The sequence below is a fragment of the Panacibacter microcysteis genome, assembly GCF_015831355.1.
Classification (GTDB): Bacteria; Bacteroidota; Bacteroidia; order Chitinophagales; family Chitinophagaceae; genus Panacibacter; species Panacibacter microcysteis.
This window is the reverse complement of the sequence record NZ_JADWYR010000002.1, coordinates 461,374-576,716: the sequence shown is the minus strand read 5'-3', so window position 1 is coordinate 576,716 and position 115,343 is coordinate 461,374. Positions and strand designations below refer to the sequence as shown.

At 44.1% G+C, this 115,343-nt stretch carries 95 protein-coding genes (1 of these 95 running past the window's edge); 39 read left to right on the top strand and 56 right to left on the bottom strand.

What is annotated here, in order from left to right; all coding sequences use genetic code 11:
- Positions 1 to 23: 23 nt before the first annotated feature.
- The 5 genes from I5907_RS14360 to I5907_RS14340 all read right to left on the bottom strand — a co-directional run bounded on the left by I5907_RS14360 (position 24) and on the right by I5907_RS14340 (position 6,905).
- Entirely contained in the window at positions 24 to 767 is a 744-nt protein-coding gene (locus tag I5907_RS14360) for an SDR family NAD(P)-dependent oxidoreductase (RefSeq protein ID WP_196991504.1), read from the bottom strand.
- A 210-nt stretch (positions 768 to 977) separates the two neighbouring features.
- On the bottom strand, positions 978 to 3,008 hold the full coding sequence (locus I5907_RS14355) for a T9SS type B sorting domain-containing protein (RefSeq protein ID WP_196991503.1): 2,031 nt from the start codon (positions 3,006 to 3,008) through the stop codon (positions 978 to 980).
- A 313-nt stretch (positions 3,009 to 3,321) separates the two neighbouring features.
- The gene (locus I5907_RS14350) at positions 3,322 to 4,449 is read right to left on the bottom strand and encodes a lactonase family protein (protein ID WP_196991502.1); all 1,128 of its coding nucleotides are present in this window, start codon (positions 4,447 to 4,449) and stop codon (positions 3,322 to 3,324) included.
- 121 nt (positions 4,450 to 4,570) lie between these two features.
- Positions 4,571 to 6,058, bottom strand: coding sequence for a DUF4270 family protein (locus I5907_RS14345; protein WP_196991501.1), 1,488 nt, complete (start codon positions 6,056 to 6,058; stop codon positions 4,571 to 4,573).
- Positions 6,059 to 6,086: 28 nt separating this feature from the next.
- Positions 6,087 to 6,905 carry a glycogen/starch synthase gene (locus I5907_RS14340; RefSeq protein ID WP_196991500.1) on the bottom strand — a complete coding sequence of 273 codons (819 nt, stop codon included), beginning with the start codon at positions 6,903 to 6,905 and terminating at the stop codon, positions 6,087 to 6,089.
- A gap of 109 nt (positions 6,906 to 7,014) precedes the next feature.
- On the opposite strand from I5907_RS14340, the gene panC reads away from it, so the two are divergent.
- From panC to panB, 6 genes are all read left to right on the top strand, one after another.
- The gene (panC, locus tag I5907_RS14335) at positions 7,015 to 7,863 is read left to right on the top strand and encodes a pantoate--beta-alanine ligase (protein ID WP_196991499.1); all 849 of its coding nucleotides are present in this window, start codon (positions 7,015 to 7,017) and stop codon (positions 7,861 to 7,863) included.
- 25 nt (positions 7,864 to 7,888) lie between these two features.
- Positions 7,889 to 8,233, top strand: a complete 345-nt coding sequence (gene panD, locus I5907_RS14330) for an aspartate 1-decarboxylase (protein ID WP_196991498.1) — start codon at positions 7,889 to 7,891, stop codon at positions 8,231 to 8,233.
- A 368-nt stretch (positions 8,234 to 8,601) separates the two neighbouring features.
- A complete protein-coding gene (rfaE2, locus tag I5907_RS14325) occupies positions 8,602 to 9,093 on the top strand; it encodes a D-glycero-beta-D-manno-heptose 1-phosphate adenylyltransferase (protein WP_196991497.1) in 492 nt (163 codons plus the stop codon).
- A 65-nt stretch (positions 9,094 to 9,158) separates the two neighbouring features.
- On the top strand, positions 9,159 to 11,240 hold the full coding sequence (ppk1, locus tag I5907_RS14320) for a polyphosphate kinase 1 (RefSeq protein ID WP_196991496.1): 2,082 nt from the start codon (positions 9,159 to 9,161) through the stop codon (positions 11,238 to 11,240).
- A 58-nt stretch (positions 11,241 to 11,298) separates the two neighbouring features.
- Positions 11,299 to 12,183 (top strand): Ppx/GppA phosphatase family protein, encoded by an 885-nt coding sequence (locus I5907_RS14315; protein ID WP_196991495.1) that lies wholly within the window; start codon positions 11,299 to 11,301, stop codon positions 12,181 to 12,183.
- A gap of 217 nt (positions 12,184 to 12,400) precedes the next feature.
- Positions 12,401 to 13,219 carry a 3-methyl-2-oxobutanoate hydroxymethyltransferase gene (panB, locus tag I5907_RS14310; RefSeq protein WP_196991494.1) on the top strand — a complete coding sequence of 273 codons (819 nt, stop codon included), beginning with the start codon at positions 12,401 to 12,403 and terminating at the stop codon, positions 13,217 to 13,219.
- 56 nt (positions 13,220 to 13,275) lie between these two features.
- Here panB and I5907_RS14305 read toward each other — a convergent pair whose 3' ends face one another.
- The 3 genes from I5907_RS14305 to I5907_RS14295 form a co-directional block, all read right to left on the bottom strand.
- Positions 13,276 to 14,370, bottom strand: coding sequence for a redoxin domain-containing protein (locus I5907_RS14305; protein WP_231402114.1), 1,095 nt, complete (start codon positions 14,368 to 14,370; stop codon positions 13,276 to 13,278).
- 2 nt (positions 14,371 to 14,372) lie between these two features.
- Positions 14,373 to 14,972, bottom strand: coding sequence for a bifunctional phosphoribosyl-AMP cyclohydrolase/phosphoribosyl-ATP diphosphatase HisIE (gene hisIE / locus I5907_RS14300; protein WP_196991493.1), 600 nt, complete (start codon positions 14,970 to 14,972; stop codon positions 14,373 to 14,375).
- Between the two features lie 184 nt (positions 14,973 to 15,156).
- Entirely contained in the window at positions 15,157 to 15,315 is a 159-nt protein-coding gene (locus I5907_RS14295) for a hypothetical protein (protein ID WP_196991492.1), read from the bottom strand.
- 136 nt (positions 15,316 to 15,451) lie between these two features.
- On the opposite strand from I5907_RS14295, the gene cphA reads away from it, so the two are divergent.
- The 5 genes from cphA to I5907_RS14270 all read left to right on the top strand — a co-directional run bounded on the left by cphA (position 15,452) and on the right by I5907_RS14270 (position 24,407).
- Positions 15,452 to 18,088 (top strand): cyanophycin synthetase, encoded by a 2,637-nt coding sequence (gene cphA / locus I5907_RS14290; RefSeq protein ID WP_196991491.1) that lies wholly within the window; start codon positions 15,452 to 15,454, stop codon positions 18,086 to 18,088.
- Between the two features lie 465 nt (positions 18,089 to 18,553).
- Positions 18,554 to 19,588 (top strand): hypothetical protein, encoded by a 1,035-nt coding sequence (locus tag I5907_RS14285; RefSeq protein ID WP_196991490.1) that lies wholly within the window; start codon positions 18,554 to 18,556, stop codon positions 19,586 to 19,588.
- Positions 19,585 to 21,114 carry a hypothetical protein gene (locus I5907_RS14280; protein ID WP_196991489.1) on the top strand — a complete coding sequence of 510 codons (1,530 nt, stop codon included), beginning with the start codon at positions 19,585 to 19,587 and terminating at the stop codon, positions 21,112 to 21,114. Before I5907_RS14285 ends, I5907_RS14280 begins: the two co-directional genes overlap by 4 nt.
- 242 nt (positions 21,115 to 21,356) lie before the next feature.
- Positions 21,357 to 22,175, top strand: coding sequence for a hypothetical protein (locus tag I5907_RS14275; RefSeq protein ID WP_196991488.1), 819 nt, complete (start codon positions 21,357 to 21,359; stop codon positions 22,173 to 22,175).
- 834 nt (positions 22,176 to 23,009) lie between these two features.
- Entirely contained in the window at positions 23,010 to 24,407 is a 1,398-nt protein-coding gene (locus tag I5907_RS14270; RefSeq protein ID WP_196991487.1) for a serine hydrolase domain-containing protein, read from the top strand.
- 22 nt (positions 24,408 to 24,429) lie between these two features.
- On the opposite strand, the gene I5907_RS14265 is transcribed toward I5907_RS14270, so the two are convergent.
- Positions 24,430 to 24,852, bottom strand: a complete 423-nt coding sequence (locus I5907_RS14265; protein WP_196991486.1) for a TIGR03067 domain-containing protein — start codon at positions 24,850 to 24,852, stop codon at positions 24,430 to 24,432.
- 299 nt (positions 24,853 to 25,151) lie between these two features.
- Between I5907_RS14265 and I5907_RS14260 the strand changes: the two genes are divergently transcribed.
- The gene (locus tag I5907_RS14260; protein WP_196991485.1) at positions 25,152 to 25,514 is read left to right on the top strand and encodes a VOC family protein; all 363 of its coding nucleotides are present in this window, start codon (positions 25,152 to 25,154) and stop codon (positions 25,512 to 25,514) included.
- Positions 25,515 to 25,627: 113 nt separating this feature from the next.
- Here I5907_RS14260 and I5907_RS14255 read toward each other — a convergent pair whose 3' ends face one another.
- From I5907_RS14255 to I5907_RS14235, 5 genes are all read right to left on the bottom strand, one after another.
- Positions 25,628 to 26,776: an alpha-hydroxy acid oxidase gene (locus I5907_RS14255; RefSeq protein ID WP_196991484.1), complete on the bottom strand. Its 1,149-nt coding sequence runs from the start codon at positions 26,774 to 26,776 to the stop codon at positions 25,628 to 25,630.
- Positions 26,777 to 26,833: 57 nt separating this feature from the next.
- On the bottom strand, positions 26,834 to 28,309 hold the full coding sequence (locus I5907_RS14250) for an FGGY-family carbohydrate kinase (RefSeq protein WP_231402113.1): 1,476 nt from the start codon (positions 28,307 to 28,309) through the stop codon (positions 26,834 to 26,836).
- Positions 28,310 to 28,318: 9 nt separating this feature from the next.
- Complete coding sequence (locus tag I5907_RS14245; protein ID WP_196991483.1) at positions 28,319 to 29,593, bottom strand: sugar isomerase; 1,275 nt, start codon at positions 29,591 to 29,593, stop codon at positions 28,319 to 28,321.
- Positions 29,594 to 29,624: 31 nt separating this feature from the next.
- Entirely contained in the window at positions 29,625 to 29,963 is a 339-nt protein-coding gene (gene rhaM / locus I5907_RS14240) for an L-rhamnose mutarotase (protein ID WP_231402112.1), read from the bottom strand.
- Positions 29,964 to 30,061: 98 nt separating this feature from the next.
- Positions 30,062 to 32,182, bottom strand: coding sequence for a bifunctional aldolase/short-chain dehydrogenase (locus I5907_RS14235; RefSeq protein ID WP_196991482.1), 2,121 nt, complete (start codon positions 32,180 to 32,182; stop codon positions 30,062 to 30,064).
- Here I5907_RS14235 and I5907_RS14230 point away from each other — a divergent pair.
- The gene (locus I5907_RS14230; protein ID WP_196991481.1) at positions 32,153 to 32,560 is read left to right on the top strand and encodes a hypothetical protein; all 408 of its coding nucleotides are present in this window, start codon (positions 32,153 to 32,155) and stop codon (positions 32,558 to 32,560) included. The genes I5907_RS14235 and I5907_RS14230 overlap by 30 nt on opposite strands.
- On the opposite strand, the gene rhaT is transcribed toward I5907_RS14230, so the two are convergent.
- Positions 32,549 to 33,637, bottom strand: a complete 1,089-nt coding sequence (gene rhaT / locus I5907_RS14225; RefSeq protein WP_196991480.1) for an L-rhamnose/proton symporter RhaT — start codon at positions 33,635 to 33,637, stop codon at positions 32,549 to 32,551. The two genes, I5907_RS14230 and rhaT, sit on opposite strands and share 12 nt — an antisense overlap.
- Positions 33,638 to 33,848: 211 nt before the next feature.
- Between rhaT and tyrS the strand changes: the two genes are divergently transcribed.
- A complete protein-coding gene (gene tyrS, locus I5907_RS14220) occupies positions 33,849 to 35,123 on the top strand; it encodes a tyrosine--tRNA ligase (protein ID WP_196991479.1) in 1,275 nt (424 codons plus the stop codon).
- A gap of 88 nt (positions 35,124 to 35,211) precedes the next feature.
- On the opposite strand, the gene I5907_RS14215 is transcribed toward tyrS, so the two are convergent.
- Positions 35,212 to 35,529 (bottom strand): peptidase associated/transthyretin-like domain-containing protein, encoded by a 318-nt coding sequence (locus tag I5907_RS14215; RefSeq protein ID WP_196991478.1) that lies wholly within the window; start codon positions 35,527 to 35,529, stop codon positions 35,212 to 35,214.
- 615 nt (positions 35,530 to 36,144) lie between these two features.
- Between I5907_RS14215 and I5907_RS14210 the strand changes: the two genes are divergently transcribed.
- Positions 36,145 to 37,695 (top strand): magnesium chelatase, encoded by a 1,551-nt coding sequence (locus tag I5907_RS14210; RefSeq protein ID WP_196991477.1) that lies wholly within the window; start codon positions 36,145 to 36,147, stop codon positions 37,693 to 37,695.
- A 141-nt stretch (positions 37,696 to 37,836) separates the two neighbouring features.
- Here the strand turns inward: I5907_RS14210 and murB are convergent, their stop codons facing one another.
- The 3 genes from murB to I5907_RS14195 form a co-directional block, all read right to left on the bottom strand.
- A complete protein-coding gene (gene murB, locus I5907_RS14205; protein ID WP_283016280.1) occupies positions 37,837 to 38,883 on the bottom strand; it encodes a UDP-N-acetylmuramate dehydrogenase in 1,047 nt (348 codons plus the stop codon).
- A 79-nt stretch (positions 38,884 to 38,962) separates the two neighbouring features.
- The gene (locus tag I5907_RS14200) at positions 38,963 to 40,147 is read right to left on the bottom strand and encodes a trans-sulfuration enzyme family protein (RefSeq protein ID WP_196991475.1); all 1,185 of its coding nucleotides are present in this window, start codon (positions 40,145 to 40,147) and stop codon (positions 38,963 to 38,965) included.
- Between the two features lie 71 nt (positions 40,148 to 40,218).
- The gene (locus I5907_RS14195; RefSeq protein WP_196991474.1) at positions 40,219 to 40,641 is read right to left on the bottom strand and encodes an OsmC family protein; all 423 of its coding nucleotides are present in this window, start codon (positions 40,639 to 40,641) and stop codon (positions 40,219 to 40,221) included.
- Positions 40,642 to 41,012: 371 nt separating this feature from the next.
- Here I5907_RS14195 and I5907_RS14190 point away from each other — a divergent pair, with 371 nt between their 5' ends.
- Positions 41,013 to 43,574 carry a circularly permuted type 2 ATP-grasp protein gene (locus I5907_RS14190; RefSeq protein ID WP_196991473.1) on the top strand — a complete coding sequence of 854 codons (2,562 nt, stop codon included), beginning with the start codon at positions 41,013 to 41,015 and terminating at the stop codon, positions 43,572 to 43,574.
- Positions 43,575 to 43,595: 21 nt separating this feature from the next.
- A complete protein-coding gene (locus tag I5907_RS14185; RefSeq protein WP_196991472.1) occupies positions 43,596 to 44,474 on the top strand; it encodes a transglutaminase family protein in 879 nt (292 codons plus the stop codon).
- 106 nt (positions 44,475 to 44,580) lie between these two features.
- Here the strand turns inward: I5907_RS14185 and I5907_RS14180 are convergent, their stop codons facing one another.
- Positions 44,581 to 45,465 (bottom strand): diacylglycerol/lipid kinase family protein, encoded by an 885-nt coding sequence (locus tag I5907_RS14180; protein WP_196991471.1) that lies wholly within the window; start codon positions 45,463 to 45,465, stop codon positions 44,581 to 44,583.
- 35 nt (positions 45,466 to 45,500) lie between these two features.
- Between I5907_RS14180 and I5907_RS14175 the strand changes: the two genes are divergently transcribed.
- Complete coding sequence (locus I5907_RS14175) at positions 45,501 to 46,460, top strand: App1 family protein phosphatidate phosphatase (RefSeq protein WP_196991470.1); 960 nt, start codon at positions 45,501 to 45,503, stop codon at positions 46,458 to 46,460.
- Between the two features lie 117 nt (positions 46,461 to 46,577).
- Here the strand turns inward: I5907_RS14175 and I5907_RS14170 are convergent, their stop codons facing one another.
- From I5907_RS14170 to I5907_RS14150, 5 genes are all read right to left on the bottom strand, one after another.
- A complete protein-coding gene (locus I5907_RS14170; RefSeq protein WP_196991469.1) occupies positions 46,578 to 47,672 on the bottom strand; it encodes a zinc-binding metallopeptidase family protein in 1,095 nt (364 codons plus the stop codon).
- 139 nt (positions 47,673 to 47,811) lie between these two features.
- The gene (locus tag I5907_RS14165; RefSeq protein WP_196991468.1) at positions 47,812 to 48,201 is read right to left on the bottom strand and encodes a DUF1398 domain-containing protein; all 390 of its coding nucleotides are present in this window, start codon (positions 48,199 to 48,201) and stop codon (positions 47,812 to 47,814) included.
- A 74-nt stretch (positions 48,202 to 48,275) separates the two neighbouring features.
- Positions 48,276 to 49,040, bottom strand: coding sequence for a helix-turn-helix domain-containing protein (locus I5907_RS14160; RefSeq protein WP_196991467.1), 765 nt, complete (start codon positions 49,038 to 49,040; stop codon positions 48,276 to 48,278).
- The gene (locus I5907_RS14155) at positions 49,030 to 49,419 is read right to left on the bottom strand and encodes a VOC family protein (protein ID WP_196991466.1); all 390 of its coding nucleotides are present in this window, start codon (positions 49,417 to 49,419) and stop codon (positions 49,030 to 49,032) included. The genes I5907_RS14160 and I5907_RS14155 overlap by 11 nt, the downstream gene beginning before the upstream one ends.
- A gap of 28 nt (positions 49,420 to 49,447) precedes the next feature.
- On the bottom strand, positions 49,448 to 49,834 hold the full coding sequence (locus tag I5907_RS14150; RefSeq protein ID WP_196991465.1) for a VOC family protein: 387 nt from the start codon (positions 49,832 to 49,834) through the stop codon (positions 49,448 to 49,450).
- Positions 49,835 to 50,451: 617 nt separating this feature from the next.
- Here I5907_RS14150 and I5907_RS14145 point away from each other — a divergent pair.
- Positions 50,452 to 50,646, top strand: a complete 195-nt coding sequence (locus I5907_RS14145; protein WP_196991464.1) for a hypothetical protein — start codon at positions 50,452 to 50,454, stop codon at positions 50,644 to 50,646.
- Positions 50,647 to 50,723: 77 nt separating this feature from the next.
- Here I5907_RS14145 and I5907_RS14140 read toward each other — a convergent pair whose 3' ends face one another.
- The 5 genes from I5907_RS14140 to I5907_RS14120 form a co-directional block, all read right to left on the bottom strand.
- Positions 50,724 to 52,697: an FAD-dependent oxidoreductase gene (locus I5907_RS14140; protein ID WP_196991463.1), complete on the bottom strand. Its 1,974-nt coding sequence runs from the start codon at positions 52,695 to 52,697 to the stop codon at positions 50,724 to 50,726.
- Between the two features lie 229 nt (positions 52,698 to 52,926).
- A complete protein-coding gene (locus I5907_RS14135) occupies positions 52,927 to 53,391 on the bottom strand; it encodes a glycosyl-4,4'-diaponeurosporenoate acyltransferase CrtO family protein (RefSeq protein WP_196991462.1) in 465 nt (154 codons plus the stop codon).
- A 123-nt stretch (positions 53,392 to 53,514) separates the two neighbouring features.
- A complete protein-coding gene (locus tag I5907_RS14130; protein ID WP_196991461.1) occupies positions 53,515 to 54,303 on the bottom strand; it encodes a class I SAM-dependent methyltransferase in 789 nt (262 codons plus the stop codon).
- A gap of 269 nt (positions 54,304 to 54,572) precedes the next feature.
- The gene (locus tag I5907_RS14125; RefSeq protein WP_196991460.1) at positions 54,573 to 58,028 is read right to left on the bottom strand and encodes a transglutaminase family protein; all 3,456 of its coding nucleotides are present in this window, start codon (positions 58,026 to 58,028) and stop codon (positions 54,573 to 54,575) included.
- Between the two features lie 498 nt (positions 58,029 to 58,526).
- Positions 58,527 to 59,348, bottom strand: coding sequence for a hypothetical protein (locus I5907_RS14120; protein WP_196991459.1), 822 nt, complete (start codon positions 59,346 to 59,348; stop codon positions 58,527 to 58,529).
- A gap of 235 nt (positions 59,349 to 59,583) precedes the next feature.
- On the opposite strand from I5907_RS14120, the gene I5907_RS14115 reads away from it, so the two are divergent.
- Positions 59,584 to 60,015, top strand: a complete 432-nt coding sequence (locus I5907_RS14115) for a lipocalin family protein (protein WP_196991458.1) — start codon at positions 59,584 to 59,586, stop codon at positions 60,013 to 60,015.
- Between the two features lie 98 nt (positions 60,016 to 60,113).
- Here the strand turns inward: I5907_RS14115 and I5907_RS14110 are convergent, their stop codons facing one another.
- On the bottom strand, positions 60,114 to 60,344 hold the full coding sequence (locus tag I5907_RS14110; protein WP_196991457.1) for an acyl carrier protein: 231 nt from the start codon (positions 60,342 to 60,344) through the stop codon (positions 60,114 to 60,116).
- A gap of 278 nt (positions 60,345 to 60,622) precedes the next feature.
- On the bottom strand, positions 60,623 to 61,432 hold the full coding sequence (locus I5907_RS14105) for a glycoside hydrolase family 16 protein (protein ID WP_196991456.1): 810 nt from the start codon (positions 61,430 to 61,432) through the stop codon (positions 60,623 to 60,625).
- A gap of 137 nt (positions 61,433 to 61,569) precedes the next feature.
- Between I5907_RS14105 and I5907_RS14100 the strand changes: the two genes are divergently transcribed.
- Together I5907_RS14100 and I5907_RS14095 are read left to right on the top strand one after the other, a co-directional pair.
- Entirely contained in the window at positions 61,570 to 62,601 is a 1,032-nt protein-coding gene (locus I5907_RS14100; RefSeq protein WP_196991455.1) for an LLM class flavin-dependent oxidoreductase, read from the top strand.
- Positions 62,602 to 62,721: 120 nt separating this feature from the next.
- Entirely contained in the window at positions 62,722 to 63,453 is a 732-nt protein-coding gene (locus tag I5907_RS14095; RefSeq protein WP_196991454.1) for a DUF481 domain-containing protein, read from the top strand.
- A 19-nt stretch (positions 63,454 to 63,472) separates the two neighbouring features.
- Here I5907_RS14095 and I5907_RS14090 read toward each other — a convergent pair whose 3' ends face one another.
- From I5907_RS14090 to I5907_RS14080, 3 genes are all read right to left on the bottom strand, one after another.
- On the bottom strand, positions 63,473 to 64,408 hold the full coding sequence (locus I5907_RS14090; RefSeq protein ID WP_196991453.1) for a sugar phosphate isomerase/epimerase family protein: 936 nt from the start codon (positions 64,406 to 64,408) through the stop codon (positions 63,473 to 63,475).
- Positions 64,409 to 64,457: 49 nt separating this feature from the next.
- Positions 64,458 to 65,186 (bottom strand): endonuclease, encoded by a 729-nt coding sequence (locus tag I5907_RS14085; RefSeq protein ID WP_196991452.1) that lies wholly within the window; start codon positions 65,184 to 65,186, stop codon positions 64,458 to 64,460.
- Between the two features lie 248 nt (positions 65,187 to 65,434).
- On the bottom strand, positions 65,435 to 65,965 hold the full coding sequence (locus I5907_RS14080; protein ID WP_196991451.1) for a hypothetical protein: 531 nt from the start codon (positions 65,963 to 65,965) through the stop codon (positions 65,435 to 65,437).
- Positions 65,966 to 66,052: 87 nt separating this feature from the next.
- Here I5907_RS14080 and I5907_RS14075 point away from each other — a divergent pair, with 87 nt between their 5' ends.
- The gene (locus I5907_RS14075; protein WP_196991450.1) at positions 66,053 to 69,655 is read left to right on the top strand and encodes a chemotaxis protein CheB; all 3,603 of its coding nucleotides are present in this window, start codon (positions 66,053 to 66,055) and stop codon (positions 69,653 to 69,655) included.
- Positions 69,652 to 70,029, top strand: a complete 378-nt coding sequence (locus I5907_RS14070; RefSeq protein ID WP_196991449.1) for a response regulator — start codon at positions 69,652 to 69,654, stop codon at positions 70,027 to 70,029. The genes I5907_RS14075 and I5907_RS14070 overlap by 4 nt, the downstream gene beginning before the upstream one ends.
- 285 nt (positions 70,030 to 70,314) lie before the next feature.
- Here the strand turns inward: I5907_RS14070 and dnaK are convergent, their stop codons facing one another.
- Complete coding sequence (gene dnaK, locus I5907_RS14065; RefSeq protein ID WP_196991448.1) at positions 70,315 to 72,222, bottom strand: molecular chaperone DnaK; 1,908 nt, start codon at positions 72,220 to 72,222, stop codon at positions 70,315 to 70,317.
- 373 nt (positions 72,223 to 72,595) lie between these two features.
- Here dnaK and I5907_RS14060 point away from each other — a divergent pair, with 373 nt between their 5' ends.
- The 6 genes from I5907_RS14060 (at position 72,596) to lpxB (ending at position 81,699) form a co-directional block, all read left to right on the top strand.
- Positions 72,596 to 74,893 carry an aminotransferase class III-fold pyridoxal phosphate-dependent enzyme gene (locus I5907_RS14060; protein ID WP_196991447.1) on the top strand — a complete coding sequence of 766 codons (2,298 nt, stop codon included), beginning with the start codon at positions 72,596 to 72,598 and terminating at the stop codon, positions 74,891 to 74,893.
- A 392-nt stretch (positions 74,894 to 75,285) separates the two neighbouring features.
- Positions 75,286 to 76,185, top strand: a complete 900-nt coding sequence (locus I5907_RS14055; RefSeq protein ID WP_196991446.1) for a DUF1338 domain-containing protein — start codon at positions 75,286 to 75,288, stop codon at positions 76,183 to 76,185.
- A 45-nt stretch (positions 76,186 to 76,230) separates the two neighbouring features.
- On the top strand, positions 76,231 to 77,754 hold the full coding sequence (gene amaB / locus I5907_RS14050) for an L-piperidine-6-carboxylate dehydrogenase (protein WP_196991445.1): 1,524 nt from the start codon (positions 76,231 to 76,233) through the stop codon (positions 77,752 to 77,754).
- A 452-nt stretch (positions 77,755 to 78,206) separates the two neighbouring features.
- Positions 78,207 to 79,910 carry a S8 family peptidase gene (locus tag I5907_RS14045; protein WP_196991444.1) on the top strand — a complete coding sequence of 568 codons (1,704 nt, stop codon included), beginning with the start codon at positions 78,207 to 78,209 and terminating at the stop codon, positions 79,908 to 79,910.
- Between the two features lie 4 nt (positions 79,911 to 79,914).
- Positions 79,915 to 80,424 (top strand): DinB family protein, encoded by a 510-nt coding sequence (locus I5907_RS14040; protein ID WP_196991443.1) that lies wholly within the window; start codon positions 79,915 to 79,917, stop codon positions 80,422 to 80,424.
- Between the two features lie 156 nt (positions 80,425 to 80,580).
- Positions 80,581 to 81,699 (top strand): lipid-A-disaccharide synthase, encoded by a 1,119-nt coding sequence (lpxB, locus tag I5907_RS14035; protein ID WP_196991442.1) that lies wholly within the window; start codon positions 80,581 to 80,583, stop codon positions 81,697 to 81,699.
- A gap of 33 nt (positions 81,700 to 81,732) precedes the next feature.
- On the opposite strand, the gene I5907_RS14030 is transcribed toward lpxB, so the two are convergent.
- Complete coding sequence (locus tag I5907_RS14030) at positions 81,733 to 81,909, bottom strand: DUF6728 family protein (protein ID WP_196991441.1); 177 nt, start codon at positions 81,907 to 81,909, stop codon at positions 81,733 to 81,735.
- Between the two features lie 95 nt (positions 81,910 to 82,004).
- Between I5907_RS14030 and I5907_RS14025 the strand changes: the two genes are divergently transcribed.
- From I5907_RS14025 to I5907_RS14005, 5 genes are all read left to right on the top strand, one after another.
- The gene (locus I5907_RS14025) at positions 82,005 to 83,393 is read left to right on the top strand and encodes a phenylacetate--CoA ligase family protein (protein ID WP_196991440.1); all 1,389 of its coding nucleotides are present in this window, start codon (positions 82,005 to 82,007) and stop codon (positions 83,391 to 83,393) included.
- Between the two features lie 137 nt (positions 83,394 to 83,530).
- A complete protein-coding gene (locus I5907_RS14020; protein ID WP_196991439.1) occupies positions 83,531 to 84,070 on the top strand; it encodes an ORF6N domain-containing protein in 540 nt (179 codons plus the stop codon).
- Between the two features lie 318 nt (positions 84,071 to 84,388).
- The gene (gene wecB / locus I5907_RS14015; protein WP_196991438.1) at positions 84,389 to 85,465 is read left to right on the top strand and encodes a non-hydrolyzing UDP-N-acetylglucosamine 2-epimerase; all 1,077 of its coding nucleotides are present in this window, start codon (positions 84,389 to 84,391) and stop codon (positions 85,463 to 85,465) included.
- Between the two features lie 2 nt (positions 85,466 to 85,467).
- The gene (locus I5907_RS14010) at positions 85,468 to 86,667 is read left to right on the top strand and encodes a glycosyltransferase (protein ID WP_196991437.1); all 1,200 of its coding nucleotides are present in this window, start codon (positions 85,468 to 85,470) and stop codon (positions 86,665 to 86,667) included.
- A gap of 50 nt (positions 86,668 to 86,717) precedes the next feature.
- Positions 86,718 to 87,293, top strand: coding sequence for an acyltransferase (locus I5907_RS14005; protein ID WP_196991436.1), 576 nt, complete (start codon positions 86,718 to 86,720; stop codon positions 87,291 to 87,293).
- Positions 87,294 to 87,405: 112 nt separating this feature from the next.
- Here the strand turns inward: I5907_RS14005 and I5907_RS14000 are convergent, their stop codons facing one another.
- Positions 87,406 to 88,749: a sulfatase-like hydrolase/transferase gene (locus I5907_RS14000; RefSeq protein ID WP_196991435.1), complete on the bottom strand. Its 1,344-nt coding sequence runs from the start codon at positions 88,747 to 88,749 to the stop codon at positions 87,406 to 87,408.
- Between the two features lie 480 nt (positions 88,750 to 89,229).
- Here I5907_RS14000 and I5907_RS13995 point away from each other — a divergent pair, with 480 nt between their 5' ends.
- Positions 89,230 to 90,237 (top strand): Gfo/Idh/MocA family protein, encoded by a 1,008-nt coding sequence (locus I5907_RS13995; protein ID WP_196991434.1) that lies wholly within the window; start codon positions 89,230 to 89,232, stop codon positions 90,235 to 90,237.
- Positions 90,238 to 90,410: 173 nt separating this feature from the next.
- Here I5907_RS13995 and I5907_RS13990 read toward each other — a convergent pair whose 3' ends face one another.
- The 17 genes from I5907_RS13990 to I5907_RS13910 all read right to left on the bottom strand — a co-directional run bounded on the left by I5907_RS13990 (position 90,411) and on the right by I5907_RS13910 (position 112,266).
- Complete coding sequence (locus I5907_RS13990; RefSeq protein ID WP_346266797.1) at positions 90,411 to 91,475, bottom strand: Gfo/Idh/MocA family protein; 1,065 nt, start codon at positions 91,473 to 91,475, stop codon at positions 90,411 to 90,413.
- A gap of 47 nt (positions 91,476 to 91,522) precedes the next feature.
- Positions 91,523 to 92,641, bottom strand: a complete 1,119-nt coding sequence (locus I5907_RS13985; protein ID WP_196991432.1) for a T9SS type A sorting domain-containing protein — start codon at positions 92,639 to 92,641, stop codon at positions 91,523 to 91,525.
- Positions 92,642 to 92,829: 188 nt separating this feature from the next.
- Positions 92,830 to 93,678 carry an SMP-30/gluconolactonase/LRE family protein gene (locus I5907_RS13980; RefSeq protein ID WP_196991431.1) on the bottom strand — a complete coding sequence of 283 codons (849 nt, stop codon included), beginning with the start codon at positions 93,676 to 93,678 and terminating at the stop codon, positions 92,830 to 92,832.
- Positions 93,679 to 93,785: 107 nt separating this feature from the next.
- The gene (locus tag I5907_RS13975; protein WP_196991430.1) at positions 93,786 to 95,006 is read right to left on the bottom strand and encodes an enolase C-terminal domain-like protein; all 1,221 of its coding nucleotides are present in this window, start codon (positions 95,004 to 95,006) and stop codon (positions 93,786 to 93,788) included.
- 114 nt (positions 95,007 to 95,120) lie between these two features.
- On the bottom strand, positions 95,121 to 95,873 hold the full coding sequence (locus I5907_RS13970) for a glucose 1-dehydrogenase (RefSeq protein WP_196991429.1): 753 nt from the start codon (positions 95,871 to 95,873) through the stop codon (positions 95,121 to 95,123).
- Complete coding sequence (locus I5907_RS13965; RefSeq protein ID WP_196991428.1) at positions 95,863 to 96,909, bottom strand: hypothetical protein; 1,047 nt, start codon at positions 96,907 to 96,909, stop codon at positions 95,863 to 95,865. Before I5907_RS13965 ends, I5907_RS13970 begins: the two co-directional genes overlap by 11 nt.
- Before the next feature lie 143 nt (positions 96,910 to 97,052).
- On the bottom strand, positions 97,053 to 98,255 hold the full coding sequence (locus I5907_RS13960) for a DUF5005 domain-containing protein (RefSeq protein WP_196991427.1): 1,203 nt from the start codon (positions 98,253 to 98,255) through the stop codon (positions 97,053 to 97,055).
- Positions 98,256 to 99,488 (bottom strand): DUF5005 domain-containing protein, encoded by a 1,233-nt coding sequence (locus tag I5907_RS13955; RefSeq protein WP_196991426.1) that lies wholly within the window; start codon positions 99,486 to 99,488, stop codon positions 98,256 to 98,258.
- Positions 99,489 to 99,503: 15 nt separating this feature from the next.
- Complete coding sequence (locus tag I5907_RS13950) at positions 99,504 to 100,700, bottom strand: DUF5005 domain-containing protein (protein ID WP_196991425.1); 1,197 nt, start codon at positions 100,698 to 100,700, stop codon at positions 99,504 to 99,506.
- An 86-nt stretch (positions 100,701 to 100,786) separates the two neighbouring features.
- The gene (locus I5907_RS13945; RefSeq protein WP_196991424.1) at positions 100,787 to 101,581 is read right to left on the bottom strand and encodes a hypothetical protein; all 795 of its coding nucleotides are present in this window, start codon (positions 101,579 to 101,581) and stop codon (positions 100,787 to 100,789) included.
- Between the two features lie 165 nt (positions 101,582 to 101,746).
- Positions 101,747 to 103,135, bottom strand: a complete 1,389-nt coding sequence (locus tag I5907_RS13940; RefSeq protein WP_196991423.1) for a sugar porter family MFS transporter — start codon at positions 103,133 to 103,135, stop codon at positions 101,747 to 101,749.
- A gap of 4 nt (positions 103,136 to 103,139) precedes the next feature.
- On the bottom strand, positions 103,140 to 104,912 hold the full coding sequence (locus tag I5907_RS13935; RefSeq protein WP_196991422.1) for a class I mannose-6-phosphate isomerase: 1,773 nt from the start codon (positions 104,910 to 104,912) through the stop codon (positions 103,140 to 103,142).
- Positions 104,913 to 104,923: 11 nt separating this feature from the next.
- On the bottom strand, positions 104,924 to 105,865 hold the full coding sequence (locus tag I5907_RS13930; RefSeq protein WP_196991421.1) for an ROK family protein: 942 nt from the start codon (positions 105,863 to 105,865) through the stop codon (positions 104,924 to 104,926).
- Between the two features lie 337 nt (positions 105,866 to 106,202).
- The gene (locus I5907_RS13925) at positions 106,203 to 107,687 is read right to left on the bottom strand and encodes a RagB/SusD family nutrient uptake outer membrane protein (RefSeq protein WP_196991420.1); all 1,485 of its coding nucleotides are present in this window, start codon (positions 107,685 to 107,687) and stop codon (positions 106,203 to 106,205) included.
- A gap of 20 nt (positions 107,688 to 107,707) precedes the next feature.
- Positions 107,708 to 110,818: a SusC/RagA family TonB-linked outer membrane protein gene (locus tag I5907_RS13920; RefSeq protein WP_196991419.1), complete on the bottom strand. Its 3,111-nt coding sequence runs from the start codon at positions 110,816 to 110,818 to the stop codon at positions 107,708 to 107,710.
- Between the two features lie 211 nt (positions 110,819 to 111,029).
- A complete protein-coding gene (locus I5907_RS13915) occupies positions 111,030 to 111,770 on the bottom strand; it encodes a GntR family transcriptional regulator (protein WP_196991418.1) in 741 nt (246 codons plus the stop codon).
- 274 nt (positions 111,771 to 112,044) lie between these two features.
- On the bottom strand, positions 112,045 to 112,266 hold the full coding sequence (locus I5907_RS13910; RefSeq protein ID WP_147188118.1) for a DUF2795 domain-containing protein: 222 nt from the start codon (positions 112,264 to 112,266) through the stop codon (positions 112,045 to 112,047).
- Between the two features lie 149 nt (positions 112,267 to 112,415).
- On the opposite strand from I5907_RS13910, the gene I5907_RS13905 reads away from it, so the two are divergent.
- The 3 genes from I5907_RS13905 to I5907_RS13895 all read left to right on the top strand — a co-directional run bounded on the left by I5907_RS13905 (position 112,416) and on the right by I5907_RS13895 (position 114,957).
- Positions 112,416 to 113,069, top strand: coding sequence for an ABC transporter ATP-binding protein (locus tag I5907_RS13905; RefSeq protein ID WP_196991417.1), 654 nt, complete (start codon positions 112,416 to 112,418; stop codon positions 113,067 to 113,069).
- Positions 113,070 to 113,237: 168 nt separating this feature from the next.
- Positions 113,238 to 114,473 carry a hypothetical protein gene (locus I5907_RS13900; protein WP_196991416.1) on the top strand — a complete coding sequence of 412 codons (1,236 nt, stop codon included), beginning with the start codon at positions 113,238 to 113,240 and terminating at the stop codon, positions 114,471 to 114,473.
- Between the two features lie 112 nt (positions 114,474 to 114,585).
- The gene (locus I5907_RS13895; RefSeq protein ID WP_196991415.1) at positions 114,586 to 114,957 is read left to right on the top strand and encodes a hypothetical protein; all 372 of its coding nucleotides are present in this window, start codon (positions 114,586 to 114,588) and stop codon (positions 114,955 to 114,957) included.
- Positions 114,958 to 115,034: 77 nt separating this feature from the next.
- Here the strand turns inward: I5907_RS13895 and I5907_RS13890 are convergent, their stop codons facing one another.
- A protein-coding gene (locus tag I5907_RS13890) for a pyridoxal phosphate-dependent aminotransferase (RefSeq protein ID WP_196991414.1) crosses the window boundary here: on the bottom strand, positions 115,035 to 115,343 show its final stretch. 882 nt of this gene lie beyond the right edge of the window; only the last 309 of its 1,191 coding nucleotides appear in the window; its start codon lies off the right edge, out of view; its stop codon occupies positions 115,035 to 115,037.

Sequence of the window (115,343 nt, the reverse complement as noted above, 5' to 3'; positions counted from 1 at the left end):
CTTCAATCATCCCGCATCAGCAATCAATAGGTAGCCCTTCCACCGGTAAGATCAAATGTAAAACCGGTGGTAAAAGAATTTTGCGGAGATACGATAAACATGGACATATCAGCAAATTCGTCGAGTGTTCCGCAGCGCTTCATGGGTATCTTATCTGTCATGTATTTTACCTGTGCTTCCGGCATCTGGTCTACGAGCGCTGTGCGTATAACTGCCGGCGCCAGTGCGTTTACGGTAATGCCGGTCTCAGCATATTCTTTGCCCTGCACTTTGGTCATGCCTATAACTGCGGCTTTGGATGCAGAATAGGCCAGCATGCCCGCATTGCCTTCTTTACCCGCTACCGATGCTATATGCAATATGCGGCCGTAATTGGCCTTCAGCATTATGCGCAGCACATGTTTGGAAGTAAAATAAGCACCCCAGTAATTAACCGCAAAGACAGCCGCTGCATTGGCAGTATCTGTTTCATGACTTTTAATATTGGTAACACCGGTTATACCGGCACAGTTAATCAAAATATCTATAGTACCATAATGCCCGTATACAGCTTCAACGGCCATTGCAACGGCTGTTTCATCTGTAACGTCAGTCTCGTACAACATTGCATGTTCCGTATTTACCAGCGCTTTTTTCAACAGTGAAATATCTTTATCAAACAACGCCAGCTTTACAGATTGTGATAACAGCTTTTGTGCAATGGCCAGGCCAAGCCCCGATGCAGCACCAGTGATCACAGCAACCTGGCCGCTGAACAATTCATTCATACAAACATTTCTTTACATCAATCTACGAATACGTTAAAATAAAAAACTCACACAATCGATTGTGTGAGTTTCAACTATTGTAAACAGGAATTATACTGAGTCGGAGGCCTTAACCGGATCGCTTCAGCCGGGCCTTGTACCGGACGTACAAGTGAGTGACACAACCAAAGCTTCATGCGTGTTCAACAGCCTGTTCAATCATGCCTTTTCCTACCTGATGAGTACCGTAGTGCCCTTGTAAAATACATCTGCACCATTGGCATCTTTATACTGCAGCATCCATACATATGTTCCTGTTGGCTGCGCCTGCCCGTTATAAGAGCCGTCCCATTTCTGCGTCCAGTCGCGGGTTAAAAATATTCGCTGCCCATATTTGTTGTACACGCTGAAGGTGAGATTGGTAGCCTTGTACGCATTTAAAGGATACAGGTAATCGTTTTTACCATCTGCATTCGGGGTAAAGGCAGTGGGCACTGCTATATGACAATTGCCTGCCACTTTAACGTATTGTACGGCTGTATCATAACAATTGCGATTGCTTTGAACGATCAGTTGTACCGGCACGAGTACCTCACGCTGTGTTGTATAATACGTCTGCGCCGGTGGCACACGCAGGTTGCTTACCCTGCCATTACCAAAGTTCCAGGACCAGGCGATAACATTACCCACACTGGTATCTTTAAATACGGCAATTTCATTGGGGCAATAAACGGATGGGCCGCTAAAACGTGCGTCAAGTTCATCTTGTGGCAAAGCAATAACCTGCTCAGATGAATCTGTACAAAACCCGTTTGTAACAGTCAGCTTAACGGTGGTAGAGCCAAAAGTGGTATAGGTTCTAACCGGGTTTTGCAGGTTGCTTGTAAACGTATTGTCAAACAGCCAGCTCCAGCTTGTAATGCTTGCGCCGCCGTTGTTAAAAAGACTCAATACATCACTGCCGCAGTTTTCTACAACATTATACGTGAAACCGGCAGACACGGTATCTTTTACTGTAAACGACTGATCGCCTTCCAGCACTTCTTCGCCACACTCGTCAATGGCTGTATTACCATCTGTGCCTTTACGCAATGCAATGGTATAAGTACCATCCAATACAATTGGCGCAGCCAGCTTAACGTTGATCAATCTTGAAAGCCCGTTGATGCACTCACCTTCTGCAGAAGCAATCTGAACAGGGTGCGGCCCTGTTATAACAAAGTCGCTGCCATTGGCTGCAATACTGCTACAACGAATATTTTTGAGAAAAGTAAATTGTAATTGACCGTGCGCGCATTGCACAGGTGTAAGGTCGCCGATTGGTATGGGTGCAATTTTGAATACTTCAAAACTTATCTCATCCCCTGCTAACAGGCCTCTGTCACAGTTATCGAGGATCGTATTTGCATCTGCACCAACCTGTACAGCCAGTTTATAAACTCCGGCGGTTAAAGGCCGGTCGAGCGTTACAACCAAAGAATCAAAATCAAAACTTTCTGAACATCCTACGGCAAAGGCTGATTTTACGTTAACACCCGGGATGTTCACCTTAAAATCGCTTCCATCTGTGGCTACAGAAGCACACTTCATTTTTTTATTGAGCTTCAATCTTATTTCAGATCCGTCGCAGCTTGATGTAGCCCTGCTTAAATCTGGTTCCACGGGGTCGGTTATATTGGCTGTGCCACCGGCAAACAAAAGATTATAACCTTTATCGCCCGGGCTGTACAGATTAAAATGACTGATCAGTAACAGGTATTGATGACCTTCCAAAATAGCAGGCATGGCACTGAACGTTGGATAAGCCGGACCGGCGCAGTTATTTACCCCGTTGCTGGTGCCGGAAGCACCGGTATTACCTGTATTACCACTCCAGTTGCTGGCAACGATCAGAGAGGCATCGCTGTAAACATCATCCGGGTCACGGCCTGTAACGTCAAATAACTGCCAGTCATAATCATCTGTAATGATCTCGGGTTCAATTAAAAAACCCAATGTGCCGGAAGCAAAACAGGTAAACTTGTACCAGAAAGGGTTCAGATCCTGCAAAAGGCCCTGGTCTGCACTGCAACGCTCCGCAGCCGGTACTGTACGGCCACCACAATTTGGCACAATGCTCTGGCTAAAGGTATTGGTACCACAAACCGGGAAAGCGGTAGACGGGTTTTGCCCCAGTGTAGTGCAGGTTTGCGCAAAAGCATCTTTGCCTGCAAGCAATACTGTTAACAACAACAACAGGTATGTAAATTTCTTAAAAGGCATAATACTGTTTGAAATGCCACCAAAACAAGCACCGGTGCGATGCGTATCATTTATAGCAGTTACGTAGCAGAGAGCAGTTTTGTTGGTTTATATTGTTACCGGCTTTTGTACAAGTGGCAGCTTTGTTGCGTCGCACTCTTGTACTGACGAATATATACTGGGCACCAGCGCGAACTTGCTGATCTGATCAATACCTTTTTCCGGCTTTTACATTTATTGATTATGCAGTATCGTGTTGCTGCCACAACGCCCTGGCGTACAAGTGAGTGACACAACAGGCGCCCCACAGTATTACCACAGCTTGTCTAATACTTTACTTAACGGGTACCATCTTGAGGCATACAGGCTGAGGCACATCAATCTTTGTATTTGCGTCCTGCAAAATGCCAAAGTTCTTGTTGATAATGAACACCTGGATATTGTTGGCATCCCTGTTTGCCACCAGCAAAAACCTTCCTGTAGGATCGATCATAAAATTACGTGGATGCGTACCTACTGCCTGGTGACCATTTTCGGCAAGTTTACCGTCTGTTGCCACTTTGAACATGGCTATATCATTAGCCGTGGCCCTGTTGCTCGTATATAAAAAGCGGCCGTCTGGTGAAAGATGTATGTCAGCACTTCCTTTGTCGGCTTTGGAACCGGTATTATCAGAAACTACTGTCTGGATTTCTTTAAGCGTTCCGTTGTTGTACTCATACACGATAATGTTGCCCGACAACTCATTGAGCAGGTAAGCAAATTTTCCATTTGGGTGGAAGGTAAAATGCCGTGGACCGCTGCCATCAGGAACCTCGTAGTAGGCAGGTTCCAATGCTGTTAACGGATTGGCTGCATCATTGGCATTGAATGCATACCTGTATAAACGGTCGTTACCAAGGTTGGCAACAAACAAAAATTTCTGATCCGGTGAAAGTACTACACTATGCGGATGCGGCATTTCCTGCCTTGCCACGTTTACACCATAACCATCGTGTGAGATGGTTTGCACCGCAGGCTGCAACGAACCATCTGCATTGGTTTTAAGCACTGCAATATTTCCACCGCTGTAATTTGCCACGATCACATTTTTACCGGTAGAATCTACGGTAACATAGCATGGATCATCTCCGCCTGTTGGTTGCTTATTAAGTAGCACCAGTTCACCCTTGGTTTTATCGAGGGCGAAAGCGCTTACTTCGCCACCTTTCTCGCCATGGTTTTCATTGACTGCATATACAAACTTCTGGTCTTTGGATATAGCGAGGTATGAGGGATTTTCAACGCCTTTCGCAGTGCTTACCAGCGAAGCTTCGTTCTTGTTTGGATTATAACGGTATACATAAATTCCCTGGCTTTTGCCATCGTTTGTGTAAGTGCCCACCAGCATATACTGTATTGGGTTTTGAGCAAAGCTTTTAAGTGCGAAAATAAGGCAGCATGCAAGCAGCATTTTTTTCATAAGGAATTTATTTTAATAGCTCCGAAGATAGCTTATATAGACAAATATTTCGTTAAGGTTTTGATAACGAATACCGCAAAGTAAAAAGCTCCTTTTACAGGAGCTTTTAATTATCTGATGATTACTGAATGTCTGAGTAAACAATGTGTAGCCGCATACGGTGCGCAGAGTGATTACCACCACCTAATCTTACCCGCCCGATGGCTGGGGTATTAAGCGGACCGGATGAAGTACCGGTATATGCTGTATAAATTGAACTTTCTGTCAGGTACACAAAATCATTCGATGGTGCATAAAGTATCAGCGGGAACGTGCTGTCGCCGCGGCTGATAACATTTTGCACATACCTGGATACATCGAAGGAATAGTAATAAATACTCTGCTGTGTAACAGGATCCGTTTTCTTGAGCGGGTAGCAACCAAATGTAGCCTGGTTAACAATTACACCATTTGAGATGGTAACATCATAAGGCAATGCAAATCTTGGTGTGCTGTCGCCCCCGTAACTGATTGGGGTAAGGAACAATGCCGGCGGGGTTAACCACCCATCTTCCACTGGGTTGCCCGGTACCTGTTCCATAATGATTTCTGCCCTGTGTATGATCCTGTTGCTTAAACCGGAAAGGCTATCCATCAGAAGCCTGGTATAAATGCCGGGATTGGCATCAACAAAAAGCAAACTGTCGCTTTTATCATTATTGGCAGGCAGGAATTTGGGGATGTCGGTGCCATTCCTGTCATGCTTAATGTTATTACTGCTGCCTGTTCTGTTAGAGTATTGATTGGTATTGAAATATTTTACCACTGTATCCCTGACACCGCCGGCAGTATCTCTTTTGAGGTAATTGTAGTAAATAGCCAGTTTGGTATTTGTATCGAGAATATTGATTCTTACCAAAGCGTTTCCTTTCTGGCTGGGTACAATTTGATAGCCTTTAAACGTCCGTTCAAAAAGTGAATCGTTATGGTATGCACCTGTTGAAGTAGTGTCGTAGTTTTTGAGTAATTCCAGGCCGTAAGATTTGTCCAACCTGATGCGAAGCTGGTTAATGGCTGCTTCATTCCGTGGATAAATGCTATCATTCAACTTTCTTATGTCAACGCTGGCTTCAGCAAAATTTTCGGTCAACTCGTCTCCCCGTGGCGTTTCATAATTTGTATCGTAAGTCGTGTCGGCCCTTAAAACATCTACAGACGGGTCATTGTTTTTGATCTTGTAAACACGCATACCAAGTTGCTGCGTGGTATCGCCCCATACACCACTATAACTTAAAACAAGGACTACTGAATCTATAAATAAACTGTCTTTGCTAACCGGGAATACTACAGGATATGATGCAGGCTTTAACTCAAGGTTTATGGAAGCCGTGGTTTTTCCGAAGATGCCATCATTTACATACCCAAGTGCATTAGGGATACCATAACCCACTTTTGTAATCGTATCTTTTATGTTTTTGGTAGAGATGGTAAGAAACATTTCTTTTGTATTCACCCCATCTATGGGTGGCAAAAGATCTCCGCCAATTTCTGTATTTACGATTTTGGTGCAGGAAAATATGGTAACGATGGCACACGCCAGTATAGCAAATAACGGGAGTAGTTTCTTCACAAAAGATAGATTAATAAATCAGTTACGGTTACTTAGACGCAAGCTCGTTATACAATTCTAAATACTCTGTTAAATCAGTGTCCCATCCACCGAATGGTAAAACCTTTTTGCCTTTTACTTTGGCGAATTCTTCTGCCAGTTTCTTGTCAACTTTTTCGGCACCAAAGGTTATTGCATCTGCATACGTTGCACCGCCACGGAAAAGCGCCGTATTGGTTGCATCTTTGAATACCTCGAGTTCTTTTTCTTTAATTACCGTGTTCATACCGGCTTTCTGGGCAAAAGAACTGCCGAGCTTTCCTTTGAATGTATTCTCGCCTATTGTGAAGATAATTTTGCTGTGGCTGAAAACGGGCTCTCTTTTATAGGCCGTTTTTATGTACATAGGTATCAGGCCTGTCATCCAGCCGCTGCAATGTATGATGTCTGGCGGCCAGCCAAATTTCTTAACTGTTTCCAATGCTCCTTTGCAAAAGAAAATGGTACGCAGATCATTATCATCAAACCATTTTTCTCCTTCGTCTTCAAATATCTGTTTACGCTTAAAGAAATCTTCATTGTCAAGAAAGTAAACCTGCAGACGTGCATTTGGCAATGAGGCTACTTTAATTTGTAGAGGGTAATCGTCGTTATCTACCGACACATTGATACCTGAAAGCCTGACCACTTCATGTAAACGATGCCTTCTTTCATTGATAACACCAAACCTGGGCATGATACACCTTACTTCCAGACCAGAGTCATTACTTTTTATTGCAAGTTTGTTCACTACCTCTGCAAATTCAGTAAGCTCCAGGTATGGAGACATTTCCGTTGCAATAAATAAAATTCTTTTCTTTGTTGACATTCGTGACCGATATTAGACGAAAATTTTTAAAAACAGGGTGGCAAAGGTAAGAAAATGCTTTTAATTCGCCTACTATACACAAACGTCAGTTCATTTCACCCCCGCTGCTATGATTTTATTTAAAAAAGAAAAGGATTTAAAGCCAGAACTGAAGCGACTTCAAAACCAGGGTAAGACCATCGCTTTTGCACCAACAATGGGCGCCCTGCACAACGGGCACCTGGAATTGATAAGAGCAGGCAAACTGGCCGGCCACACAACAGTGGTAAGTATTTTTATTAACCCAACCCAGTTCAACGATAAAAAAGACTTTGAAAAATACCCCGTAACAATAGAGCAGGATATAAAACTGCTTGTTGAATCGGGCACCGATATTTTATTCCTTCCTTCAGTTGCCGAAATGTACCCCGATGGCCTGGAAGCCTTGTCCCGCTATGATCTTGGCGACCTTGAAAATTTACTGGAGGGGCATTACCGCCCGGGCCATTTCCAGGGCGTTTGTAATGTAATGCACAGGCTGCTTAAAAAAATTGAGCCCCAACATTTATATATGGGTCAAAAAGACTACCAGCAATGTATGGTGGTGCAAAAACTCATTGCAGATTTTCAGTTACCGGTACAATTTCATGTAGTGCCTACTATACGCGAAGAAAGCGGGCTTGCTATGAGCAGCCGTAACACACGTTTGTCACAAAACGCAAGAGAAAACGCAGTTGCCATTTACCACGCTCACGTGTACGTAAAAAACAATTTGTTAAAACTTTCTTTGCGCGACTTAAAGGATAACGCCAAAAAGCAGTTAAAAGCCGCAGGTTTTACAGAAATTGATTACATAGAGATATGCGATGCCCACACATTGCAGCCCGTGCAGGCATACCACGAAGATCAGCAACTGGTAATATTAACCGCTGCCTTTACAGAAGGTGTAAGACTGATTGATAATATGTTGCTTAACTAAAAGAAGTACCTAAATTTGCGCCGCTATGCAAATAGAAATACTTAAATCAAAAGTGCACAGGGCAACCATTACCGAAGCCAACCTTAACTATGTTGGCAGCCTGACACTTGACGAAGACCTGATGGCCGGCGCGAACCTTATTGAAAATGAAAAAGTGCAGGTTGTAAACGTTAACAATGGCTCCCGCCTGGAAACTTACATTATAAAAGGTAAACGCGGCAGCGGAACAGTTTGCTTAAACGGCCCCGCAGCAAGACAGGGTGCTGTTGGCGATATAGTTATCATTATCTCGTATGCCACCATGGATTTTGAAGCAGCAAAAACCTTCAAACCTTCCATCGTTTTTCCAAAAGAAGGTAACAAGCTCTAGACCTCTCTTTCCGGCACACCACTCCCAATAAATATCGTGTTGAAAAACGCAGGATGATCATTTGCAGATCAGCTGATATTTTCATAGCATCGGCTGTTGTGTCACTCACTTGTACGTACCGTTGTTATGGCGGCCGCAGCGTTCCGGCTATGTAGCAAACGTTTACTACGCATCTGCAGAATACATGCACGTAAGTCTGCAAAAAACAGGCAAGATAAACCCGGCGTGTTTTACCGGTAAGAAAAAGCTGATGCCGGTTGCACATGTTGAAGCATATTGCCACAGCACAAGAGTGCGACGCAACAGGTGCTCAATAGCAGCAATGCAGTTTGGTACAAAAAAATAAATGACCTAAGTTAGTAACCGGTATGAAAAATATTACAAGCATAGAACAGAAGATTTTTTCCAGGACTACTTTACAACATTTTTTGGCGGCCAAAAGAGTTACCGGTAATACGGTTGCCTTCAGCAATGGTTGTTTCGACATTTTGCATGAAGGACATATCTTTTCACTATCGCAGGCAGCGAAAGAAGCAGACATGCTTATTGTAGGTGTAAACAGTGATGCAAGTACCAAACGTTTAAAAGGCCCGGAACGACCCATTAACAATGAACACTCAAGAGCCTTGCTACTTGCTGCACTTGTAATTGTAGACGCCGTAGTAATATTTGAGGAAGACACGCCGCTTGAACTGATTAAACTGGTAATGCCTGATGTACTGGTTAAAGGTGGCGATTATACATTAGAACAAATTGTGGGCGCTAAAGAGGTAATGGCAAACGGCGGCCGTGTAGTGATAAACCCAATTGTGGAAGGCTTTTCAACCACCGGTATGATACAGAAAATAAGAACCCTGTAATACAAAAAACTTAACATTCACTCTTGGCACCCTTGTATAAATTTGATTAATCGCAATACCTGAATATGAAGAATATTATAGCAAGGGATATTAGCTGGCTCAGTTTTAATGCAAGGGTTTTACAGGAAGCAAATGATATATCTGTACCACTGAAAGAAAGGATAAGATTCCTGGGTATTTTCTCCAATAATCTGGATGAGTTTTTTCGCGTACGTGTAGCCACGCTTAAACGCATGATACAACTTGGCGGAAAGAAAGGCAATATGCACCTGGAAGAAAAACCGCAACAGATCTTAGACCAGATACAGACGATTGTTTTGGAGCAGCAAAGCGAATTCAACAGGATATGGGACAACATACTTGCCGAACTGAATAAAGAAAAGATCTTCCTGGTTACAGAAACACAGTTAAAAAAAGACCAGAAGGCATTTGTAAAAAAATTCTTTGAAGAAGAAGTGCGTTCCAACATTATACCACTGATGGTGGAGAGCCTGCCCCAGATGCCCTACCTGCGCGAAAAAAGTATTTACCTCGGTGTTGTAATGCACAAAAGAGATTCTGCGTATGAGCGTAAATATGCATTGATAGAAGTACCCAGTAAAATAGTCGGGCGTTTTGTGTTGCTGCCTTCTTCCGGCGATGATCAGCAAATCATTTTACTGGAAGATGTTATCAGGTTTAACCTGCCTTATATCTTTTCTTACTTCGGCTACGACCATTTTAGCTCACACATTTTTAAAGTAACAAAAGATGCGGAAATAGATATTGACAACGATGTTACCACAACATTTGTACAAAAGATAGAACATGGTTTGAAGAACCGCAGAAAGGGCAAACCGGTTCGTTTTACGTACGACAAAGAAATGGATGCGGGCCTGCTTGAATATCTGATGAAAAGATTGAATCTTTCCAGGAAAGACAATATTATACCCGGCGGACGTATCCATAACTTCAGGCATTTCATGGATTTCCCGGATGTATTCAGGACAAAAAATGCCAGGCGAAATTCATTCACCCATCCGGCATTGCAAAACACCATGCGTGTAACGGATATCATTATTCAGCAGGATGTAATGCTGCATTTTCCTTACCATTCCTTTAATTCTGTAATAGATCTGTTGCGCGAGTCTGCCATTGACCCCGAAGTTACTACCATCAAGATCACCGCATACAGGCTGGCCTCCAATTCCAAGGTTATCAACGCACTTATCAATGCTGTAAGAAACGGCAAAGAGGTTATTGTAATGCTGGAATTAAGGGCAAGATTTGATGAAGAGGCCAACCTGGAATGGAAAGAAATACTCGAACTCGAAGGCGTGAAAGTGTTGATTGGATCGCCTAATATGAAGGTGCACGCAAAACTTTGCCTTATAAAACGCAGAACCGGCAAGAAGACCGTTCAGTATGGCTTTGTAAGTACCGGCAACCTCAACGAAAAAACGGCCAGGATATATGGCGATCATTGTTTGCTTACCAGCAACCGCAATATTATGGCAGACATCAACCGCATTTTTCGTTTTATTGAAAATCCCAAGACCGGTATCAATCACCTGAAAGCCTGTAAGACATTGATGGTTTGCCCCACCGGCATGCGCAGGCAATTGCTGCAGCTCATTAATACAGAAATAAAACATGCCCGTGCAAAAAAGCCGGCCATTATAACAGCGAAGCTTAATTCATTAAGCGATGTACAGCTTATTCAGAAACTGTACGATGCAGCGGCCACGGGCGTAACTGTAAACCTGGTGGTACGTGGTATATTCTGTGCCCAAACAGCCCAGAAACGACTCAAGAACAGGATGCATGCCATTAGCATCGTGGACGAATACCTGGAGCACGCAAGGGTGCTGATCTTCCACAACAATGGAAAAGAAAAGGTATTTATCTCTTCTGCTGACTGGATGGTACGTAACCTCGACCACCGTGTGGAAGCCGCCGCGGTAATTACCGACGAAAGCATTAAAAAAGAACTGATGGACATTATCCACATTCAATTAAGAGATAACGTAAAAGCAAGAGTGCTCGACAGCCATCTTGAAAATAACTATGTATCTTCCGCAGGCAAAAAGAAAGTACGTTCCCAGATAGAAACGTTCCACTATTTGTATAACAAAGTTCCCAAACAGGTTGACGCAAAGAATGCGTGATATTTACTGCACCATTTTTGATATTCTTTGCCAGACGTTGTAATTAAAACAGTAAAAATTGAAGCTAGCAGCAATTGATATCGGGAGTAATGCAGCACGTTTATTAATTTCTGAAGTAGCCGGGAACAAAGATGGGACTGTTTCTTTCAACAAGCTGAATCTTGTGCGTGTGCCGCTGCGCCTCGGTTTCGACGTGTTTGACAAAGGTGAAATCTCCAGGCAAAAAGTAGGCATGATCATCCAGACGCTGAAAGCATACAGCCATTTGCTGAATGTATACGGCGTGCAGCATTTAAAAGCCTGCGCCACCAGTGCCATGAGAGATGCGCGCAACAGCAACGATATCATCAGGAAGGTTAAGCTTGAAACAGGTATAGAGATCAGTATTATAACCGGAGACGACGAAGCCTCTTACATATACGAAAATCATATTGCTGAAAATCTTTCCAAGGAACACGCTTATTTATACATTGATGTTGGCGGTGGAAGTACCGAGCTTACTTTTTTTGCTGACGGCAAACTGCGCTACAAAGAATCGTTTAACATTGGTACCATAAGACTGCTGAAAAATATGGTAACGGATGCGCATTGGGACAATATGCGCGACCATATCAAAAACAACACGAAAAGTAAGTGGCCAATGATCGCAATTGGCTCAGGAGGAAATATCAACAAAGTTTTTTCCATCAGTAAAAAGAAAGATGGCAAACCTTTATCGCTCGACCTGCTGAAAGATTATTATAAAGAACTTTCCAGTGTGTCGCTGGAAGATCGCATTAAAGTGTATAAACTCAGGGAAGACCGCGCCGACGTAATTGTACCCGCGCTGCAGATTTATATCAATGTAATGCGCTGGGCAGATATCTCCGAGATCTACGTACCCAAGATAGGCCTTGCAGATGGCCTTATCCAGAGCCTGTATGAAGAAGTAAGCAAACAATAAATCTTTCCGCTACCGCGTAAGTTGAATTATACTTTATTTATCCTTTGCCTGTAAACATTTTTTTAAGGCATTGCCCCTTCTCCCCTTAACCTTTTCCCTTGTGCGCCATGCCTTGTTCCTTTTCAATAATTTCCCCATCTTTGCGGCGACATCTGGATATGTTTTATTCTAAAGCAGGGATATATTCAGTCTTCACTCAAACTCAAAATTCATTCAGATGTCAGCAGCCGCCAGGGAAGTAAAAAAAGTTACCACCAACACCTTATTAAAAATGAAAGCCAACGGAGAAAAGATCTCCATGCTCACGGCTTACGATTTTTCCTTTGCAAAGATTATTGACAATGCAGGTATAGATATCATTCTTGTTGGCGACAGTGCCAGCAATGTAATGGCCGGTCACGAAACCACGCTGCCCATTACACTCGACCAGATGATCTACCATGCACAAAGTGTAATGAGAGGTGTTAACCGTTGCCTTGTTGTGGTTGATCTTCCCTTCGGCTCTTACCAGTCAAACTCAGAAATAGCCCTTGCTTCTGCTGTGCGTATTATGAAAGAAACAAGTGCGCATGCCATAAAACTTGAAGGCGGCGAAGAAGTGGTGGAAAGCATTAAAAAAATAGTATCTGCCGGCGTACCGGTAATGGGGCACCTTGGTTTAACGCCGCAGAGCATTTATAAATTTGGTACGTACAATGTAAGGGCAAAAGAACAGGAAGAAGCAGATAAACTACGCCGGGATGCGCTCTTATTGCAGGAAGCAGGCTGCTTCGGTATTGTGCTGGAAAAAATACCAGCTTCACTGGCCAGGGAAGTAAGCGAAAGCCTCACCATACCTACCATTGGTATTGGTGCCGGTCGTGCGTGCGACGGGCAGGTATTGGTTATGCACGATATGCTGGGTATTAATACAGAATTCAAACCGCGGTTCTTACGCCAGTACCTCAACCTGTACGAACAGATAACCCAGGCAGTTGCCCATTATATAGATGATGTAAAAAGCACAGATTTCCCCAATGAGCAGGAACAGTATTAACAGCTGTTGCATAGTGTTGCTTTTAAAACACTGTACAACAACGCCAGCAGCGCCGGTTATTTAATCAGTTCCTTCAGCTTGGCTGCAAGCTCTTCACCGCGAAGGTTTTTGGCAATGATGATACCATTGGGATCGAGGAGAAAATTCTGTGGTATCGATTGCACGCGGTAAAGCTGTGCTGCTGCATTGCTCCAGTATTGCAGGTCGCTCACATGCCACCAGTTAAGCTTATCCATTTTTATAGCGTTTAGCCAGCTTTCCTTATCCTGGTCGAGCGATACACTGAGAATGGTAAAGTTTTTATTTTTGAATGCGTTGTATGCCGCTACCACATTCGGGTTTTCCATACGGCAAGGCCTGCACCAGCTTGCCCAGAAATCGATCAGCACATATTTACCTTTAAACTGCGCCAGGGCTACATCTTTACCAAGTGTATCTTTCTGTGTAAACTCCGGCGCTTTTGTACCAACTGCACCAATCTTTGCACCGCTTATTACGCGTTGAATACTTTGTGCATACTTACTGTTCAAAGCGTTTCCGCCAAGTATCGACATGCGCCTTTCCAGCAATTCAACATCTTTGTTGGGGTCTGTATCAAAACTGTAAGCAAGTGCAAGCGCAGCTACCGGGCTGTTCCTTTTCCTGTTTACAAAACGTTCTATTGATGTCTGGTAAATATTATAGGCCGTATTAAGCATGATGGCTGCAGTATCACGCTGCCCTTCCGAAGCTGCAGTTTGCATTTGCTGGCGGTACATGATCACAAAATCACCCAGTGGTTTTACTTCATTCATAAAAGACTCGTAATCGTTTTGCGATTGCGAGCCCGTAATTACCACATCATCCAGTGTTGGTGCTGATGCCGTAATGCTAAGTGTATCGTTACCGATAAACAGAAACATTGTGCGCTCAATACCGGGTAACACAAGTATCACGCCTTCTGTATTTTCTAATTTACCATTCAGTGTAAAGGCATTGTTATGAACAGTTGCTTTGGAAAGCGTATCATTTCTGCCATCTGTAGTAGCAAGAAATATAATACTGTTTTCCGGCAGCCCGCCAATTTTTCCGCTGATGCTAAAACCGTTCTGGTTGTTCTGCGCGGCAAGACCAAACGGTAATAATAACAGGCTCAATAGTACACACTTCATACTTATTTATTTGAATGACGGTTTTGTAAAATATAGAGCACGTCCTGCAATTTATAACCCTTGGCGTTAAGCAAAATCAAATAATGAAACAGCAGGTCTGCACACTCATTTAAAAATAATTCATCGTTTTTATCCTTTGCTTCAATTACCACTTCCACAGCTTCCTCGCCCACTTTTTGTGCAATCTTGTTAATACCTTTTGCAAAAAGGCTTGCTACGTAAGAGTTTTCCGGTGCCGCTTTTTTGCGCAGGTTTATAATGTCTTCCAGGTAAAAGAGAAAATCTTCGTCGTGGTTGCGCTCACTCCAGCAGGTATCAGCACCGGTATGGCACACGGGCCCAAGCGGGTTGGCTTTTATCAGCAATGTATCATTGTCGCAATCTACTGCAACACTTTTCAGCTCCAGGAAATTGCCGCTCTCCTCTCCTTTTGTCCACAGGCGTTTTTTGCTGCGGCTGTAAAAAGTAACCTTACCGGTCGTTTCTGTTTTATGGTAAGCTTCTTCATTCATAAAGCCAAGCATCAAAACCTTGTGCGTGGTATAGTCCTGTATAATTGCCGGCACCAGACCATCTGCATATTTTTTAAAATCAACTTTCATATTGCCTGTGTGAAAAATGAAGAGCGAAGTTATATTATTTTCATTTGGCCGGTGGTATTGGCCGGCAGATAAAAAAGGAAAGTAAACAGGTAACCGGCAGTGGGTACTTTGAGCATCGTCCCTTGTGTCACTCACTTGTACGGCATATCACTGTGCACCTGCGCCGGGTGCATCGGCGCACCTGTTATGCAATCCGCGGCAGTAAAAGATAATGGCCTTCTTCTGCAGCAGGAACAAAACTATTGACCTTAAAAGCAGTTGCAGCAATATATTTATTATCTTCCTTTTTCAGGCTGCGCAAATGCCGGTCTTTTACAAACACAGATTTTGTACGTGCTACCATACAATCAACGGGGTTGTGCCCTGTGCTGCTAAAAGATATGCAGTACAAGAGTGCGACGCAACCAAAGCTGCATAGCGTACAAATGCCGGGTAACAAATATTTCTCAAACATTTTTTTAGAACTACAACAGACTGCTATGAAAATTGAAGACATCAAAGTTTTGAAAGGTCCTAATTACTGGAGTGTACGCAGGCCAAAACTAATACAGGTGCGGCTAAACCTCGAAGAACTGGAGCAATCACCTACTGATAAAATAGACGGCTTCCCCGACAGACTGGAAGCGATGTTTCCTTCTATGTACGAGCACCGCTGCAGCGAAGGCGCACCCGGTGGTTTCTTCAAACGGGTAAAAGAAGGCACCTGGATGGGGCATGTTATTGAGCACATAGCACTGGAGCTGCAAACGCTGGCCGGTATGGATTGTGGTTTTGGCAGAACACGCGGCGCCGGTGTGGAAGGTGTATATTTCGTAGTCTTTAATTATATGGAAGAAGATGCAGGTGTATATGCGGCCAAAGCTGCAGTACGCATTGCACAGGCACTGGTAGATGGTACCGGTTACGATTTAACCGCAGACATACAGCGCCTGCGCGAAATAAGGGAAGACACCAGGCTGGGGCCTTCTACCGGCTGTATTGTGGAAGAAGCTGCAAAAAGAGGCATCCCTTATATCAGGCTCAACAAACAAAGTCTTGTACAGCTTGGTTATGGTGTGCACCAGAAAAGAATACGCGCCACCATTGCCAGCACCACCAGCAATATTGCAGTAGATATTGCCTGCGATAAAGAAGAAACAAAAGCCCTGCTGGAAGCGGCTGAAATACCTGTACCACGCGGCACTGTAATACGCACCGAAGAAGGCCTGAAAGAAGCAATCGATAAATTTAACTACCCGCTGGTAATAAAGCCGATCGATGGTAACCATGGTAAAGGCAATACCACCAACATCACCACGTGGGAGCAGGCCACCAAAGCCCTGGAGGCAGCCAGGCAATATGGCCGCAACGTGATCGTAGAGAAATTTATTACCGGCTTTGACTTCAGGGTGCTTGTGATCAACTACAAATTTATTTGTGCCGCACTGCGCACACCCGCAGCCGTTACAGGCGATGGTGAACACAATATTCAATGGCTGATAGACGAAACAAACAAAGACCCGAGGCGCGGTTATGGTCATGAAAAAGTGCTCACGCAAATCACCATTGACCAGTTTACACAAAAAATGCTCGATGAGAAAAACTACACGCTGGAAACTGTGCCGCCAAAAGGCGAACTGGTGCTGCTTAAATCAACGGCAAACCTCTCAACCGGTGGCACTTCCACAGATGTAACCGATGAAGTACACCCTGCAAATATTGTAATGTGCGAACGTATTGCACGCATCATTGGTCTTGACATCTGTGGCATTGATATTATGGCAAAAGACCTGCGCACACCCGTAAGCGAAAATGGCGGCGCCATACTCGAAGTAAATGCAGCACCGGGTTTCCGCATGCACATAGAACCAAGTGAAGGCTTACCGCGCAATGTGGCAGAGCCCGTGATTGACATGCTGTTCCCCGACAGAAGTGAAGGGCGCATTCCTATCATAGCCATTACCGGCACCAATGGCAAGACCACCACCACCAGGCTTACTGCGCATATCTGCAAATCTGCAGGCCGTAAAGTTGGCTATACCACCAGCGATGGTGTGTATATACAAAACCAGATGTTGATGAAAGGCGATTGCACCGGGCCGCTCAGCGCGCAGTTTGTACTCAAAGACCCCACGGTAGATTTTGCCGTACTTGAGTGTGCCAGGGGCGGCTTATTAAAAAGCGGTCTTGCCTTCCAGCATTGTAATGTAAGCATCGTTACCAATGTAACCGCAGACCATCTTGGCTTGGGTGGTATTGATACACTGGAGCAAATGGCCCGTGTAAAAGCAGTGATACCGGAAACAACCTACAAGCATGGTTATGCCATCTTAAACGCAGATGACGACCTCGTGTACAACATGCGCAGAGACCTCGATTGCAATGTGGCATTTTTTAGTATGGATGAAAACAATCCGCGCATTAAATCGCACACGGCAGGCGGCGGCTATGCAGCAGTATACGAGCATGGTTATGTCACCATCATGAAAGGCACCTGGAAGATCCGTGTACTCAAGGCATCAGAAATCCCGATAACCTATGGTGGCAAAGCATTACACAATATTATGAACACGCTGCCCGCCATACTGGCCAGCTATCTTTTCAAAGATATTTCTATCGAAGACATTCGCACGGCGCTTACCACATTTGTACCTTCTGCTTCACAAACACCGGGGCGGTTGAATATGTTTGAATTCAAAACATTCAGGTTCCTGGTAGATTTTGCGCACAACCCTGCAGGGCTTGAGCTGCTGTGCGACTTTGTAAGCAAGATGGATGGCACACCAAAAGTGGGCATCATCAGCGGTACGGGCGACAGGCGTGATGAAGACATCAAAGACCTTGGCCGCATTTCCGCCGGTTGCTTTGATGAGATCATTATACGGCAGGATAAACACCTGCGTGGCCGCACGGCTGAGGAGATTGTAAACCTGCTGGTAGAAGGCATTAATGAGAAGAAAACAAAAGACATTCCCGTTACCATTATACTCAATGAGAAAGAAGCCATTATGCATGCATACAACAATGCCAAACCGGGTTCGCTGGTAACCATTATGTGCGATGTGGTGGCCGAGGCGCTCGATCTTATCAAAGACCTGAAAGAAAAAGAAGATGCCGCAACGCTGGTAACTGCGTAAGCGAATACATCACTATTAACAGCCGGTAACCATTGTGTTGCCGGCTGTTGTTTTTTATGGCATCGGCGGTTGTGTCACTCACTTGTACGTTCGGTTGTTATGGCGGCTGCAGCGATCTGTTGGCTATCTCCGTGCTGTATAAACAACAGGACTGTTATACAAAAAAACGACCAAAACAGCAATGTGTTTTTCTCATACATTCCTGTGAAAAATCACGTTGTTTATTTCTGTAACTATTGTTTGATTTGTAACGCCAATGAACCTGTGCTGCAGACTTAACCCCGACAATTATATAAACATGACTCCACAAATATTTCAATTTTTTAAGTAGCAAAAAATTTCACTGTTAGTTGTTGCGGAACGGAAAGCGATTGAAAATCAAACAATAGCGTTTTAGACTTTGGATATTTATCGTTGGCAGCAACCCTTAAAGATAGGACCGAACAATAATAATAAAAAGAAAGTATGGACATAAATGAAATTCAAATCTTTAAAATTGACTTGAACGAAGAAGATGTTGAAGTAATTGACTCCTCAACATATGGTGACGATTTGGTTGAATATTTAAAGGAACTCTTTGGAGTTGTTATTTCGGGAAGTAGTGGTAGACAGTTTCTCTTTGACAGGGAAACAACTGAAGTAAGGGCACAAATAAAAAGAATCAATAACAATGAAGACTTTGCAGAAATCACAAAGATTATAGCTGATAGACTTCTTAGTGTTGAATTTGAAGCTCAAGAAAGAATGTCAAAACTTGGTATTACAATTCAAAAAGGCATTTTAGTGCAAGCAAAAATTTCGGAAGACGGGCAAGACAAATTTATTATTTGTAAAGCCGACCACAATGAATTTTTGAATGAAGTGAATTATCAATTGTCTCGTGGCCTTCCTGTTAAGAAAAAGGCATTTAAAGCATTTGTATGTAATCTTCATTCTGACAATTCAATTGATGGAATTTTGGTTTATGACACTAACCCGTCTGACACAAAATATTGGTGGAAAGAATTGTTAGAGCTTAATATGGTCTTTACAGATGAAGATAATACTGAAAAGGCTTTTGATGCCATTGATAAAGCGGTCTTCACAAAGATGAAAAAAGAACATCCCCAAGACTACACATATCTAAGAAACAGTACTGTTAAGTATTTCCGTTCTAATGACAGATTTGAAATACAAGACTTTTTAGATAACGCAATAGGAAACTATACGCCGTATTACACCAATTTGAAAATACCGGAATTAAAAGAGAAAATTAGAGAACTTCCATCAAAACTACGTTCTCCATTTGATAATCAATTCAATATCATAAAAGATAAAGTCAAAGCAAGATTCTTGAGCAAAGTAAAATTAACACCTGAAATAGATTTACATATAAAAGGTGACTTTGCAGACAATACAATCTTTGCCACTGAAGAAAGTGACGGTGCAAAATATGTTAAAATCAAATCTGATGAAGGTTACAAATACTTCAAAAATCTTGAACAAGTAAATAACCAATGAAATTCATAGATGAATTCATAATAGCACTTTTCCCTGACTATTCTATTGTAAATTCAATAGAGAACATTCAGGAGTTAAAAGCAAGTTTGAAAGCAAGTCAATTTCAAACAGTCGATAAAGAACTTCTTGAATCGAAGTTTAACTTTATACAAGAAAGAGATTCAATACATGTTTCAGTAACGTTTGGAGAGTCCGACCCAGTAATTTTTAATTCGAGTAAAATTGACTTTGGTGGATTTATAACAGCGTTAGAACTAGAAGCATTACATTTAGATGGTGAAGTAATTTCAATCGTAATTACGATAAACAAATCAGTTAAAGATTCTTCTTGTACAATTTACGACTTCAAATGCTTTGTTAGCACATTTAATGGTTATGAAGTAGGGCAGTTTTTTCAAATCTTCTCTAAACTATTTGAGTTAGGACAATTTCTTAGATTCAAGATTTTTGGACTTAAAAAGGCTTTCTATACAAGTTCTATCCGCTTTGAACCATTATCAGAATACACATTAATTCAAGAAAACTCAAAAAGAAAAGAAATTTTTGAATATTTCAAGGCTCAATGTCATTTTAGTAATATTGAACACTTTTGTTTAGTTCCGAGTGACTTTAAATTAATCTTAAAAGATGACGAGCAATCAGAGTTAAACGAATTGATGAATAGATATGCAAATCTAATTTCAATCATTTTCTTATTTGACATAACATCAATAATTGGAAATTCAATCGAATTTAAAATCAATGGTTACAAGTCAATAAAAGGAATATCAGATGTTGCAAAATTACATTTACAAGAGTTTGATGAATATTACAACATATTTGAGTGGGTTTACAATGGTGGTAATCTAACTGACAAAATTGGACTGTCTAGAAATATTGTTTCACTTCATTTTAGAACTGCAGGTGAATTATACCTAACAGGCAGTCCCTTTCAATCTGTAAAATCAAGCTTCAAGGTCTATGAAAAACAAAATATTAAGCAATACATTGAGACTAGAAATAAAATTTCAGACCAACTTTTAGACTTTAATAATAGAGCAAATAAAATTGTAGAAACGTTTGCAAGTGGTTTTCAAAAAAGCACTCTTGCCTTAATTAGTTTTTATCTTTCTGCAATTGTAATTCGTGTTCTAAGTAAAGGAGACTTCGTAAATATTTTCTCTTTAGATGCAACTATATTGTCCTTGGCATTTTTAAGTGGTTCAATAATCTATTATTGGGTGTCAAGATGGGAAATCAAAGAACAGAGAACTCGTTTTATAAATAGTTACGAAAATTTAAAAAAAAGATATACTGACTTATTAGAACCTGATGACATCAAAAAAATATTAAATAATGACACCGAATTTCAGCAAGACCTTAACTTTATTGACAAAAAAAGAAAAGCATATAGTAGAATGTGGTTAATTGTTGTTGTATTATTAGCAAGTTCGACAATGTTTTTGTTTATCACTTATAATTTGACACAGTTATCAGACACATTAATTTTCAAATTAATTTTTGGGAATGCCTGTAATTGTGAATAACTGCATTGATAACAAAAGAAGGGCAGCTGCCAACACACGTTTCCGTCTCCGCAGCGTCTCCTGCAATGGACGCTGCGAAAACCGAGTCTTGACCGAGTTTTTATTTAGTTTTTAGTTGTTAATTTCATCATCAGTTTTTCAATCGGCTCCAGTCGCCGGGCGGACAAAATAACAATTCCATCCCTGCGTCAAGCCTCGAACGTTAGCTGTAACCCTGACACAAACCTCAATTTCTACAATAAATGACCGGGACTTTATCACAAATAATTACTTTAACATCATTTGGTAACGACTTTATATTTAACAACAAACTGAACGAAAATTTTGATACTAATCTTTCTTTCAAGTATTGCAATAAAGTTGACTTTAGGCTTTTTGAAAAACCGTTTTTCTTTATGAAGCAAAAGGAGAAGGTCATAGCTGACATTCCTAACGACTGGTTTAAGTATTTAAAGAAAAATGGTTGTAAAAAACTACGTTTATATTTTAGAAGTTCAGCAGACCAATCTTTTGCAAAGGACTATAAACTTGCAGGACTTGTAGGTGGTGGTGGAACTTGGTTTGTTGAAGCTGTTTATGAAAAATATTCTAATGCGTGGGCTAGTAGATGGGAAGTGACAAAAAAGCACGACCCTAACGATAATATTTGGACTGTTAATTATGCACAGACACTTTCCAATTTACCAACAATGGATTTGCAGATTTCACTTCAAAAATCTAAAGAAGAATTACAAACAACTTTGACAGAAATAGAAGCATTTGCAATTGGACAAAAACTTGATTACTGGAGCGATCAATTTACGAAGGCAAGACATGCATTAATATCAAACACACCAGAGAGTTTTTATTACAACTCTGATTTAGTTGTAAACAACAATTATTCCTTAACGGCAAGACAAATATTATATGCGGCGGGAACTGCTTGGGTTTTTGGCGCTATGGGTTCCTGGAATGACCTTGGGTTTAATACGAAAGAAGACAATGAAAAATATGAGACATTAACTGAGACTTTGTATGCAAAAGTTAACGAAGCAATTATCTCAGCAACAAACTCATATTGACCGAGAAGGCTACAGCCTCCGTCTCCGCAGCGTCTCCTGCAAGGGACGCTGCGGGTGGTTTAAGCAACTTTCAATCTCTATAGCGTTTCCTAAAACAACTATGCCTTGAAATGCATTCATATGCAAAGCATTTTTAGTTCTTTGCAATACCGCTTCGAAGTCGCCATGAAAAACGGAACGCACAAGTGAGTGACACAACGGGTGACGCCTTAAAAAACTACTGCCGGTGACCAAAAAAATCATGTTAATTTCGTTTCCGCAGCATTGTTATGTATACCGCAGAGTGCCTTTCAGGAGAAGCTGCGAAAACCGAAGACGTAATTGTAAAATGCAGAAACAAAAATCTAATAAATTAGGTTGCCTGATATATACTGTTATTTTAGTGATAATGATTTCCGCTTTTCTATCTTTTTTATTTTGGATGCTAACTAAATTTAAATTCCAAAACGATTAACATAAACTTTAAGCTCTCTATGTCCGCAAAGCCTTCTTTAAGGTACTCTACAAGTGGTTAAGGGAAATTCAGTTTTCGACTGCGTTCCTAAAAGAACTCTGCCTTGAAATACATTCATATGCAAAGCATTTTTAGTTTTTTGCAATAGCGCTTCGAAGTCGCCATAAAAACGGTACGCACAAGTGAGTGACACAACCGGCGATGCCATAAAAAACTACTGCCGGTCACCACAGAAAAATGAAGATGTTAAATGCTTTGGGAAATTGCTTAAGTCTCAGCACGTCTACCGAAAGCACCGGTTTATCGCTTACAGCGAATATGAATTTCGCAAAGCGCTGAACGCTATCTTTATACTAATGAAACACTCCAATCATTTAAAGATGCGGAAAATATACTTGCTGTTCATTTTATCATTTACGCCTTTTTTTTGTCTTACGCAGCCGTATAAAACAACCTATAAACAGCTAAAGGAATTTGAAGGTTTGTATGAGTATATTAACAACACCACACTTAAAATAGCTGCTTCACCAAGAGACACGCTATTGTATGCTGTTATTAATGAAAGCAAGTACAGGTTGACACCCTATAGCAGGGATTTGTTTGTAAATATGTCTAATGAAAAAGTGCAGTTCTTCAGGAATACAAACAACACCATTGCGGGCTACATTGCAGGAAAAGACAGCTTCAAACTGTTGAGCAAAGATGTCTTTTTCCCGGAGATGAGCTGGTACCCGAGATTACCGACTGCCAAAAACGCTGTTTATAAGTACGAGGAACCAAAAGCATATAAAGACGGCCTGGAAACGGGTCATATCCGGCAGTCAGGATTGGACACGGCATTGTTATCTGAAATGATGCGAAAGATCATTGATGGTACTTATCCAAATGTTCACAGTGTTTTAATCATCAAAGACGGCAGACTAGTTTTTGAAGAATACTTTTATGAATACAACAAAGATAGTCTGCACGAATTGCGTTCTGCATCAAAGAGCTTTGTATCAGCACTTACGGGCATTGCAATTGCAAAAGGTGTTATTAAAAGCAAGCACGAAAAGGTGCTTTCCTATTTTCCTGAATACAACATTGCGAATAATACTGACACAAAAAAGCGCATTACGATTGAAAATTTGCTTACCAATCAAAGCGGGCTTGATTGTGATGTGAGTAATCCAGCATCAGAAGGTAATGAGACCACTATGAATAATTCGGATGATTGGATAAAATTCACCTTAGATCTTCCAATGGTTGACACACCAGGCGGAAAAGGCATGTATTGCTCGGGCAACCCGGTAACGCTCGGGCGTATTATTGAAAAATCAACCAACATGTTGTTGCCGGATTTTGCAAAAAATAACCTGTTTGCGCCCTTGAACATCACTAACTTCAAATGGAATTTTAAACCAGACAAATCAAGTGCTGAGACTTTTTGCCAATTGTATTTGCGACCAAGAGATATGGCGAAGTTTGGGTTATTGTATCTTGACAGCGGCAACTGGAAAGGAAAACAAGTAATTCCGGCAGATTGGGTATATCAATCTTTGGAAAAACAGTCTGTTGTGCAGGGTGTTCATTATGGCTATTTATGGTGGATTAAATACCTAGACGCTGACGGAGTAAGATATTGGGGTAAGGCTGCCCAGCGAAATGGTGGACAAAAGATTTACATATGGGAAGCGCAACATATGGTTACCGTCATTACAGGTGGAAACTATAACGCTCAGTCGCCGGGCGATGAACTAATTAAGCAATACATTCTTCCGGCATTTAATAGGAAATGACGGGCATGATGGTCAGACCGTTTTATAAACCCTTTCGCTTACAGATGATCAGTTCCTGGTCATTGTTGTCTGATATCTCTGCAGGGCGCAAACCGGCTGGTGCGACAACGATCTTTAGTGAATCTCCGTGCAACTCATAAGCAACGCTTACAGCAGCAGAATCGTTGGGCGTCTCCGCTGGCCGGATAATCAATAACCTGGGATTGCCGCTGGTATTCAACCTGAAAGTATACTGCATTTCTTTCCCGGTCTCGTCTATGAACGTAACCTTATCTCCGCGAAAGATGTACTGGTAAGACACATTCTTTGTGATGCCGTTCTGACTTTCCGTTTGCGCTAACCACACTCCCTGAATGTTTACCTGATCGTTGGCTTTTTCTTTTTCTCCGTCAACGCCGCATGACAAAGTGCAAACAAGACACAGTATGAGGAGATAAATTTTCATTACTGTATATTTCCAAAAAGATAAATGTTTTTATATAGTTTGTTGAAAATATATTTATTGCAGTAAATTCTGCAGGTGAAAAGCAGGTTTTCATAGAGTAATAACAAAGGATGCGACACGCACAAATGGCGGTTAGAAAATTTAATGTCAGTCTGGGGTTAATAGCTGGTCAATTCGATGACCATGGCTAAACCTGAATGTTGTATGAAGTTTCGGTCTTCGCAGGGCCTCGTAAAAAACGGCGGGAAACAAAATATTCTGCAAGCATAATCCATTTCGTCTCCATAAAAAATAACACCATGAACTTTCAACAACTTGTTCCGAATGTCTACTATGCAAACATCAGCGACGGCCTGACCATGTTTGTTGACTGCCTGGGTTTTGCTATTGGCCACAACGAAATAAACACGGAACAACCTTTTTGCGTATTGAATAAAGATGGCCTGGGTATTTACCTGTTTCAGCATGCGAAGCTAGCCGCAGAGCACAATCCTGAATCCCGTTTTGTAACTACTAATATTGATGCTGTGTATGAAAAGGTTTCCGGTTCTCATCCGCAATTCCTGCATCCTAATTTGAAACAGGTTACACTTCGTCCATGGGGTGCAAAAGAATTTGCGTTGAGGGATGACCAGGTTTGCATCATCATTCAGCAGTGGTAAAATGATTGGGCATGCCTCATACACAGCAACGCTACAGCCGCCATAAAAACGGTACGCACAAGTGAGTGACACAACCGGAGATGCCATGAAAACTGCTGCCGGCTTACAAATATTTAGCGGATAAGATGATTGGGGAAGTCGCTTACTTTTTTGCAGCATACCTGCTCCATTACCTGTTGCAACTGCGTTTTGAGCATGGAGATGGCATGATTACCACCCTCATTGCCAAGTGCCGCCACGCTGTACATAAAAGTGCGGCCCATAAACGCAAAGTCGGCGCCGGAAGCCAGTGTTCTTGCCACATCAGGACCGGTGCGGATACCACTATCCATCATGATTTTAATCTTGTTCTTATAGTTCGCTACAATTGGCTCCATGGATTTTACGGCCGATTGCCCTGCGTCTAACTGCCGGCCGCCGTGGTTGGAAACAATGATACCATCAAACCCAAGACGGATGGCCATTTCGGTATCTTCTTCGCTTGCCACACCCTTGAGTACCAGCTTGCCTTTCCACATATCGCGTATGGGTGCTATTTTTTCTTCATTTACCCGGCCGGAAAAAGTTTTGTTCATAAACAAACCGAGCTGTTTCATGCTCAACCCTTTTGGCGTATAAGGTTTAAGTGTTTCGAATGCGGGCTGACCATGCAACAGCGTTTTGATGGCCCACTCCGGCCTGCCCATGATCTGTAAAATGTTGCGCAAGGTCATCTTCGGCGGCATGGCCAAACCGTTACGGATGTCTCTGGGGCGAAAACCAAACGTAGGCACATCGCACAACACGACCAGTACGGGGTAACCTGCATCTGCGGCGCGTTGTATAATACTGTCCCGTACACTGTTTTCTGCGGGGTGATACAGTTGAAACCACGCTTTCCCCTGCGTTATCGCTCCTATCTTTTCAATGCTTGCCGTGGTTACGGTGCTGAGTATAAAAGGGATGTTGTGCTCAAATGCAGCTTTGGCAAGTATTTCAGGCGCGTTGGGCCACATGAGGCCCTGTAAACCTACTGGAGCAACACCAAAAGGCGCATCATATACATGGCCGAATAATTCCGTCTTCATATCAGACGAAAGATGCTGTGATAAGTAATAGGGCTTTAATTCAACCGCTCTTAACTCTGCCGTATTCTTTATAAGATTCACATCTTCATTGCAACCACCATCAAGGTATTCAAAAGCAAAACGGGGAATCTTTTGGCGGGCTCTTGTTATAAGATCGTCAATAGAGGGATAACTGCTGTGGTATTTTATCTGCATCGTGTTAAAGTAATTAAACAAGCAAAGCGTACAATTGTATAAACCTGCAGGCACGTGTTAATAGCGCCTGAGCCTGATGAGGTTGCCATGTTGTGCCTGGCTGTTCCATGATTGCTCTATGGCCAGTGCAGCACCCAGTGCCGAAGCCTGCGCCACGGAAGCGGCATATACTTCCACAGCAGGGAAGGCCGCAGCCAGCATATTCATATACACTTCATTTTTGCCAAAGCCGCCATCTACAAAAATAGTTGTCACCTCATCAGTTAATACCAGCCTTGCAGAATGTACCTGCTGCGCTACAATACCTGCTATTAGCTGGTGGTATGCGTCTTCGTAAGTGGCAAATTGTGTAAGATCTTTTTCGCTGAAAGCTGCACCCCGCAACATGTTGGCCGGCTGCAACTTATTTAAAATTGCCGCATCGAATGCCACAGTGGTAAAATAGTTGTTGGCTTTGTTAAAATGCGCTGCTATACGTTTAACCTCCTGCTCATGCTCATAACCCGCAAACACCCGTGCTGCCTTTACAGGCCTGCCCGTGTAGGAAAGATAGCAAAGGCAATCCTGCCGCAGTTCTTCACCGGTCAGTGGCAAGTCATTGAAAGGATTGAGGCTTATGCACCACGTGCCTGTAGAGATGAGTACAAAAGGTGTTGTAACTGAATCGAGGTAGGGTATCAGCGCTGCAGAACTGTCGTGCAAACCTATGCCCACCGCTATTTTGCGGGTGCTGTTCTGCGCATGCACAATGTTATCGCCCCGGTATATGGGTGCAAATTTTGTGCGCATGCCTTCTTCATAAACCCAGCGATGATACTTGTGAATATTGAAATCCCACAAATGCGTATGGCAGCCAACACTGGTAATGTCTGATGCTGCACGGGATGATATGATAAAACTGAGGTATTGCGGCAGGTGCAGGGAATACCTGGTTTGCTGGTACACATGCGGCTGTTCATACTTTAACCGGTACAACTGCATTCCGGAGTTTAAACTGCCCAATACCGGCGAGGCTGTTTCCCTGGCAACCAGGTCTTCGCCGCCATAGGTATCGTAAAATTGTTGCTTTAATGCTTCCGGGTAAGGTTTCAGGTAATTGTATAATGGTGTAAGAGGCTTGTAAAAATCATTGATGTGTACGAGGCTGGCCCCGTATGCCGCAAAATTTACGGCCTGTACGTCATACGTTTCGCTGGTAAAATATTTCCAGTATTGCTGCCATATCCATTGCGTTAACGCCGCCAGGTTTTCACAGGCAAAACCATCTTCGTCTGTAATTTCATCCGGTTGTATACTTTCTTCGTGCAGCACATTATACTGCCTGTCAAACAACAGCAGTTTTTTATTGGTCTTGCCTACGTCAAAAATGAGTATTACAGGAATAGACATGGTATAATAATGAACCCGGCTTTTGAATAACGATTGATCGTCCCTTGCGTCGCACTCTTGTACGGCATAACACAATGCAGCAGCTTCGGCCCTGTCAGCGTTTGTATACACCGCCTGGTATGCGCCGCTATGTTTTGTAAGCAACGCTGCCTGTTATAACCCTGTGGCCACTGTTTTTGCACCGCGCTGTTTAATAAGCTGTGCTCTTATGTCCGCACTTCGGTATAATGCCAGTGGCTGCAAAGCACCGCCACTTCTCAGCCTTGCCTCGGCAACCAATGCACGCACATCTGTACGGAAGGCCTGTTGCAACACCTCCTGTGCTGTTACCACATCATTGTCTGCCTGTGCTGCTGCCAGTTTCTTCCTGTCAACCAGCAGTGCCTGTGCATAGGTGATCATGATGGCTTCTACAGACTGCAACAGGTCTTCCAGCGGGTCTTTTACATTGTGGCTCGCATCAATCATCCAGCCCAGGTCTGTTGCATGGTTCATGCCTTTTGCATCCATGCCTTCTACCAGTTCATTAAAGATGAGGAACAACTGGTATGGTTTTATACTGCCAACGGTAAGGTCATCGTCTCCGTACTTGCTGTCGTTGAAGTGAAAGCCGCCAAGCTTGCCTTCCATTAACAGCAATGCCACGATCTGTTCAATGTTTGCATTGGGCAGGTGGTGGCCAAGGTCAACCAATGTATAGGCCTGGTCTCCCAGCTTGCTGGCATACAGGTAAGACTGTCCCCAGTCTCCTACCGTGGTGGAATAAAAGTTTGGTTCAAAGGCTTTGTATTCTACGAACATTTTCCAGTCTGCAGGCAGCGCTGCATATACTTGCTGTAAACTTTCGAGTGTGTTTTGAAAAGCTTTTCTAAAGTTTAGCTGCCCCGGAAAGCAGGAACCGTCAGACAACCACACGGTAAGTGAATTGGACCCAAGTGCCTGGCCGTATTTAATTACTTCTATATTATGATCGATGGCCTGTTGGCGCACGGCTTTGTCAACATGCTGCATACTGCCAAACTTATAACTCAGCTCCTGCCCGGGCTGGTCCTGGAAGGTGTTCGAATTCATGGCATCGAATTGTATACCATACTGTGCGGCCAATGCTTTTATGTTGGTGGTATTCTCCGGTATATCCCAAGGTATATGCAGTGAAATGGCGCCGCTGCTTTTATTTAACGCATGCAACAACCCGATGTCTGCTATCTTTTCTTCCAGGTTGCGTGGCTCGCCACCACCGCTGAAACGGCCAAACCTGGTGCCGCCGGTACCAAGTGCCCAGCTTGGTATGGCCACCTGGAAATCTACCAGTTTTTGAATGATGGCTTCAGCGTTTTCCACCTCGGCGGCAACAAAAGCTAACCTGCGGTTATGCGTTTGCAGGGCATCATCATTGTGTGCTTCTATCTTATACTTTTCTAACTCCATATGGCAATATTGTGCTTGGCAAATAAAACGTTTATGCTAAATAAAATACTTCTTCCAGGGGCATACTAACGGGCGAATGGTCTGCATTTGTTTCCATAATGTCCTGCATATATGCCCACCACTTTTGCATGACCGGCTCTTTGGGCAGCTCATCCAGTTTGGTGGCATCGGCTATGGTAAGGTAACCAAATAATGTGTTGGTGGCTTCATCGAGAAATATCGAATATGTTCTTATACCCGCCTGATGCAGCAAGCTTTTTAATTCGGGCCATATTTCATGGTGCCGTTTTTTGTATTCGGCTGCTTTGCCTGCAAACAGTTTCATTGTAAAGGCTACGCGTTGCATGATCTTAACGTTGTTGTTATACATATTACACGACTATACCCTGGAATGCTGCTTCATGCTATGCAGTACAAGTGTGCGACGCAAGGAACGATGAGCAGCGGACAAAAGACGGGTACATCATTTTACCTCATAAATGCCATTGCCACACCGCCATCTACATTTAAAACATTACCGGTTGATTTGTTTAGCAAACCACTTACGAATGCATAACAGGCATTGGCTATGTCTTCGGGCAATATGACTTCATTCAGCAATGTTCTTTTGGCGTAGTACGCCGGCAATTCTTCTACTGTAATACCGTAAGCTTTGGCGCGGCCTTCAGCCCAGCCACCGGCCCAGATATTGCTGTTGGCAATTACCGCATCAGGGTTAACCGTGTTCACGCGGATCTTGTCTGCACCAAGTTCTGCAGCCAGTAATCTCGAAAGGTGCGCCTGCGCTGCTTTGGCGCTGCCGTAGCCTGCATTATTGGGCCCGGAAACAACGCTGTTCTTAGACACGATGTTGATGATATCTCCGCCACGATCCTGCTTCCGCATCATCTCTACCGCAAGTTTGGAAACAAGGAATTGCCCTTTCACCAGTATATCGTACAACTTATCCCAGTCTTCGATACTGTGGTCGGTAATTGATTTTGATATGCTGATACCGGCATTGTTCACCACGATATCTACGCCGCCAAAAGCAAGTGCCGTTGCGGCAAAAGCTTTTTCAATACTGTTGTTGTCTGTTACATCGAGCAATACTGATGCTGCAGTATCTCTGCCGAACTGTTTGGTAAAAGCTTCCACAGCGCCCTGCATGCGTTCTTCATTAATATCGTTGATGACCACACATGCGCCTTCTTCGGCAAACTTCATGGCGATGGCTTTTCCAATGCCACCTGCGCTGCCGGTTATCAATGCCACACGGCCGCTCAGTGCTTTCGGTTTGGGCATGCGTTGCAGTTTGGCTTCTTCCAATAACCAGTATTCAATGTTAAAGGCCTCCTGTCTTGGCAGCGAGGTATATTCAGAAATAGCTTCTGCACCCTTCATAACATTGATGGCATTGATATAAAACTCACTTGCCACCCTTGTTGTTTGCTTGTCTTTAGCAAAGCTGAACATGCCTACCCCCGGGTACAAAATGATTACCGGGTTTGCATCCCTCATTGCCGGGCTGTTGCTGTGTTTACAACTGTTGTAATATTCCGCGTACATGGCCCTGTATGCTTCAAACTGCGGTGCAAGTTTTTCTTTCATGGCAGCGGTATTGCTCACATCTTCATCGGGCATCAGGTTCAATACCAGCGGAGAGATCTTGGTTCGCAAAAAGTGGTCGGGGCAACTGGTGCCCATGGGCGCCAGCCTGCCGAGATCGTTGGAGTCAATGAATTCCAGTACACGGTCGTCATCTGTAAAATGCCCGATCATTTTTGTGTGCGATGAACAGAAACCACGCAATACCGGCGCCAGCAATGCTGCTTTTGCAAGCCGCTCTGCTTTGGGTAGCGCAGTAATGCGCTGTCCGCCAAATACCGGCCCTTTTTTGCCGAAGTTATCTTCCAGGTACCCGGCACAGCGCTCAATAACCTGGAGCGTATTTATATAGCTTTCGTAGGCGGTGTTGCCCCACGTAAACAAGCCATGAGAGCCAAGCATAATGCCACGTATGCCGGGGTTTTCTTCCAGGCATGCACGCAGTTTCAAACCCAGGTCAAAACCCGGCCGCTGCCAGTCTACCCAGCCAATAGCGCCATCAAATAACTGCTGCGTTATTTGTTTGCCGTCTTTGGCTGCAGCTATTGCTATGGCAGCATCAGGGTGCAGGTGGTCGATGTGTTTGAATGGTAAAAAACCATGCAGTGGTGTATCTATAGAAGGTGCTTTGGATGCAAGGTCATAAATACAGTGGTTGAACAGTTCCACCATTTCATCTTCGTGTGTTATGCCGCGGTATACATTTGTTAAACTGCGTAAACGCCCGACATACAATGCAGCAAGCCCGCTGCGTTTCATGGTGCCCAGGTCTCCGCCGCTGCCCTTTACCCACATTACTTCCGTTTCATTGCCGGTTAAAGGATCTTTGGCCATAACCTTGCAGGATGTATTGCCACCGCCGTAATTGGTCAGCCGCAGGTCTGCGCCGAGTAAGTTTGACCGGTATACCAGCAGCGCTACTTCATCGCCGGCGAGTGCTGCAGCTTTTGCTTCGTCCCACAAATAGCTTACATGTTTAAATTGTGTGGTTGCTGTGTTCATAGTTTTCTAAAAATATTGTTGTTATCAGCTGTTGTTTTAGTTACACTGATTGTTTTTCCTGTTGTTGTTTCAGCGGTGGTTTTTCATGGCATCGCCTGTTGTGTCACTCACTTCATCGTTCCGCTTTCATGGCAGCTGCAGCGCACTGCATGTGCTGTCATCGGTTATGATGCATACAGCCTTTGCTGCATGTTTTATGCGTCGTGTCAACCCGTAACATTGCGTATCCCGGTTATGCTCCAGTTGCGTGACAGTGCCCGGGTGCTGAACAGTGTGTTGCCGTACAAGAGTGCGACGCAACAGCAGCTCCATGCTTATCCTGCCGCCTGGCTCAAAAAAAATCTCCTTTTCTACCGCGATGAACAACTACTTTATTGAATTGCCATACCCTACCAATAACACAGACAGGATGATGATGATGATACCGGCTATAATTGTTGAGATCGTCTGTTTGTTTACACCTTTCCACTCTTTTAATACCAGCCCCCACATGTTGGCTACAAGAATAATGAACGCCATGTGCAGTATCCATGAGCTTGCGCCGTTGCCAAGTTTACTTTCTCCCATACCATAAAAAAAGAATTGCAAAAACCAGGTAATGCCTGCCAGTGCGGAAAAGAGATAATTGGCGGCCAGCGGTGTTTGTTTGTTGGTATAGTCTCCAAATGTTTTGTTGCGCGCATTCAAAATCATACACCATATAAAATTGGTGGTAAGGCCGCCCCACAACACCACCACGTATGTAACATTGTTCTGGTACAGGAACTCGCCCTGGCCGGGGTTTGCAGCTTTCCACAGGTTGTTGGCCAGTTCAGCCATGGGCTTACCTGCCTCCAGGCCAAAATTGAAGCAGGCGCTTAATACGCCGGACACGATTGCTACAAACATGCCAAGACCAAACCTGTACTCTGTTTTGCCACCGGCGCCATGCGGGTCTGTAGTATGACTGCTGATCTGTTTTTCCTTCATCATACCGGCTTTGCCACAGATAACAATACCTACTATGCAAAGCGCGAGACCCGCCAATACGGTGAGCCCCCAGTTTGTTTGGGTGAGCAGCGATAATGTGTCTTTACCTGCTTTCGGAAACAGGTCGTAATACAAAGCCGGAATCAATGCACCGAATACCATACAGAGGCCAAGTATAACACTGCTGCCGAGTGATACGCCAAGATAGCGGACGCCCAGGCCATACGTTAAACCCCCGATGCCCCATAATACGCCAAAGAAATAACACATACCAAGTGTTGTACCACCTGCACTTTTTATAATGTCTGCAAAGCCGGGTATGGTTAACCAGGCGGCTAGTGGTGGAGCGATCAGCCAGGAAAACAGGCCGCCCACAATCCAGAAGCTCTCCCAATGCCAGCCCCTTACTTTCTTATAGGGCATGTAGAAACTACCCGAAGCAAAGCCGCCGATAAAATGAAATATTACACCAAGTAAAGCCTGCATGTTTTGTTGAATTTTCTATGGCAATGAATGATATATGTAAAAGTAGCCGCTGCCGTTATGCTAACTGTCATGGTCTGTTATGTAAACATTATTCAAATAAAATACATTTCGCAGTAATGCAGGCAGGCAATTATAAACAGCATACCAGCGGCATGGATTATTTTTTAACCGTAATAGATGCAACTTTTTACATTTGCGAAAATTTAGGTGCATGAATCTTATTGAAGAATTACGGTGGAGAGGTTTGATACAGGACATTATGCCTGGTACAGCAGAACAACTGAACAAGGAAATGACTTCCGGTTATATTGGTTTTGACCCTACCGCAGATAGTTTACATATAGGCAGCCTGGTGCCCATATTACTGCTGGTACATATGCAACGGGCAGGGCATAAACCGTATGCGCTGGTTGGTGGTGCAACGGGCATGGTGGGCGACCCCACAGGTAAAAGTGAAGAAAGAAATTTACTGAGCGCTGATGTGTTGGAAAAAAACCAGGCTGGTGTAAAAAAGCAGTTAGCAAAATTTCTCGACTTTGACCCTGCAAAGCCAAATGCAGCAGTAATGGTGAACAATTACGACTGGTTTAAAAATATGGGTTTCCTGGAGTTTATACGCGACGCTGGCAAGCACATTACAGTAAACTATATGATGGCCAAAGACAGCGTAAAGAAACGGCTGCAGGGAGATGCCGGGTTAAGCTTTACAGAGTTTACTTACCAGCTTATACAGGGTTATGACTTTTACTGGCTTTATACCAATATGAACTGCAAGCTGCAGATGGGCGGCAGCGACCAATGGGGCAATATTACTACCGGTACCGAATTCATCAGGCGTAAGGCTGGTGGAGAAGCATTTGCATTTACATGCCCGCTGATGACAAAGGCAGATGGCGGAAAATTTGGTAAAACGGAGAAAGGCAATGTATGGCTGGACCCCGAAAAAACAACCCCTTACCAGTTCTACCAGTTTTGGTTCAATGCATCTGACGATGATGCAAAAAAATGGATCAAGATCTTTACCTTTTTAAAGGAAGATGAGATCAACACCCTTATTGAAGCAAATGACAGCGACCCGGCTGCAAGATTGTTGCAAAAAACACTTGCCAAAGAAATTACCACTTTCGTGCATGGCGAAGACGGCTACCTTTCTGCCATGGAAACAACGCAAAAAATATTTGCCAATAAAAGCGCCGACGCTGACAGCCTGAGCGAACAGGACCTGGAAGAAATGGAAGGCATTGTAAAATGCAGCTTCGATAAAAATGCTTTGGAGACTACAGACATCATCTCCTTCCTGGCAGCGACAAACATATTCCCCAGCAAAGGTGAAGCGAGGAAAACAGTGCAAAACGGCGGGGTAAGCATTAACAGGAAAAAGGTGGAGGATATACAACAAAAAATGACTTTATCGATGTTGTTGCACGGCAGGTACCTGCTGGTACAAAAAGGTAAAAAGAACTTTTACCTTGTTACAGTAGCATAGATAAAATACTTATACGCAAAAAAACAGGCAGTTGATGAATATCACTGCCTGTTGTAGTTTAACAATCCGTCCTTAGTACTTAGTGCGTTTATTTCTGTAGCGTAATGTCTCCAAGATCTGCTGCACCACCTTCTGTAACCTGCACACCTTCTTTAATCACATCTTTATAAGGTTCTACAGCATCGATGTAAATTTTATAGGTGCCAGCTTTGGCATTCTGTATTTCGAACATGCCCTGGTTGATGATTGCTTTTAATGTGTCAGTTGAAGAAAGTGCCCAAACCTGTGAAGCACCGTCGGGAGGAACAACTTTTCCTTTTATTGAACCACCATCAAAATTTTCAAAGGAAACCAATCCTACAAAAAGTGCTGCTAATGCCAGCACACCAATTCTTGTGTTTTTCATGACTGAGCGTTTTTAAACGGCGGCTAATGAACCACCATATTGCGATAAAAAAACAACTACCATGCCAAGAAAATACAGCGTTTCCTGAAATTTTTTCCGCAACAAAATGTGCATTGAAAAGTGCAGAATGCGTGCAAAAGAGTACGTGCAGAAATTTGGAACAGGCTATACCAGGTTGTAGTTTTATATCACATTAGAGCGCAGTAATTAATCTGTAAAAAGAAAGAACACTGGGACTCTGCGGGCTACATTGGTTTCTTACACGAAGCATTCATATGAGCCCCGAAAGCATCGGATTGAGCAGGTGTACATGTTTAGGCAGGTACGCATGTAAAATTTGATGCTTTCTTTATTTATGCTTTTCGAAAACCCCGGTGGTACGTCTTTGCACTTTACCTCCTACCTTCGTAAAAACATTTTCAACGTACAATTGTTTCTTAAACAGCTTTTACCTTTGCTGGCTTTCAATGTTTAACATAAACGTCTGCAATTCGTTCCTGTATTTTACTGCGCCGCATGCCACGCAGCATCGATGATGCATATTGATCTGCCGTACAAGTGAGTGACACAACAGGCGATGACCATTGAACGAAATGCTGACCAACAAATTTTATTATGAAAATACACGATATAAAAACTTTAGGCGAATTAAAGAAGAGTGGCTACAAACCTTTATCGGTTAAGGATGAATTGCGCAAAAACCTGGTGGAGAAAATACGCAATAAAGAAAACACGTTTAACGGCATCATTGGTTATGAAGACACCGTAATACCAGATACAGAAAGGGCGATCCTGAGCAGGCATAACATCCTGTTTCTCGGTTTACGCGGACAGGCAAAAACAAGAATGGCGCGGCAGATGACAGAACTGCTGGATGAATATATACCGGTAGTGCATGGCAGCGAAATAAACGATGACCCGTTAAACCCGCTTAGCAAATATGCAAAGGACCAGATTGCAGAACATGGTGATGATACACCCATTTACTGGCTGCACCGCAGTGAACGGTACGGTGAAAAACTGGCAACACCCGATGTTAGTGTGGCAGATCTTATCGGCGATATTGACCCAATAAAAGCAGCCAACCTGAGACTGAGTTTTGCTGATGAACGTGTAATACACTATGGTATCATTCCACGCAGTAACCGCAGCATTTTTGTGATCAACGAAATACCCGATCTGCAGGCGCGTATACAGGTGGCTCTATTCAACATTCTCGAAGAAGGTGACATACAGATCCGCGGTTTTAAACTGCGTATGCCGCTTGATATTATGTTTGTCTTTACTGCCAACCCCGAAGATTATACCAACCGCGGCAGTATAGTAACGCCTCTTAAAGACCGTATACAAAGCCAGATATTAACACACTACCCCAAAGACATTGAAACATCTTTGTCTATTACAGAGCAGGAAGCAGATATACTTGAAGAACAACAACACGTAAGCGTTAGCGACCTCGTAAAACGCCTGATAGAACAGGTGGCTTTTGAAGCACGTAACAATGAGTACGTAGATAAAAAGAGCGGTGTAAGCGCAAGGCTTACCATCGCTGCATTTGAGAATGCCGTAAGCAGTGCCGAACGCAGGGCTATCATACACGGCGAAAAGGATACACAGGTATGGATAAGCGATCTTGCCGGCATCATACCATCTATTACAGGCAAGATTGAACTGGTGTACGAAGGCGAGCAGGAAGGGCCATACCAGGTAGCGCTCAACCTGCTTGATAAATCTATCCGCTCGCAGTTTATCACCTATTTCCCCAATCCGGAATCGCTTAAAAAAAGGAAGTCAACCGGCAAAGCATCACAGGCACAAAAAGAAGACGACCCTTATAAAGAAATAACCAAATGGTTTGATAAGGGTAATCACCTTGATATGCTTGTGGACATGAAAGATGCTGAAAAAATACAGGCATTGTATAAAGTAGAAGGCCTGTACGGCATTGTAAAAAAGCTGTACCCGCATGCAAACGAAAAAGAAAGCGCGTTACTAATGGAATTTGTGCTGCACGGCCTTGCTGCTTACTCGCTGATCAGTAAAAAAACGATTGAAGGAAAAATTCAGTTTAAAGACCTCATTGGCAGTATGATGAACCTTGGCCAGTTTAGTACAGACGAGGGAGAAGACGATACAGATATCTTTAATGAAGACGATTATAAGTAGGTATATATGATGGGCCCGGCAGTAACTTAAGCATGAAGCTTTGGTTGCGTCGCACACTTGTACTGCAACAAATCATTCAGCACAACCAGGTCGAGTATCCGGCCTGGTTGTTTTTTTATAACAGTAGTATTTTACGGATCATTATGCAATAATATTAACTTCTCTTTCCAGCCCAACACCAAATCTTTCTTTTACACTCGCTACAATTTTAGAAGAAAGATCATATATCTCCCCTCCTGTTGCATTCCCATAGTTAACGAGTACCAGTGCCTGCTTTGCATGACAGCCGGCATCACCTTCCCGGTAACCTTTCCAGCCGCATTGCTCAATAAGCCAGCCGGCTGCAAGCTTGGTGTCATGTGCGCCAAATGCATACCCAACAATCGCCGGGAACGCCTGCTGCAATGCAGTAAACTGCTCGTTGGGTACGGTGGGGTTTTTAAAGAAGCTACCGGCATTGCCAATCTCTTTGGGGTCTGGCAGCTTGCTGCTGCGGATATTGATCACCGCGCTGGAGATAGCCTGTATGGATAAGCTTTGCACATGCATCTTCTCCAGTTCCTGTTCTATTGCACCATACGAAGTATTGAAGACAGGCTTTTTGCGCAGCCTGAAAGTAACATTGAGAATAACAAACTGGTCTTTGTATTTTCTTTTAAACACACTTTCCCTGTATCCAAAAGCACAATCACCCGGCGAAAAATGCACTACTTCCCGGTCGTGCAGGTTGTAAGCTTCCAGTTCATGAAACACATCTTTTATTTCCACGCCATAAGCGCCAATATTTTGCATAGGGCTTGCGCCAACATTCCCCGGAATAAGGCTGAGGTTCTCTACACCGGCATAATTGTGCGCAATGCAATGCAATACAAAGCTGTGCCAGTTCTCCCCTGCCTGCGCCTTTACATAATACCAATCATTGTCTTCGTGTACCAGTTCAATTCCTTTCAGTTCGTTCTTTAAAATCAGTCCGTCAAAATCTTTGGTAAAGAGTACATTGCTGCCGCCGCCAAGCACCATTCGCTGTGTATGTTGCACCTGTTTGGCGTCAATAATACTTTGCAGTTCGTCCACAGCAGTAAAGGTTGAAAAGTACCTGGCTGTTGCAGTAATCCCAAATGTATTAAAAGGCTTTAAAGCAATGTTTTCCTGTATTTGCATGGCGTGTTGTAGATGTGCCTGGAACAATTCCAGTTAGGAAACAGGCGGCTTGCAATCATATGTTTATTGCACAACCTTAAAAGCGGATCGCTATCGTGCTTAGCGCCTACAACTTATCCAGTGCCTGTGTGATGTCGTAAATAATGTCATCAACAAATTCAAGCCCTACAGAAATACGCACCAGTCCCGGCGTTATTCCCACACTCAGGCGTTCTTCCTCACTCAGCTTTGAGTGCGTTGTGCTCGACGGATGAGAAGCAATACTACGCGTATCGCCAAGATTGGCAGTCATAGACAGCATCTGCAGGCTGTTTAAAAACATGCGGCCGCTTTCTACACCGCCTTTTACTTCAAAACAAACAATGCCGCCACCGGCCTTCATTTGTTTAATAGCAATATCGTATTGCGGGTGGCTTTTTAAGAATGGATATTTCACCCACGAAACTTTGGGGTGCTGTTCCAGCGCCTGTGCTACCGTCATTGCATTCTCGCAGTGGCGTTGCAAACGCACATCCAGCGTCTCAAGGCTTTTACTCAATACCCATGCATTAAATGGCGATAACGACGGACCTGTATTCCTGCAGAAAAGATATATCTCACGGATCAGTTTTGCATCACCTACTACTACCCCGCCCAGTACACGCCCCTGCCCGTCGATCCATTTGGTGGCAGAATGCACACTCAGGTGTGCACCATACTTCAAAGGCTGCTGCAGCAATGGTGTGGCAAAGCAATTGTCAACATTCAGTATCAGGTTATGTTTTTTGGCAAACTGTCCTGCCCACTCAAGGTCAATAATTTCCAGTTGCGGGTTGGTTGGCGTTTCCAGGTAGATCATCCTGGTATTGGACTTTACTGCATTTTCCCATGCATCCTTGTCGCCTGCCGCAACAAGTGTACATTCAATACCATACTTTGGCAGAAACTTGGTAACAATGGTAAATGTGCTGCCAAATACAGAACTGCAGCATACAAGATGGTCACCCTGCTTAAGCAGCGAAAAGATGGAACCGAAAACTGCGGCCATACCACTTGCCGTGGCAAAACCTGCTTCCGCATTTTCCAGTGCACACATTTTGGCTACGAACTCGTCTACGGTGGGGTTACTAAAACGGCTGTAAATATTTTCGTCATTTTCTTCTGCAAAAGCACCGCGCATATCTTCCGCAGAATCGAAGGTAAAACTGCTGGTCAGAAACATAGGCGATGAATGCTCCATCTGCCAGGTCTGGTTGCCACGTACACGCACCGCTTTTGATAAAGGATGCAGCTCTCTTTGTTGTTCGCTCATTTAATAAAAACATTTATACAAGATCTGTAAATCCGGTTTCATATATCCCTGCATGCTTTGGCATACATCATCTACGGGTGCACAAAAACATTCCATTTAATGTCTGCACCTGCCGCTTTCAACGTTGCAGATACGGAACAGTATTTCTCCATTGACAAGTCTACGGCTCGTCTCGCTTTTTCTTCATCCACGTTGCCGTAAAGGTGAAAGTCGAGGGTCACATCTTTCCATAATGAAGGTTCTTTGCCTGCTTCACGTTCACCGTTTACGGTCATCTTATAATCACGCACTTCCTGTCGCTGCTTTTTTAAAATACTGATCACATCAATCGCGCTGCATCCAGCCACACCCATCAGCAGCATCTGCATAGGGCGTACACCAAAGTTCTGCCCGCCACTTTCCGGGCTTGTATCCATACGTACTACATGACCGTTCGCATCTGTTGCTTCGAAGCCATAATCGTTTTGTACACGTGCTAATTCAATCGTAACCATACATATAAATTTCGAATGGCGAAGTTATTCCATTTTGCAATAACGTGTGTGCGGTTAATGCCGGGCATTTAGGTAACGGGCAATAGTGCAGGTGGCATCGTCCCTTGTGTCACTCACTTGTACTTGCTGTTCTCTGCGCAGCATGGTGCAGCAGGTGCTGTTTTTTCTACCGGTATCATATGCACACATCATGAATTGCTGTACACGCCAGCAAACACCTTATGCCCGGGTAAAAGTTGTTGCCTGCCGTGCAGCCAACACTGCGTATTTCGTCTTGCTCCCGGTTCCCGCTATAATTCTTCACCATTCATCCTTCGCCGCCATTCGCCTTTTATTCATTAATTTGTGCCGCAAGCTGCTTAAAACATTACATGATTCCTGTCACCGATCAAACTGGTTTTTTAAACGCATACCTGCATGGTCAGTCTTCTGATGATCGCTATACCGGCAATGCTGAACTCCTTGCCAGCTGGAAAACATTCTTTGCATCATTTACCGGTCTGGGCACGGAAGAAATAGCCAACCGCAGCCAGGACATGATGCGTTTTCTGAAAGAGAATGGTGTTACCTACAATATTTACGGCGATCCGTCAGGTGCCAACCGTACATGGGATCTGGACATTATTCCTTTCCTTATCACCAAAGATGAATGGGCAAGTATTGAGGCAGGTCTCAAACAACGCAGCACGTTATTTGACCTTGTCCTCAAAGATATTTACGGCGAACAGCAACTGGTAAAAGAAGGCATATTGCCCATGGAGATCGTGTACAACCACCACGGCTTCATCAGGGAATGTTGTGGCATACAATTACCGGGTGCGCACAATCTCGTCGTTTACGCGGCAGATATGGCGCGCAGTGTAGATGGCAAAATATGGATATTGAACGACAGAACCCAGGCACCGTCCGGCTCCGGTTATGCCCTGGAAAACCGCCTGGCCATGGCACGCATTGTGCCCGAACTGTTCAGTGGGTTAAAAGTAAAAAGACTGTCGCCCTATTACAACACGTTGAGGAATGCCCTTACCCGTATTGCTCCACAACAAAACCGGCAACCGCGGATCGTGATACTTACACCCGGGCCCAGCAACGAAACATACTTTGAACATTCTTTCCTGTCTTCGCACCTGGGCTTTACCCTGGTACAGGGCGACGACCTGATGGTTAAAGATAATTGCGTATGGCTGAAGACACTGGGCGGCCTCGAAAAGGTAGATGTAATACTCCGCAGGGTAGATGATATGTATTGCGATCCACTGGAGCTGAAAGAAGATTCCCAGTTGGGTGTACCGGGGCTTTTACAAGCCGTTCGTGCAGGTAATGTAAGCATTGCAAACCCCTTGGGCAGCAGTGTGGTGGAAAACCCCGGGTTGATGCCTTTTCTGCCTGCTATAGCAAAACACTTCCTGGGTGAAGACCTGAAGCTTCCCAACATTGCGTCATGGTGGTGCGGGCAACCAACAGAATTGCAATATGTGCTGGACAATCTTTCCACGCTGGTCATTAAAAGAATTTTCCGTGAGTCGTTTAAACGCACCTCCGTCGATGCTACATTACTCAGTGCATCCGAACTAAAAGAATTGAAACAAAGCATACAGGCCAAACCGCATTTGTATGTGGGCCAGGAAAAAGTAAACTTCTCCTCCTCGCCCTCTTTTGCAGAAGGCAATATCGCGCCATGCCATGCATTATTCAGAAGTTTTGTTGTGAGCGATAATGGCGGGTATACGGTAATGAACGGCGGCTTAACAAGAACTTCTCTTGACGAAAATAACATCATCATTTCTAACCAGCTTGGTGGTTTCAGCAAAGACACCTGGATATTATCAGGCGGCGAAACCAGTAGTTTCAACGCTAAGAAAGAGCAGGAATATACACCTGGCAACCGGCAGCCTTACAAACAGGAAGACCTGCCAAGCCGTACAGCCGAAAATCTTTTCTGGGTGGGCCGCTATGCAGAAAGGGTGCTCGGCAACGCCCGTTTTCAGCGTACCATCATGCAGTTTGTAGGCGAAGCCAACAAAGCTTTTATGGAGAACGATCTTACCCTGAAAAAATGCCTGTTAAGGGCACTTACACTATATACACATACATATCCGGGCTTTGCTGGTGAAGGAAGTGAAGCCAAAATAAAAGAGCCATGGAAAGAGCTGGCCGATCTGCTCTTTAACAACAACCGCGTGGGAAGTCTCGGTTACAACATTGTTTCATTCACGCGTGCTGTACATGCAGTAAGGGACCACTGGTCTACCGATACCTGGCGGGTACTGCGTGAAATGGAAGAAGCATGGCAAACCGCTGCGGCAGCCAAACACACAGGGCATTATAAACTGCTGGGCGCCGTAGACAACCTCATCACCTCCATGATGGCCTTCATCAGCCTTAACCGCGAAAGCATTTCACGGGACCAGGGATGGACCTTGCTGGATACCGGCCGCAAGACCGAACAAAGCGTGCTGCTGATCGCAATGTTGCGTTCTGCACTTGTAGCAAAGCAGGATGAGCAGGTGGAACATATTTTACAGGAAGCAGTCTTAAACAGCAATGAAAGCCTCGTAAACTATCGCTTTAAATATCGTGCACACCTGCAGTTACCACTGGTACTCGATCTCATGCTGCTGGACCCCAACAATCCAAGATCGCTGGTTTACCAGGTGGAAAGACTAAAGGCATACCTTTCCGGCTTACCGAAGAAAAATGCGGGTCACGAACTCACAGAACATGAAAGACTTGCACTGGAAGCTTTTAGTATGATTAAACTGGCAGACAAAGACCAACTGTCTGTAGCTGATAAAAACAGCAACAGTTATAAAAAGCTGGATGAGTTTCTTACCAAAATGAATATGCTGTTGTACAACATCTCCAATGTTGTTTCAAAAACTTATTTCAGGCATGCAGAAACACAGCAACAATTATTCAGGTCTAAACTTTAAACAAATAATGCTGCACGCATTATGCAATACCAGGTAACCCATACAACAGAATACGAGTATCACCAGCCGGTAAGTATTTGCCATAATGTGGCGAAATTATTCCTGCGCGATACCTCCGATCAAAGCTGCAGGAAGACGCTCATAAAAATTTCCCCGGAGCCCGAAATAAAAAATGAATACACAGATTTTTTTGGTAATAAGACGCTTTATTTCGCCATACAGCATGAGCACAAACATTTGCGTGTTACCGTTACTTCAATAATCGATAAAAAACCGGGCGTTAATAACGCACCTGAACTGTTTACCAACACAGCATGGGAAGAGGTGCAGCAACAGATTGCAACCAACGGCGAGGCAGATTTCAGTGCCCGGCAGTATGTAGCAGAAACGGCCATTACACAGGCATCAGAACAAATCAGGGCTTATTCGCTGCAGTCTTTTACACCCGGACGTTCCATGCTGGCCGCTGCGAAAGAATTAATGCAGCGTATTCATACAGATTTTCAGTTCGTACCTGGTTTTACCACGGTGGCCACACCATTAGATGTAGTCATGAAAGAGCGCAAAGGAGTTTGCCAGGATTTTGCACACCTCGCTATTGCATGCATACGCGCTGTTGGCTTACCGGCCCGTTATGTAAGCGGCTACCTCGAAACGCTGCCTCCACCGGGCAAAGAAAAACTTACAGGCGTAGATGCATCGCATGCATGGTTTGCTGTGTATATGCCCAACCAGGGCTGGCTCGATTTTGATCCCACCAATAACATGATCCCCGCAGCACAGCACATTACCATTGGCTGGGGCAGAGACTATGCAGATATTACACCGCTCAAAGGTGTGATCCTCAGCAGCGGCCCACACCGGCTGCATGTTTCAGTAGATGTAAAAAGACTGGGATAATTTTTTGGTACCCGGCAGTTGAATAAGAATGTAGCTTTTGTTGCGTCGCACTCTTGTACGCCCGGCACATTATTCAGCAAACGCGAAGACCAAAGCGAATGATTGCTTATGGTTGCGCAGCAGGTATAATAACATGAATGGCTTTTGGTAAAACCGTGGCCTGTATTTCATTTACCTTACCAAGGTACTCGCCATCTACCTGGAAATGTACCGGCCGCCTCGATTGTATATGAATGTCTTTTACCTGGTGTACCTCTGTTTTTGCCGGATCATATGGTGAATGCGTAAACATCATTTTAAAAATTTCACGCACGGAAAACTGTTTGATCACAATGATTTCGAATAAATCATCTTCCAGGCTGCCGCCGGGGTTTATCAATGCGCCGGTACCATAACGCGTAGCGTTGGCAAGCACCACCATTTCTGCACTTTTACGCTGCGTAGACGATGGCATCTTTAATTCCACTTCCATTTTTTTCCGATGCATAAAAACACTCCAGCAGGCTTTTACATAGCCCCACATACCGCGTGAATCAAGTGTTTCAAACTTCCTGATCATGTACGCGTTGAAACCTATATCGCTCAGGTGAATGCATAATTCGTCATTCACTTTTATAAGATGAATTTCGTGCACCTCCCCTTCAGTAATATTTTGCAAAGCAGTTTCTACATCAGGTATATTGAACTCTTTGGCCATACCATTTGCAGAACCTGCAGGAACTATTGCCAGCGGAACCTTGTTTTCTGTAATACACTCAGCTACAAGCTTAACCGTTCCATCACCGCCAACAGCAACTACCCTGTCTGGCACTATTTTTTTTATATACTCCTGTATAGAGGTTACTTTACAATCTTCTTTTAACTCGAAAAAAAATAAATGGTGTGGTGTTGCAGCAAAGAAAGTTTCAATGGTTGTTTGCCAGTCTTCGTTATTGGAACCGGAGTTATTGTTGACAACGAACAACAATTTTAAAGCTTCCTTTTGTTGCATAATATAAACGGCATCTTTTAAGAACGATATTGATAATGGAAATAAAAGTTTATCACGGCTACGGACACGAAAACGACCTGATTGTTTTTGGGCATGTACTTGAAGCCAGCAAAAGCCAGCAACAAACATTTACAAATAGCGTGCTCAAAAATATGGTGCAACTGGTAAAGCTGTTCGTGGTAAAGCCTGTTGGCGGTATAAAAGTGCGGCTGCAATGGAACAATACGTGGTACGAAACGACTACCGCTAAAGATGGCTTCTTTCGCTTTGAATGGCAATCTGAAACTTCAACGCCTGCAGGCTGGCACACCGTAAGCGTAGAAGCTACCGGCACAGGTAACAGCCTGCTGGCTACCGGTGAGGGCAAAATATTTATTCCACACATTGCCCAGCATGTGTTCATTTCAGATATAGACGACACCATCCTGGTATCTCACTCCGCCACGGTGATCAAAAGGCTGAGGGTTTTGCTGAGTAAAAATCCGCACACGCGAAAACCTTTTGAAGATGTGGTAGCACATTATAACCTGCTTGCAAAAGCAAACAGGCAAGATGCGGTGCCCAACCCTTTCTTCTATGTATCGAGCAGCGAGTGGAACCTGTATGATTACCTGAATGAATTCTTTGCATTCAACGGTTTGCCTAAAGGCGCATTTTTACTGAATGCCATAAAGAAGCTGCACGAACTGGTAAAAACCGGCAAAACAAAACATGAAGGGAAGTTTATGCGTATAGCCAGGATCATTAAAACATTTCCCAACCAGCAGTTTGTATTACTGGGCGATAATTCCCAAAAAGACCCATCTATCTATGCGGCAGTTACTGAAGGCTTCCCGGGAAATGTGTATGCCGTTTACATCAGGAACGTACACAAGGAAAAAGTGCAGGAAACGCAGGAGATACTGGCCGGCATGGAACAGCGGGGTGTAAAAACCTGCTTCTATACAGGCAGCCCTGAAGCTATTGAACACTCCCGGATGATCGGGCTGATTTGAATAGAGCGAAACGTTCATAACAGCTTTCGCTGAGGTCTTCGCTTTGCCCAATAATGCTTAAACCGTACAAGAGTGCGACGCAACGGAAGCTCAATAGCAGTGCTGCAGCCCGGCTCATCATGCTTCACGCACCACTGAATTTTGTACGGCAGCATTTTCCCTTACCACGCGGTGAATGAATCTCATTTTTTCTTTTACGGACTGTGTAATGACAAAAGGATAAATGTCTTTTAAACCCATACTGCGATTGAGACTGTTCATGGCAAAAGTGAGTGGCAGCCATGTTTGAATAATGGTATCAAAATCTTCTATGGAATAGGGGTCTTTTTTTATTTCTGTATGCAGTTTGCGGGATTCTGCAACCAGCGGATGCACACTCATTCCAAAAGAATAAGCTGTTTCAAGCGTATCGATGATGTGCATGTAGTGGGCCCATGTTTCTGCCCAGTCTTCCCACGGATGCATGGTTGCATAAGCGCTTATATAATGTTCGTTCCAGTTGGCGGGAGCGCCTTCGTTGTAATGTTGCTGCAACGCCTCGCCGTAATCGAGTGTATCATCTCCAAACAAAGTCCTGAAAGTTTGCAGGTGGCTGGTATTTGCAATAAGCCTGTCCCAGTAATAATGGCCGATTTCGTGACGAAAATGACCGAGTACCGTTCTGTAAATTTCATCCATTTGTTTTCTTGCCATTTCCCGCTCTATATCGTCTGCTTCGGCAATGTTAAGTGTAATTACACCATTGTCGTGGCCGGTCATTACCCGTTCGTTATCATTCGTTGATTCATCTGCTTTGAAATCAAACACCAAACCGGTAGCATCATTGACGAGTTTGTTGTAAACCGGTAGTTTCATGCTTAAAAGCTGGTATACGAGCCGGTGTTTGGCTACTTCGATGGTGCGCCAGCGTTCCTGTAACTGAGGCTGCGTAATATCAGGAATGGTGCGGTTCAGCTCGCAGGCCGTACAAAAACCTGTTAGGCTATCGGCAGGCACCAGCCAGTTACAAACATTGTGTTGATGATTGTTACAATACCTGAAAACCATTTTTTTCCTTTTGTGGGTGAAAGACAAAAGGCCATTATTTTCCACAGTAAGTGCTACGGGTTGCAGCTTTTCTGCCACAAAACCCAGCGGCGCATTACAGTTGTTGCAAAAGGTATTTTCGAAATATACGGGCTGGTTGCAGTTGGTGCACTTAAAGAGTTTCATAATAATGCTGCTGATTGCAAATGATCTGCCAAATGCGTAAAAGACTGCATCGTGCCGGTATAGCCAGGCAAAACAACAGCAGGTCATCCAAATGCCCGGTGATTTTTATGTATGAAAACCACGACTGGCAGTCATTTCATTACGCAGGTATTTTCTCAACCAGCACTTCATTACCTTTCCTGTTATAATACGAGCAGGTCATAGCATGTAAACATACAAACCACTTTTCAACGCCATTCACTGCGCAGTCCTTACAAAAATCAACATAACCGGTTTTACCCTGCTGGTGGGCCTTTAGCGCCGCTTCAAAGGCTGGTTGGTTATACACATCTGCAATAACCAATGCTGTGTACATTGGCGCTGATTGTGTTTGATAATTGTTTGCACCCATGTAAAGTGTATGGCTGTCTTCTACCCATGTTTCAAATGCTGTAACACCCAATTGTTTAATGGTTTTAATGTAACCCGGAAAGTCTTCGCCGGATTTTACGAGGCTGTGCGCCGCTTTAATTTGCTCCACTGTAAACATGCTGAAAATTTTGTTGTATTAATAGCGCAAAAGTGGAGCAAACGTAACAGTTGCAATTGTAAAAAATCGTTTATTTACTGCAACCGTTTAAAAGCTTCAGGTGTATCACCGGTAAATTGGCGGAAGTCTTTTATAAAATGCGCCTGGTCGAAAAAATTGTTTTCATAGCAGATGTCGCTTAGCGATTTAGCACTGCCGAGTGCTTTCAACACTGTATTAAACCGTACAATAGAAGCAAACTTTTTTGGTGTGGTGCCTACAAGTTTTCGAAACCTTTTTTCAAAAGGGCTCTGGCTGATGTACAGCCTGCGGTGTAGTTGACTGATTTTAATTGCACCCTTTGAATCGTAGATCATGCGAACAGCTTCCATAATAAGTTTATCGTGCGCTTTCTCTTTTAGTTCCGCCAGTAAAAACTGCTCCACCACCCGGATGCGCTGAACAGTTGTTTTTGCCTGCGCCAGTTTCTCTTTTACATCATCGATCTTTTGCCGGTGAAAAATATTTTCCAGCGATACCTGCAGGTTAAACAATTCATTGGCAGGCGCATTTGCAAAATGGGCAAAACCGGTTACTGTAAAATAGACCAGGATGGTGCCTATGCTACCGGCATGTGCAAATATCCTGTACCGGTCTGCAATACCTGTAATGCCTGCAGAAGCCAGGAATGTTGGTGTATGATCTTCCATAACTGCAAGCTGCCCGTTGTATTGAAAACCGATGACCATACCGGCAGCAGGCAATACTTTGTAGGTATGTGCTGCCGGGTTTTCTGATACCACGTAGTACCTGATGTAAGGTTTTAAATGCGCTGCCGGTAAAAACTGCTCAAATCTCATTGCTGATATCTTTTCCAAAAACAAGCTCGTAACCGTTATTATCCAGGATGGAAAAGTCACGCATCTTGTAGGCTCTGTTTGCGATTGTTGTTTTTATTACAGCCACATCTTTGACTGCTTCCCATAGTTCATCAACATGATCGGTCGTTATAAAAATACTACCGGTTAACACAGGTTTTCGAAAAAAGCCTGTTTCGTCACCTGTATCGCATGCTGTACGATCATCCTGCGGCACGATGAACATGAGTTCTACCTCATCCCTTGTTAAGGAAACAAAGCCCGGGAAATTACCAACGCCTTTAAAGCCCAACACAGTTTCGTAAAACCAGATCGTGGCATCCAGGTCTTTTGTCCATAAAATGGGGCTCAACTTTTTCATTGTTATAATAAGCGCGGGCTAAACATCTTTACATATGAAAGATATTGAATTTATGGCCGTCAGGATCAGCGAAAACAAACCCATAATAACCTTCGCCAAAAGCAGCCGGCTCTGTAACCATTTGCCCGCCGGCATTTCTAACTGCTTCGGCCCATTCATGCACTTCTGCTATACTATTAGCAGAAAGGGTAAAAATGATCTCGTTGCCTTTTTCCAGGTCAGCAATCTCACCACCGATGTTTGACTGTAATACCTCTTTTAAAAAGAAATGGATTACAAAATCATCATCGCCCACCAGGAAACTGGTTAAGTCTTTTGATACGCCATTTGGCCGAAAACCCAATGCTGTATAAAAAGCGGTTGTTCTTGCAAGGTCAGCAACTGCAAAGTTTGCCCATATCTTTTTTGTATGCATAACATTCTTTTAGTGTGTATAAAAATGATCGTCAAAATTAGTTTGTTCGCCAAAGAACCGCCCGGGTTAATTGCGGCAATATAGAGGTCAACTGCGCAATAGCTGGCAGCCCGTTAACCCTCACAAAATTGAAAAATGCTGTACTTAACTGCATTGCTGCTATCGGCTTTGGTTGTGTCACTCACTTGTACGGCTGGTTCGCTTTGCAACATAGTGCGGCCTTCCTTCATTTCACAAGCAGGTGCTTAACATTGCTGTTACTATACTTTCAGTATTCTGTATCACAAATATTGCTGGCCGACTTTAAAGCTGCATAGCATAAAACAAAACGCTGCAGCTGCCATGTAAAACGGAACGTTGAACCGAGCGTGGCAACAGGCGATGCCACATGAACTACAGCTGACTAACACATGTCTTGCTTCTCAAATTTAAAAGGCGGGTGTATAATACGCTACCTGTTGCATGCATGCAGCAATTAATACCTCACTGTTTCACACAATCGCTGCCCGGCGTGGTGCAACGCTTACTGTTTTTGTATAAATATAGCTGTGGCTCAATCATTGTTACCATAGCAGTGAAGCCGGCAACATAAGGCAATACGATTTAAACGTTTTTATATGCATGACAATAACAAAGAACAGGTAAACAACAATAACGCGGTAAGTGATGAGCAGGCAACACACACGGCCGTAAATCCGAACCCGGCAGCAAATGCCAACATACAGGAAAAGATTGAGGAGCTTACGCCGGATGAACATGACGCAGCAACAGACAATGTGGGGAGTGAGATAACAGACGGTGAAGGAGGATAGCAATGTACACAGGCCGCAGCAACGCGGCCTGTTCCTTTACAGGTATCATTGTTCTTGCACCTGGTTTAAAATCTTAACTATTTCGCCGGCACAAATAACAAAGCATCTGCAGCTACAGTTCCATCGGCGCCTTTTGCAGTAAGTGTAACAGACGTATTATTTCCTTTGGGCAGATAATGCGTGCCAAGTAAAACCCATTCACCACTTGTCTGCCCCTCAGCTTTCGTTGGCGTACGCACGGTAATCTTCGTGCCTTTGTCATTATTCAATTGATAACGTAAAAATGTTGATGCCTGCCCGGCCACGGGCACATAAGCATAGATAGCGTAGTTACCCGCATGTTGTACCGAAGGTGTATACACAACTGATGCCGGCTGCGCTGCCTGCGGTAGCATAATCCATGTGGTGCCATAGCCACCGTTTTGCTTTACCACGTGCGCTCCTGAAATTTTAACATGCGCAGCATCATTATCATCAACCAATATTTCGGCCACACTACCATCCATAAGCGGGTTTTGCGCAAGTAATGCCTGCAGTTTTTTTACGTCTACCTGCTGCACCGTGGTGTTATTGTCAATAGCCATACAAGCCGCGGCAGCACCGGATTGTGCCAACACCATAAACACAGGCTCCATACGTATAGAACCGTATGCAATATGGCTGGCACTTAAACAAACGGGTACAAGCAGGTTGGTACATTCTTCAGGCTTTGGCACCAAAGCGCGGTACGATACCGGGTATGGCCCAAAGCCGCCTACCTGCACATCGCCTTCATTTTTCACCATACCATTTACCACCAGCCGCTGGCAGTTGTGCGAGTCCATGGTGTATGCAGCCATGCCTGCACCATCGGTTATTACTTCCCGTCCTTCACAGTTATGTTGCGTCATTACATAAGCGCCAATCATGCGCCTGCTTTCGCGTACATATGCCTGCGGTGTAAAGTTGTTATTGTCTGTGTATTCATCTTTAGGATAGCCCCACTGCAGCATCTCATTACGCAGGTGTGCAGGCATACGCGGATCGTGACCAATAAAATACAGCAGACCCTGTGTATACAGTAACTGGTCTTTCAGTATTTGCTGGCGTGTTTTATAATCAGCATCCGGGTAAGCGTGGTTCATGCCAATATAATCTGTAGAGAAAGGCCCGTTATTGTTGATATCGGTTTTATTATTGGGCATTATGTCAATCTTCAGCACACGGTCATTCAGTTCCTTTGGTTTAAAGATGGCTATATACCGCAGCAGTAACTCGTAATTTGAAGGGTCATAACCGGCAGGTGCCGTAATATCAATCCTGTTGGCTGCATTGTTTGTAAGGCATATGCGGTAATTATATGTTTGCACCATCGCATTGCCTGTACCGTTTGGCAACAAGCTGTTGCTACTGATGCCCCACAAAAGCCCGCTGGTGCTGTCTCCTGCAATTTTATACGGGTCTACGCCATCAGGAAACTGGTGTTTATCCAGCAACTGTATACCGTTCCAGGTTTCGTTGTATGTTTTGTTGTCTTCCCTGCCTACGGTGTAGCGCACGCCTGCTTTTGCCATCAGGTCTCCTTCGTAACTGCAGTCAATAAACATTTTGGCGGTGATCGTTTTGTTTGTTGCAGCGGCAGGCATAAAAGCATTTTCAATCGTGATGCTTTGTATTGCGTTGTTTTGTTTTAGTGCACCGGTAATACGATACCCGTATAGTACCGGCACATTTGCTTCCCTGATGTAATCGTTAAAGATCTGTTCTGCCACATGCGGTTCAAAGATCCATGTCTCAAACTTGCCGTAGTGTTTGCCCAGGCGCCTGTAAAAATCTCTTGCAAGGCCGGTAACCACGTATTTGTTGCCAATGTCGGTATAACCCAATCCGCCGGAACTGAGGCCACCGGGGTGTTTGCCGGGTTCGATCAATATCACTTTCTTGTTTTGCCTGGCCGCTGTGTATGCGGCAATTACGCCGGCTGATGTACCACCATATATGCACACATCGTATTGCGCAAAAACGCCGGCGGCAAAAAGTACGGTTACTATAGAAAAAATGATGCATTTCATAGCTGTCAAAGTAAGCAAATACTTTGAGCGTTGTTGATGATGTAAGGCAGTTTTTTTGGGGATGCCGGCTGTAGTTTTTTATGGCATCGACTGTTGTGTCACTCACTTGTACGCTCGGTTGTTATGGCGACTGCAGCGATGTATTCACCCGGCGGCGCAACGTCATTGTCTCAAAATATATTCAGCACTACGCTTATTATTTGTGCAGCGGCCACCACAACCAACGCTTTTACCGGCGCTTTTTTACGATTTTGTCGATACGCCTTTTGTTTTGCTGTTGCAACAAAGAGGGATGCAAGTTCATCAGGATGTTTGCGATCATGATTGTCAGCGCAAACAGCCATTCCTGTTGATATAGTTTTGTAAAAACAAAAACCGTCACAAAAAGAAACCCCGCCAAATGGTCTGTTTCTGCACTTGTCATTGCTTTACGTACTTCCTGCAGGTCTGTTCCTGCGCTTTTACCGGCCAGTTGCAGCTTTTGATTCAGGAATTTAAATGGTGTATTTTTCACGATCCATTTAACCATGTTAACACCAACCCATTTGTTCACGTTGTCGCTTCTGATAAAATTGAGGTTGGATAATGTTGTATCGTAGAAACTTGTTTTTTTCAGCGCTGCCGTAACCAGCATACCAACAATAAAAGAAATAAAGACAACTGCTATACTGAATGACACATACTGGTAGACCATGGTTAGTTCTTTGTTTTAAAGTGCGTCTTTACGAGGTTGCGGGCTTGTTATGCTGCTTTATCAAAAAAGCGCGGCAATATAATCACTTTTATAAAGTACTAACCTGGTGGCACCGGTCATTACTTAGCTTTTCTTTATCAAATAATACATTGCAGACGTATAAAAATCCTGCAGAAAAGGAATGTGCAAGACCCTGGGAAGTTTCCTTGGTTTTAGCCCGAACTTGGTTTCATAATTTGGGTTAATAAGCCATTGCGTTTTTTTGATCACGGTGTAATTTTCTGCTTTTAGAATTTTATCGAATCTCCTGATACCGATGCCCGTTTTTCTGAGGTCTTCCAGGAATTCAATATCACCCCCGGATACGCCAAATAAACGCAACATACATTTCGGCAGTAAATGAATGTAAGGGCAATGGCTCACCCACTTACTTGTGCTTACCTGCTGGTGACCGCCAAACGGCATGCGCCAGGGTGGGAATGCGAAAAAAACAACGCCATCTGCGGACATGAACTGCTTGAGATGTTTCATAAAATTTTCCTGGTGTGGTATATGTTCAATAACATCTTTCAGAAAAATGATATCGAAGGGGCCTTTTACTTCCGATACAGTAACATCGTAAATGTCTTTGTTGAGGATATGTATGTTTTCTTTAAACGGGTGTTCTGCATAAAACTTCAGCGCATTGTCATAGCTTGTTTTTGTCAACTCTACGCCCCAGCACTCATACCCTGATTCTAAAAATGGTTGCAGGTTTCCTCCTTCCCCGCATCCGACCTCCAGTACGCGATAGTGCCGGGAAGCTTTTTGTTGCGGATTGTTGGTGTTGGTAATGTACGGTAATACGAATTTTTTTGTGCTGATACTTTGTTCGTTGAAATAAAGTTGCCTGTCCAGGTGTCTTTTCTGCATGTAATTAAGATTTAGGGATAATTGCCTTTTTGTTTAACAGCCATGCAATGGGATGAACCCAGTTTACATATTATAATTTTTCGCAATCAGTGGCAATATATATAAAAAATAATTATAAGAAGAAAGCGGGCATGACTATAACGTAACAGTCAGTATGAACACGAAGAATGTTTGCATAAACAGATCGCTGCAGCCGCCATGAAAACGAACTGCACAAGTGAGTGACACAACAGGCGATGCCACAGGGTACACATGCTTACTTCATACTGTTACTTTTTGTTTTGGGCGCGGAACTGGCGCAGGTCTAACGTACACGGATAGTCATTGTTGATGGTTATGGCCGGAACATCTGTTTTAAATGGCTGGCGGTCATGTGTTATATAGTGCTGCACATCGGTAAACCAGGCACGTGGCTGTATGGTTTCCTGCGTGTGACCATGATCCCAAAAGCGGCTGATGCGGCGGCTTTCGGCTTCATAGGCATTGATAGGGAAGGTATCGTAATTTCTGCCGCCGGGATGGGCTACGTGGTAAGTGCAGCCTCCGATGCTGCGGCTGTTCCATGTATCAACAATATCAAATACAAGTGGCGTATCTACACCTATTGTCGGGTGAAGCGCAGAAGGTGGTTGCCAGGCCCTGTAACGGATGCCGCAGACATATACGCCGCTGGTAACGGTTTCTTTCAGTGGCACACGGCAACCATTGCACAGCAATACATAACGCTCTGCCGTAAAGTTGCGGAGGGTAACCTGTATTCTTTCCAGGGAGGAATCTACAAACCTTGCAGTGCCGCTGCTGCTCATTTCTTCGCCCAGTACATGCCAGGGTTCAATACCCATGCGTATCTCCATTTCAATGCCCTGCAGCCGGGTGGTGCCGTAGTGCGGGAAACGAAATTCGAAGTAGGCATCGAACCAGTTTATATCGAACGGGTAGCCTGCATTGTTGAGGTCTTCTACCACCTGTGCTATATCCTGCCGCACATAATAAGGCAGCATAAATTTATCGTGTAACTGTGTACCCCAGCGTACCAGGCCATGCTTGTAGGGCTGCTTCCAGAATTTTGCCACGAGTGCACGCAGCAGGAGCATTTGCAGCAAACTCATTTGTTTGTGCGGTGGCATATCGAATGCCCGGAATTCAAGAATACCAAGCCTGCCGGAAGATGAATCGGGCGAATACAATTTGTCTATGCAAAACTCTGAGCGGTGTGTGTTGCCGGTAATGTCTGTAAGCAGGTGGCGAAAAATCCTGTCTACCAGCCAGAAGGGCACGAAACCTTCGCCTGGATCGGGCACCTGTGAAAAGGCTATTTCCATTTCATACAATTTTTCATCGCGGCCTTCATCTATACGTGGCGCCTGGCTGGTAGGGCCGATGAATGAACCGGAGAAGAGGTAAGATAAGCCGGGATGGTGCTGCCAGTAAGTAACAAGGCTGCGCAACAGATCAGGCCTGCGCAGCAAAGGGCTGTCTGATGGCGTGGCGCCGCCAATGGTGATGTGGTTGCCACCGCCCGTACCGGTATGCCTGCCATCGAGCATAAATTTTTCGGTGCCCAGCCTTGACAGGTATGCCTGCTCATATAACGTATTGGTATTGATGAGCAATTCAGCCCAGTTTTTTGCCGGGTGGATGTTTACTTCTATAACACCGGGGTCTGGCGATACTACCAAACGCTCCATACGGTAATCGCGTGGCGGCTCATACCCTTCTATACGCACCGGCATGGATAGTTTTGCAGCTGTAGCCTCAATGGAAGCAACAGCATCGAGGTAATGCTCAAGGTACTGCATGGGTGGCAGAAAGATATAGATGATACCATCCCTGGCCTCTACGCACAAAGCGGTTTTAATGGTCTGCACCTCAAACGTGATGTTTTCTTCCTTGTCTGCGGTGCCCGGCTGACGTACAGGAGATGCTTCCGGGGGTTTATTTTGTTCTTCATTATTGTTTGCGGCGAAGTATTGCTTTTTGGGCTCCGGCACAAAATCATAAACCATTCCGTAGCGTTGTGGTATCATTTCATGATACGATTCCAGCGCAGGTAATTCATCAAACAAACTTCTTTCCACCTCCTGCGGGGTGGCAGCTTTAGAAACAACGGGTAACGAATCGAGTGGTAAGCGGAGACCTATGGGCGAGTTGCCCGGTAGCAGGAAGAGTTGCTCCCTGTTGAGCACCCACTTGCAACTGAGCCAGGTATTGTTCCAATAGTTCCACTGCAATGGTAATACATACCCTGCCGGTGCATCCAGGCCTTTGTCGAGCAACTGCGCAAGGGTTCTTCGTTCAATACTGTCTTTGAGACCGGCTTTTAAAGGATCGATGTTTACAGGTATTTTGCCTTCGCTCCATAAAAAGAAAAAGCTGTCTTCATAAGCTGCGCTTATATTGTCTGAGCTGATGGCAAGGTGCTTTGCCAGCTCTGTAATAAAAATCCCTGCTTCTTCATGTGTGTAACGCTTACCAGCCTGTTCCTGTGCAATGAGCTCAATATTGCGCCAGATGGGATAGCCATCTTTGCGCCAGTACAGGCCATATTGCCAGCGGGGCAGCGGCTCGCCGGGGTACCATTTTCCCTGTCCATAATGGATCATGCCATTCTCACCAAATTTGTCGCGCAACCGGAAAATGAGTTCATGGGATAACACGCGTTTATCCTTACCATCTGCTGTGGTGTTCCATTGTTCAGACTCCATGTCATCAATGGAAACAAAGGTTGGCTCCCCTCCCATCGTCATGCGCACATCACCTGCGTCAAGGTCTGCATCAATGCTGTAACCGAGTGCCTCTATGGCGGCCCACTGCGCTTCGGTATATGGTTTCGTTACGCGTGGATCTTCATGGATACGGGTAACACTGTTATCAAATTCAAATGTTACGGTGGCTTTATCCGTGGCACCAACTACCGGTGCAGCGCTGGTGTAATGAGGTGTGCATGCCAGCGGTATATGGCCCTCTCCAGCAAAAAGTCCTGATGTGGGGTCGAGACCCACCCAGCCTGCTCCTGGTATGTATACTTCAGTCCATGCGTGCAGGTCAGTAAAATCTGCTGCGGGGCCGGAAGGGCCGTCGAGCGACTTTACATCTGCTGTTAGCTGTACCAGGTAGCCTGATACAAACCTGGCAGCCAGGCCAAGATGCCTCAACACCTGCACCAGCAGCCACGCACTGTCCCTGCACGAGCCTAACGCTTTCGAGAGTGTGTCTTCCGGTGTTTGCACACCCGGCTCCATGCGAATAGTATAGGCAATGTCTTTGTTGATACGCTGGTTAATGTATACAAGAAAGTCAACAATTCCCTTTTCGGTGGTATCAACACCGCCTAACCAGGCTTGCAACAAAGTACCCGGCGTTTCTTTTTCCAGGTATGGCACCAGTTCCTTCTGCAACTGGCTGCTGTAACGAAAAGGAAATTTTTCTGCATACTCTTCTACAAAAAAGTCGAACGGGTTGATCACTTCCATCCTGGCGATCACTTCCACGTCAATCGTAAGCGCAGTAGTTTTTTCAGGAAATACCACGCGGGCCTGGTAATTACCAAAAGGGTCCTGCTGCCAGTGTATGAAATGATCTTTGGGCGTAAGTTTAAACGAGTATGCTTCGATGGGTGTACGTGAATGTACTGCAGGTCTTAAACGAAAGATATGCGGAGACAGCGTAACGGGCCTGTCGTAATGGTACGTTGTTTTGTGTTTAATAGCTACGCGTATTGCCATAAAAACGGTGTTGTTGTTTTGTGAGGCAAACAATCGTATGCTATAAAAATAAAGTATTATATGAACTTACCGGCAGTTTTTTAAATGGCCATGACTGCATTACTTTTTAAGCAGGTATGTTGGCTCTTTCGTTTTGCAGTTAAAAAGTGTGCCGCGAACAGAAGTGAAGCTATTGTTTTTTTCAGTTGCTGTTTTTTGTTGCACTGAATGCTTTATCTGTTGTTGTTTCAGCAGTAGTTTTTCATGGCATCGCCGGTTGTGTCACTCACTTCAGCGTTCCGTTTTTATGGCGACAGGAAACTGCTATCACCACATAAGACATACAACTGTTTTGCAGGCGGCAATACTACCCTGCGCATTGTTTAGTCTGCCATTGTACCACCATCTTTTATATGGTTTTTGCAATGCAAAAAAGCCATCTTATCGGATGGCTTTTTTAAACCTGGTAAAGGCTGTATGCAAAGTGTAAAATATTCGTAAGCCTTAGCCGGTAAATTTTTAGCGTGCAGTTACCAGTTTAATGGCTGCAATTGTAGCCGGTGGGTTTATGTCAAAAGGTTCAGAAGATGATTTTGGTTTTGGTGCATTGCTGAAAAGCATTAACTGTGAGGCTTTAGCTGCATCAACATCTTTGATTCTTACAGATACCTTAGGCAATGAACCACTTGAACCATCGGTACGTTTGGTAACGCTTAACACTTCCAGCGCAACCATGCCAAGGTTTGCACCCTGCAGGTTTCCATTGAGCGGGTCGTAGTTAATACTTACATCACCATCATATACAACTGCCAGAATTGTTTGGCCTACCAGCATTTTTAAACCCCTGGCACGCAAAGGCGTAACATTGGGAATTTTATCAAGCAATACTTCCGGGCCTTCTCCTGATCCCAGACCGGGACCAGCCTGTATATAATTTTGCAGGCCGTTGTTTGTGGGGCCGGCATTGATCCATGAAGTAGGAATTGTTTTCAGGGCGTGCCATCCTTCATCGCCTACTTCCCCGGTGTACAGGGTAATGGTTTTACCCACATTGTTTTGAAAGTATGCCAGTGTTTGTCTTTGGCCAATGCCGGCTATATTGTCATTGACCTGTGCAGATGTAAAATTGTTAGGAGGATTGCCATTATCGATACTTTCTTCATCTATTACGAGGAATACTGATTGACCGGCATTTACTGCATTATCAGCAATTGCAGCGGTTTCTGTTTCCTGTGTGCCTGCATAAGGATCTGCGGCTTCTTTTTTGCAGGATGAAAACAGTAGTACAACAAGAGAGAAAGCAGCAGAATAGCTGAGCGTTTTAAATGATGTGTATTGCATGGTCGTGTGTTTTATGTTTTTTGTTTTTATTGTTTTTTATTGCTTACCGGTAAGTGAATATTTGTTACCGGCAACAAACAACATGTAACATACCTGCAAAAAATATCTTATATAATTGCAGTTCCGGGGGGAATGCTTATATAAGGGGTGAACAATTATTGGCGCTGCGTTTTCGTTAATGCCTTTTTATAAGTCTTACTTTTATAAGTAATCTATTTTTCAAAACCGAATGATCATGAAAATTTTAAAGTTTGCTTTACCTGCGCTCTCTTTTATTATGGCTGTTGCAGCCTGCTCAAAAGACGACAGCAACACCAGTACCGCCATTACGGTACAGAATATTTCCGGTAAGTACGTGGTAAAAGGTCTCGTTTATACTGTTGCCGGTATAAGCTTTAACCTGTACGATTCTTTTCCTGCGTGTGAGAAGGACAATTATGTGTTGCTTAACACGGATAAAACTTTAAACTATGTAGATGACGGAGAGGTATGCGTGCCTTCTTCAGCAGATAATGGTACATGGGATGTAAGAAATGACAGCATTATCTTCACCAGCCAGTTTGAAAGTGCGAAGGTGCAAAGCTATGATGGCAAAACGCTTGTACTGACAGGCAACCCGGAATCTGAACCTTCTGTGGTGGCCACAACAACGCTTGAAAAACAATAACCCGTAGACTATACACAGTAAAGGTTCGTACAATTGTATGAACCTTTTTTTATTTCAGTCACTGGTCTGCTACCATTACATTATACAAACAAAGCCCGCTAATTGCGGGCTTTGCTGATGTGGCGTAAAAGCTGGTTTACACTGATGTGATTTGGTGCCGCCACAACAGGCAGCTCTACATTAAACTCATTTTCCACCTTGGCAAGCAGGTAATCTACTTCCCAATCGCAAAGTTGTTCTGCAAGATTTTGATTAAGATCTTTCCCGGATGGTTGCAGACTGAGACTTTTACGTAAAATCGATTTTAGTTTCTTATACTCATTACGCATAGTACAGTTATTTTGTAACTGTACATAACGCAATAAGAACCGGTTTTGATTTGCCGCCGGTTTGTTTTAACAAGTTGTTGCTGTTAAAGAAATGTTGCCAGGCAGCGCTTTTGTACCTGTCAATTTACATGTGTTGCAGGTACGCATTTTTACCAGGTTGTAACATAGTATGCCGGTAGGACCATGCTGCCATGAAAAACCACAGATGAACGGATTGCGACGCAACAGGTGATGCCATAAAAAACTACTGCCCGTACCATTATTTCTTCTTCTTTTTGTTATGCTTTTTTATACACCCTTACGTAATCGATATACATCTTAGCAGGCAATTTTGTATCATCAATTTGCTGGCCCGGCCAATCGCCACCCAATGCAAAGTTTAAGAGTATATAAAACGGTTTATGAAAGGCTTCTGTGTGGCCTGCATTGTTGGTAATATTCAGTTCATGGTACTGCTTTCCATCGAGGTACCAGCGTATGGCTGTACTGTCCCATTCAATAGCATACACATGATACTCAGAAGGCGTATAGGCAAGTGTATCGCCATGCATAACATGGCCGGCACTATCCCAGTGTGGTGTGCCAAACAACAGGCTGTCGGTATTGATGTGTTCCATGATATCAATTTCGCCTGATACAGGCCAGCCCACACTGTCGATGTTTGAACCGAGCATCCAGAATGCCGGCCAGAAACCCTGTGCCACCGGTATTTTGATGCGTGCTTCGATCTTACCATATAAAAACTCCTGCTTTCCTTTGGTGGTCATACGTGCAGAAGTATAATGACTGCTGTCTATGTTTTCTTTTTTACCTGTAATAACAAGATTCCCGTTGCTTACCGATGCATTGGCAGCATGGTAGTATTCCTGCTCATGGTTGCCCCAGCCGTGCCCGCCTTTTTCAAAATTCCAGCTCGTTGTATCTATGCTGTTACCGTCAAACTCATCTGCCCACACAAGCTGGTAACCGTTCATTTGCGGGGCAGCATCTGTACCGGCAGTATTTTCTGCGGCATTGTTGTTACACGAACTACTGATAAAGGAAATGCAAAGCAGCAAACATGCATGCACGATAATGGTTGGCTTCATAACTAAGGGGCTTTTTGAATACGGCAAGATAACTTTTTTCTTCAACCATTTCATACATTGCAGGAGGTAGCATAAGGTCTTCTTACATTTGCATACAGACAAGGTTTTAGTATTCCCCAATAAATCGATCATCAGCTATGGAACTTGGTATCAGTACTTTTGTTGAATTAACACCAGACCCTGCAACGGGCAGCACGATTACGCCTTACGAACGCTTCCAAAATCTTTTAGAAGAAGTAAAACTGGCCGATCAACTTGGTCTTGATGTGTTTGCAATCGGGGAACATCACCGCCCGGATTATCTTGTATCGTCACCTGCTACAGTACTGGCGGCGGCGGCAACTGTTACCAAAAATATCCGGCTTTCCAGCGCGGTAAGTGTGCTTAGTTCAGATGATCCTGTACGGGTGTTCCAGCAGTTTGCCACGTTAGATCTTATTTCCGGCGGCAGGGCCGAGATCATGGCCGGCCGTGGTTCTTTTATAGAATCGTTCCCGTTGTTTGGTTATGACCTGGATGATTACAACACGCTTTTTGAAGAAAAACTAAAACTGCTGGTTGCCATTAATAACAGTGAAAAAGTAACCTGGAAAGGCAAGCACCGGGCGCCTATTGATAACCTTGGCATATACCCGCGGCCATACCACGATAAGCTGCCCATATGGATCGCTATTGGTGGTACCCCCGCCTCTGTATACCGTGCTGCAAAACTTGGTTTGCCTTTAACCATTGCCATTATAGGCGGCAAGCCCGAACAATTTGTACCGCATGTAAATTATTATAAAGAAGAATATGCAAAAGCCGGGCATGATGCAGCACAACTGCAGTTATGCATTAACTCGCATGCTTACATTGCCGACGATTCCAAACAGGCTGCCGATGAGTTCTTTCCCGTATATGCACAGGTAATGAGCCGCATTGGCAAAGAACGTGGCTGGCCGCCCACTACAAGAGACCAGTTTGAATACATGCGCTCCCCGGTTGGTGCATTGCTGGTAGGAAGCCCGCAACAGGTAACCGACAAAATTTTATACGAGCATGAACTGTTTGGCAACACGAGGTTCATGGTGCAGTTTAGTGTGGGCACATTACCGCATAAACAAATGATGCATGCAATAGAGCTGTTTGGCACTGTTGTGGCACCGGCCGTAAAGAAAGCACTGGCGTAGGCTGATGGTACGGGCTTTTACCTAAGCATCAGCATCGTTGTGTCACTCACTTGTACTGCAGTGCTGTAGGCAGCGCAGTCAGCGTAAAAAACACCATTTTCAAACTCTTAAACAATCTTGATGAATAAGGTTTATTTATCAGTATTGCTGTTGCTAAGCTGCACGATCGCTCATGCGCAGTTTAATGACAGTACACATTATTATTTCAAATTATTGTCAACCGGTGTTATCAACAGTACCAACGATGCCAAATCGTATGTACTGAAAAACGGGTTCAATTTTAATGCGCAGAAGAAACGGTTTTCTTATAACACATATTTTAACTGGATATACGGCGAATTGCAGAACGAACTTACCAACAACGATTTTACCGCACACGGTGATGTTGATTTCAACAAAGGCATTACAAAGCTGTATTACTGGGGGCTCATCAACTACGACAAAATTTATTCGCTCAATATCAATTACCGTTTACAGGCCGGGGCCGGGCTTGCCTACAATATTATAGACAGCCCTGCATTGCGCATTAATGTTAGCGATGGGATTGTTTATGAAAAAGGCGACCTGCAGGATGCGACACTGGGAAGAGATGTTTACCAGGTGCCGCGTAACTCTTTCCGCTTGTCTTACAAATGGGAGATTGTTAACCGGTTTCGTATAGATGGTGTGCATTTCTACCAGCCTTCCCTGCTGTCAATAAAAGACTACATCATCCAGTCTTCCAGCAATCTTTCTGTAAAGCTTAACCAATGGCTTAGTATAACTGCTGCGCTCACCTATAACAGGGTAAGCAGGACAAACAGGGAAAACCTGCTGTTTACGTATGGACTTACCATAGAAAAGTATTTTTAGCCGCAATACAGACATGCTTTTATTTGCCGGCCATCACCTCGTTTACGAGGTATTGCATTTTTTGCAGGCCGGTTTTTGCCACCAGCATTGCGTCCTGCTTCCAGTATGTTTCGTTGAATAACTCCAGCGAGAGTACTTTGGTGCCACCAATCTTTTTCAATGAATGTAAAACCTCTTTTACTGGTGCAATACCATCGCCGGGATAAACGCGGTCGCTGTCGTTTTGTTCTGCAGCAGGTTTGCCGGGATAATCGTTCATGTGAATAACATCGATCACGTTACCATTTACGAGTTGCAGACAATTGAATCCTGAACCGCCACGAAAAAGGTGGTATACATCCGGTAAAATTTTTGCATCAGCGTGGTCGGTTGCCGCGGCAACAGCCAGTGCCTGGCTAAAGTTGTACAATGTACCGGATGCGCCCCAGAACTCCAGTAAGGGCATAACGCCGTATTTTTTTCCCAATTCCAGGATCGTCTTATACCGTTCTGCAGTCTTTTGTATATCGAGCGGCGCTCCCTGCTCCACACCGACAGGTGGCGCTGCAATTCTTTTACAACCGATGGCGGCAGCGGTTTTCATTTCCGCTTCAAGTTGTGCAACGGCAGCGTTTCGCTGGTCATCATCATCAACCATCCAGGAGGTAAAACTGATGAGATTATATACCTGCAGCTTACGGGCTTGTATAAATGCGTTCAATGACTGCACAGAATGGCCGCCGGCAAGGTGATCATTGATGTCATTTATCCAAAGTTCGAGACCATCATAACCCGCTTTTGCGGCTATATCTATGCTTTTAAGTAAACCAGGCTTTTGCCCCATGATCGTACTTGTATTCAGGCAAAAACGAAAGGGACCTTTTACGGTTGGCGCGGCACGTACAAATGATGACGGAATAAATGAAGCAAGTGTGGCGGCGCCGGATAATTTGAGCAGTTCTCTCCTGTTGAGCATGTGGGATATCTTTGCGGCTTAAGATAGAAAAAATATTCTTTCGGCAATGTTATTCATACAGGTGCTGGCAATTGCTGCAGATAAAGCTCCTGCGTTTTAATTTACCATTATATTTTTTTACAACGTTACCACCACAGGTAGCGCACTTCTTCCGGCTGTATACTTTCCAGTTTTTGCTGAGCACATTTTGCTTTTTCCACTTTAAAAAATCTTTGGTGTAGCTGTGTACAGCTTTTATAAGCGCTGTGAGTTTTTTAGCAGGAATTTTTGCGGTGATGCTTTCAGGATGTATGCCTGCACGGTACAAAGCCTCGTTTTTGATGATGTTGCCTGCGCCGGCGAATATTTCGGGATCAAGTATTACATCGCAGATAAGTGCTTCCCGGTGCTCCAGCACCAGTTTTTTTACTTTTGAGAAATTCCATTTTGGGCTAAGCAAATCAAGCTCCCAGTCATATACTTTATTGAGCGGCTCATTGATAATTTTTGCGGAGCAAACATAACAATGCAATGCACCGCTAGAAAAAATCAACGACAGTTTTGGGTTGGTATTTTTTCTTTCGTTGATGTAATACGTGCCGAATAATAAAAAATGTATGCGGAGTGTACATTTTGGCAAAACAACCAGGAAATGTTTACCCCAGGTTTTGAAGTCTTTAACCGTTTTATTTACAAGCTGGTCATAGTCAAGTTTTGCATAACCGGTTGCTTCAAGAATTTTCTTTCCCTTAAACTGGCGAACCTCTTCTCTGAGTATAACAAGTGAAGGACCTTCCATGTATTATCAAAGACAAAAAGCACACCCAAAAAATGTATGATTGCAGCACGACCTGGTATGCTGTAACCTTCCCGAATAAATGGCATTGTTAATATACAGCGGGTACGCGCTAATTTAAGTACAGCAACCCATAAGCGTGCCTGTGGTTGGCGCTGGTGGCAGCACATGCAGAATAGTAATACTACAGTACAAGAGTGCGACGCAAGAAAAGCTACATAGCAGCAATGCTGCCTGGTACAAATATATTTTTATACTGTTGCTTCTTCGCTCAATGGCTGCACTACCTTTTCCTGGCACGATGGGCAAATAACAGATTTTGTTTCCATCTCATGAATGGTTCCGAAAACTTTACGATTGGTCAATGCATCGTGCCATTCGTTTTTAAATTCCACCTTACCGCAAATGGCGCAACGTTGCTCGTGTGCAGTTTGATTCTCGGTGAACAGAATTGATGGGGAAATTTTTCCATGATTGATGAGATCATGTTCTATAGAAACTACATCGTCACTTTCTTTTTTTACGATCATACGCATAAACTGCGCCGTGGCAGGCGCATCGCACCTGTAGTTGAGAATGTAGGGCTTATTGGTGATGAGAACCCTTGTTATGATTGAATCCAGGAACATGCGGACAGGATCGCCCTTTATAAAACTGAGGAAGGGAACGCCTTCGATATTTTCTGCTCTTAAAAAGCCAGCATCATTTTTTGAGGCGAGGTCATTCCAGCCTGTGTCTGCTTTTATAATCTGCCTTTTTGCATTGAGCCACATTTTAGCCATAGGTATAACAATTGCTTATTAAAGATTGAGCTTTATTTACTTTATTTGCTTTATTACGAAAAGTACCAGCAAAATTAAAAACACCTGATGAGTTTAAGTCCTGATTATGTTGTTGCTATCGGAGCCTCTGCCGGCGGCCTGATACCACTACAAGAGCTGATCGAATCACTTCCTGCCGATATTGGTAATGTGGCCATTGTTATTGCGCAACATCTTAGCCCCGAATACAAAAGTATGCTTCCTGAAATCATTAGCAGGAAGACAGCATTTCCTACAACTACTATAATTAACGATGAGAAACTTGAGCTGAATCATATATATGTAACACCACCCAATTGTGATGCCATTTTTAAAGACAACAGTTTACAGATTGTTGAGACAACTATTGGCGGTCCGAGGCCAAATATTGACCGGCTTTTTACCAGTCTTGCCAAAACATATGGCAGTAAGGCCATCGGTATTATTTTATCTGGTACAGGCCATGACGGCAGCAATGGTATAAAAAAAATAAAGGAAGCAGGTGGTTTAACAATTTGCCAGGACCCTTCCAATGCAAAATACACCGGTATGCCGCAGGCAGCCATGAATACGGGCATGGTAGATGTAATTTTACCGGCAGCAGAAATAGGTGCTAAACTTGTGGAGCTGATACACGAGGAAAAACCAGTGATATTAAAGAAGGCGGAGAAGAAATCACCTGAGGGATCTGAGTCTGACAACGACATTACACAACTGCTGTATTTACTGGAAGAGAAGGTAGGCACCAACTTTAACAACTATAAGTCTTCAACAATCATCAGGCGCATTGAGAAAAGGCTGAAAGAACTGTCGCTGTCGAGCATTAAACAATACCTCAGTTACATCAACGAACACGATGCAGAACTGGACTTGTTTTATAACTACCTGCTGATTGGCGTAACCTCATTCTTCCGGGATATAGAAGCATTTGATGAACTGAAAAATATTCTGAAGGACTACATTGCCAAACTGCCCAGCAAAAGCAGTTTTAGGGTATGGGTGCCGGGATGCGCAACAGGTGAGGAAAGTGTAAGTCTTGCAATTATCATTAACGAACTGTTTGGCGAACTGACGCGATACGACATCAAACTACAGATTTTTGCCACAGACATCGACAATAATGCTTTAAAGTTTGCAAGGCGTGGCGCTTATGAGAAACATAAAGTAGAGGCATTGCCGAAGGAAATCATCAAAAAATATTTTATTGAAGAAAAGGATAAATATGAAACCACACTGGAATTAAAGAACAGTATATTATATACACGGCATGATCTTACCAGCAACCCGCCTTTCCTGAGATTAGACCTCATTAGTTGCCGCAACCTTTTCATTTATTTTAACCAGTCTTTGCAGAACCAGTTGTTCCCGATCTTCCAGTATTCGCTGAACAATAATGGCATTTTGTTTTTAGGTAAGTCTGAATCGATCGGCAACTTCAAAGCTTCTTTCAACACGATTAGTCCCAAGTACAGGATATTCTCGAGGAAAGAAACCGAGAGCGGCAAAACAATGCGTATACCTTCGAGAAAATCTGTAACCGGTGAGAAAGTTTCATCGTCTACGCATGGCATAACCAAGATATCTTTTTCTATACAGGACATGGTGAAGGAAACCATCTTTACCACTTTTGACAAACCGTATATTATTATTGATGAACATGCGGATATCATTGAAATATCCGGCGATGTAAATAAATATATTTCCATTAAATCCGGCAATGCCAATATTAACCTGCTGCGCCTGATAAAAGAAGAATTGCACCTGGAGTTACGGTCGTTGTTATCCAATGCAGTAAACAATAAAAAGAATGTTTCAGGCAGGCTTAGAAGGCTTAAACAGGATGCGTCTCAGCAACTGATGCGGATACAGATAAAACCGCTTTATCTCTCCAAACCAAAAATGCCTTTCTTCATGGTCATTTTTGATTCGATTGATATTGAAGAACCCTTTTTGAATGTAACCGAAGCCCAGGGTTCGCTTTTATCTGATACCAAGCGGATCGAAGAACTGGAATATGAGCTGGAAGGTAACCGGCAGCACATGAATACGCTGATTGAAGAACTGGAGACCACGAATGAAGAATTGCAGGCACTCAACGAAGAACTGCAATCATCCAATGAAGAAATGCAGGCTTCCAATGAAGAGCTCGAAACATCGAACGAAGAGTTGCATGCCACAAACGAGGAACTGGAAAACGCTTATGTAGACCTGCGTACCCTTACATCGAGACTGGCAAGACAAAAGCAGATGCTGGAACAGGTGGCGATGGCTTCGCCGGATTTGATTGCCGTTCTAAGAGGAGACGATTTTGTATTTGAATATATCAATCCATCATTGCAGCAACTGTTTCCACGTAAAAATTTTAATGGTACTACGCTTGAAAACCTGCTGCCGAAAATGTTGAGCGATGAATCCTTTGATACATTGCAGGAAATAAAGAAAACAAAATCTACCTATCGTAAAAAAGAAGTGCCGCTGGTTTTTGACTATAACAACGATGGTTATAATGAGACCAGGTATTTTAATATTACCTGTGCGCCCCTTGTTGCCGAGGATAGTAACGATACTGATATAATTGTGTATGCTGTAGACATTACAGACGCCATCATTGTGAGGAATAAAGCGCAGGAAAACGCAGACTTCTTTAGCACGCTGGCAGAATCGATGCCGCAAAAGGTATGGATAGCAGAAAACAGCGGCTATATAACTTACATCAACAAAACTTTCCGGAATTACTTTAACATTGGTTTGTTTGAGAAAAACCAGATGACGATTAACATGTTCCTGGATGAACCGGATGCTGTGATGTTTGACGAGATGTGGCACAAAAACCTGAAAGACAAAACACCTTTCAAGATGCAGGTTCAGTTTAAAGTGGATGACCACACCCAACACTGGCACCTGTGTGACTGCAGGCCGCTTAACGGCCCCGATGGAAAGATCAATAGCTGGATATGCACGGCAACCGATATTCATGAAGAAAAAACGATTGAGAAGAAAAAAGATGAATTCATGAGCATTGCAAGCCATGAATTGAAAACCCCGCTTACAACGATCATGGGTTACCTGCAGCTACTGGATGAAGTGCTAATGCAGGATGATTGTGAGACTGCCAAGGTCTATGTAAAGCGTGCCAATAAAGGCCTGAACCGCATTTCTGTTTTGGTGGGCGACCTGCTGGACGTAACAAGGATGGAAACAGGTAAGCTTACCTTCTATAAAGAGAAAGTTAGCTTTGACAAGCTGGTATCTGAAGCCATTGAAGACTTTAAACCACTCGCCAGCAGCCACGAACTGGTGGTGGAGTTACAGCAAACAAACCAGTATGTACATGTTGATAGCCTGCGCATACAACAGGTAATATTTAACCTGCTTAGTAATGCTGTAAAATATTCGCCGGAGGCTGACAAGATCATCGTTAAAACATACCACGCAGGCAATGCACTTTTTTTTGAAGTAGAAGATTTTGGACCAGGTGTTTCAGGTGCTTTTGCCGAGAAAATATTCGAGAAGTTTTTCCGTGCCAACGAGGGACAGGACTTTAATTCTGGCCTGGGAATTGGTTTATACATCTCCAAAGAAATCATCACAAGACATGGTGGTGATATTTTTTTACAATCTAAAGAAAAAGAAGGAAGCAAATTTATATTCCAATTACCAGTGGCAAAATGAGAAAGAAAATCCTGATCTGTGAAGATGATCCTGATATAATAGAATTACTGAATTTGGTTTTTATTAAAGACTACGATCTCAAAGCGGTGAGGAGTATCAATGACATTCATTCGCTTGTAACACGCACGGAGCCTGATCTTATTATAATGGATCTCTGGATCCCGCTGATAGGTGGTGAAGCAGCAATTCAACAACTGAAAGAACATGAGGAGACGAAAGATATTCCTGTTGTGATTATTTCTGCCAGCGATAAAATTGAAAACGTATACAGGAAAACAAATGCTACAGCATACATACCTAAGCCATTTTCTGTATCTCATTGCCGTACGGTAGTGAACGAAATACTTGCGGCAAAATATCAGGAAAATAAATAAACTGTTGAAAATATATACACCGGGGTAGAAGATTCTCCACACAACTTTTTAAGATTGATTAACTCGGGCATTTAACGCCTGCACGTTTGCGGTAAATCCAAAAAAAGATTCAGGCATAGAATGGCGGCACCCCGGTTACCGAACTGTAACCGGGGTGCTGCGCAGGGGACCGGGCGTACAAGAGTGCGACGCAACAAAAGCTCAATGCATATTCAGGCCCCAGGCTACAAATAAAAATCCCCGCATTACTGCGGGGAATTTTTATTTATTACCTCTAACCCAAAGCTACTTCACTTCTTCAAATTCTGCATCGGTAACTGTTTCGTTGTTAGCGCCGGTATTTCCGCCGCCGGCACCTGCATCAGGGCCTGGTTGTGCACCACCCGCTGCCTGCTGGGCTTTATAAATTTCTTCGCTTGCTGCTGTCCATGCAGTATTCATTTCTGCCATGGCCGCATCTACTGCTGTAACATCCTGTGCTTTGTGTGCATCTTTCAGTTTTGTAAGTGCAGCTTCGATCGGTGCTTTTTTATCAGCTGGAATTTTATCGCCAAACTCTTTGAACTGCTTTTCGGTTTGGAAGATCAGGCTGTCTGCCTGGTTAAGTTTATCAACTTTTTCACGTGCAGCTTTGTCTTCTGCCTCGTGTGCCCGGGCTTCTGCTTTCATCTTTTCCACTTCTTCTTTGCTTAAACCACTACCCGCTTCTATTTTGATCTTCTGCTCTTTGCCTGTGCCTTTGTCTTTTGCACTTACATGCAACATACCATTGGCATCTATATCGAAGGTTACTTCAATCTGTGGTACACCACGCGGAGCCGGTGGTATATTATCGAGATTGAACACGCCTAAGCTTTTGTTCTGGCTTGCCATTGGTCGCTCGCCCTGTAGCACATGTATTTGTACACCGGGCTGGTTATCGCTGGCAGTAGAGAATATCTCTGTTTTCTTTGAAGGAATGGTTGTGTTGGATGCGATCATAGTTGTCATTACACCGCCCATTGTTTCTATACCGAGCGACAGTGGTGTTACGTCGAGCAGCAACACATCTTTTACTTCACCGGTAAGTACCGCACCCTGTATGGCTGCACCAACTGCTACCACTTCATCCGGGTTTACACCACGGTTGGGTTTCTTGCCAAAGAATTTTTCTACAATTTCCTGAACTTTTGGTATACGTGTAGAACCACCTACCAGGATCACTTCATCTATTTGCGAGATAGAATAACCGGCATCTTTCAATGCTGCTTCACAAGGCTTCAGACATCTTGCGAAAAGGTTATCTGCAAGCTGCTCAAATTTAGCGCGGCTCAGTTTTTTTACCAGGTGTTTAGGCACACCATCTACAGCAGTGATGTAAGGAAGGTTGATTTCTGTTTCTGAAGAAGAACTTAATTCAACCTTTGCTTTTTCAGCAGCTTCTTTCAAACGCTGTAAAGCCATCGGGTCTTTACGCAGGTCAATGTTTTCGTCTTTTTTAAATTCCTCTGCCAGCCAGTCCATGATCACTTTATCAAAGTCGTCACCACCCAGGTGGGTATCACCATTGGTAGATTTCACTTCAAAAACACCATCGCCGAGCTCTAGTACAGATATATCGAATGTACCACCACCAAGGTCAAACACTGCGATTTTCTGGTCTGCATGTTTTTTATCCAACCCATAAGCCAGCGCTGCCGCTGTTGGTTCGTTCACGATCCTGCGAACATTTAAACCCGCAATTTCACCGGCTTCTTTGGTTGCCTGGCGCTGCGCATCGTTAAAATATGCTGGCACCGTAATGACTGCTTCATTTACTTCCTGGCCAAGATAATCTTCCGCTGTTTTCTTCATTTTCTGAAGGATCATGGCAGAAATTTCCTGCGGTGTATATAAACGGCCGTCTATATCTACACGCACTGTATTATTGTCGCCTTTGGCAACTTTATAGCTCCAGTGGCTGATCTCTTCTGTCACTTCATCATATTTGCGGCCCATAAAGCGCTTTACAGACATGATGGTATTGTGTGGGTTAGTGATTGCCTGGCGTTTTGCAGGATCACCCACTTTGCGCTCCCCGTTTTTAAGAAACGCAACTACCGAAGGCGTCGTTCTGCGCCCTTCATCATTGGCAATTACCACAGGTTCATTACCTTCCATTACAGCAACGCAACTGTTTGTAGTACCAAGGTCAATTCCTATTATTTTACCCATATTCTTTAATTTACTTTAGGTTAGTATTCAGTGATTTACTGGTTTCCTTTGTCAATCATTATGCCAGCGGGGTATATGTGAAAAAATGGCAGACCCAAACACATACCCGCCCGCGGTTAAAGTGGTTTCTTTTTGGGCGCCGGCATTGGTTTTCCATGGCATCGCCTGTTGTGTCACTCACTGCAGCGTTCGGAACGTTGATCAACATGGCTACGTCATACTAACAGCCCGCCGCACATTAAACTGTCATTACTGCCGCAATTTCCTACTGCGCAGGCAATCTCAAAATCTCCACGCCGGGCCATGTGCAATTCTTTATTTTTGAGAAGCCGCGTTTAAACCACGGCACCATTACCAACCGAAACATTACCTGATGAATTTTGCCATTGCCACCATTCAGCAACTTGTAAAAGAGCACTACGGCCTTGATGTCGAAGCCAAAGCCTTAACCGGCGAATATGAATTCAATTTCCTGCTTACCACAACAGGTGGTATCAAATACATTTTTAAAGTTGCGGGCGACGAAAACAGCTACGACTTTTTTGATGCGCAGGTAAAAATCGTTGCACACCTGGCAGATACCGGTGTTGCCGAAAAGCTTTTTACCTATATACCCAATAAACAAGGTGGGTACATTACTATTTACCATACAGGCAATAAATATTATTACCTGCGTTTGTTAACCTATCTCGAAGGCGAATTCTGGTGCAATATCCCTCATCATCCCGATGCACGCTATACAGATCTGGGTAATTTTCTCGGCAACATGGATAGAGCATTACAGCACTTTGCTCATCCCGCAATGCACCGGTATTATGTATGGGATATCAGCAACGCAGCCGATGCCAACCGAAAATTGCACTGCATTAAAGATCATGAGCGCAGGCGCATGGCGGGTTACTTTCTGCTGCAGTTCGAAACAGAAGTATTGCCGCTCATCTCCACCCTCAGGCATGCATACGTACACCACGATGCCAATGATACCAATATTCTCGTGCATGACAACCAGGTATCCGGTTTAATAGATTTCAGCGACATGGTATATACAGCGCTTATCAATAACCTCGCGGTAGCCTGTACCTATGCGGTTATGAACCATACAGATCCTTTATATGCAGCATCGCTTGTTGTACAAGGCTACCACACGGCTTACCCGCTTACCGAACAGGAAGTTGATATCTTATATTACCTCATTGCCGCGAGGCTTTGTATCAGCGTTACGCAAAGCGCCTGGAATGCTTCTATTCAAACAAACAATGAACACCATTTTATTTCAGAAAAACCGGCATGGGATCTTTTGTATAAGCTCATTCGTATCAACCCGCTGAAAGCTCAGCACAGCTTCAGAAAAGCCTGCGGTTTTCAACCGCTTATCAATAACGAAGACTACAGCAGCCTGCTTGCAGAAAGAGCAGCACATGTGGGCCGCAACCTCAGCATCAGCTATCGTCAAAAGCTAAAAATTGTGCGTGGCGCTTTACAGTACCTGTACGACGATAAAGGCAACACTTATGTAGATTGTGTAAACAATCCATCTCATGCAGGCCATTGCCACCCGGTGGTTGTTAAACGCATGCAAAAGCAAATAGCTACGCTCAATACCAATACACGCTACCTGCATGATCATATAGTCGATTACGCCAAAAAGCTTACAGCCAAATTACCGCCATCCTTATCTGTCTGCTATTTTACCAACAGCGGTAGCGAAGCCAACGACCTTGCCATCCGCATGGCGCGCCACTTCACCGGGCAAAAAGATATCATTGTGCTTGACCATGCTTACCACGGCACGTCTACAGTGGCCATGGAAATGAGCCCTTATAAATTCGACAGCAAAGGTGGCTTTGGCAAAATGCCCTGGATACACAAAGCCCAAAACCCCGACACTTACCGTGGCCCATACAAATATGCGGATGCTGACGCAGGTAAAAAATACGCAGCCGATGTGCAGCGCATCACCGGCGAATTAAAGCAGGCTAACAAGGCACCGGCCGCATTTATCTGCGAAACACTGCTGGGCGTGGGCGGACAAATTCCCCTGCCGGCAAACTACTTACCTGAAGTGTATAAGCACATACGCAATGCCGGCGGCGTCTGCATTGCAGACGAGGTGCAGGTTGGCTTTGGCCGTATTGGTGATCATTTCTGGGGCTTTGAACTGCAGGATGTAATACCCGATATTGTGGTAATGGGCAAACCCATTGGTAACGGTCACCCGCTGGCCGCAGTAGTGGTAACCAACGAAATAGCAGACGCTTTCAACAATGGCCTCGAATATTTCAACACGTTTGGCGGCAACCCGGTTTCAATGGCTGCAGGTATTGCAGTGCTGGATGTTATTGAAAGCGAGCAAATGCAGCAACACGCAAAAGATACCGGCGAATACCTCATGAACGGGCTGCGGCAACTGATGCAGCAATACACCATCATCGGCGATGTGCGGGGCCACGGTCTTTTTATTGGGGCCGAGCTGGTAAAAGACCGCACCACGCTGGAGCCCGCCATTCCGGAAATTGACAAAGTAGTGGAATATGTAAAATCGAAAGGCTATCTGTTAAGTACAGATGGACCACTGCACAATGTGTTAAAAATAAAACCGCCCATGCCTTTTAATAACAATAATGCCGATGAACTGCTGCAATACCTCGGTGAGGCTTTTTCGCTGTTATAAGAATGATGGAACCAGCAGCGGTTTTTCATGGCAGCATCGTTGCGTCGCATTACGTTTATCTGTTGTGCCGGTGGTATCTGCAGTTCCCGGTTTTTGGCAACGCATTTATAAAATAACCGTTCACAGGCAACCAGCTTATAACTGTTAGTTTATTACAGTAAAATGTAATAATTTTGCAACCTCAAATGAACATCCTGCTCAATATACAGCTTTCATACATGGCTTTTTTACGAAGCACCTGCTCTCATGTGCCATGAATTTCTGATCGTTTTACAACCGTGCGAAAGTAACCTGCTGCATACAGATATACAGTACAGGAGTGCGACGCAACAGGCGATGCCATTTGCACAACAGACAGGCCCATACAGAATTTTCTTTATAAACTTTTTTATATGTCAAACCAGGTTTTAGATAAAGTACTTGCCGGTCTTATGACCCGCTACAAAGAGCGTGTGCCTGATGTGCAGGCTGTTATCAATGCCATGATACACGAAGGCGTAATTGCATCGGGAGATGAGATTGAAAACGACCATATTGCGTTCAGAACAATGGGTGTACCACATCTTGGTATACAATCGCTGGAAAAGATTTTCCTGCACTATGGCTATACCAGGAAGGACCATTATTTTTTTCCTGCAAAAAAACTGAATGCGTACTGGTATGCACCACCATCACCGCAGTACCCACGTATTTTTATCAGTGAACTTATTATTAAAGAACTTACTGATGAGACACAGCAGATCATTCGCAGCTATACCAATGAAGTAACAGCAGACCCTGTGGATGCAATTGACCTGGATGATGCGGCTGCAGTGGACAGCTTTTTACACAGTGGTTTATGGCGCCTGCCAACACTGGAAGACTTCTTAGCACTCGGTAAAGAAAGTGAATACGCAGCATGGGTTATTTATAACCGCTATTATCTTAATCACTTTACGGTAAGCGTACACAACCTGAAAGACGGGTACAATACCATTGCATCATTCAATACATTCCTGGAACGCAACGGTTTTAAATTAAACGATTCCGGCGGTAAGATAAAAACGAGCCCCGATGGCAACCTGCTGCAAAGCTCAACGGTTGCAGAAATGATCAACGCTGCTTTTGCAGGCAATGTAAAACACATGATCTCCGGCTCTTACGTTGAATTTGCAGAAAGAAAGGTATTGCAACAATACCGCACATTACCTGCAAATGAAATAAAAAGGGAACACAGGCGCGAAGGTTTTGAAGCAGGCAATGCTGATAAAATTTTCGAAAGCACCTATGCATCACAAACAGCAAAACGATAACATTCAAACTACTCCTTTTACAGAAGGGGTTTTAAATTATTTTATATGGATTTTTTACAACAACTGGGCTTAGAACAGGAGAACGCAGGAGTATCAACGGGTGCGGAATGGCTTCCGTCAACAGGAGAAAAAATACAATCGTTCTCCCCTGTTGACGGCAGGCTGATTGGCAGCGTTACAGCAACAGACAAAGAAACATACGACAAAGTAGTTGCCAAAGCAACAGCCGCTTTTAAAGAATGGCGCATGGTGCCGGCACCAAGGCGTGGAGAAGTAGTGCGGCAGTTTGGCGAGGCCCTGCGTGAGAAAAAAGAAGCACTGGGCAAACTGGTGAGTTATGAAATGGGTAAAAGCCTGCAGGAAGGTTTAGGCGAAGTACAGGAAATGATCGACATCTGCGATTTTGCCGTTGGCTTATCGCGCCAGTTATATGGCTTAACCATGCACAGCGAAAGACCTTTGCACAGGATGTACGAACAATGGCACCCGCTGGGTATTGTTGGTATTATTTCTGCCTTCAACTTCCCTGTGGCTGTATGGAGCTGGAATACAGCCCTGTCATGGATCTGCGGCGATGTGTGCATCTGGAAGCCAAGCGAAAAAACGCCGTTGTGCGGTATTGCGTGCCAGAAAATAATTGCAGAAGTGTTTGCCAAAAACAATGTACCGGAAGGCGTAAGCTGTCTTGTACAGGGCGGCCGGGAAGTAGGTGAATGGCTTTCTAACGATACAAATATTCCGTTGGTTTCTGCAACCGGCTCTACCCGTATGGGCAAAGCTGTTTCAGCTGCAGTAGCTGCAAGGCTTGGCCGCTCCATACTGGAGCTGGGCGGCAATAATGCCATCATCATTTCTCAGCATGCAGATCTCGATATGTCTATTATTGGTGCATTGTTTGGCGCGGTAGGTACCGCCGGACAGCGTTGTACCTCTACCCGCAGGCTGATCATTCACGAATCTGTGTACGACACGTTTAAAGAGAAACTTGCAAACGCATACCAGCAGCTTAGTATAGGCGATCCGCTCGATACAAAGAATCATGTGGGCCCGCTGATTGATAAAGACGCTGTAAAACTTTACCTGGGTGCTATTGAACAGGGTAAACAGCAGGGCGCCACTTTTATTGTGGAAGGTGGTGTACTGGAAGGTGCTGGTTACGAAAGTGGCTGCTATGTAAAACCATGTATAGCAGAAGTAACCAACGATCTTGCTATTGTACAGCATGAAACATTTGCGCCGATTCTTTACCTGATCAAATACAAAACAATAGAAGAAGCCATTGAACTGCAGAACGGTGTACCACAGGGTTTATCATCTGCAATCATGACTTTGAACATACGTGAGTCTGAATTATTCCTGTCTCATGCAGGCAGCGACTGTGGTATTGCCAACGTAAACATTGGAACAAGCGGTGCAGAGATCGGTGGTGCATTTGGTGGAGAAAAAGAAACAGGCGGTGGCAGGGAAAGCGGTTCTGATGCATGGAAAGCATACATGCGCCGCCAGACAAATACCATGAACTGGGGTACTCAACTGCCGTTGGCGCAAGGTATTAAATTCCATATATAGCAGCGGTGCTGTTCTTTTTCGGTAACAATTCCTTAAAATTGCAGATAATTGCGGTATGCTTGTTAGTGAAACTGACAACTTACCGCAATTTTGTATTAAGAACCATTTACAGGACGATTGATTGGATTAGTTTTTGCAAAGCTTTGCTGCACAGAAAAAATGTTTGAATGTACCGGAGCCGCTTAGCGCGGTTTGCTCTTTGCGCTGTAGATAAACAACATGGCAGGTTCAACCATACTGCATTTGTTTAAAAACGAATTGGATTGTTTGTTGTGTACATGCCGCTGAACGCATATGCAGTACCGCTGATGCATGAAGAGATGACGTACAAGTGAGTGACACAAGGGACGATGCCATAAAAAACAACAGCCGGAACAACAGTTAAATTTCAGAACTCAACACATCAGACAGCCGTACAAAACGGAATTGTTTGCACATAAGAAAAAACGATTATGCAGCGACTGAAACTCTTTTTAGGATGCACTCTTCTGTTGGCATCGCAAATTACCAGTGGCCAGGCCAATGTAAAAGGCTGGCACTTGCTTGACCCACAAACCGATACATTTAATGGTATCAGCCTCAACAAAACATATGATTTGCTGAAGAGCAAAAAAGCAACACCGGTTATTGTTGCGGTAATAGATTCAGGAATTGACACCACACACGAAGACCTGAAAGGTATATTGTGGACAAACACGGGAGAAATACCGGGCAATGGCAAAGATGATGACGGTAATGGTTACGTTGATGATGTACATGGCTGGAACTTCCTGGGAAACAAAGACGGCAGCAACCTGAAAAAAGATGTGGATGAAAGAACGCGTGTGTACTACCGTTTTAAAGAAAAGTTTGATGGCAGGCAGATAGATACCACGCAACTTACCACAGACGAAAAGTGGCAATACCGCGAATGGCAGAAGGCCGCTCAGCAGATGAATGTAGACCCGGATGAAAAAATGCAGGTAATGATGCTGGGGGTGCTGGCAAAATCGCTGAAAAAAAACGACGCTGTTTTACGTGTAGAAATGGGTAAGGAAGCTTACACCCGGGATGAACTGGAAAAGTTTGAACCGCCTACACCCAAAGGCAAACAGGCTAAGATGGGCTTTATTACCTGCCTTAAAATGCTGAACGTAGAAGAAGATCAGACAAACCAGGATCTGATACATGACCTGGACGAATATGTAAGCGGTAAAAAATCTTCCATCGATGCCAAAGAAGTGGCACCACCTGATTACCGTGCTCAAACCGTGAAAGACAATTACTATGAGATAAGCGATAAGTATTACGGCAATAACGATATCATGGGCCCTGATGCCATGCATGGCACCCATGTATCCGGCATAATTGCCGCTCAGCGCAACAATAACATTGGTATGGATGGTGTGGCCGATAATGTAAAGATCATGATGATACGCGCTGTGCCAGACGGTGATGAATATGATAAGGACGTAGCCCTCGCCATTGTTTACGCGGTTGATAATGGTGCAAAAGTGATCAACATGAGTTTTGGCAAAAGTTTTTCTCCGGAAAAGAAATGGGTTGATGAAGCCATTAAATATGCCCAGGCCAAAGATGTGCTGATCGTACATGCGGCAGGCAACGAATCGCACAACGTAGATAAAACAGATAATTTTCCCAACCCAAACCTGATTACGTTTAACACCAAAGCCACCAACTTTATAACGGTGGGCGCCAGCGGAGATGCACATGTGGCAGCGGGAAAGCTGGTTGCCGACTTTAGCAACTATGGCAAAGAAACAGTAGATGTGTTTGCTCCGGGTGTAAAGATCTATTCAACGTTACCCGGCGGTAATACATATGGGTTTTTAAATGGCACCAGTATGGCCGCACCGGTGGTTACAGGTATTGCATCTATCATCAGGTCTTATTACCCGCAATTGTCAGCCAGCCAGGTAAAATATGCCATCGATAAATCTGCACAAGCCAATAATACAATTACCGTAAATGTTCCGGGTTCTGACAGTACCACCACCCTTAATGAGCTCTCTCAAACAGGTGGTTTTGTAAATGCGTACACGGCTGTAGAAATTGCCGGTACACTAAAGGCTGCGCCGCCTGCAGACAACAAAACAAAACAGACCAAAAAGGAAAAGCAACCCGTTTTTGTAAATCCCAGAGAAGGTAAAAACTAGTACAATGGCACGACCGGCACCGCAGGATGCAGCAACATTTTTTCATGGGTACATCAATCATACACAGGGCGATTCTGTTGCAGCAATTATGCAACGGCATGCGCAGGAGCTAAATGATTTTTACCTGTCACTCCCCGACGAAAAAGCAGACTTTGCCTATGCAGATAATAAGTGGACGATTAAGCAGGTATTGCAACATGTAATTGATGCCGAAAGAATTTTTGCTTACCGCGCCGTGTGTATAGCGCGAAAAGACAAAACGCCATTGCCGGGTTTCGATGAAAACAGTTATGCTGATCATGACGGGCACGATAACCGCAGTATGCAATCATTAAAAAATGAGTTTGTTGCCGTGCGCAAGGCAACAGACCTGTTGTTCGAAAGCTTTACAGAAGCACAACTTGCAGAAGCAGGCACATCAGGCAACAAAAATATTACTGTAAATGCGCTGTGTTTTATTACCTATGGTCATCTGCTGCACCACAAAGCCATCCTCGCAGCGCGTTATGTATAATTTTTTGGTAACGGGCAGTTGAACTGCTATCATCGCCTGTTGTGTCACTCACTTGTACGTTCGGTTCTTTATGCAGCTCCGGGCTCCGGGTGTACCAGCGCATGCATTCCACAAACTAGTTGTATTTTGTGGCCTCTTTTACCTACACAGGCATCAATGAAATATTACATCATAGCAGGCGAAGCAAGTGGCGATCTACATGGCAGTAATCTCATAAAAGAATTAAAGAAACTCGATGCAGGCGCAACCATTCATTGCTGGGGTGGAGATCTCATGCAGGCCGCAGGCGCAACACTCATCAAACATTACCGCGAACTGGCGTTTATGGGTTTTGCAGAAGTAGTCATGAACCTGCGCACTATTTTAAACAACCTCAAATTTTGTAAAGCAGATATCGCAGCTTTTCAGCCAGATGTATTGGTATTGATTGATTACCCCGGTTTTAATCTCCGCATTGCAGAGTGGGCAAAAGGCAAAGGCTTCAAAATAGTATTCTATATCTCACCGCAGGTATGGGCGTGGAAAGAAGGCCGCGTAAAAAAGATGAAGCAGTATATTGATCAAATGCTGGTCATTCTTCCTTTTGAAAAAGACTATTACAAAAACAGGTGGAACTGGGAAGTGATTTATGTTGGCCATCCGCTGGTGGAAGTTGTTGATTCATTCATTAAAAAACAGCAGTCGGCAGGCAGCATTCAAAAAAGAAAACCCGTGGTTGCTTTATTGCCCGGCAGCCGCAAGCAGGAGATACTAAAGAAACTGCCCATTATGCTCGAAGTGGCGGGCCGTTTTCCGGAATATGAATTTGTGGTGGCAAAAGCTCCCGGCCAGGAAGATAGTTTTTATGAGCCACTGCTACAGCCTTACAGTAATGTAAGCAGCGTAAGGAATGAAACCTACAAATTGTTGCTTGCATCTGCTGCGGCATTGGTTACCAGTGGTACTGCTACGCTTGAGACAGCGCTTTTTGGCGTACCCGAAGTTGTCTGTTACAAGGGAAACAACATCAGTTACCAGATTGCCAAAAGGCTGATAAAGATCAGGTATATTTCATTGGTAAACCTTATTATGGATAAGCTTGTAGTAACAGAGCTTATTCAAAACGAACTAACGGTGCAAAACCTGTCGGCAGAACTAACGCTTCTCCTTGAGAACGAAGAAAGAATCAACGCGATAAAAAAGGATTACGCTGCACTTAAACAATTGCTCAGCCAGGGCGGCAACGCTTCAGCAAAGGCGGCGGAATGCATATATTACTTTGTAAAAACAAAGTAAGCCGGGCAGCTTAAAACTATACCCTTTCTTTGTTCATTTTAACAGCGGAACAATCACAAATTTTATAAGCATTACGAGCAATGCAAACAGGAACATGAGCAGAGATATACGGTTCATGCCATGCATGTATTTCATCCATTGTGTGCGTGGCTCATTAGGGTCACGTTTTTTGATGTAGAGGTATTCCATTAATTGCTGCCAGATGCCCATAGAAAAGATTTATACAAAAATAACAAGCTGCAGCCAATTTGGTTCGGTAATCGTTTTAACCTGCAGATGCTTATTTTTGGTGCAACCAACTACATGTGAGTCTTTCCACCAACATATACAACAATAGTCCCGTATGGATGCAGCATATACTCGTATCTGCTTACGGCCTGCAATGGAAAAAGCGCAGGTTTGGCGGGGTGTTTCCGCAAACGTATAAAGCCGCAAAAGAAAGGGAAAATTTTACTGCACTGCAATGGCAGGAGTACCAGCAGCAACAATTGCAACAAATATTGAGGCAAGCCTTTGCGCATGTTCCGTTTTATAAAGAAAGCTTCTCTGCCGCCGGTATAGATGCGGCCGCTCTTAAAAAGATAACCACTGCCGATATTGACCGGTTGCCCGTGCTTTCAAAAGAGTTGTTGCGCAGGTATGGCACCACTACTCTGCTGGCAGCCACCAGGGAAAAGAACGGTGATTTTTTTGCCAGCAGCGGCAGCACCGGCACGCCTACACAAATATTATTTTCGCACGCCATGCACCAGCGCTGGATGGCCATTTTTGAAGCGAGGGTTCGTAACTGGGCTGGTGTTACCAGCTTTGAACCACGTGGCATGATTGGTGGCAGAAGGGTACTGGCAGATGCGGCAAACAAACCACCATTTTATCGTTACAACTTCTTTGAAAAACAGGTGTACTTTTCTGCATACCACATCAGTAAGGAAAACGCAAATAATTATTTACAGGGCATTCGAAAATATGGCGTGCAATACATGACGGGTTATGCCATGAGCAACTTTTTCCTGGCCCGTTTCTTTAAAGAATTGAATATTGAGGCACCGCAGTTGAAAGCAGTCATTACCTCAAGCGAAAAACTTACACCGGAAATGCGCCAGGTGTTTACAGATGTTTACCACTGTAAAACATTTGACGGCTGGAGCGGTGTGGAAGCCTGCGGACTTATTACCGAATGTGAACAAGGCAGCCTGCACATCAGTCCTGATGCGGGTTTGCTCGAAGTGCTGGATGACCGTATGCAACCGGTACCGGCCGGTATAGCAGGCACCGTTTATTGCACAGGCTTTTTAAACTATGATCAGCCATTGATCCGCTACAATATTGGTGATAAAATTATACTGGCTGACAAACAATGCTCCTGCGGAAGGCACATGCCCGTAGTGCAGGAAATACTCGGCCGTGTGGAAGATGTCATTGTAGGCAAAGACGGCAGGCAAATGGTACGCTTTCATAGTGTATTCAACAACCTGCGTAACGTGAAGCAGGCGCAGGTAATACAGGAAACGACAGATACCATACATGTAAAAATTGTTACAGAAGGCAAAGCTGATACAACGGAAAAAGAAATGATAAAACAACGCATCATGAGCCAGCTTGGTGACATGACAGTGACCATAGAAGAAGTTGCTGCTATACCGCTTACGGCCAATGGTAAGTTTAAGGCAGTTGTTTCTAAACTAAAGAAATGATGAGCCCGCCTGCATTGCTGCTATCGGACTTTGGTTGCAGCATGACCGCGACTTCCTTTCGTTAGTAATTTTGTACGAATATCTTCACTACAAATTTTTATATCAAACTTATATTTATTAATCCCTAAACGAATGTGATGGCAAAGAAAGAATTACACGCATTGGTTGCAGAACAAAAAATACTGAATAGAATTTATGTTGTTCGCGGACAAAAAATAATGATAGACGAAGATTTGGCAGAAATGTATAAAGTTGAAACAAGACGTTTAAATGAGCAGGTAAAACGCAATATAAGCAGGTTTCCCAAAGACTTTATGTTTATGCTTACGCAGAAGGAGTATGACAACTTGAAGTCGCAGAATGCGACATCAAGCTGGGGAGGCAGGCGCAAATTGCCAAATGCTTTTACAGAACAAGGAGTAGCCATGTTATCAAGTATTCTACACAGTGAGGTTGCAATAGAGGTAAACATCAGGATTATAAGAGTATTTACAAAACTTCGTGAATATGCACTTACCCATAAAGAAATTCTGCTACAATTATCGAAACTTGAAAAGGAAGTAAGGGGCAATAGTAAAGACATTGAAAATATTTTTATGGTATTGAAGGAGTTAATAGAAAAACAAAGCAAGCCAACACCACCCAGAAACAAAATAGGATTTAAAATGTACGACTAAATGTTAATCCAGAGCTATGAACCTGAAAGGCTCTTTTCTTTGTGCTTAAACTGTTCCTTTGTCATGTTAAGCCTTAACCCCTGATAATAATGAGTCTCCGGGAGAAGTGTCGGAACAACTTACTACTTTTCAAATGAACCGAACGTACAAGTGAGTGACACAACAGGCGATGCCATGAAATACTACTGCCGGCTTTATAAAAATCTTCCCGCATTATAACCAGCTAAATATTCATGTTGATTTAAGTTATATTTGATGGAAAGCCCCTAATTTGGCGCATCAAAAGAAACCAAAACGCTTATCAGGAAAACCATTTGCATGAAGATCATTACTGTTGTGGGTGCCAGGCCACAGTTTGTTAAAGCCGCCGTTGTTTCAAGAGCGTTACAGCAACACAGCAATATGCATGAACTGATTGTGCACACCGGTCAGCACTACGATACCAACATGAGTGATATTTTTTTCGAGGAAATGCAAATACCAAAGCCTGCATACAACCTGGAGATCAAAGAATCGCTGCATGGCATGATGACGGGCAAAATGATGATGGGCATAGAGCAAATATTGCTCGATGAGAAACCCGCAACTGTGCTGGTGTATGGCGATACCAACAGCACCATGGCCGCGGCGCTTGCGGCTTCAAAACTGCATATTCCTGTTGCGCATGTGGAAGCGGGCCTGAGAAGTTTCAATATGCAGATGCCCGAAGAAATCAACCGCATTGTTACCGACAAAGTAAGTAACCTGCTATTCTGCCCCACACAAACCGCAGTAAACAATTTACATGCTGAAGGTTTTACGCAAGCTTTTTATAACATCCACCTCACGGGAGATGTAATGTATGACGCTGCACAGTTTTACTTTGAAAGGTCTGCACCCAGGATCATCGAACAGCTGCAACTGAAACCCGGCGCATTTATACTTGCTACCATACACCGTGCAGAAAATACCAACAACATAGCACACCTTGCGGCAATCGTTACAGCGCTGAATGAACTGCACAAAACAACGGAAGTGGTTGTGCCACTGCATCCGCGAACAGCCAAATTGATTAACCAGCTCGATATAAAACCTGCTTTTACTATTATTGATCCGGTAGGGTATTTTGATATGCTGCAACTGCTGCATCATTGTGTATTAGTGATAACAGACAGTGGTGGTTTGCAGAAAGAAGCATACTTCTTTAAAAAATTCTGCGTTATTATGCGGGAACAGACTGAATGGAAAGAACTGGTGGAGCATGGCTTTGCAACAATTGCGGGCAGCGATACACGGCACATACTAACACAGGCGAATGAATTTTTAACCGGCAGCTTTACCGGCGAAGCTGCATTGTACGGTGATGGAAAAGCCGGAGAAAACATTGCCAACATCCTGGAAAAATATTTGAACTGACAGTGCGCATTCTAATACTTACACAATACTACCCGCCGGAAACCGGCGCACCTCAAAACAGGTTATCGAGCCTTGCCGGTTATTTAGCCGCATTTGGCAACCAGGTTGAGGTACTTACTGCAATGCCAAGCTATCCTAAAAGCGAAATATTTGATGGGTACAAAGGCAAAAAATATTACCACGAAACCATTGCCAATATCCCGGTATACCGGTCTTCTATTTATGTGAGCAAAAAGACGGGTATAACGAGAAGATTAACGAACTACTTCTCTTTTTGTGTCAGCTCTTATTACAGCGCGGCAAAAAGGCTGCAGCCGGCAGATGTCATCATCTGCGAGTCTCCTCCCCTTTTTCTGGGCATTACCGCGGTTTTACTCAAACGCAAATGGAAATGCAAACTGGTGTTTAATGTGTCTGACCTGTGGCCGGAGAGCGCAGAAAAAATGGGCATCATCAAAAACAAATTTGTCATTAACCGCTCTTATAAACTGGCCAACTGGATCTATAAAAATGCAGACCTTATAAGCGGGCAAACAAAAGGTATTGTTGCTGCCATTGCCGCAATGCAGCCACAAAAAAAACTTTTTTGGTTCCCCAATGGTGTAGATCTGCACAGGTTGCAAAACAATGGTACAACAACAAAAAGTAACGGCGGGTTTTCTTTACTGTATGCCGGCATTATTGGCCATGCGCAAGGCCTCGAAGTTATTTTACATGCAGCAGCAAAACTGAAACAGCAAAGCGATATCCATTTTACTATTATCGGCGATGGCCCCGTAAAAGCATCTTTGCTCGAATTGCGCGATAAACTGCAACTCAACAATATCACGTTTGTCAACAACCAGCCTTCAGAGAAAGTTATGGAATGGCTGCACAACTGCGATGCCTATATTGTGCCATTGCGCAAACTGGATCTCTTCAAAGGCGCTATTCCATCCAAGTTGTTTGAACCCCTGGGTATTGGTAAACCAATACTGCTTGGCGTAGAGGGCGAAGCAAAAGAATTGTTTATTGATGAGGCCAAAGGCGGCCTGGCTTTTGAACCGGAAAATGCCCAAGAACTGTCAGCCTCCATTATGCAACTGTATAACGATCGTTCCATGGCAGCGGTACTGGGCGCCAACGGGCAAGCTTACGTAAACAATTATTTCAGAAGAGAAAAAATTGCCGAAGCATTCTGGCAGCAGTTACAGTCATTGTAACTTTATACTACACACAAAGGTTTGCTTGTACTTTTTTATAAAATCTTATTATGGCTTCAGATTTTTACGCTCACCCAACCGCGGTAATAGATGAAGGGGCAACAATAGGCAACGGTACCCGCATCTGGCATTTTTCGCACATTATGAAAGATGCAGTCATTGGTGAGCAATGCAATATTGGCCAGAATGTAGTGATCTCGCCGGGCGTTGTGCTGGGCAATAATGTAAAGGTGCAAAACAATGTCTCGCTTTATACGGGTGTAACATGTGCTGATGATGTTTTCCTCGGGCCCTCATGTGTATTTACCAATGTCATCAATCCGCGCAGTGCCATTGTGCGCAAGCATGAATACCTGAAAACACACGTAGGCAAAGGCGCATCTATCGGTGCAAATGCAACCATCGTTTGCGGTCACGATATAGGAGCATATGCTTTTGTTGGTGCCGGTGCGGTGGTAACAAAAGATGTAAAACCCTATGCACTGGTGGTAGGCAATCCTTCCAAACAAACGGGGTGGATGAGCGAGTATGGTCATAAGCTTTCTTTCGATGAGCATGGCATGGCCACCTGCAAAGAAAGCGGCGGGCAGTATGTATTAAAGAACGGTGTCGTTAATAAACTGTAGTGTTTATTTTGGTGGCCGGCTGCATTACTGCTATAAGGCTTTGGTTGCGTCGCACTCTTGTACTTCCGATTATCAATAACCTGGACAATAATAGATCATATGTGATTAAAAGCTAATTGTGTAATGAATCAAGAATGTGCTTAAAGTAATCGTATTTTGCCTGTGTTTCCGGGTAGATTAATTTAAGCGGAAACCTTTCCACGCTATCTGTATAAATCCTATACATGTTATTTTTCTTACTTGGTGCAAAAGAACTGTCGTATAACTTAAATTGTTTATCCTCCACCCACCTGGTCAAGTTTGTGGGCTGTGTTATTGGTTGAGGATAAAAATATGTGAAAGACCAAAGCCTTGGAGATGGGTTACTAACTCCTCTAATTTGATCCCAAAAAGATTGCCCATCAAATTCATCATTAGTTGGTAGCTGCTGTCCGGTAGCTTCAGCCAGCGTTGCCATAACGTCTGTGAGATCCACTAAAGTAGAATCAATGCGTGGAATTATCCCTTTTTTATACACAACCATTGGCACATGGGTACCCCAATGATCCAGTGCTGTATTTTTTCCTCCATTTACAGTTCTGCCCCGCCAATTTGATCTTATGCCTTGTGGTGTCCCATTGTCACCAAGAAAAATTATGTAGGTATTTGTTGCACCAATACTTTCGAGATGATTTACCAACATTCCAATTTCTTTGTCAAGATATTTTATCATAGAGGGATAATACTTGAGGTCAGAATTGGCTCTAACGGGCGCAACGGTGAGGTAATCCGGGTCATCCGGAGTAGGCAAATGTGGATCATGCCCTAAATTTGGAGTCCAGAAACAGAAAAAGTTTTTCTTGATTGAATTAATGCTGTCAATAAAATTAAACATGTAGTTCCGAATGATATCCTCACCATACTCGTCATGGGTATAGGTAGATAAGATGCCATTCTCATAAAGTGTAGGGTTTCTATACTGAAAGCCTCTGCCTAAACCAGAACCAGCCGTATAAGGATCCCATACAAGATATTTGTCGAATCCACAGCCGACAATACTTGTATCCGCTCCACCAAGTTGCCATTTGCCGGTAATGCATGTATTGTATCCTGCGCTCTTCATAAGATCGGCTACAGTGTAATTATCGGGATTAATTTTACCCCAGTTATCGTAGTTTCTAAAGTTGTACTTACCTGTCAATAACTGCACCCTTGACGGTGAACACAATGGTGTAGCCCTCATTTCACAAAACTGGATTCCATTTCTAGCTATAAAGTCTATATTGGGTGTAGAATAACTTTGTCCTCCCGTATAGGTTGGTATCTCGTACCCAATGTCATCCGCAAGTATAATGATGACGTTAGGCTTATTTGATACCATTCCGACTGCGGTATTTGTGACTGAAGTAATGTTTTCGTTGAAAACTTTTTCACAGCCTATTAATATAAGGCAGTAAAAAATAGCGATTTTTTTCATAACGGTTTAGTTTTGACAGTAAGTGAATGTCGGTTTGCTGAATGAGGGATATGCAAGTATACAGACCATATACAGGCCTTAAAAATCCGTATGGTTGAGTTAGCTGAAGAAAGATTAAGGTTTAAAATTGATAACGGTACACAAGTCTTTCAATGACTTAAGTCTCAATATGATGGCGCTTATTCATAAAAATTTTTTAAGTTAAGGTTTGAAAAAAGTTTTAAACTAATGCCAGTAAAATTTATTCGATAAGTCGGGTATCAGTGCAATTGACATATGATCATGTAGTAGACAGTTTCTAACGGTTATTCTTTGATGTTGAAAAAATTGGAAATTAAAAGTAATATTTATTAAGAATATTTTTTATCAAAAGAGCATCTTTTTTCTGAGACTAGTTCTGCATAATCCTATTGCATTCACTTACAATACTTAACATATATATCATACTTTTGACATAATATAAAGAAAATAAAATTACCCATGATAAAATTTGCAGTAGTTGGTTGCGGGCATATTGGCAAACGTCATGCAGAAATGATTACCCGAAATGCCGAAGCTGAGCTCGTAGCATTGATAGACACAAAAGATAAACAGGTTCTAAAAATCGACCAATATAGTGTTCCATTCTTTTCAACACTTGAAAGTTTTTTGCAATCGGGTATACATACCGATGTAATCAACATTGCCACGCCAAATGGCACACACGCTGCGCTTGCGCTGCAAACGCTTAACAGCAACAAACATGTTGTTATTGAAAAGCCCATTGCGCTTAACAAGGCAGATGCAGAGAAAATTATTTTTAAAGCCCTGCATGCGCACAAACACGTTTTTGCCGTTATGCAAAACCGCTATTCACCGCCTTCAGTATGGATAAAAGAACTGATAGAAAGCGGCAAGCTGGGGAATGTTTACATGGTGCAGCTAAATTGCTACTGGAACCGGGACGAACGTTACTACAAAGGCGATACATGGCATGGAACAAAAGACCAGGATGGTGGCACACTCTTTACACAATTCTCACACTTCATCGATATTTTATACTGGCTTTTTGGAGATATAGAAAACATACAATCAAGGCTGCACTCGTTCAATCACCGGTCGCTTACCGCATTTGAAGACAGCGGTGTAGTTACATTTGATCTGTGCAGCGGTGGTATGGGTTCCATTAATTTCTCTACTTCTGTATGGGATAAAAATATGGAGAGCAGTATTACGATTGTTGCAGAGCATGGCAGTGTAAAAATCGGCGGTCAGTATATGGATAAGGTGGAATACTGCCACATTAAAGATTATACCATGCCTGAACTGGCGCCTACAAACCCCGGTAATGATTACGGGGCTTACAAGGGCTCTGCAGCCAATCATAATTACATTATCCAAAACGTGATTGATGTGATCCGTTCACGTTCAACGATTACCACCAATGCATTGGAAGGCCTGAAGGTGGTGGATATAATCGAGCGCATTTATGCGGCGGGTAAAAGATAGGCACCAATAAAGCGGTAGTGTTTTTTACCGGTCCTGCGGCGCTGCGTGAAAAGGATGGGAAGCGTATTGCGGATCGCTGCAGTAGCCATAAAAACGGAACGTACAAGTGAGTGACACAACAGGCGATGCCACGGAGAACCATCGCTGATACCGAAAAGAATTTTATGCAGTAATTATATGTACCGTGCTTCTTTGTAAATGCGCCCGATGATCTCCACCGTTTTTAAACCGTCATATGCGTTAGCATAGGCGGGAGCACCATGCAGCAGTACATCAATCATGTTTTCATAAACTTTATCGTGGTTACTCATAGAGCCGGTGTAATTGCCGTAATTGTTGGCAGGACTACCCTGGGGCAAATCGTTTATGACATAATTTTCTATAAGCTGGTATTCGAGTTCGTTCAGGTATTCTCCTCCGATCTTTATGGTACCCTTTTCCGCAAAAATGGTCAGTGAACCTTCCATGTTTTTACGGTAGCTGTTTACGGTGTAATGTATGCCGCCCAGTATTCCATTTTCAAATTCAAGGTTTACTATGCCGGTATCTTCAAACTCGATGATAACAGGGTGAGCAATGTTTGACAATATAGCCTGCGCATTTTTTACATTGCCAAAAAACCAATAAAGCAGGTCTATAAAGTGCGAGAACTGTGTATATAACGTGCCACCATCGTATTGCTTTGTTCCCTTCCAGGAGTTTTTGTAATAACTGGCATCACGGTTCCAGTAGCAGTTAAGTTGCACGCTGTATATCCTGCCAAGTTTATGTTCATCAATCAATGCTTTGACTGCCTGTACCGGTGGGTTGAAGCGGTTTTGCTTTACAATAAACAACTGTTTTTTATTCAGCTCTGCTGTTGCCATCATTTTCGTGCAATCGGCAAACTGAATGGCCATCGGCTTTTCGCACAGCACATGAAAACCCGCATTCAGTGCTTCTATGGTATGTATGGCATGCAGGCCATTGGGTGTACATACAACAACAATATCAAGCTGCTGCAACAGCAGTGAGGCCGTTGTATAGCATGCATGTGCGTTGTATTTTTTTGCTAACGTATCCGCGCTGGTGGCAATAATATCGCATACTGCTACCAACCTGCCAAAACGAACGATCTGTGCCGCATGTCTTTCAGCAATTCTGCCACAACCAATGATACCAAATCTAAAGTCCGTTAACGGCATGTGCATTTTTTTGGAAAGATAAGATGGATATTGTTTCTGCTGTGTATTGTAAATAAAAAGAACCTGCTGCGCAGGTTCTTTATTTGTACAGATCAGGTATTTTATTGTACGATCACCTTAATTGATTTAGCAAGGCCATCACCTTTTAATTGTAATACATACATGCCAGGTGCAGGCTGCTGCCTTGTTTGCAAGGTATATCTTACATCAGGCTGAATATCCTTGATTGTTTCAGTATGCACTACCCTACCACTGTTGTTGATAAGGGTAGCTACAACATTTTTACCTGCAAAATCGTGCAACATAAAGTTGATGGTTGATTTTGCCGGATTGGGGAACACAGACACGGCTGACTGTACGTTCTCCATAAACATCTTAAGCGATCTGAACTCAGACGTTGTTGATTTTCCATCGAGATCGTATTGTTTGATGCGATAGTAATTAAGGCCTTTTACGGGTAGCTGATCAACAGCACTGTATGTATGTTTAATACTGGTGGTACCGCTGCCTTTTACTGTGGCAACTGTTTTCCAGTTTTTGGCATCCGTGCTGCGCTCAATTTCGAAGCGGTCGTTGTTTTGCTCAAAGGCTGTTGACCATTGTATTTTCACCTGTTTACCATCTGGTTTAACGGAGAAATCGGAAAGCTGAATTGGTAGTGTGGCGGCGGTTTTCAAAGAAGGAAAAGGCACATCTTCCTGGTATTCTGCAGCATTTATACGAAAAAAATAAGTAGTGGAAGGCAGAAGGTTAGCAGTTGGTTTTATGCAATATTCAAATTCAGTTTCTTCCCCTCTGCCCAATGAAAACGATGGCAGCTTTTCTGAAGACACAATTATCTTACCGGGGTAGAATTCTAAGCCCTCACCGGTAAGCTGCTTTGTAGTAGCCTCCAGATCTGTTACATAAGGGCTTGAGCCTGCAAGAATAAATGCCTCAGTAGTTGCAGTAGTATTAATCTGAATCCAGTTTGCAGTATCAGTGGAATATTCAATAACTGCATCATCTAAAAACCCACCTACTTCATAAAATAAATTAATACGCAAACGCAGATTTTCGCCCATGTTTGAAACTTCAATTTCAGTGTTTTCATCGGCCAGCCATGTTGCTGCTGTTTCGGAGCCATCGTCTTTTCTCCAGCGCCAGTCGCCCTGTGTTGTAAAAGCATAAATATGATTGCATGCAACAATAAGGAGGGATAATAGTAAAACTTTTTTCATGATTCAATTATTGATTCGTTAGATAATGTGAGAGACTTGTCGGGTACCTTGTTATGGCTCTCTAAAGCTAAAACAAAAATGCGTGAATAGCAGTGAAGCGAATGCATATTTTTTTGTGCATCACAACATTGCTGTATCAACTGCTAAGTACTGTTAACTGTAGCTGATTTTTTATGCATGTGTAGTTTTTATTGATCAATATTATTCGCGGCAAGTGGTAAACCATCTATATCCGCCATCATTTTACTAATGTGCCAGCGACCCAGGTTTGCACTGTACAGCACGTTTCCATCGAATGCGATGTTGGTAGGATTGGAAAGTGTGTGCGCCTCCCAGTCGTGTACAAACGTTTCCAATATCCCATCGGTTGTATAACGGTATATTGTATTAGGCGCGTAGCAGGATATGTACAAGTTGCCTGCTTTATCGAATGCTATGCCATCAGGGCATGTTCCAGGAATGGTTACCACCACTGTTCTTTCGCCGGCCGTACCATCGGGATTTACAGCGATCCTTTCTATACCCGGCAGCCAGGTACATACTACATACAAACATGTTTCACCCGGCGAAAGTGCCATGCCATTGGCAAAATTGAATGGCCCGTGGTGCCAGACATTGCCATAGCCATTTGCACTGAAACGAAAAATCTTTCCCGATACTTCCCTGAATGCGCCGCTTTCTGACACATACAGGTTGCCGGATTTATCGAAGACAGGATAGTTTGGAATGTTGAAGCTGATGCCCGCAGCACCTTGTGCAAACTTTTCAAGCTGCATCGTTGAAAGATCGAGCTTCCATACACACTTGTGTTTTAAATCACATACAGCAAGCCAGCTACAGTCGGGCGCAAAGGCTATGCCCAGGACAAAGCCACCGGTGTTGGCAACTGTTGTTATACTGGTACCATCTTTCGATATTTTATAGATCTGCCCCGCTTCACCACCCGCCCACACGGAGCCATCAGGGTGCACGGCCACACATTCAGGATGATCGAGACCATCTGCAAAAACCTGTACACCCTTTATCGCGATCTTCATATAAACAATTTTAGTTTCTTTAGCATCGTGCTGCCACTGGTGATGCAGTACAAGTGTGCGACGCAACAACAGCTCAATGCCTGCATTGTAGCCTGGCTCAAAAAAAATTATTGCAAAGGCTTCGCCCAATTGCGTTCCGGTAACACGCTAAACCATTCTGGTCTTTGCGGATCGCGGTCGTAACGGTAACCCCCAACAGCCTTGTAGTATTCGTTGTATTGCTTCAGTTTGTCTTCGTCCAGCTCAACACCCAGGCCATGGCCCTGCGGTACTTTTATTGCACCGTTTACATATTGCATTTTACCACCCTTAATGATGTCGTCTGTTATGTGATGATAATGCGCATCTGCAGCAAAAGAAAGATTGGGTATAGCAGCCCCAAGATGCAGCATGGTGGCCAGTTGTATGCCCAACTCGCCGGAACTGTGCACGGCCACACCCACCTGGAATTTTTCACACACCACACTTGCTTTCCAGGCCTGGCGGAGACCGCCCCAGAAGGTTGTGTCGAGCAGTATTACATCAATTGCGCTGGTACGTATACATGCAGCCAGCTGTTCAAAATTCACCACAACAGTATTTGTTGATGTTGGTATACGCACCATATCCCGCACACGCCGCATACCTTCCATGCCCCACGTAGGATCTTCGTAGTAATCGTTGGGCAAATCTTCTATGGCTTTGCCTATCCTGATTGCTTCTTCCACACTCCATGCTGCATTGGGATCTATACGTACCCTGTGTTGCGGAAAAGCTGCCGATAAAGCTTTGAACACTGCAATCTCATGATCTGGATGAAAAACTCCCGCCTTCAGTTTGTGCGATGTAAAACCATATTTGGCTACCAGTTCTTTGGCATGTGCCACAATTGCCCCGGGAGTTTCCTCGCCGCCAATACCTGTATCTTCATTTTTATAACGAAAGAAGATATACGATGCAAAAGGCACTTCTTCCCGCAAAGCGCCACCTAATAAATCGCAGGCACGTATGCCAAGCTTTTTACCAATGATATCTATACATGCAAACTCAATAGCTGCATGTAGCTGCGTACGGTTGTTGTACAATGATGCAGTGGGGTTACATACTTTCCAGTACAGTTGTTCAAGCTGCATGGGGTCGTGGCCAACCAGGTATTGATTCAATGCAGTTATTGCATGCTCTGCTGATTCGCCGCCACCGCCCATTTCACCGAGACCTGTAATACCTTCATCTGTTTCTACCTGCACAATGGTGCGTACAAAACGGCCCCAGTGGCAACCGTTTGAATGCCGTATGGGTGCCTCCAATGGCATGGCAACGGTGGTGGCCCTGATGTTTGTGATCTTCATATACTTTATTGCCTGTTATAAAAATGATGATACCGGCAGCAGGTTTCATGGCATCGCCTGTTGCGTCGCAATCCGTTCAACTGTATCTTTTCATGGCATCACTGGTTTGCGGTGCTAATCACGCTTACTGCCAGCGATCGTTATTCCCAGGCCACCATCTATCCTAATGGCCTGCCCCGTAATAAATCCAGCTTTATCGCTGCACAAAAAAATTACCAGTGCTGCCACTTCCTGCGGGGTACCAATACGTGCCGCGGGATGCATATCAACACACTCCTGCATTACTGCAGCCGGGTCTGGCGAAAGGTTTATGGCCTCTCTCAGCATGGGCGTATCAATAGTGCCGGGGCACACAGCAACACACCTTACCTGCGGTGCATAATCGACCGCTATACTTCTTGTTAAGCCCAGCAACGCCGTTTTGGCCGTGGTATACGCCAGCACATTGTGCTGGCTGACAAAAGCCTGCACGCTGCTGATGTTGATGATTACGCCATTACCGCTTTGTTGCATAAACGGTATGCAATGCCTGGCGCAGAGAAACTGGCTTTTAAGATTAACATTCATTACTTCATCCCACGCTTCTTCGGTGGTTGTTGTGGCAGTGCCATACCGCTGAATGCCCGCATTGTTTACGAGGTAATCAATGCTGCCAAAAGTGTTGTGCGCTTTTTCAACCGCTGCTTTTACCGCTTCGCTTTTCGATACGTCGCATGCAAAGAACAGCCATCGCTTATCATGCACATCAACAGATGGCGGTACAAGATCGAGCAATACAACATTGGCGCCTTCTGCAAAAAACAGTTGCGCACATGCAAGGCCTATTCCCTTCGATGCACCCGTTATGATGGCTGTTTTATTTTTCAACGCTTTCAAAATTGATGGTACCGATAAATGTTTTAACTGGTGTACCTGCTTCTTTTAAATATAAGCCATTGTTTTCAACAAGCAACTCCGCCACACCACTGAAATGTTTTTCTACCGGCAGTAGAAAAGCACTGTATGATTTTGTTACGCTTTCTCCGGCATCGAGGTATTCCACCGTTTTTTTGCCAAACAATTCCAATTTATTGCCGGCTATTATTTCTTTAAATGGCTGATGCAGACCAGTATTGCCAAATTCAAGGCCACGGTACTTCGGCTCATTTCCCTCATAATGTTGCCATAGATTGATCCACGGGTAATCTTTTGCCGGCCATACATAACCCAATAGAAGTCGATGATGCGGGTCATACGCGGTAAGCCAGCCATACAAAGCGTTGTTGCTTACCGTAAAAGAGAACACACTGTTGTACATATGACCTGATTCCTGCAAACTAAAAATGTTTCCACCGGCATCATAAACTTCTGGCCATTGCAATACCGGCCTGGCTGCATCATTGATATGCATGTAATCAAAACCTTTGGTGGCATTGCAGTTTACCTGTGTACCTGCTGTAAGAAAAGGTGCCGCAATGGTTGCATGTTGCACATATTGGTACAACCTGCCCAGTGGATTAATGTTTTGAATTGTTTCGGATACATGGATCATGGCTGATGCATGCGCCAGTTTGATGGTTCTGTGTATTTGCAGCCCTTCTTTTGCTGCATGCACCTGCATCGCAAGCGATTGGCTGGTTTGTTCGCGGAGGCTCCATACAATATTCGCCGGTTCGCCATGGTTGGGTAAACCTGCCAGCATCTCCCCTGCCGAAGGCGCACCCCAGCGCCCCCCGCAGATAAAATGGCCCTGGTAACAGGCTCCACCTTTATTGTTGGCGGGCATCTCATCTTCCCTGAACCGGAATGACAAAGGGTTGACCAAGTTATGGTGCAGGTGAAAATCAGTAATGGCACCACCATACAGATCAACCGTTAGTGAGCAGACTGTATTTTGTAGTTGTATGGGAAGCTGCTTATTCATTTGTTTGTTGTTCTTTGCTTACCGGTCAGACGGAGGACCGTCAGACCGGTCGATCTCCGCACTGCTGCATAATGCTCCTGCAGTACAAGTGTGCGACGCAACGGAAGCCTCATGCCTGCACTGCAGCCGGGCACATCATTTTCCTAATACTTCACTGAAATAAATCTTGGCCGCAAATGATGCGGATGCTTTACAATATCATCTAAAAAGTCAAAGGAGTTAACGTTATAACTGATCAACAGTTCCCCCGGCTTTGATAAATTAGGATGAGCCTTGGCGTTGTATGTGTAAAAATCAAGATCGTCGTATGCTTCCGGTGTTTCCCACACCTTTTTTGCAGGCTGAAACGGACCCCATGGTGTGGCACCTGCAGCGATGGCAACAGTTGTATTGGCGGTCTTTAGCTGGTAAGCGGCTATAACACGGCCATCGGGCATAAACGTGACACTCATTTCATTGGAGATGTTGTCTGTAAGTGCTGCGCAGGCATGCATATCTGTATTCCATGAAAGGCCATCCCAAAAGCGCCATTCGCTGAAGTTATCGAAAGCGGTATCCTGCACCCTTGCAACAACCAGTTCTTTGTTCATGCCGCGAACGCCATACACATACACATATCCATCGGGCTTTGGTGCGCCTGCGCCTGTTGTATTGGGCAGCACGCAAATACCAAACACCGTTTTACCTTTTGCATCAGTAAAAAACAATGGTGTTTCTTTCTGTTGCTGACCGGCATAAGGCGGGCGGCTGTTTTTGGGTAATGCAATCATTGATACACCAATGTCTTCAAACGGATAAATGCCGCCGGGAATGTTCCTGATAAGGTAAGCGAAGATGTAAATGGTACTGTCTCTGGCGTGATTCATAAAGCCATCGCCCAGCCAGTAATAACTTTTCTCCGGCGCATTGGGTGTGTTTGGCTCAAACATGGACAAAGGGTTGCCCGCACTGTCTTTGCGCCAGAAATATTTTATTTTACCAGGATCGGGTGATGCGCCGGTAAAATACGCCACTGAATTATTCATCATCTGCCAGCTGCCTTTAAGCGTGTCTGCTTCGGTATCGATATCGCCGATGATACAATCGCTGAACCAGAACATCGTTTCTGATGCATCATTCATTGCACCGGGTTTCTCAACACCGTTGAGCGCCGTACAATAAATGCCGTCTGCCCCTATCCAGCCGCTATCGTGCCGTAACATTTCTGCCCACCCGGGTACCGCCTGCGTGGTAATTCTCGACTTGCTGTATTCGTCTTTTTTATCAGCCTCTGCAGCATCTTTTGTTTTACAGGCAATTGCCGCAAACATGCATAACAACGCTGTTATGTAACCCTTGTATTTCATTTATGGCTCAATTTTTAAACGTATAAAACGAGGGCGATAGAGATCAGGAAACTGTTTGATCTCTTTGTGAAAATCGAACGAATTTACATTGTAGCTGATGAGCAGTTCGCCCGGTTTTGAGAGAGCGGGATGCGCTTTTGCATTGTAAGAAAAGATCTGTTTAGACATGCTCTTGAGCGTATCGCTGTTCCAGATCTTCATCACTTTGCCAAATGGGCCTACCGGGGATTTGCCTACTCTTATGCCCACATCATAACCCAGCCCGTTTACTGTAAAAACCATGATGTACCTGCCATCCGGCAGTGGTGTTACGCTTAGTTCATTCGACGCACTGTCTGTAATAGCTGCGGCTTTTGTAATGTCTTTTACCCAGTTTGTACCATCGAAGAAGGTCCATTCATCAAACTGCTTAAACTGTGCTGGTTTTACACGGGCAGCCATTACATTCTTCTGCTTGCCGCGCACACCATATACATACACATAACCATCTCCGTTGCTTATACCTGCTTCTTTGGTATTTACAAAAATGCCTGCACCAAAAGAACCCTGGTCGCTGGCAGTATCTGATGCACCTTTTATAAAAAACGGTGTTGGCGTTTGTGTATAGTTTGTATAGGGTGGTTTGCTGTTCTTTGGAATTTCTATCAGCATGTTACCGGTTTCGGCAAAACCCCAGTCATTGTCTGTGGTATTGTGAATGATATAACCAAAGATGAACAAACTACTGTCGAGCGCTGTATTTACAAACCCATCTCCCAGCCAGTATATGTCGCCTTTTTCGGCCGGTGGCATAGCGGGTGTAAAAAGTGTGCCCGGCTTGTTGCCCGGCTCTTTTACATATTCGAAGGAAATATTGCTATCTGCAGGCTGCCTGCCTTTCAGCAATGCAACAGAATTATGGATCATGCTGTAGCCGGGTTGCAGCGAATCATTTTCAATATCACCGATCATTGAATCGCTGAAGAGGAATGCGACAGTGGCGGTATCTGTACTGCTGAAAGTATCAACACCGTTTAAAGGAATAGAGAAAATACCATCGCCACCAAACCAGCCGTGTTTGCGGTTGAACATTGCATCCCATTCAGGTGCCGCTTCTACAGTGTAGTTTAAGGTGTCCAGGTTTTCGCTGACTGTATGTTGCTCTGTTGCGTTATTGCAGCTTCCGCAACAAAAGATTGCTGCAGCAAGTAATGCATTCGTATAATTGTTCTTTGTACCCTGTAAGTTGATCATAACTGTTTTTACCTGCTATTGCAGTTTTACGCGTATAAATCTTGGCCTGTAAAAGTTTGAATGATTCTTAACATCGTTCCAGAAATCAAATGACCCTACGTTATAACTGATCAGCATTTCGCCCGGCTTCGATAAACTGGGATGCGCCTTTGCATTGTACACAATAAAATTCTTTGACTCTTTTTGCTCGGTACACTCCCATATTTTTATGATAGGGCCAAAAGGGCCATATGGTGTTGTGCTCAAACGCATGCCTACTGCGCTTCCTATGCCATCGGTCTGGAAGACCATTGCATAGCGGCCATCAGGTAAAGGCGTAACACTTAGTTCGTTCGATGCCCGGTCTGCAATGGTAGCAGCTTTAAGAATGTCTGTTTGCCAGTTTGCACCATCCCAGTAACGCCATTGGGAAAAATCTTCAAACGCTGTTGATTTTACCCTTGCAACCATTACTTTTTTTACATCGCCACCCACACCGTATACATACACATAACCATCTGGGTCTGGCGCGCCGGCACTCTTTGTATTCGGGAATACGGCAGAACCAAAAGAGATGTAATTATTGGGGTACTTAGCAGTATTGTCTACAGCATATATCGGTGCATCTACCTGCTTTTGATCTGTATATGGATCTTTGCTTCCTTTTGGCAAAATGATCATTGCATTGCCTACCTGCTGAAAAAGAAAAGCATTGTCTGCAGTATCTCTTATACGGTAGCTGAAAATATATGTTTTATCACCCATATCGTGGTTTACAAAACCATCTCCCAGCCAGTAGTAGTCGTTTGGCAACGCATTGGGCGTTTGCGGAATAAAGTATGAACCTTCCTTCCTGGGTTTTGTAGCTTTCCACTTAAACTGTACGTTTTCTTCTTTCGGCTCATAACCCTTCAGCAAGGCGATAGAGTTATGCACCATAATGAATCCTTCTTTCGGCCTGTCGTTGATAATATCACCGATCATGGTATCGCTAAAGAGAATGGTATTTTCAACATTACTGTCGGCTTTATCCACGCCATTGGCGGGTAATACAAATATGCCGTCAGCACCAAACCAGCCGTGCTGCCGGTTGAGCAGCTTCGTCCATTCCGGTGCTTCTTCTACCGTAAACTTTAAATTGTTGATGTCTGTATTTACGGGCACTTTCTGTGCTGTTTTGCACGAGGATAATGCCACCAGAACCGCTGCGAATATTCCAAGCTTGTTTTTCATGTAAGTTTTTTTTATGAGCCAGGCTGCATTGCTGCTATTGAACACCTGTTGCGTCGCACACTTGTACGGCAACAAGAATGTCGGCACTATGCAGGCTCGTATGTATATTCAAACACCTCGTGGTCTGAAAGGCCAAATACACTAAGATCGAGCACGATCTCCATTACCCATTTGTCTTTGGTAAGCGTTGTAACGGTATAGGTTTCTATTGTAATCTTCGAGGGGTCAAACACGCTGTAGTACCGCTGCGTAAATGTTTTTTCATCTTCTGACAAAGTCCATTTATCATAGATGTTCAATCCATCGAACAGGCAGCCTGCTGCGCCGTAGTTAAGCAAAATGGTGCTGTCTCTTTTAAAGGTAAAAACGTTGTCCTTTTCACACTCCTGCAGGTTCTCGGAAGGTGGTGTGTCTGTCTTCCATATCTTAGAGGTAAGTTTCCACGGGTGCGATGCAATGATCTGTGCACCTGATGCAATGGTGTTTACGGTAAGATCTTTTTCAGATGCTTTACCCTGGCCATCTTCTATACGGTAGTTAAAGCCAACCAGTTTATCCACTTCTGCATCCTGCAACACATAATCGAATGTGTAATCAACGCTTGTTTGCCCGGAAAGCTCACTTACGGTTAGCACACCATTGGTACCCCATGAGCTGTCAACTTTCAGGTTTACTGTTTTGGAGATGTAAAAATTTTTTACACCATTGGGCACTTCGCCGGAAAGCGTTGCAGAAACGGGGAAACCAGATTTGCCGCTTACTTTATCCGGCGTAAGTCGCAATGCAGGCTTATCTGTTTCCACTTTGTCTTTTTCGCAGCCGGTAAAAAAGCCGGTACTGCAGATGGCTAAAGCCGCTACGACTAAAAAGGATCGGTTCATATTCGTTAGAGATTATGTTTGTTATGTTATTGTTACCACCTGCATTACAGGCTGGTTATTGAAATATATGCCGGTTGCAGTTGCTAAATAAAGAACCAACTGTACAAGAGTGCGACGCAACAGGCGATTGATAGTAGTAATACAGCCTGGTACATACTTTTCACTTTATACTTTGCGCGGTTTTAATGCCACAGGCGCATCGCCGGCTTTGAAGTATGCTTCAATTTCTTCCAGCGTTTTTTCTTTTGTTTCAGGCACCATTTTCCAAACGAAGAAAAAGGCGCATACTGCCATTAACATGTATATCCAGAATGTAAACGCATTACCAATAGAACCCATGAGTATGGGGAATGTTTGTGATACAATGAATACGGTGATCCAGAGTATAAACGTTGCCACCGACATAGCGGTGCCTCTTGCTTTGGTTGGAAATATTTCTGCAATAACCACGAACGTAAGCGGCCCCAGGGAAATAGCAAAGCAGGCTATATATGCAAGTATGGCAATAAGTACGAGGTAACCTTTTTGCATGTTTAAATAAAATGCACCACCTACCAGCAGCAGACAGACAACCATACCGGCAATACCGATGAGCAATAATTTTTTACGGCCCAGTTTGTCTACATACCTGATGGCCACAAGCGTAAACACCACATTGATGATACCCACCAATACGGTTTGCATAAGTGCGGAATCTGAACCATCGCCGGTAGATTTAAAAATTTCCGGTGCATAGTACATGATGGCGTTGATACCGGTAACCTGCGAAAAAACAGCCAGCACGATACCGATGATCATGGCAGTGCGCAAACCCGGCCTGAACATTTCTGACAACGGCAATACTGTTTCTTCTGCAAGGGCAGCATTAATATCATTCAGTTCCTGTTGTGCTTTTGCAGTACCGTTGATCTTTGTAAGTATATCCAGCGCTTCTGAAGTGCGTCTTTGCTTTGCAAGCCAGCGCGGACTTTCGGGCACACCAAACAACAACAACACAAATACAATGGAAGGAAGTAAGCCGGAACCAAACATCCACCGCCAGCCAGTGCTTACGTTCCAGGATTCATCGTACAGACCGGCAATCCCTGCATTTACGAAATAGATGAGCAATATGCCGCAGACCACACCCAGCTGGAAAATAGAAATGAGTTTACCCCTTATTTCTGCAGGTGCCATCTCTGAAATATACATGGGTGATAAAACAGATGCGATACCGATACCCATGCCGCCAACAATCCTGAATACCACGAAGAAATTGAGGTTGGGAGCCATGGCTGTACCGAGCGATGAAACAGCAAAAAGCAAGGCAGCCAGCATGAGCACTTTTTTCCTGCCCACATTATCGCTTAGTTTGCCTGCATACATGGCGCCGGCCACACAGCCCAGCAATGCGCATGATGCCACCCAGCCGGTCATGGCGTCTGACAGATTGTAAAAGGTTTTCATAAAACCGATTGCACCGGCAATAACGGCCGTATCGTAACCGAATAGCAGGCCACCAACAGCCGCCACCAGTGTTGCTTTATAGATGTACCAGGAGTTTTGTTGTTGCATGTAATTAGTTTATGCTGATGTCAACTAGTTTTTCTGTCCGTACATAGGCTTTCATGGTAGCACATTGGTGACCTTCGCTTTCGCCATGTGGGCGCACCGTATATTCACCAACTGCTGCGGGTACAATAAAAGTTTCTGCATAGTGTATAACAAACGGCTCGAAAGCATTAGACGGGCTTTCAACGATTGCCTCGCGGCCTTCGATGAGGTTTAGCACGTTTACCACACCATTGGTGTTATGCGCCACCGTTTTGGTAAACCAATGTCTTCTCGTTTCGATGAATGAATGTTCATCCAGGCCCGTACGCTCTTCGCGCCAGCCATCGCCTTCTGCTACCGGTTGGACAAGGCTGCGGATGTTGTCTTTTGTCCAGTTGGTGGTACGATCCCACTGGATAACATTTTTACCATGTTCCAGCGAGATGGGACGCGGCTTGCCATCGAGGCCCATACGGCCCCAGTCCCACAGTTTAAAGGTGAAGATGTATGGTGTGGCACTTATCTCAAGCACCACGGTATTGGCACCAGAACAATGCACTGTGCCGGCAGGTATAGACACATGATCATGCTTGCGTACCTGCCATTTTTGTACATACTTCTCTGCATCGAAAGGCGCTTCGCCTTTTTGCGCAGATTCCAGTTCTGCTACCATGGCTGCAGGCTCTACCGATTCTTTAAGGCCGAGGTAAACAAAAGCCTCGTCTTTTGCGTCGAGAAAATAATAGCTTTCATCCTGCGTATAAGGCATGCCAAATTTTTCGCGTATGTATTCTTTAAGCGGGTGTACCTGCAGGCTAAGGTTTCCACCTTCCATGGTATCGAGAAAATCGAAGCGTATGGGAAACTCATCCCCGAAAGCGTTATAGACCTGTTTACCCAGTAATGCCTGTGGCTGAAAGAAAACAACGTTTACTGAAGGTACTTCCACCACTTCATGCTGAAAGCGCAGCATCAGGCTGTTTTCTTCGGGTACACAATCGAAACCCCATGCAAAGTTTTGCGCACTTCTGTCAAGGTCGCACACTTCCTTCAGCCATTGCCCGCCCCATGGTCCGGGATCAAAAAATGGTACCACCCTGAATGGCCTGGTTACCACCTGTTGCATAGCATCTTGTAACGCTGCTGCGGTAATAAGCTTGGGGTTTTCCTCAATCGTTGTATCAAGTATATAATCGATGGTACTGAAAATATGCTTCTTGTGTTTATCGCACACACGCCAGTCTACGAAATAAGCGTGTTTGTATTTATAAGCAAATGTGTCTGTTTTATTTGTTTTGCCCAGGTTACCAACCGCATCTCTCCTGAATCTCAGTTGAATCTCCCAGCGTGGCATGTCTGCATAGATGAGTACATCGGGCTGCCCTGCAACAATCGTGGCGCCTGCACCTGTTATTACAGTAACCCCGCTACTGCCTGCTACTGCCGTGCGCATTTCCTGCAGGCGCGTTTCATCAAAATAATCTGCCAGTTCCAGTGATGTAATATATCCAAACACAGGATCGTCTGTTACAAACGGCTGCACCATAGCTGCAATGGCCTGCTCATCTTTAAATGCTGCGTTTGACTGCAGCAGTAATGCAGGCTGCAATTCCTGGTTAATATGTTTAATGATTTCTTTTGCCAGCACGCCATGGTAGCATTCTATTGCCACCACTACTGTTGTTTTGCCCGGCTGCTGTATGGCTTTCTGTATTTCTTCAACCACATTATCCCAGCCCGAGTAGCAGGCATGTCCTGTAACAGCTACTTCCGGAAATTTATCGAAGTTTGATTTCATCTGTGTTTCGTTTACGCGTTTGATACTAAATAACCAGCACCCAATAATGCTGCCGATGCGGGAAAAGATGCAGCTTCTGCCTTTACTTTACCCCAGGGCGTCCATGCATGTTGGTGCACCTGCTTTTCAATATATGGTACAATTGTTTCGCTGCTGGCCATAATACCTCCTGAAAGCAATAATATTTCAGGATCGTAAGCGTGAATAAGGTTAATGGCACAGGCAGACCACACATCAAGGCTTTCGGTTCTTGCTTTTACAGCTACCGCATCGCCCATTGCAGCACAACGGAAAATGGATTCAAAATCTATCTTTTCTTCCTCCGCAAGTTTGCTGGTAGTATAACCTTCCATTGCTTTTACCTTGCCTGCAATGCACCAGGTAGATGCTTCTGTTTCCACGCAGCCTTTATTGCCGCAGTTGCAGTCTTTACCGTTATAGTTTATAATAGTGTGACCGCCCAAGATACCCGCAGTAAAGTGTTTGCCGCGCAACAGTTGCCCTTGTATAATGGCGGCACTGCCTACGCCTGTACCGAGTGTCATGAGTACAGCATTGTCATAAGCCTGTGCTTTGCCAAATTTCCACTCACCTATCAATGCGCTGCGGGCATCGTTCTCCATGGCGAGTTTTAAACCAAATGCTTTATCGCACCAGGCTGAAAAATCAATACCCGGCGCGTCGCCAAATTTTCTGTCGATGGAAAGAATGCGCTTCTGTGTACTGTCAACAATACCTGGTACCGACATGCCCATTCCTGCAAGATCACTCAGCAAAATATTGTGTTCTACCAGCAGGTTGAATACGGCTTTTTCTATAAAAGGCAATCTTCCCTGCAGGCCGCTGCCTGAGTGTGCATCCAATGATACCTGTGCTACTATTACATGCGACTGTACCAAACCAATTTTTATATTGGTTCCGCCAAGATCTATTGCCAGTGCAGGTTTGTTCATGTTTTGTATGTGCCGCGGCACGCGTTTTTACCGGAATATTTTTGTTACCAGCTTTATATCTTTTGGCATCGCCTGTTGTGTCACTCACTTGTACTGCTGCGCTTTACTGAGCTTACGATGCCTGGTCATTTACCCTGTTGCAGATCATGTCTGCAAATGCTTCTCTTTCCTCCGTTTGCGTATGCCCGGCTGCAAGGCACTGTAAACTTTGAACCGTGCGTACCCTTTGTTTACAAACGCAGACCGCACCGGTGCTGCTCCTGCATGTTATACAGTACAAGAGTGCGACGCAAGGGACGATGAGCATTGCACTGCTGCCGGGCTCATCATTTTCTTTTTAGTATCCGTCGTTTTGAATAAGGTTGGGATTCAGATCAACTTCGCGTTGCGGTATAGGAAAAAGATAATGCTTCTGCTGCGGCGTTACGCCCGGCTTTGCCACAGGTACCAGTGTTTCCAATGTTCCGGTGCGGGCAAGATCGAACCAGCGCTGACCTTCTGCCACAAACTCCCGGCGTCTTTCCTCAAGTACTGCGGCCTTAAATGCATCTTTGGAAAGATTGGTATAATCGGGCAGTACATCGCGGTACACTGTGCCATCGAACCTTGCACGTTTACGCACCATGTTGATGTAATTGTATGCATCTGTCATATTGCCCAATTCATTGCTGGCTTCAGCCATCATCAGTAACACATCTGCATAACGGATAACAGGATAATCATTGGCAGACCCGTTTGCATTGGGTTCTGCTTCACGATCCCAATACTTTTGTATGTAAGGATTAATGCTTGTAATGCTGCCATCGGGGTTGTGTACTTCGGTAACAAACGTTACGCTTCTTCTCCTGTCATTTGATTCGTAGCTTTCATACAAATCAGGCGTGGGAACCTGCCAGCCCTGGGCATTTTCAACACCTTCTGCACTTAATGCAGGAGCCAGTAAACGCACGTTGAACTGACCCACTTCCCAAAAGATGATGGCGCCGCCCGCATCTCCAAAACCAACGGAGAAAACCGCTTCTTTGCCACCGCGGCTGGAAAGTTTGAACACATCTGCAAAATCATCCCACAAGGCATACTCGCCGGAATTGATCACTTCTTTACATTTATCTACACAGCCCTGCCAGTTGTTCCTTGTAAGGTAAACCTTGGCCAGTATGGCTTTTGCAGCGCCGCTTGTAGCACGGCCCCGGCCTGCGCCCGGCGGATAAACGGCAGGTAACGCTTCCGCGTCTGTGAGATCTGTAATGATCTGTGCATAAATATCATCTACCCCTGCAACAGTGGGTGTAAGCGGTTCTGTTTCTTTTAACACCAGGGGAATTTCTCCAAACATGCGCACCATATCAAAGTATAAGAGCCCACGCAAAAATTTGGCTTCATTCACCAGTCTTGCCCTGAGGGTTGCATCCATTTGTATTGCCGGAATGCGTTCTATGGCAATATTTGCCAGTGTGATGGTTTTATAGTGCGTGTACCAGATTTCCTGCAATGCTGTGTTTTGCGGGTTATAGGTAAACGTGGCCGTTTGATCGTAGTACGGTGAAAAAATTTCCTGGTTGTTCAGTTCGTCTGATGCAAGCCCTGCCGTAACCCAGAACGAATTGAGATAAACACCGGCATAAGAACCGGAGCTGATGGAATTGAGCCACGCGTAAATAGCGTTCACCGCAAAAACAGCATCCTGCTCTGTTTTGTAAAAGTTGGTAACAGCCACAACATTCTTTGGATCTTCTGTTAAGAACTTTTTACATGAGGTAGCAATCGTTGACAATGCAACCAATGCCACAAGTATTTTCCTGTATGGAGATATGCGTTTCATAATGGCTTTTTGAATTTAGTTTAGAACCCGATGTTTACACCAAGCGTAAATGTTTTTGTCTGCGGATAACCGCCGTAATCGATACCAATCAATGTGGTGCTTTGCCCGTAAGTATTGCCTTCAGGATCGTACCCGCTATAGTCTGTGAGTGTCCAGAGGTTGGTAGCGCCTGCATAGATCCTGAAGCTCTGGATACCTGCTTTGGAAAGTATGCGCGAAGGCATCCTGTAGCCCAGCGTTACATTTTTCAGCCTTACATAAGAAGCGTCTTCTACAATATTGGAAGAAAATATGCCTACGTCCACACTTCCGTTGGAAAGCGCACGGGGATATTTATTGCCCGGGTTTTCGGGTGTCCACCTGTTTAGTGCCGCTTCTGCCAACACATTGTTCTGGCCGGTAAAATTCAGGAGGTCCAGGTTATTGAGATTGGCCATTTTATTGCCTTGTGAACCCTGGAAGAAAAAACTGAAATCGAGATTTTTGAAAGATAATGTATTGTTGAAACCCCAGGTAAATTTGGGCTGTGCACTGCCAAGGATGGTTCTGTCGTTGGCATTTATTACGCCGTCTTTATTAATGTCTTTGTATTTCCTGTCGCCGGCTTTTGCAACAGAGGCAGGGTTGGGCGATGTTGGCTCCTGCCCTGTAAGCACCGGGCTTGATGCCGCTTCTGCATCTGACTGGAAGATGCCATCAAATTCATAACCATAAAATGTACCGATGGAGAGGCCTTCTCTTAAAATGATGCCGCCGGGCAGGTAAACATCTGTGTTGGTATTAAGATTGGTCATCTCATTTTTATTGATCGACACATTGATAGCAGAATTCCATTTTACAATGCCGGTGGTATTAACGGTGCGCAAGTCAAGATCAAAGCCTTTGTTTACAATATTGCCCACGTTGAGCAGCGTTGTTGTAAAACCTGATGTGGTGGGTATTGGTGTTGACAACAACAGGTCAAAAGTTTTCTTTGAATAATAATCGCCGGTAAATGTGATACGGTTATTGAATAAACTAAGGTCGATACCAATATCAAGTTGCCTGGTACTTTCCCATTTCAGGTTTTTGTTTACATAACTAAGCGGTTCCCGGCCTGTATATACTTCGCTGCCCAATGCGCTGTTGAATACCCCTTCGCCATAAGGCCCAACCAATGCCAGCGACTGGTATGGTGGTATGGCCTGGTTGCCGATAACGCCATAGCTCGCCCTGAATTTAAGATCGGAAACTGCACGCACATCCTCCATAAACTTTTCCTTTGACACACGCCATGCAAAAGCACCGGAAGGAAAGTAGCCATACTTGTTGCCATCGGCAAATTTGGATGAACCATCTGAACGACCTGTAAGTGTAAAAAGATATTTGTCTTTTATGGTATAGTTGATACGGCCGAGGAAAGAAACCAGGCTCCATTTTGATTCGCCGTTGAAAGGCTTCTGCGGGTTTAACGCTGCCGAAATATCGTGGTAACCTGTTCTGTCATCCGGAAAATCAAATGCGTACACAAACATACTTTCATTCTGAAACTGCTGAACAGTAAAGCCTGCAACTGCATTCAGACTATGATCGTTTTTAAACTGCTTATTATAGGAGAATGTATTTTCGTTCAGCCATGTTAAACCTTGTACACTACCCAAAGAAGCTTCACCTTTACTGGCCTGTGCCCTCTTTAAATAATACGGTGCATAGGAGTTGTCCCTGTTAGAAAATGCATCTGCGCCAAAGCTGGTTTTAAATTCAAGCCCTTCCATGATCTTATACCGTGCGTACAGGTTTCCAAAAAACCTGGAAGAAACGGTGTAAGAATTGTATTTGTCAACTTCTGCAACAGGATTGCCCAGTAATTTTCCGCGGTCGTTTTCATACGTATAACCGCCAACAACCGTGGAGTCATAAACAGGAAGAATAGGATTAAACAGCAACGCATCTGTAACCACACCAGGTACAATGGTACCTGCATTTGTAAGTACCCCGTTTGAGGTTACCCTGGCATATGTTACGCTGGTACCTACGGTCAGTCGCTTACTTACTTCCCGGTCGAGATTTGAACGGAAAGAATATCTTTTAAAATCCGAATTGGTAATGATACCATCCTGTGTAAAATAGGAGCCTGTAATGGCATATTTTGTTTTTTCATCACCGCCGGAAAATGTAAGCTGGTAGTTGGCCATTGGGGCATTGCCCATTATTTCATCCTGCCAGTCTGTAGTGGTAAGATTTTTTGGATTTACATATACCGGTGTTTGCCCGGCATTAAGTTTTGCTTCGTTTACAAAATCGCCAAACTGCTGCGCATTCAGCACCTGCACTTTATTGGCAACCTGTTGCAGGCCGTAGTAACTATCCAACGTTACGGAACCTTTCCCTGCCCTTCCCCGTTTGGTGGTGATGATGACCACACCATTTGCACCTCTGGAACCATAGATGGCCGTAGCTGATGCATCTTTTAAAATTTCAATGGACTCAATGTCATTGGGGTTAATGGCAGACAATGGCCCTATCCTGGGGCCAAGTGTTGCACCGCCACTCTGGTCGCCGCCATCGCTGGAGATGAGCAAACCATCTACCACATACAGGGGTTCATTACCGGCATTGATAGATGTAGTGCCACGTATACGGATAGATGTTTCTGCACCCGGTTTACCGGAAAGCTGTGTAACCTGCACCCCTGCTGCACGACCCTGCAATGCCTGGTCAAAACTCGTGGCTGGTATCGCCTTCAGATCTTCTGCTTTTACAGAGACCACAGAACCGGTAAGATCACTTTTCTTTACAGTACCATAGCCGATTACCACTACCTGCGAGAGTTCGTTTTTATCAGGCGCCATCACCACATCTACAGTTGATTTGCTTTTTACGGCAACTTCCTGCCTGGTATAGCCTACGTAAGAGATCAGCAGTACAGCATCATTCCCCGCTACACTAATCCTGAAACTTCCGTCATCACCAGAGGTAACGGTATTGTTGGTGCCTTTTAGCTGAACGGTTACGCCTGCCAAAACTTCGCCTGATTCGGCCGTTATTTTACCGGTAATTTTTCTTGATGTTTGTGCAGCAACAAGCTGAACGGAGCACATGTAAGCAAGCACAATAAGGGCAAGCAGTCTTGCTGGTTTTAATTTTTTCATTGCAACAATCGTTAAGTATAAGGTTATATGCTGACGCCTTTTAACGTCTATGGTTCTTTATTTTGAGCCCGGCTTTTTTGCTACTATGAGGCTTCTGTTGCGTCGCACACAGCAGCCCATAGAACATTGCTGTACATGCTGCAACCAGCAGCACTGTAAACAAAAAGTACAAATGTTCAGACATATGAGAAGACAAATTTTAGATGAATGATCAACCCCTTGCTATGTCTATCGTATATGTAAACCTGTCTGCGCGATAATACCCGATATTATATTCAATGGGCCTTTCACCCGGATCAAAAACCACTCTTTTGCGGAAAAGTATGGGGTCTCCTACAGGCACCCGCAACACATCTGACAACTCTTCGTCGGCCAGTATAGCACTGATGCCTTCCCTCGAAACAGATGCGGAGATATGGTGCTCATGCTCCAGCATTTCATAAAGCGGCTGCGAAAAATCTTCATCGCCTGTTAAACCAACCCTGGGATGGAAGTACGAGATAAAGTACACAATAGGCTCAGAAGCAATGCCACGCACTCTTTCAAGCTTTAATATCTTCGTTTTTTTGTCGATGTTAAATACCTTACTTAACTCACTATCAGCTACTTCCCAACTTATTTTTAAACTGTAATTTCTAAACTTTACACCCTTCTCATCCATTTCATGTGTAAAGCTTGTCCATTTATCCAGCTTGGTGGTTATGTTCTTTTTGGCAACTTTTGTTCCTACACCTTTCTTTCTCACCAGCAGTTGTTCGTATACCAGTTTATTGGTGGCCTGGCGCACCGTATTTCTCGAAATACCCAGCTTCTTGGCAATGTCTACCTCGTTGGGCAGCAACTTACCATTCTGGTACTCGGGCTGCTCTATCAGCTTGCGCAACAGATCTTCTACCTGGTAGTGCAGCGGTAAAACGCTGCTGTGGTCTATTACAAAAGATTCTACATCCATCAGGCAAGTATTTGTTTGAATGTTCAGACATAGTAAAGTGAAGAAAAATTATTTTCTCTGCCAAATTTTTTTACAAAGTTTTTTTCAAAAAATACAATGGTAAAATTTGTGTGTGCAGTACATCATCACCGGCCCGGCATGCAGTATCGTTGCTGCCATAAGATATGCCGTACAAGAGTGCGACGCAAGAAAAGCTGCATGGTGTACCCGGTGCCGGGTACACCAATAAAAAAGGCCGGTAAATGTACCGGCCTGCATTATCGAAAAGAATGTTTTAGTATTCGTCTTCGTTAAACATAAAGTCTTCCTGGCTGGGGTAATCGGGCCAGATGTCTTCAATACTTTCATACACCTCTCCTTCATCTTCGAGTTCCTGCAGATTTTCAACAACCTCAATAGGAGCACCGCTGCGGATAGCATAATCGATCAACTCATCTTTTGTCGCCGGCCAGGGCGCTTCTTCCAGGTAACTTGCTAATTCCAGTGTCCAAAACATAGTATCAAATTTTGCGCAAATGTAAGTGTTGTAACGAAATATCCAAATCTGCTATTGCCTGCACGGTTTAAATTAAATTTAAAAACATTCTCAAAAGACTTGTTTCTTTGCAGGCGCTACATTTATATAAAGTTATTAATAGCAAAAACATGCTAAAAGCCACGGGTATTCATAAGTATTACGAAAAGTTACATGTGCTGAAGGGGGTGGATATTACCGTAAAGAAAGGCGAGATCGTATCGATCGTTGGATCATCGGGTGCTGGCAAAAGTACCCTCCTGCACATCCTGGGTACGCTGGATGAACCGGCCGGTGGCGAGATCTTCCTGGGTGCTGTTGCGGTACACGAACTGAAAGGGAAAAGCCTTGCTGCATTCAGGAATAAAGAGATCGGTTTCGTGTTCCAGTTTCATCATTTGCTGCCCGAGTTTACCGCGCTGGAAAATGTGTGCATACCCGGCTGGATTGCCGGCCGCCGCAAAAAGGAAACCACAGATGATGCGGTAAGACTACTGACCATGCTGGGCCTTGGTGACCGGCTGGATAATAAACCAAATATGCTGAGTGGTGGTGAGCAGCAGCGTGTGGCCGTGGCCAGGGCGCTGATTAATAAACCGGCCATTGTTTTTGCAGATGAACCTACCGGCAACCTGGACAGTAAAAATGCCAAAGAACTGCACGACCTGTTTGTGCGCCTGCGCAATGAATTCAATCAAACCTTTCTTATTGTTACGCACAACGAAGAACTGGCCGGCATGAGCGACCGCACACTGCACATGAAAGATGGTTTAATTGTAGGGTAGATTTTTATGTACCCGGCTGCATTGCTGCTATGAGGCATCGTTGCGTCGCACACTTGTACTGCCGGATGTTGGTGAGGCATAGTGTAAGAGTGTAAACCTATATAAACCGGTTGCGAAACGGCATTCATAAATACCACGCACTTATTTCATCTAATTTCAACCCCCTTTATGAAAAAATTTCTCACAGTAATCTTCAGCATTGTGCTGTTTGCAAGCACAGCGTTTATCTTTTACCTGAATGTAAAACTTTACTACCGGCCCACCTTTGCCAGCGAAGCTCCCTACATAAATACCGATATTATAAACCAACTACATTTTCTTAAATCAACAATACATAATGGCGCCGCTACTACCATGCAGCAGGCATATCCTGAAGGTTTTGTTTTTACGCAGGCTGTGTATGGCTTATCGTGGTGCGAAGTTGCCGCAAGGCTGGAACACCGTACTGCGCTATATAAAGAAGCAATACATGAAATATCTTATGCCTCAGAACAACTAAGCTCTTCCGAAGGGCAAGGAGGTTTTGACAGTACACTGGCGATACCTTTTGGTGCCTATTATGCAGGCTGGAGCAATTATCTACTAGGTAAAAAATTAACGGTACAACTTCCGCACGAAAGAGATACTGCTGCTATAAAACATTTTAAACAGGTATGCGCGCAAATTGACAGCGCATTACAACAAGAAGTTTACCCGGAATCTTACAGTGGCTTCTCATGGCCGGCGGATGTATTTGTGGCAGCTGCTTCTTTACAGTTGCATGATCAGTTGTTTGAACCTTTATACCGGCAGAGTCTGCATTTGTGGATTGAACGCGTAAAAAAGACTACGGACCAGAATGGATTTATACCTTACGATGCTTCAGTTGATGGAACGCCGCAACATATAGCACGCGGTTCATCCGAAAGCTTAATCCTAAACTTTCTTATTGATATTGATCCTGCTTTTGCAAACCAACAATTTGCTTTATACCAAAAAGCATTTCTTGATTACCGTTTTGGATTGCCAGGCATAAGAGAATTCCCAAAAGGGAATGATAATACAGGTGATGTTGATTCGGGCCCGGTTATTCTGTCAATGGGCAGCGCAGCCACTATAGTTGGTATACGGGTTTTGGCCTTATATAATGATAGTACACGTGCACTTGCAGTACGTAATGGTATAGAGGCTTTTGGTTTGGCTTATACCAGCGAGAATGAAAAGAAATACCTGCTGGGCCAGTGGCCTATGGCCGATGTTTTTATAGCCTGGGCACATACCACTGAAATGACTAAAGAACAAGCATGTAATACTTCCAAAGCCTGGCGGTTACAATTCCAATTGTATAGCCTGATCATTCTAAGCATACTTTTCTGGTCGCTTCGCCTGCTCTTAAGGCTCCCAAACAAAATGGCTAACTATTAAATCAGCCATTGGTTTAAACAAAAGAGTAAAAGTTCTCTATACATACAACGTTTCCGTTACGATTCTTGTCAGTACCTCAACATACACAAGAACATCCACTAAATTAAAACCGATGAGAACAGTTTTTACAGTGTTTGCAATAACTGCCTGTAGCTTTCTTTTTTCGTGTAACAAGGAAACCAATACTGCAACATTAGGTATTGATGTACAGGCGACTTTTAAAGAAGATCATGTACAGGTGTTGCTTGATTCAAAAGAGATCATCAATGATACGCTTACAAGCAGCCCCGTAATAACGGTTTGCGAAAACGGGAGATTTGCCACGAACATTAATACCGGTAATCATGTACTAAAAGTGATTATAAACAGAACTGCAGAAACCCAATACGCGTTTAAAATGACCAGTGATCACTACATCGGAATTAAACACAGCGCAGGTGAAATTTTCTTCGAGGGGTCTGACAAACCGTTTATTTACCGGTAATTATTTCTTGCTGTTATGGCAGGCATAAAAAAACTCCGTGGTAGCATAACCACGGAGTTTTTTTTAAACAGAGCTGTCTATTTTAATTTGGCCAATGCGTCTTTTATTCGTGCCCATGCTTTTTCGATGTTAGGCATGCTGTTGGCAAACGAGAACCGTACACATTTTGGCTCGCCAAACGCATCACCCATTACAGATGATACATGCGCGGTATTCAGCAGGTACATGGAGAAGTCTGCAGAATTGCTGATTGTATTCTCCCCATCGCTCTTGCCATAGTACGCAGAAACATCCGGAAAAATATAGAATGCGCCTTCAGGCTCGCCACATTTGATACCGGGAATTTCTTTTACCAGTTCCAGCACTTTTGCTCTTCTGCGTGTAAA

Coding starts and splice junctions, on each gene's coding strand:
- panD (WP_196991498.1), top strand. CDS start 7,889: ATGCAAATAGAAATACTTAAATCAAAAGTGCACAGGGCAACCATTACC.
- I5907_RS14235 (WP_196991482.1), bottom strand. CDS start 32,182: ATGAACACAGCAACCACACAATTTAAACATGTAAGCTATTTGTGGGAC.
- I5907_RS14210 (WP_196991477.1), top strand. CDS start 36,145: ATGAAAATACACGATATAAAAACTTTAGGCGAATTAAAGAAGAGTGGC.
- I5907_RS14355 (WP_196991503.1), bottom strand. CDS start 3,008: ATGCCTTTTAAGAAATTTACATACCTGTTGTTGTTGTTAACAGTATTG.
- I5907_RS14245 (WP_196991483.1), bottom strand. CDS start 29,593: ATGGAGTTAGAAAAGTATAAGATAGAAGCACACAATGATGATGCCCTG.
- I5907_RS13965 (WP_196991428.1), bottom strand. CDS start 96,909: ATGAATAAGCAGCTTCCCATACAACTACAAAATACAGTCTGCTCACTA.
- amaB (WP_196991445.1), top strand. CDS start 76,231: ATGGATTTTTTACAACAACTGGGCTTAGAACAGGAGAACGCAGGAGTA.
- I5907_RS13985 (WP_196991432.1), bottom strand. CDS start 92,641: ATGAAAAAAGTTTTACTATTATCCCTCCTTATTGTTGCATGCAATCAT.
- I5907_RS14200 (WP_196991475.1), bottom strand. CDS start 40,147: ATGAGCGAACAACAAAGAGAGCTGCATCCTTTATCAAAAGCGGTGCGT.
- I5907_RS13925 (WP_196991420.1), bottom strand. CDS start 107,687: ATGAAACGCATATCTCCATACAGGAAAATACTTGTGGCATTGGTTGCA.
- rhaT (WP_196991480.1), bottom strand. CDS start 33,637: ATGCAGGCTTTACTTGGTGTAATATTTCATTTTATCGGCGGCTTTGCT.
- I5907_RS13915 (WP_196991418.1), bottom strand. CDS start 111,770: ATGGATGTAGAATCTTTTGTAATAGACCACAGCAGCGTTTTACCGCTG.
- I5907_RS14175 (WP_196991470.1), top strand. CDS start 45,501: ATGGAAATAAAAGTTTATCACGGCTACGGACACGAAAACGACCTGATT.
- I5907_RS14270 (WP_196991487.1), top strand. CDS start 23,010: ATGCGGAAAATATACTTGCTGTTCATTTTATCATTTACGCCTTTTTTT.
- I5907_RS14260 (WP_196991485.1), top strand. CDS start 25,152: ATGAACTTTCAACAACTTGTTCCGAATGTCTACTATGCAAACATCAGC.
- I5907_RS14045 (WP_196991444.1), top strand. CDS start 78,207: ATGCAGCGACTGAAACTCTTTTTAGGATGCACTCTTCTGTTGGCATCG.
- I5907_RS14280 (WP_196991489.1), top strand. CDS start 19,585: ATGAAATTCATAGATGAATTCATAATAGCACTTTTCCCTGACTATTCT.
- I5907_RS14130 (WP_196991461.1), bottom strand. CDS start 54,303: ATGCAGAAAAGACACCTGGACAGGCAACTTTATTTCAACGAACAAAGT.
- I5907_RS14030 (WP_196991441.1), bottom strand. CDS start 81,909: ATGGGCATCTGGCAGCAATTAATGGAATACCTCTACATCAAAAAACGT.
- I5907_RS14170 (WP_196991469.1), bottom strand. CDS start 47,672: ATGAAACTCTTTAAGTGCACCAACTGCAACCAGCCCGTATATTTCGAA.
- I5907_RS13980 (WP_196991431.1), bottom strand. CDS start 93,678: ATGAAGATCGCGATAAAGGGTGTACAGGTTTTTGCAGATGGTCTCGAT.
- I5907_RS14360 (WP_196991504.1), bottom strand. CDS start 767: ATGAATGAATTGTTCAGCGGCCAGGTTGCTGTGATCACTGGTGCTGCA.
- wecB (WP_196991438.1), top strand. CDS start 84,389: ATGAAGATCATTACTGTTGTGGGTGCCAGGCCACAGTTTGTTAAAGCC.
- I5907_RS14110 (WP_196991457.1), bottom strand. CDS start 60,344: ATGCGTAATGAGTATAAGAAACTAAAATCGATTTTACGTAAAAGTCTC.
- I5907_RS14195 (WP_196991474.1), bottom strand. CDS start 40,641: ATGGTTACGATTGAATTAGCACGTGTACAAAACGATTATGGCTTCGAA.
- I5907_RS13895 (WP_196991415.1), top strand. CDS start 114,586: ATGAGAACAGTTTTTACAGTGTTTGCAATAACTGCCTGTAGCTTTCTT.
- I5907_RS14095 (WP_196991454.1), top strand. CDS start 62,722: ATGAATAAGGTTTATTTATCAGTATTGCTGTTGCTAAGCTGCACGATC.
- I5907_RS14055 (WP_196991446.1), top strand. CDS start 75,286: ATGTCAAACCAGGTTTTAGATAAAGTACTTGCCGGTCTTATGACCCGC.
- I5907_RS14070 (WP_196991449.1), top strand. CDS start 69,652: ATGAGAAAGAAAATCCTGATCTGTGAAGATGATCCTGATATAATAGAA.
- I5907_RS14215 (WP_196991478.1), bottom strand. CDS start 35,529: ATGAAAAACACAAGAATTGGTGTGCTGGCATTAGCAGCACTTTTTGTA.
- I5907_RS14020 (WP_196991439.1), top strand. CDS start 83,531: ATGGCAAAGAAAGAATTACACGCATTGGTTGCAGAACAAAAAATACTG.
- cphA (WP_196991491.1), top strand. CDS start 15,452: ATGAAAATTGAAGACATCAAAGTTTTGAAAGGTCCTAATTACTGGAGT.
- I5907_RS13940 (WP_196991423.1), bottom strand. CDS start 103,135: ATGCAACAACAAAACTCCTGGTACATCTATAAAGCAACACTGGTGGCG.
- I5907_RS13920 (WP_196991419.1), bottom strand. CDS start 110,818: ATGAAAAAATTAAAACCAGCAAGACTGCTTGCCCTTATTGTGCTTGCT.
- I5907_RS14350 (WP_196991502.1), bottom strand. CDS start 4,449: ATGAAAAAAATGCTGCTTGCATGCTGCCTTATTTTCGCACTTAAAAGC.
- dnaK (WP_196991448.1), bottom strand. CDS start 72,222: ATGGGTAAAATAATAGGAATTGACCTTGGTACTACAAACAGTTGCGTT.
- I5907_RS14305 (WP_231402114.1), bottom strand. CDS start 14,370: ATGAAGTGTGTACTATTGAGCCTGTTATTATTACCGTTTGGTCTTGCC.
- I5907_RS14155 (WP_196991466.1), bottom strand. CDS start 49,419: ATGAAAAAGTTGAGCCCCATTTTATGGACAAAAGACCTGGATGCCACG.
- I5907_RS13910 (WP_147188118.1), bottom strand. CDS start 112,266: ATGTTTTGGACACTGGAATTAGCAAGTTACCTGGAAGAAGCGCCCTGG.
- I5907_RS14080 (WP_196991451.1), bottom strand. CDS start 65,965: ATGGCTAAAATGTGGCTCAATGCAAAAAGGCAGATTATAAAAGCAGAC.
- I5907_RS13960 (WP_196991427.1), bottom strand. CDS start 98,255: ATGAAATACAAGGGTTACATAACAGCGTTGTTATGCATGTTTGCGGCA.
- I5907_RS14085 (WP_196991452.1), bottom strand. CDS start 65,186: ATGGAAGGTCCTTCACTTGTTATACTCAGAGAAGAGGTTCGCCAGTTT.
- I5907_RS14120 (WP_196991459.1), bottom strand. CDS start 59,348: ATGCAATACACATCATTTAAAACGCTCAGCTATTCTGCTGCTTTCTCT.
- I5907_RS14180 (WP_196991471.1), bottom strand. CDS start 45,465: ATGCAACAAAAGGAAGCTTTAAAATTGTTGTTCGTTGTCAACAATAAC.
- I5907_RS14090 (WP_196991453.1), bottom strand. CDS start 64,408: ATGCTCAACAGGAGAGAACTGCTCAAATTATCCGGCGCCGCCACACTT.
- I5907_RS13995 (WP_196991434.1), top strand. CDS start 89,230: ATGATAAAATTTGCAGTAGTTGGTTGCGGGCATATTGGCAAACGTCAT.
- I5907_RS14125 (WP_196991460.1), bottom strand. CDS start 58,028: ATGGCAATACGCGTAGCTATTAAACACAAAACAACGTACCATTACGAC.
- ppk1 (WP_196991496.1), top strand. CDS start 9,159: ATGAAGAATATTATAGCAAGGGATATTAGCTGGCTCAGTTTTAATGCA.
- I5907_RS13930 (WP_196991421.1), bottom strand. CDS start 105,865: ATGAACAAACCTGCACTGGCAATAGATCTTGGCGGAACCAATATAAAA.
- panB (WP_196991494.1), top strand. CDS start 12,401: ATGTCAGCAGCCGCCAGGGAAGTAAAAAAAGTTACCACCAACACCTTA.
- I5907_RS14000 (WP_196991435.1), bottom strand. CDS start 88,749: ATGAAAAAAATCGCTATTTTTTACTGCCTTATATTAATAGGCTGTGAA.
- I5907_RS14160 (WP_196991467.1), bottom strand. CDS start 49,040: ATGAGATTTGAGCAGTTTTTACCGGCAGCGCATTTAAAACCTTACATC.
- I5907_RS14185 (WP_196991472.1), top strand. CDS start 43,596: ATGCAATACCAGGTAACCCATACAACAGAATACGAGTATCACCAGCCG.
- I5907_RS14295 (WP_196991492.1), bottom strand. CDS start 15,315: ATGGTAGCACGTACAAAATCTGTGTTTGTAAAAGACCGGCATTTGCGC.
- I5907_RS14230 (WP_196991481.1), top strand. CDS start 32,153: ATGTTTAAATTGTGTGGTTGCTGTGTTCATAGTTTTCTAAAAATATTG.
- I5907_RS14060 (WP_196991447.1), top strand. CDS start 72,596: ATGAATTTTGCCATTGCCACCATTCAGCAACTTGTAAAAGAGCACTAC.
- rfaE2 (WP_196991497.1), top strand. CDS start 8,602: ATGAAAAATATTACAAGCATAGAACAGAAGATTTTTTCCAGGACTACT.
- I5907_RS14040 (WP_196991443.1), top strand. CDS start 79,915: ATGGCACGACCGGCACCGCAGGATGCAGCAACATTTTTTCATGGGTAC.
- I5907_RS14150 (WP_196991465.1), bottom strand. CDS start 49,834: ATGCATACAAAAAAGATATGGGCAAACTTTGCAGTTGCTGACCTTGCA.
- hisIE (WP_196991493.1), bottom strand. CDS start 14,972: ATGAAAGTTGATTTTAAAAAATATGCAGATGGTCTGGTGCCGGCAATT.
- I5907_RS14145 (WP_196991464.1), top strand. CDS start 50,452: ATGCATGACAATAACAAAGAACAGGTAAACAACAATAACGCGGTAAGT.
- I5907_RS14135 (WP_196991462.1), bottom strand. CDS start 53,391: ATGGTCTACCAGTATGTGTCATTCAGTATAGCAGTTGTCTTTATTTCT.
- I5907_RS14140 (WP_196991463.1), bottom strand. CDS start 52,697: ATGAAATGCATCATTTTTTCTATAGTAACCGTACTTTTTGCCGCCGGC.
- I5907_RS13905 (WP_196991417.1), top strand. CDS start 112,416: ATGCTAAAAGCCACGGGTATTCATAAGTATTACGAAAAGTTACATGTG.
- I5907_RS14100 (WP_196991455.1), top strand. CDS start 61,570: ATGGAACTTGGTATCAGTACTTTTGTTGAATTAACACCAGACCCTGCA.
- I5907_RS14115 (WP_196991458.1), top strand. CDS start 59,584: ATGAAAATTTTAAAGTTTGCTTTACCTGCGCTCTCTTTTATTATGGCT.
- I5907_RS13955 (WP_196991426.1), bottom strand. CDS start 99,488: ATGATCAACTTACAGGGTACAAAGAACAATTATACGAATGCATTACTT.
- I5907_RS14165 (WP_196991468.1), bottom strand. CDS start 48,201: ATGTTTACAGTGGAGCAAATTAAAGCGGCGCACAGCCTCGTAAAATCC.
- tyrS (WP_196991479.1), top strand. CDS start 33,849: ATGAATCTTATTGAAGAATTACGGTGGAGAGGTTTGATACAGGACATT.
- I5907_RS14255 (WP_196991484.1), bottom strand. CDS start 26,776: ATGCAGATAAAATACCACAGCAGTTATCCCTCTATTGACGATCTTATA.
- I5907_RS13935 (WP_196991422.1), bottom strand. CDS start 104,912: ATGAAATCAAACTTCGATAAATTTCCGGAAGTAGCTGTTACAGGACAT.
- I5907_RS14105 (WP_196991456.1), bottom strand. CDS start 61,432: ATGAAGCCAACCATTATCGTGCATGCATGTTTGCTGCTTTGCATTTCC.
- rhaM (WP_231402112.1), bottom strand. CDS start 29,963: ATGTATAACAACAACGTTAAGATCATGCAACGCGTAGCCTTTACAATG.
- I5907_RS13975 (WP_196991430.1), bottom strand. CDS start 95,006: ATGAAGATCACAAACATCAGGGCCACCACCGTTGCCATGCCATTGGAG.
- I5907_RS13945 (WP_196991424.1), bottom strand. CDS start 101,581: ATGAACCGATCCTTTTTAGTCGTAGCGGCTTTAGCCATCTGCAGTACC.
- I5907_RS13900 (WP_196991416.1), top strand. CDS start 113,238: ATGAAAAAATTTCTCACAGTAATCTTCAGCATTGTGCTGTTTGCAAGC.
- I5907_RS14190 (WP_196991473.1), top strand. CDS start 41,013: ATGATTCCTGTCACCGATCAAACTGGTTTTTTAAACGCATACCTGCAT.
- I5907_RS14265 (WP_196991486.1), bottom strand. CDS start 24,852: ATGAAAATTTATCTCCTCATACTGTGTCTTGTTTGCACTTTGTCATGC.
- panC (WP_196991499.1), top strand. CDS start 7,015: ATGATTTTATTTAAAAAAGAAAAGGATTTAAAGCCAGAACTGAAGCGA.
- I5907_RS14075 (WP_196991450.1), top strand. CDS start 66,053: ATGAGTTTAAGTCCTGATTATGTTGTTGCTATCGGAGCCTCTGCCGGC.
- lpxB (WP_196991442.1), top strand. CDS start 80,581: ATGAAATATTACATCATAGCAGGCGAAGCAAGTGGCGATCTACATGGC.
- I5907_RS14005 (WP_196991436.1), top strand. CDS start 86,718: ATGGCTTCAGATTTTTACGCTCACCCAACCGCGGTAATAGATGAAGGG.
- I5907_RS13950 (WP_196991425.1), bottom strand. CDS start 100,700: ATGAAAAACAAGCTTGGAATATTCGCAGCGGTTCTGGTGGCATTATCC.
- I5907_RS14285 (WP_196991490.1), top strand. CDS start 18,554: ATGGACATAAATGAAATTCAAATCTTTAAAATTGACTTGAACGAAGAA.
- I5907_RS14275 (WP_196991488.1), top strand. CDS start 21,357: ATGACCGGGACTTTATCACAAATAATTACTTTAACATCATTTGGTAAC.
- I5907_RS14340 (WP_196991500.1), bottom strand. CDS start 6,905: ATGTCAACAAAGAAAAGAATTTTATTTATTGCAACGGAAATGTCTCCA.